Raw genomic sequence first — 115343 nt, forward strand, 5'->3', positions numbered from 1 at the left:
GTTGCCCCCTGTTTTTTCAAGTGTTAGCGTGAAACTCACGGCACGGAGCGGCCGCGGCGACGCAAATAGCCAGGTCTCGCGACAAGCCAGTCCCACACGGGGCAGGATACATTCGACCGGAAGACAGCATCATGGTCCACCGTATCTATGTCGACAGCACCGACGACTTCGTCATGTGGCACGCTGTGGACGCACTGGGTCCGATTGCACATCCGCGCGTCCTGGTGGTCGATGACTACCCCGCCTGCGCAGATGCGCTGCAGCTGTTACTGGAGCAAGACGGGTTCGAAGTCCGCAGCATCGGCGACGCGTGCGCGGCCTGTGCGGTCGCCGAACAGTGGCGGCCTTTCGCCGTTGTTGTCGACATTTCCATGCCCGGCATGACTGGCCTCGACCTCGCACGCCAACTTCGGGTTGGCGCGCTCACGCGCGATATGCTGCTCGTTGCCCTCACCGCGCGTGCCTCCCCCGAGGACATAGCCCGCGCGTTCAAGGCCGGTTTTGATGGGCATTGCGCGAAACCGCTCACGCCGGTTCAGTTACTCACCGTGCTCCGGTCCGTTACAGGCAGGTGAGGCTGTATGCGCGACCTGGTGAATTTCGACAACTGCGGTCGCCGCCGGCGGCCGACTCTGTGACCATCCCGCATTTGTTTGACGATATGGCACACGTCCGGCGCCTGTCATCATTCTCCGGCTCAACAGATGTTAGCAATAGTCTTCTAGGCGTAGGGTCGCCTGATTTATGATGAGACCGGTACCGACGCGACTCCTCTCGGCGACGGCCCGGCGGCTGGGTCAACAAAGAACCAACGCAACCATGGTCAGCACCCTCATAATCGAAGCCAGCGTCTCGCCAGACGGGAAACTGGTAGTTTTCATCGCATTTGCCCGTGAACGGGCGGTGCAATGTTCGATTACCCGCGAGGTACTCGAACAGTATTTCTGGGCGCCCATCGGCGCAAGCGATGCGCGTCTTCTAAAAGCTTATATGGACGGACAAAAGCGGATTGCAGCTGCTGTTGAGCGAAAGATGCTGAAAGCCCCGCACGAACCAGTAAGACTGGGCGCGGCAGACTTTTCCCGCTAGCGGACTCTCATGTTACTCCGGCCAACTTGTCATCCCAGCCGGGCGCGGGCGTTCAGGCACACCTCATCGAGTGCACGACCTTATCGGGTACCTGTAGAGCCCGACTCGAAAGCATGACTCGCTGCATAACATCAGCGCCTGCACCGTTGGTGCTCAACCACAAGGTTGTGGACTCCACGACGTGCTCGGGCGAAAGCCAGTCGCCGGTCAGGTGTTTTGCTAGCAGGTGCGACGAAACAAGATAGGCAAGTAGTTCGGACCGCGCCCGGAGGTCTAGGTTGAGTGGATTGTTCACGCTTTAACGCCAGCAGTGGTCGAGTTCTGGGCCAGCGGTCACGCAGCCAGCCGATGCTCGTAGAAAGGCCGGTCCCTGTCATCAAGTATCGCGTACATTGCCGCCAAGTCCGCCGCATCCGGACTCAGCCACGCATCGACGTTTTCCGGTTTGATTGGAATGATGCAGCGGTCATGGCCGGCAGCAGCAACCTCGGCTGGCGGCTCATCCGTTATCGCCGCAAATGACAGCAAGTCGGGTTCACCGGGTGCCGACCAGCATGACCACAAACAGGCGACCAGCATGTCATGGGCCGGATTCGGATTGAACTGGAGGACTACATTTTCGTCCTTTTCACCAGGAGCAAGCTCGCGGCCCTCCATCTTTGCGCGGCTGACGTTTTCGTAAAACGTACTGACCACAAGGATGCCATGCGAGTGGCCGAAGAGCGGCTTCCAGAAGGCTTCGAGGTTATCGCGACGGGCGTTGTATGTGCCCGGATATTTGATGTCGTAACTGTGGGGTTTGCCCGCAATGCGGCACTGATAGCGCATGGGTTTTATGACGCGTTGGCCGCCTTCCATCATCATGACGGGCGCGTAGTGGCCAGGGAATATGCGAGAGTCACGAGCCTTGGGCTCAGTCCGTTGGATGTCTTCGAGCTTGCCGAGCGTCCATGCGATTTTGTCGGTGGCGATTCGCTGGCTTTCGGCGGCCGCCTTCGTGACCTTCGTCTGAAGTGTGCGTTCGGCGTCCGCCAGTCGCTTGCGCTGCTTAAAAAGGTCTTGCGCGAGCTTCGACGTCTGTTCGGCGTTGAACTTTTCGATGAGAGCTTTGATTTCTCGCTCGGCTTCGGTCTGAGGCTGAGCAAACGCATCCGCCATTGCTTTCGGCACTTTTGCCTTGCTGGTGCCGTCTGCGCGCTCGAAGAACAGGCGTGCGAACTCGTGAATGTCCATCAGAGCGCCGAAAGTGCGCACAAACTTCCTGTAGTCAGCCAGAATTTGAGCCGAGTAGCACATAGGATTCTCCGGTTCGCGTCTCCATGATAGTAGACGTGTACGCTGTGGTGCCACTCGAGGCACTGTCCGGCCCCGACCTAAACCGAACTGGGCGACCCGCCGGAGCTAAAGAGACTTCTTCAAGCAGACGGCGGTCGCCGGACACAAATGGGCAAACTGCTTACTCGCTTGCAGTTCAGCAGGCGCACGGCCTCGATTTGTAACTACATAGCCGGCCCGCGCGAAAAAGTCCGCTGCCGTCGTCGTGAGCAGCCACAGCTCCGATATCTCATTCGCGCGCGCCAGGTCTTCAGCATGCGCACGCAGGCGACTTCCCAATCCCGCATTGCGGGCAGTCCCCCCGACCGTCAGCGACCTTAGTAGCGCGATAGCTCCAAATCGCTCAAGCCCGACGCAGCCGACCACTGAACCATCAACATCTTCTGCTACGGCAAAGTCACTCAACAAGTCCTCGGTGATGTCGGAGGCCGGCAAGTCATTCTCTGTGAGCATGGCTTTGACGGCTTCAAGGTCATCGCTTCGTGCGGTACGTATCTTCATGGCGGCTGTATAGGTGGTTGAGTTCAGTTGAATCGTCAGGCCGCAATAGGTGTCGTCCTGCGGCTGACCCGGACGGCCACGAAGAATGCGATTGCAGACAATATCGATACGAGAAACACCGTCCATTCAACAGCGACGTAGCCGTGCGTGAAGCTCCAGATGCTCGCGGCGGCAATCGGCGCTATCCCCTTGGCGACATTGGAAGGGAACGAAAGCATGCCACTTACCGCGCCGTATCCTTCGGTCCACATCAGGTCCTGGACGATGGTGCCGCGCAGGATTGTCATCATTCCGTTCGCGGCCCCGTAGCAGAGCGCAAACAGGCAAAGCAGTGCCGCGGAATGGCCAGCGCCAATCAGAATGACCGTCGACAGGGGAAAAAGCGTCACGACAATGATACCCACAGTGCTCACTTGAACCGTCCGGCCGAATGTGAACCACACCGCGCGCGCGGCCACCTGAGCGGGACCGATGAGGGCCATGGTTGTGACCAGCACCGCGTTCGACACGCTTCGCTCGACCATCAGCGGCACCAGATGGAATGTGAGCGCCGCGAATGTCGCGTAGTAGGCGGTGAAGCACACAGCGAGCGCCCAGAACGTTGGCGTGCGAAGCGCGCGGCGTGTGGCCGCGTCGTTCGCCAGCTTTACCTCACCGTTACCTGGTCTTGAATCCCGGTCCGAGCGCGACGAGCGGATGGCAACGACATGGATAGGCAGGCAGATAGCGAGGCTAGCGGCCGCGAGCACAGCAAGCGAAGCCCGCCACCCGACCGAGCCGACCAGCAACTGGGTCAGGGGGATGAAGACTGTGCTGGCGAACCCGGCGACCAAGGTAATGAGCGTAATTTTGGTCCGGAAGCTCCGTGGATACCGGTGCGTCACGACTGCGAAGACGGGGTCGTAGAACGTCGCTGCCATCGCAATCCCAAGACCAATCCACGCGACGAAAAGCGCGGTCAGCGACTGCGCGTCGGCCCAAAGCAACAGCATGGTCGCCGCGATGACCGAGCCGACGACCATCACCCGTCGCCCGAGTCCGTGGTCAATCCAGCGGCCGATGGGATAGGCCGCAAACCCGGACACCAAAAGCCCCACAGACAAAGCGGCGTTCGTCGCGGTCCTGCTCCAACCCATCGTATGTTCCATGGGCAGGACCAGCAGGGAGAACGAGTAGTAGACGGAGCCCCATGAAACGAGTTGCGCTAGTGCCAGAGCCCACGTCACAAGCCTGTCCTGACAATCGGCCGGTGCGCTGTTTCTACGGGCGTTCTCACTCCGGCTCGACATTGTGCTCAATTTGGTCAGCCCCTCATCTGGCTCAGGTTATGGACATTGCCGCTACCGATGCGAAAGGCGTCGCAGCAAAAGAATTTTGCTGACGCCAACCTGTGCGCGATGACGGCGGCGGCCCGCTCGTGAATCGGACTCACGCGGGGCATAGTGACCATCTCAGGCACTGACTCGACGGTACCGAGAAAGCCCATTCCCTGCTGGCTGCAGAATTTCTCAACGCGTTGCGCGACAAACAGCGCCCGCAGGCGTCCAAGGGGTGCGCTGACTCCTCTGCCCTTATCCAGTGTCGTCAACGCGACGAAGAACTTCGAGCCCTCGTCGGCGAGCCAATTGCGGACCTGAAGCAACGGCGTTTTCCAGTCGCACGGTGGCCAGATGCGGCTCAGCACGTCGGCATCCATCAGCAGGACAGCGGCGGACGAGCCGCCCGGGGCGAGAAAACGAGCGAGCGCGAGCTTCTCGTCAACGGCTGCATTCAAGGCAATCGCTGAGGTCGCGTACCCGGTCTCCAACTGAAACGTCCGCGACACGTCAACTGCCAGTGTCGCGCAGCCCGACTCCGGCACAGCGCGCTCGTCGGCAGATGCCTGCGGTGAGGCACTAGCCCGTTCGTGCACCATCAGCATTAGTAACCCCCGCATGAGGCGGCAACGCCACCCTCCCGATGCTGGAAGGAGCGATCCAGTGAAGACCCGGTCGTCGTAGTCCATGACAGCCTCCTAAGATTTCACATTTCCAGAATACCGGAAATATCGTATAATGCAAGCAACGAGTGACGGATTCGAGTCGCCGAAGGCCCAGCAAAGCGCGTCGAGTCGACCCGACGTCTCCGTGTATCTGGAAATGTCAAATAGCAGGATGACCCGATGACAGTTCATGCAATTAAGGGCGACCAAGGCTTCCCGGCCGCCAGGACAGATTTTTTCGACACCGATATTGCCGCGAGACTTGGGATGGAGGGGCAGCCACCGGTGCGGATTCTGTTGCTCTACGGCTCGCTGCGTGAGCGCTCGTATTCGCGGTTGCTTGTCGAGGAGGCAGCTCGACTGCTGCAGACGTTCGGCGCCGAAACCCGGATTTTTGACCCGCGCGGTCTGCCGCACGCAGACGACGTCGACGTGAAGAACCACCCGAAAGTGAAGGAGCTGCTCGAGCTGTCGCTGTGGTCCGAGGGACACGTGTGGTGCAGCCCGGAGCGCCACGGCACCATCACCGGCCTGATAAAGACGCAGATTGACCACCTGCCGCTCGTCAGCGGCGGTATCCGGCCGACGCAGGGTCGCACGCTGGCCGTCATGCAGGTCAGCGGTGGTTCGCAGTCGTTCAACTCGGTTAATCAGCTTCGTCAACTCGGCAGGTGGATGCGCATGTTCACCATCCCCAACCAGTCATCTGTCGCCAAGGCCTTTGAAGAGTTTCAAGAGGACGGCCGGATGAAGCCATCGTCCTACTACGACCGCTTGGTCGACGTGATGGAAGAACTAGTGAAGTTCACCCTGTTGCTTCGCGGCCGTGCCGACTATCTCGTCGACCGATACAGCGAACGCGTGAAAGAGGACCGTCCGCTCGACCCCGCGACCGACCTGGCTTCCCGGGCAATCGCCGACCATTCCCGCAAAGGAGCCTAGGCGAGTAACCAATAAAGGACTGTGATGGCAACCCTAGATTCGAAGCTTGCAGTCAAGGCGCTAGCGGCGCTTGCGCACGAGACTCGTCTCGCGGTCTTCCGCCTGCTGGTAACCGCAGGACGGTCGGGCATGAGTCCGGGCGCCATTGCAGAAACACTGGGACTTCCCGCGCCCACGCTGTCATTCCACCTGAAGGAACTCGCACACGCGGGCCTCATCGAGGGCAAGAGTCAGGGCCGGTTCATCATCTACTGCGCCAGCTATGACCACATGCAGACGCTCATGGATTTCCTGATGGAAAACTGCTGCGCAGAGGAGCAAGCAGAGCAATGCGGCTGCGCGACCAACGAAACGGAGGCGTAATTGAAGCGATTTCACGTGCACGTTGTTGTCCCGAAACTCGACGAGAGCGTGCGTTTCTACAGCAGCATGTTCGGCGCGGAGCCTTCTGTGCTCAAAGACGACTACGCGAAGTGGATGCTTGAAGACCCGCGCATGAACTTTGCCATCTCAGCGCGCGGCGGTGAAACTGGCGTCAATCACCTCGGCTTTCAGGTCGATAGCGACGACGAGTTGACCGCTCTTCGCGAGCAGGTCGTCGCCGGAAGCGTTGCGGTGCAGGACCAACCTGGCGCGCAGTGCTGCTACGCCAGCTCGAACAAATACTGGACGCAGGACCCGGCCGGTGTGCCTTGGGAGACGTACCACACGCTCGGTGGCATCCCGATGTTCGGCGCGGACAGCCGCCAGAAGGCCGGTGTCGACGAGGGTGGGGCCTGCTGTGCTCCGGCCATTTCAATTCCAGCCGTTATAGAGAAAAAGGTCGGGTGCTGTTGAATCTGCGGCATCAAAACAAACGGCCGTCCAAGGGCGGCCGTCGAAGGCGCAATCTCTTCCGGCTTCGCACGGAATTCACTCCAGGCGGGACTGGTTGCCCAGCGCCGTGGCGCTTTCACATCCGATAGCGCACCGTATCTGGGCAGCGTTATCGCTTTTGAGTCAGGTCACGCGGGAACCGGCTTGCACTTCACCTTTTTTCTGGGAGCGCAGGCCGCCGAATCCACTCCCTGGCAACAGTTTTCGGTGAGGAATCCGACGAGTTCGTTCATCTGCTCGATTTCCGGCGCGTAGTAAACGAAGCGCCCCTCCTGGCGTGACGTGACCAGACCGGCGTGCGTCAGCTCTTTCAGGTGAAAGGACAGCGTTGCGCCCGCAAGGTCAAGCTTCTCCTGGATAACCCCCACAGTCAGGCCTTCGGGCCCCGCGGTCACCAGCAGCCGGAAAATACCGAGGCGCGTCGGTTGCGCCAGTGCGGCCAAAGCCGTGATTGCGTCTTTTTCCTTCATGATGTGCCGTTCGTTGGGTCTGTACGATGATTCTAACGCCTCACGTAGCAGGCGCGTCGTCGACCGTAGGTTGCTTCAGGGTCAGCTCGCAGGTGCCGGGCTCAGTTCAGCATGTGATGTCATCGAACGAGGTTGCTGGCCTCTAACATTTCCATTATATTGGATATATAGATATATTATCCCGAGCCGCAACCCATTCCGGAGAAATTCGTGGTCGAATCCCGAACGTACAACGTGCTGTTCCTCTGCACGGGCAACTCCGCTCGCAGCGTGATGGCGGAAGCACTTCTCGCCACGTTGGGGCAGGGTCGCTTCCATACATTCAGCGCAGGAAGTCATCCGACCGGAAAGGTCAACCCTTTCGCAATCGAACAGGTCACGAAGACGGGCTACGACGTGTCCAATCTCCGTAGCAAGTCGTGGGATGAGTTCGCCGAACCGGGTGCGCCGCGTATGGACTTCATCATTACGGTGTGCAACCAGGCAGTTGGCGAAGTATGTCCGCTCTGGCCGGGGCATCCGTCGTCAGCGCACTGGGGCTTCTACGACCCCGCCGCTGCGGAAGGCCCGGATGAAGCGAAGCGCGCTGCATTCGAGCAGGTTTTTCAGCAGATAAAACACCGGGTCGAGGCGTTCCTCAAGGTGCCGCTTGAGACACTTGATGAAGCCGCCATTCGTGCCGAGTTGCAGAGGGTTGGCGACATCGACGTCACAGACATTGGCGCGACCTCGTAACGGGTACCGACGGGCTTCCAACTGCATATCCGCCTAGGGTTCCACATGAACGACAAAGTCTACAACGTGCTGTTTCTCTGCACCGGCAATTCGGCTCGCAGCGTGCTCGCAGAGGTCCAGTTGAATGTGCTGGGCGGTGGTCGCTTCATGGCCTACTCGGCTGGCAGTCATCCGAAGGGAGAAATCAACCCGTTGACGCTGCAGCTCCTGCAGCAAATGGGGCTCCCCACAGACGGCCTTCGAAGCAAGTCATGGGATGAATTTGCCGCCCCTGATGCGCCTGTGATGGATTTTGTCTTTACCGTGTGCGACCAGGCCGCCGGAGAGCATTGTCCAGTCTGGCCCGGGCAACCGGTCACTGCGCATTGGGGCGTTCCCGACCCGGCCGCAGTCGAGGGTTCCAACGACACAAAGAAGCGCGCCTTCAAGGATGCGGCAGCGACACTGCGCAAACGGCTCGAACTCTTCAAGAGCCTGCCGCTCGCCTCGCTTGACCGCCTCGCGCTGAAAAAGCAAGTCTCCGACATCGGGAAATCACCACTATGAGGTTGCGTCATGCCGTCGTCGCCGAGTTCTTTGGCTCGGCGCTGCTTCTCGCGACCGTCGTGGGCTCCGGCATCATGGGCGAACGACTTGCCGGCGGCAATGTGGCAATCGCACTCCTGGCCAATACCATCGCGACCGGCGCTGGTCTGGTCGCGCTCATTGCCACCTTCATCAGCATCTCGGGTGCACACTTCAACCCGTTGGTGACGCTCGCCGAGGTCTGGCTTGGCAAGCTGCGATGGAAACATGCTGCGGCCTATGTCGCGGCGCAAGCCGTCGGTGCGATTGCCGGAGTGATTGCCGCTCACGGGATGTTTGACCTGCCGCTGATAGAAGTATCGCGGCACGTGCGCACGGGCCCATCGCAATGGTGGAGCGAGGTGGTTGCCTCGTTTGGCCTGCTCACGGTCATACTGAACGTTGCAAAACGACGAATGGAGTTCGTCCCGGTGGCGGTCGGTGGCTATATCACGGCGGCCTACTGGTTCACGGCGTCGACCTCGTTCGCCAACCCGACGGTGACGATTGCGCGCTCGCTCACCGATACCTTCGCGGGTATCCGACCTGTCGACGCACCTGGTTTTATCGTCAGCGAACTGGTAGGTGGCGCCCTCGCAGTGCTCCTGTTCCGCTGGATGGAGCGTACACATGATTCATCGGGCAGTGTGCCTGAAGCGGTCAACAATGAAGGTGCCACCGATGACGCTGGGCGTCTGCGTGAGGAGACGGCTGAGCAGATTGACGTAGCCGGATTGGGTGGCGGGCAGAGACGCTAGTGGCGACGGGGGGGAAGCGCTCTTTCTTCCACCTTGGCGATTCGCCTGCTCTTACAGGGTGGGCAGGCGCTCGAAGATGTCAAAGCGAAGAAACGGGGGCGGCACCTCGGTTACTTCAAGCTCTTCAACTAGCGCAGCGGACATACCCTCGCTTAGCCAGGCGCACATGTTGGCGAGCTGCTCCGGCGAGCCCTGCAGTATCGCTTCGACTGAACCGTCCATCCGGTTACGGACCCAGCCAGTGACGCCGAGCGAATGGGCGCGGCGTACGCAGGCTTCCCGATAGCCGATTCCCTGCACGTCGCCACGTACCCGCACCAGCCGGGTTTCAAGCGGCTCGTCCTTATCGCCAGATTCCATGGGCGTACTCCGTTGCACGTTGATACCCTTGCGAGGGCGGTTCAGTGAAGGGGCTCGGCCGCAATCGCGTGCTTGCGCATCTTTTCCCACAGGCTCTTCCTGGAAATGCCAAGGGCATGCGCGGTTTCGGAAATGTGGCCCTGGTGCTGCAAGAGAGCAGCGCGAATGAAGGCGTTTTCGCATGCAGCCATGTAGCCGTCGAGCGGTGTGTCCACATCCAGAGCCGATGCTGCGTGAGACCCGTCTTCCTCGAAAATGTCGGACGAAAACAGGATATTGCGGGAGCACACGATGCATGCACGCTCAAGGCGATTTTGCAGTTCCCGTACGTTGCCGGGCCAGCCGTACGTCGCGAGCCGCGCCTCCGCCGACGGGTGAAACAGCTTCGTCGGTTCACCAAGCCTGCTCGCGATGTCGCGTACGAAGCGGTGTGCAAGCCATAGGACATCGTCGGGCCGGTCGCGAAGCGCCGGCACACGTAGCTGCAGGATGTTGATGCGGTAAAACAGGTCCTCCCGAAACCTCCCGACCCGGACCAGTTCCGCGAGGTCCCGATTCGTCGCGCAGACCAGGCGGAAGTTGGTTTCGAGCTCCCTTTCACCCCCAACTCTCGTGATACGCCGCTCCTGCAACGCGCGCAGCAGCTTCACCTGCATTGACAACGGCAAATCGCCTATCTCATCGAGAAAGAGCGTGCCACCCTCCGCCTGCTCGAAGTAGCCTTTCTTTTGCCGTTCCGCACCAGTGAACGCACCTCTTTCATGGCCAAAAAATTCGGATTCGAGGAGCGTCTCCGGAACGGCGCCGCAGTTGACTGCAATGAACGGAAACGCGTCGCCGGGCGCATGGCGATGAATGAAGCGTGCGAGCACCTCCTTGCCGACACCCGACTCGCCGGTGATTAGAATCGATTTGGCTCGGCCCGCGATTCGCGGCACCAGTTCCGCAAGGCGCCGCATCGCTTCGGATACACCTAGCTCGCTCTGCGCCGGCATGGCCTGGTCCGGTATACCCGTCCCTGTGAGGAGTCTGACCTTGTCGACCAGCGCGCCAATGTCGAACGGCTTGGTGATGTAGTCGGCAGCGCCGCTCTTCAGGAGAGACACCGCCGTGTCGACCGATGCGTAGGCCGTGATGAAGACAAATGGCGGAACAGGTGCGTGCGCGACCATCGAACGTGAAAACAGGTCTTCGCCCGAAATGTCGGGCAGCCGGATATCGCTGATGACGGCCTGATATGGCCTGCTCTGCAGGGCGTCCAGGGCGGACTCACCATCGGTATGCCAGTCAACGTCGAAACCTTCCAGACGGAAGCGGTCGGCCAACGACTCTCCCATGATAGGGTCGTCTTCGACGACACAGATAAGAGCGTTCGACATGATGTTCTCCTGCTTCACGACGGAGTAACTGGCAGCAACACCGCGAAGCATGTGTGCCCCGGCGCGCTATCAACTGAAATTGTGCCGCCGAGCTGCGTAGCGATTTGATAGCTAACCCACAGACCGAGGCTGTACGACCGCCGGCCCTCTGCCATAGCAACGGACCCGAATGGTTCAAACAGATGCTCCATCGCAACGCCTGATATGTGCTGGCCGGTATTCGATACCGCTATTTGTAGTCCAGCCCCGTCGACTGCAACGAGACAATCCACGCGTCCGCCAATTTCGACCGCCTTCACTGCGTTTAGCAGCAGGTTGAGGACGAGCTGGCGCACCAGGTGAGCGGGCAGTGCAACGGCCTCGTCCAGCTCGACTTCCCAGTGAAAGGCTGCCTGCTTCGCCTGTATCTGCGGTGCTATCAGCAGCTTCAAATCCTGCCAGTCCGACAGACTCATTGCCGGCGAGTCTAGCCGCGCCTCAAACAGCAGTGCGCCGACAGTCGCGCGGATTTGGGCGAGACCGCGTTCGAGCAAACCCAGGGTCTTCTTTGTTTGAGCGTCGGGTTCGCCATGCGTGTTGAGTGTATCGATGGCATTCAGCATGCCACCCAGCGGATTGTTGATTTCATGCGCGATGCCGGCTGCGACTTGCCCAACGGCCGCGAGTCTCTCGGACACGACGACTTCGCGTTCCAGCGCCTGTTTCTGCGCCAGTTCGGCGAGCATGGCCCGAAACTGCTGTTCTAGTTGGCCTATTTCGTCGTTCCCCTGCGCGGTGATGCCTGCACCAACCTTTTCAGGGTGCTCCTTTCCAATCCGAGCCATGGCGGCGGTGAGGCGCAGGAGCGGTTTCGCCATCCGGTCACCCCAGACCCAACCCAGCGGTATGAGCAGCAGCAAGGCTGGCACGGTGGCCACCGCGAGTTTGATGAGCGTTGACCGCACGCGGCCGTAAAAGGTATTGGCGTCATAGACCAGGACCACGTAGCCGAGGCGACTCCCATCGTCCGAATTCACCGGCATGCCGGCGGTGACGTCACGGCTTGCGAGTAATCCTGGGAAGTCGAAGAAGAACGGGTCGCCCGCACCGCCGAGGTGTGAAATGACCGCGCCAAACTGAGCCGGAAGCTTTCTCACTGGACTCTGGATAGGTTCTTTCCGGGGGGATGTCGACGCGTACACACGAGCCTTTGCGTCAAAGACAACTATTTCCTTCAGCGGATTTGTGGGCTCCCTGACCGCCACCGGCGTTCGAATCACTTCAAAAGCACGCCACAGGTCATCCTTCACCATCGGGTCGCGAACCGAGAGCGTAAGCACGCGGCAAAGATTCTCCGCACTGCTTTCCAGGTCATTTCTGGCATCGGAAACGGCGACGCTCACGAGCGCGACAGTTACGAGCAATTCCGTCAGCAGGATAACTGCACTCAGCGCGAGCGGAATCTTGTAGCGGTAACTGAGATGGGACAGCATAAGGGCGGTCTTACAGCGGCCCGGCATTCAAAATGGCGACCAGGCGCCGGATGCCGTCGAACACCCTGTCATCGTCAGGTACGAAACCATCAAGGTTTAATCGCTTAAGCATGTCTCGACCGTCAGGATGTTCTTTCATGCCGACCAATGCCCGCTGAAGGCGCAGAAACGACTCTTCGTCGAGAGAGCGGCGCGCCACAATCGGCGGAAAGCCATACTGGGGTGAACGCCACGCCACCCGCACGTCACGCGTGCGCTCCGGGTACTGCTTCTCAATGGTGTCGTAGACGTACCCGTCAATCTCGCCGGCATCGGCGAGTCCGGAGGTCACCGCGTCAACGACCTTCCGGTGTGCGTACGTGAAAAACGATTTCCTGAAAAAGCGCGTCGGGCGGATACCCGCACGTATCAGTTCCGTTGTGGGGACGAGGAACCCCGAATTGGACTCGGGGTCGCTGAAAGCGAATACGCGGTCGCGGAGCTGCGTGATGTGGGTCGTGTGCGTGTCGCTTCTCGGGACAATCAGGTACGAACGATAGAGCGGTTGCCCGCCGTAGTCTGGTATCGCCATCAAGCGCATTGTCTGAAGGTGCGTGACGTACGGGAAGCCACACACCCAGGCGACATCAAGTCGGCCTTCAGCGAGCAGGTCGTCAATCTCACGATAGCTATTGCGCTGCACAAACCGGACGTCCGCGCTGCACACATTCGCGAGTTCCTGACTCCAGCGATTGAGCAGGCTGATTTCGTTATCAAGAAACACAGCGGTAGTGCCAAACGCGACCGCTGAATTTTCGCGGGCGCATGCGAATCTGAAGGCCGATAGGAACGGCATGCTTACCGCGACAAGCAGAATCTGCCGCCGCCGGATGTTACGAATTGGTGACATAACGGCCCACTCCCCATCACGAACCGTTACCGGACGGTAATGGTGTCAATCAGGTCTGCTGAATGCAAACCTGCCGTGCGCAAGCCTCCCGGCGGACGTTGGACCGCATGGCATACGTCTTGCCGTTCAGTCGATGCTAGCGACTACACGAGCAAGATTCAAGCGAAGGAGGAGACCATGTCTGAACTAAAAATCGGCCGCCGGACTTTCCTGAAACTCGGGGGCGGCTCAATTGCCGCGACCGCTGCGTCCGCGTTTGCACCAAACGTAGCAACTGCTGCGAACCCGGTCGACACGAGCAAGACGAAACTCCCGTATCCAAGGAAGCCCGTAACACAGGTCGGACGAATGGCGCTGAACACGCCAGTCTCGTTCACCTATCCGGACGCCGCTTCTCCCTGCACCGCCCTCAAGCTGGGCAGCCGCGTTCCCGGCGGTGTCGGCCCGGATGGCGACATCGTTGCGTATAGCGCGATGTGCACGCACATGGGCTGTCCCGTCGCGTACGAGCCCACGACGAAGGTTTTCAAGTGCCCCTGTCACTTCAGTATGTTCGATGCGGAGAAGGCCGGACAGATGATTGTCGGGCAGGCGACCGAAAATCTGCCCCGGGTGAGGCTGCACTACGACGAAAAGACAGGCACCGTGTCAGCAGTCGGCATGGAAGGCTTGATATACGGCCGTCAGGCCAACGTTCTTTGAGTTCGAGGAGCTGAAAATGGCTACCGATAAGGACCGCATTGCGCTACCGCCGGTCACGGCCCAGCGAACCAATATGACCTGCCACTTCTGCATCGTTGGATGCGGGTATCACGTGTACAAGTGGCCGGAAGACCAGGAAGGCGGCCGCGCGCCAAGCCAGAATGCGCTCGGCGTTGATTTTCGCAAGCAGTTGCCGCCACTCACGCTTGTCATGACCCCCGCCATGGAGAACGTCGTCACCGACCGTGACGGTTCACGCCACACCATCATGATTGTTCCGGACAAGAGCTGCGTCGTGAATAGCGGCTTGAGTTCGACGCGCGGCGGCAAGATGGCGACGTACATGTATACGGCGGACGGCATAACGCAGGAACGCCTGAGACAACCGCGCATCTATCTGAGTGACCAGTGGGTCGATACGACCTGGGACCAGGCGATGGCGCTCTACGCCGGCCTGATGAAGAAGGTGCTCGACAAGGATGGTCCGAGCGGTATCGTCTTTTCTGCCTTCGACCATGGGGGTGCGGGTGGCGGATTTGAGAACACGTGGGGTTCCGGCAAGCTGATGTTTACCGCTCTGCAGACCCCAATGGTCCGCATCCACAACCGTCCTGCGTATAACTCGGAATGCCATGCCACCCGCGAGATGGGCGTTGGCGAACTGAATAATTCTTACGAGGACGCCGAACTGGCCGATGTCATCTGGTCTATCGGCGCGAACTCGTACGAAACACAGACGAACTATTTCCTGAATCACTGGGTGCCGAACTTGCAGGGTGGGACGCTCGACAAGAAAAAGAAGCGCTTCCCCAGCGAAACATTCCCGAAGACAAAGGTCGTCTTCGTGGACCCGCGACGTACGCCGACTGTTGCAGTCGCCGAGCAGGTGGCCGGAAAAGACAACGTGCTGCATCTGGACATCCAGCCCGGCACTGACATCGCACTGTTCAACGGGATTTTTACCTACGTGGTCCAGCAGGGATGGATTGACAAAGACTTCATTGCCGCCCATACGAATGGGTTTGACGCGGCTGTCCAGGCCAACAAGCTGTCGCTCGACGAGTGCAGCAAAATCACGGGCGTGTCCGTTGAGAAAATTCAGACGGCGGCAGAATGGTCGTACAAGCCGAAGGGACCGGGACAACTTCCGAGGACGATGCATACCTACGAGAAAGGCATCATCTGGGGCAACGACAACTATCTGATTCAGTCGTCGCTGCTGGACGTTGCGCTGGCCACGCACAATGTCGGACGGCGCGGTACGGGTTGCGTGCGGATGGGCGGACACCAGGAGGGATACACGAGACCGCCGTATCCCGGCAACACGAAGATATACATCGACCAGGAACTCATCCACGGCAAAGGACGGATGATGACGTGGTGGGCGTGCAACAACTTCCAGACGAGCAACAACGCGCAGCAACTGCGCGAGTTTGTCCTGCGCCGCTCGCAAATCGTCAAGGATGCGATGCAGGGTGCGCGTGGCGCGAGCATGGAACAGATGGTCGACGTGATTTATGACGCAACCGGCAAGGGTGGGCTGTTCGTCACGAACATCAACATCTATCCGACGAAACTGCAGGAAGCTGCGCATCTCATGCTGCCCGCAACGCACCCCGGCGAGATGAATCTGACGTCGATGAACGGCGAGCGTCGCATGCGCCTGTCCGAACGTTTCATGGACCCGCCAGGAACTGCGATTCCAGACTGTCTCATCGCTGCGCGCGTTGCCAACACGCTACGTGCCATGTATCAGAAAGATGGCAACGCGAAGATGGCCGCGCGGTTTGACGGTTTCGACTGGAAGACCGAAGAAGACGCTTTTAACGATGGATTCCGTCGTGCCGGGCAACCGGGAGTCGAAAAGATAGATAGCCAGGGCGGCAGTACCGGAAATCTGGTCACCTACGAACGGCTGAGAGTGATGGCCAACAACGGGGTGCAGTTGCCAGCGAAAGCGTGGGAAGGTGGGAAGCTCGTCGGTACAGAAATGATGTACATGGACGGCAAATTCGATACCCCAGACGGCAAGGCGCAGTTCAAGCCGTCTCCGTGGCCAGGGCTGCCAAAGCTGGTCGCCGACCAGAAGGGGAAATATCGCTTCTGGATTAACAACGGCCGTACGAACGAAGTGTGGCAAACGGTCTACCACGACCAGTACAACGAATTCGTGCGGAACCGTGACCCGATGGCATATATCGAAATCAACCCGGACGATGCACAGGGGCTCGGAATTGGCGCGGGCGATATCGTCGAGGTCTTCAACGACTTTGGGTCCACGTACGCCATGGCTTATCCGGCGGCCGAACTGAAGCATGACCAGACCTTCATGGTGTTCGGCCACATCAACGGCATTCAGGACAACGTCACGACGACATGGACCGACCGCAACATCATTCCCTACTACAAGGGCACGTGGGCGAACATCCGTCGCGTCGGGTCGATGGAGGACTACAAGCAAACGGTCACCTTTAAGAGTCGCCGTTATACATAGGTGACGACGGCCGGTGCATTGCCGGCCGTATTCTGTCTTTCTGAGCCGGCGGCTATCCGCACGTGGGAGTGGAGCTGCGATGAAGGAATTTACGTTGGGGCGAGTCATTCCGCTTGTCGAAGTCAGCGCCGCTGACTCGGCGGAGCGTGGTTTCCATGCACCAGACGTTATGACAGCAGAGCTACCGCTTCGGGACACGCATCGGCGTCCATTGCGAGACCTACGTATATCAGTTACGGACCGCTGCAATTTTCGTTGCGTCTACTGCATGCCGAAGGAGGTGTTTGGCAAAGACTACGTGTTCCTGCCCCGGCGTGAGTTGCTCAGCTTCGAGGAAATTGAACGCGTTGCACGCGTGTTCGTCGGCCTGGGTGTTCAGAAAATTCGACTTACGGGCGGAGAGCCGTTGTTGCGAAGAGACCTCGAGTACCTTGTCGAACTGTTGGCCACGTTGCGGACGCCTCGCGGTGAGGCTGTCGAACTGACGCTGACGACCAACGGTTCGCTGCTCAGCCGCAAGGCGCAGTCACTGCGGGACGCGGGATTGAAGCGCATCACCGTCAGTCTTGACTCGATAGACGAGGCTGTGTTTCAACGAATGAACGGCGTGGGCTTTCCTGCCGCGCTGGTGCTGGAGGGAATCGACGCCGCACTGCGTGTCGGCCTCGCTCCGGTCAAGGTCAACATGGTGGTCAAACGCGGTGTGAACGAAATGCAGATTCTGCCAATGGCACGCCATTTCCGGGGGACCGGCGTGGAAGTCCGTTTCATCGAATTCATGGACGTCGGTTCGAGCAACGGCTGGAACATGGAGTCGGTGTTGCCGTCATCCGAGGTGGTTCGTGCCATCGATTCGGAATTCCCCCTCGTACCATCTGGCCGCGAGAAGCCTTCGGACACGTCGATTCGATTTCACTATGCCGATGGTCAAGGAAAAATCGGTGTCATCTCGAGCGTCTCCCAGCCTTTCTGCGGCGGCTGCACGCGGCTACGGTTGTCTGCAGACGGTCAGCTCTTCACCTGTCTGTTCGCCTCTCGCGGCACGGACATACGTACGCCAATGCGAAACGGTCACACTGATGAAGCGTTGCGCCAACTGGTCGTGGACCTGTGGATGCGGAGGGCTGACCGCTATTCAGAGCAACGTGGTGAAAGCAGCGTCACGCATGACCAGTCCAAAGTCGAAATGTCGTTCATCGGCGGTTGATGCCAACTCTACGGTCGCTCTTCCGTCCATCGAGAATGACGGCATGGCGCGCCGTCCAGTCACCGCTTCAGGTTCTACTTCGCGCGACGCCCGAGTTCGTCGATAACAACCTCACCGTCTTCTTTAACGAACGGCACAGTCCTCGCTTCCGGCAGGATGTCGAGAACAACTTCAGATGGGCGGCACAGCCGCACACCGTGGTCGGTCTCCACAAGCGGTCGGTTGATGAGAATGGAGTGCTCCAGCATAGCGTCAATGAGCTGGTCGTCGCTGACCAATGGGTCATCCAGCCCCAGGTCCGCATACGGGGTGCCCTTCTGGCGCACTACATCGCGCACGCTAAGTCCCGACCGCTCGATAAGGTCTACAAGCGTTTCGCGGGACGGCGGCGTTTTCAGATACTCGATAACGGTCGGTTCGATGCCGGCGTTGCGAATCATCGCAAGGGTGTTGCGCGAGGTTCCGCAGTCTGGATTATGGTAAATCGTGACAGTCATGCCGTTTGCTCCGCGAGGGAAGAAAGATATTGGTTAATCTGCGCTGCAGTGAACCGTGCGCTACGCATCACGCCAATGAGCGTGGCTGACGCGAACCCGCACCATTCACCGTAGCCAACAAGCCACAATCTGGGCTCAACAACTGAGCGGCCTTCTACCGCGTCGACCCTGCCTGTGGCGTTGACAACGTTCAAGACCCGCAAATGCTCGAGTGCCGGCCGAAAACCCGTGCACCATATAACCGCGTCGACTGGCGAGCGGGTTCCGTCCGCCCAGACGACGCCGTCATTGACGAAACGGGCGAAAGGGCGAACCGACGTCAGGACGCCGCGTTCGCGTGCCTCGCGAACGGGCGGCACCATGACGACGTCGCCGAGACCTCCGGCAGGTGCGGGGTCCGGGCGGCCTTCCGAACGTGCCTTCCAACGCTCAGTTGCGCGCTCAAACAGCACACGACCGTCGACATCGTCCGGCAGAAATGTCGGCTCGTCCAACGTAACCCAGCTCACATGACAAACCTGCGACAGTTCCGCCAGTATCTGCGCGCCCGAATTGCCTCCGCCAACGACCAGGACATTCCTGTCCCGGAATGCTTCTGGACTCCGGTAGTGTGCTGAGTGCAGTTGCTCGCCGCGGTAGTCTGCCTGACCCGGATATTCCGGTACAAACGGATGGCTCCACGTTCCCGTTGCGCTCACCACTGCCTTCGCCAGCCAGTCCCCGCGGTCCGTCGTCACGAGCAATCCGTTTTCCTGAGGCGAAACTTCAGTGACATGGACAGGTCGCCGGACCGGCATGTTGTACCGCGTTTCGTACTCGGCGAGGTAGTTGACGACGTGGTCACGCGACGGATACTCCTCGCCAGCAGCCGGCATTAACCACCCGGGTAGCGAGCTCCACTGCGCAGGCGAGAAAAGATGCAGCGAATCCCAGTCATGCTGCCATGCGCCGCCCGAGGACTGCTGTTCATCCAGCACGACGTAATTCAGGCCAGCACGACGTAGAAAGTACGCTGTGGCGAGCGCTGACTGGCCACCGCCGACGACGGCGACGTCGATATCTTGCGGCGCGCGCCTGTACACGCTATAGGGGGTTTTGAGTGAATCCATATTTCGATGATACTAGAAACATGGTTATCTTGCGCGTATCGAGACGTGTCGAATGAAACGATGGCGCGCGTCGCAGCGGCAATCCGGTGCCGAAGCGACGCAGTCAGTGGAAATTTCGACTCATTGATGGCAGCTCGCTAAGCAGATGCGACATGTCGATGAGGCGTTGAGCCACGAGATGTCGTACCTCGCCTTCGCACTGCCACACTCCGAGCACGCCCAGCAGTGATGCGCCTAGCACTTCCTTGCGCTGCTTCTCAAGCACTTTGGGCCAGACGATGACGTTGACGTTGCCCGTCTCGTCTTCGATGGTGATAAAAATTACGCCCTTCGCAGTCTCAGGCCGTTGACGCACGGTGACGATGCCGCAGCCGCGAGCGAGCCGGCCGTTTCGATAGGTCTGCAACGTTGAGGCTGGCATCAGTTTGTTGGCGAGCAACTGGGGGCGCAGTAGCGCAAGAGGATGTCGTCCCAGTGTTAGCCCCGTCGACCTGTAGTCACCGACGATATCTTCCGCTTCGGAGGGCGCACCCAGCTCTGGTGTTTCGTCTTCAACCTTCGCAACCGAGAGCATGTCTTTGTCAGGTACCGAGGCAACCGACTGCCACAGCGCTTCGCGCCGATTGCCCGCAAGAGATGACAGTGCGTTCGCCGCGGCAAGCACCTGCAGGTCGTGACGGTCCAACTGAGCGCGCCGCGCGAGGTCGGGCACTGTCGCGAACTGCCGCACGGCTCGCGCATTCTCAATACGCTCTGCGGCGCCGTCGCGCATGCCCCGGAGCAACGACAATCCAAGCCTGACGGCGGGCTTCTCAGCGCCGTCCATGTGCTCAAGCGACGAGTCCCAGCCACTTATCGTGACGTCCGCCGGCAGTACCTGGACTCCATGGCGCTTCGCATCCTGCACAAGTTGCGACGGCGAGTAAAAGCCCATTGGTTGGGAGTTCAGCATCGCTGCGAGGAACGCTTCCGGCTCGTGACGCTTTAGCCAACTGCTTGCGTACACCAGCAGCGCGAAGCTGGCGGCATGGCTCTCCGGAAAACCGTACTCGCCGAAACCGAGAATCTGCTGAAAGATGCCATCCGCAAACGTCTTGTCGTACCCGCGCTCGAGCATGCCGTTGACGATACGGTCGTAGTATTTATCCAGGCCACCTTTGCGCTTCCAGGCTGCCATCGCCCTTCGTAACTGGTCCGCTTCCCCAGCGGTGAAGCCGGCTGCCAGGATGGCAACCTGCATCACCTGTTCCTGGAAAATCGGAACGCCAAGCGTGCGACCCAGAGCAGTCTTCAGCGCCTCGCTGGGATAAGTCACCGGCTCGAATCCCTGCCGGCGCTGTAGATACGGGTGAACGGCGCCACCCTGAATGGGTCCCGGGCGAACAATCGCAACCTCAATGACGAGGTCATAAAAAGTGCGAGGCTTGAGCCTTGGTAGCATGCTCATCTGCGCTCGCGACTCAATCTGGAACACGCCTACGGTGTCCGCGCGCGAAATCATGTCGTACGTTTCTGGGTCCTCGGCAGGTATGTCCTGCATCTCAACCCGCTCTCCGCGCTGCTCAGAGACAAGGTCGAGAGTGCGGCGGATAGCCGACAACATGCCGAGCGCCAACACATCAATCTTGAGCAGGCCCAGTGATTCGAGGTCGTCCTTGTCCCACTGGATAACACTGCGGTCGGCCATGGCAGCATTTTCAACGGGCACCAGGCGCGTGAGCTTTCCGCGACTGATAACAAAGCCGCCCGAGTGCTGCGACAGGTGCCGGGGAAAACCGTACAGTTGCGCGGCCAGTGATGCCCACGCCCGGATGATAGGCGTCTCCGGATTTAGTCCGAACTCTTCGAAGCGCTTGAGCAGGTCTGCACGGTTATCAAACCACTGATGCGACTTCGCCACCGCGTCCACTATCTGCATGTCGACACCGAGCGCCTTGCCTGTTTCCCGCAACACGCCGCGCGTACGGTATGTCGATACGGCTGCAGCAATCGCCGCACGGTTGCGACCGTACTTGCGATAGATGTACTGGATAACCTCCTCGCGTCTTTGGTGCTCAAAGTCCACATCGATGTCTGGCGGCTCGCCGCGCTCCTTCGAAATGAAACGTTCGAAAAGCATGTTGCCGCGCGCCGGGTCGACTTCCGTTACGCCGAGGCAATAACACACCGCCGAATTGGCGGCCGAGCCCCGACCCTGACACAGGATGTGCTGGCTGCGCGCAAACCGCACAATGTCATATACGGTAAGGAAGTACGGCTCATATTGCAGGTCCGCAATCAGCTCAAGTTCGTGTTCAATCTGCTCCTGAACGTTGTGCGGAATGCCTGAGGGGAAACGTCGCTGCGCGCCGATGTACGTCTCCTGCCGCAGATAGGCTGCGGGCGTAAATCCGGGTGGTACAAGTTCGTCGGGATACTCGTATCGAAGCTCGTCGAGCGAAAACGTGCAATGCGCGAGGATGTTCGTCGTCTCGCTGAGCGCGTACTCCGGATAGAGGTTTGCGAGTCGCAGTCGCGAGCGCAGATGCTGCTCTGCATTTGGCGCCAGGTCGTATCCGCATTCGTGCACCGGCCTGCCGACACGGATAGCCGTCAACGTATCCTGCAACGGCTTGCGCGAGCGCACGTGCATCACCACGTGGCCGAGCGCGACGACGGGTATGCCGTGCCTGTCGGCAACGTATTCAACGGCGCCACGGTGAATGTCATCCATTGCCCGCTGATGAAGCACCAACCCGCACCACGCGCGCCCCGGAAATGTCTGGTCGAGCCACTCAAGCTGCACATTCAGGACATCCTCTTTCGCAGGAAAGTCTGGCACCAGTATCGCGAGGCAGTCTGGCATGCCGCGCAGGTGACTGTCTTCCCGGTCCGGCCGCGACAGGTCCTGTGGCGTCAGCCGGTACTGGCCTTTGGGCGCACGAGTGCGGGCGAGCGTAATCAGCTCGGACAGATTCCCGTATCCCTCACGGTTCTGGGCGAGGAGGATGAGGCCGAACGCTGGTGAGCCGTCGGCATTGACCAACCGGAAGTACGAGCCGATGACGAGCGGAAGCTTCGCTTCCTTGGCCGCGACGTGCGCCCGCACGATACCCGCAAGCGAGCATTCGTCAGTTATCGCCAGACCCGAGTAGCCGAGTTGCGCCGCGCGCTCAGCCAGTTCCTCTGCATGCGAAGCGCCATGCAGGAATGAGAAATTCGAAAAGCAGAATAGCTCGGCGTACGCCGGCAGAACGTTGAAAGTAGTGTCCATGGCACATCATCCGAACAGTCCATGGAGGAACCAGCGCGGCTCTTCTTCTGCGTCGCGGCTGCTTACACGCTCACGGTATATCCAGAAACAGCTCTGGTCTTCGCCCTGAGCGACGAAATAATCACGCGTCATGAGTTCGCCATCGAACCATCCGGCTTCAATTCGTTCTCCCGGCGACACAAGGCGCAGCGGTGAGCCATAGAATGGCCGGTGCTTCCGCATCAGCAGGCGCACGGGCTTTTCCAGCAGCCAGGTCGGCCGTGGGAGCGCCTCTGGGGGCGTGGTGCTTTTCGACGCGCTGCCGACCGGCACCCATCGATTTGCAATTTCCGGTCGGTAGTCTGCGGTTGGCGCGGGCTTGAGCACATTGTCTTCGCCAAGCCTTGCGACCAGCAGTTCGACGAGACGGGCGTGGTCCTCTGCGGAGCCACCGGGCTCTGGAAACAAGGTTTCCGATGCAGGTACCGCCGGTTGCACGTTCGATACATCGAGTCGCAGTGCGATGACCGGCGCGGTCAGTTCTACGCGGGCAAGCCGCTCCTTGATGAGCCGGACAAGATGGTCCTCGCGCCATGTTGGCTCGCCCAGCGCAATCTCGATGAGTGTAGGGTCTATCGCCTGCCTGCCGCGCTCGTGTTCGAGCAGAAGCGTCGCGCCTGTGAGTGCCAGATGCTTTGCACAAAGCCAGCCACAAAGCTGCACAACAAGGCGATGCGCGCCGAAAAGCGCCGCTTCCGCATGCTCGATGCGGTCGGGCATTTCAATGCGGGCAGAAAACGTTGGAGGCAATTCCAGCCAGTCAAACAGCTCTGGCGCTGTGCCGAAAGCGCGGTCGAGTGAGTCAAGCAGGTGCTCGCCGCAACGGCGCTGCAGTCCGGCGCGCGGCAGTCGTCGCACGTCTGCAATCGTCTCGCAGCCCAGCCCGGCAAACCAGTCGGCGAACGGTCGCACTTCCGGTACTGATAGCAGTGGCAATGCAGACAGTTGCCGTTCGAGCGAGTCGACCTTGAGTACGCGCCGATTCCGGTGCTTTGCGAGCAGCCACGCGCCTTGCCCGGTGGGTGCGGCACTTATCCGCGCGGTCAGTCCAATGGCGTCGAGTATTGCTTTGGCCTGCCGACAGACAGCAAGCAGTCCACCAAAAAGCCGAAGGCTTGCGCCGATGTCGACCACGACAACAGCCTCTTCGAGCACAGCGACATCGGGCGAGAACTGCATAAGCGCCACCGCCACTTCACGTTGCGCGGCATGTTCCCGGCCGAGGTCACGCTCGTACATCTCTATCTCCGGCGCGAGCGTCAATACACCGCCGCGCTTCATGCCGACCCGCACGCCCGCACACCTGGCCACCCCGTCTGCGATGAGCACCTTGTCCCTGTCCAGGCCCACGCAGCCGTGTGCGGGCTCAGGCAGCCACTTTGGTCGGAAGACCTCGAGCTGCAACCGGGGCAGGTGAACGGCGAGAAATACGCGCATGGTGCGAAAACAGGACAGGGGTTGGTTGAAGTGGGATGGACAGAGGCTCTGCGCGTGCTGGACCTCGTCGCTTCGTAATGTCGACGGTCAGACCGTCTCGTTCTGGCCTGAGCGCCAGTCTTAAAACCGCTGGAGAAGCATCCTGTGCTGCCGCCAGCGGGCGGACCATAAAGAAAAGCGTCTCCGAGGCCTGCGCGGCCAGATGCAGCCGACGCAGCGAAGAGGTCTGGACGTATTGCGCCCAGAACAGCAGTGCACCGCAACTGCCGGCGCGCAGAATCTGCTCTGCTGCCCACAGTGCGTCCGCTGCCTTCAAGGCCCGAATCTGCATCAGTTGCTCTGGCGACAACCCGATATATTCGAGGCCAAGCCCGTTGGGTATGTGCGGCGGCTGCACCATCGCGACCGGCCGCTTGCCCAGTTCGCTCAGCGCCGGACGAAGCAGCCGCATTTCACCCACGCCGGCCTGCTGGACCAGTAAGTCGACAAGCGCGCCGACGGGCCAGCCACCGCCGGGCAGTTCTGCGGACAACGCCGGATACCCAGTCTCCACGACTCGTCCCCGTCCCCGCGCGAGTTGCGACGCCCGCCAGAGAGTTATTCCCCCCGCCTCCGAATACATACTTGAGTCGAGGGCAGCATCGATGGAGCGCGCCCGTTCATCGGGGGCACGTATCTGCTGAGCGGGCGCGTCAGTGCGATTCACGATCCAGCTCCAAAAGTACTGTATAAATATACAGTAATTCTAGCGCAATATCTCAAGATTGCGGGTGGACCCCCGAGATCCGGTCGGCATGCGGTGGGGGCAGCGGTCGGGCGCCAGTGCGTCAAGCGGGTGCCGGTTTCTTTGAATCACGGGCTGGTAATAGAAGCTGGGCAGGCAACGGTCGGCCGAGGGTGTGTCAAAACATAAAAGTTGAAGGTTTTGAGGGCTCACCTTACCCGTCCCGACGCGCCACCAAGCCGCTGTAGGCCCTTCTCGAAAGCCGACTTTTTGAACGAGAGGCACGAGCCTGAGTTTTGACACACCCTCGGCCACAAGCGGCCGCTCACGTTCGTGTAACGGTTGACCGTTGATTGGGGCAAACCGGCCATTCGAATTTTGCATCCTGATTCGAATGGCCGTCGGTACAGTCGGCGGTCGTCTCGTTGTTTCCACTGTCTAATGGTCGCGCGATGCTGACCTTCGTGCGGAATTTATCGGCCCGACGCAGACTCTCGGTCGCCGAAAAAATGTGCGAACTACTACACGTCTGTCGCGGGCACGGTTGCTGGCATTCCAATCGTCCCGGAGCTGGAATACGCCAGTACGTAATTCACCAGAGCCTTCAGCTTGGCAGGCTGCTGCCGCCTGCTCGGATAGTACAGGTAGAATCCGGGAAAAGTCGGTGAGAAGCTGCTCAAGACGCGTTTCAACTTCCGGGCCCGGATGTGAGGAAGCGCGAGCTGCTCGAACGTGTAGGCCAGTGCAATCCCATCCAGCGCAGCCTCAACCGAGAACAACGAGTCGCTGATCGTGAGATTGCCGCCTATCTCGTACTCGACGATACGGCCGTCGACCTCGAGCTCCCACTTGTGAATGGCCCCGCTGCCTGAAAACCTGAATCGCACGCAGTTGTGATGTATCAGATCGGAGGGGTGCCGTGGCACGGGATGCTGCTTGAAGTAGCCGGGTGATCCAACGATGGATACGGCAACCGGGCCACCGAGAGGCACAGCGATCATGTCCTTCTGGACACTCTCTCCCATTCGAATGCCGACGTCGAACCCTCTTTCGACGATGTCCACGTAGCCCTCGTCATTCGTCAGTTCCACGTGGACGTCCGGATAGGCCTTCAGGAACCCGGCCAGCAGCGGCTGGAGGACCATGGCGATCGAGATTCGCGCTGCGTTGATGCGCAGGACGCCCGATGGCCGGCCCTGAAGCTCATGAAGTTGCTCTCCGGCTTCCAGCACGTCGCTCAACGCCGGCCCAATCCGGGACAGGTATGCCTGCCCGGCTTCAGTGAGGCTGACGCTGCGCGTGTTCCGGTTGAGAAGCCTGACGCCGAGCCGGGCCTCCAGATGGCGGATCGCCTGGCTGAGCGCAGAAGGCGAGACCTCGAGCGCTGCCGCGGCGGCAGAGAACCCGCGGTGCTCTGCGACCTTCCAGAATGCGAGCAGTCCATCAAGCTGGTTGAGTCTCATACTTTGAAGAATATCTTCAAAGCGTGTTCAGCACCAGGGTGTTTTTCTTCTCAGTCAATCTGCCTAGAGTGAAGGGCATTGACCAGGACTGGGAGTTTGAGCATGAGCAAAGTGTGGTTTATCACGGGTGCTGGCAGCGGTATCGGCGCTGGTACAGCGAGGGCCGCATTGAAGGCGGGTGATCGGGTCGTTGCCACAGGCAGGAACCTGGACAAAGTGGGCAATGCCCTGCGCGACCTGGCCGGCGAGAACCTGGAGATTCTCCGGCTCGACGTCTCCGATGAGGCGCAGGCAACGACCGTGGTCGAAGAGGCGCAAAAGAAGTTCGGCCGTATCGATGTAGTGGTGAACAGTGCTGGATATAGCCTCTTAGGCAACTACGAGGAGCTGGGAACGCAAGACATTCAACACCTGTTCGCGACAAACTTCTGGGGCGTGAGCAACGTGATGCGGGCAGCGCTGCCGGTCATGCGCAAGCAGCGCTCCGGGAACATCATCAACGTCAGTTCCGTGGCAGGCGCTGTCGGCCTGATGCACTGCGGCGCCTACAGCGCGAGCAAGTTCGCCGTGGAGGGCCTTTCGCTTGCTGTGGCTGAGGAGGTCGGAAAGTTCGGCATCAAGATCACGGTGGTCGAGCCAGGATTCTTCCGCACGGATCTGCTCGACGCAGCTAACGCCAAATGGCCGGACAAGCGCATCGACGATTACGCAGCCGCCGAGGTGAGCGCCGAGGCGATGTGGTCTCCCTACGCCGGCAAGCAACCAGGCGATCCGGACAAGCTCGGGCAGGTCCTGGTAAAGCTTGTGGGCATGGATACTCCGCCCAGAGTGTTCGTGGCCGGAAGCGATGCACTTGCGGCGGTCGGGCCGGCTGTGGAGGCTCGATTGAAGGCAGTGCACGCCTTCGAGGCGCTTTCGAAGTCGACGGACGGCAGCTTCTGATTGCGAGGCGAGTTGCCCTTGCCACGACACATCTAACTGCGAAGGACTGACCCATCATGAGTACGCTCCACGTCAACGGGCGCGAGCACACGGTCGACGTCGCCCCGGACACTCCCATTCTCTGGGCCTTGCGCGACACGCTGGGCCTGACGGGCACGAAGTTCGGCTGCGGCGCCGCGCTGTGCGGCGCCTGCACCGTGCATCTGGACGGGCAGGCCATCCGCTCCTGCATTACGCCGATCTCGGTGGCCCAGGGCAAGCAGGTCACCACCATCGAAGCCACCACCGACGGCAGCGACAAAGTCGGCGCCATCGTGCACGCAGCCTGGGTCAAGCACGACGTCGCCCAGTGTGGCTACTGCCAAAGCGGCCAGATCATGAGCGCCGCGGCGTTCCTGCAATCGTTGCCCCGCGGCAAGCAGCCTACCGTCGTCGAGATCGACGCGGCCATGGCCGGCAACATCTGTCGCTGCGGCACCTATGCCCGCATCCGCGCCGCGGTGGCCGACGCCGCCAGGGCCCTAGCCTGAAGGAGCCACCATGTTGCCTGAATTCGACTACAGCGAAATGCCACGCGCCCTGCAGCACCTGCTGACCAGGGGCCGGGCCGGGGAAGCCGTCACGCTGCCGCGCCGCAGCTTCCTGAAGCTGGCGGGTGTCGGCGGACTGGCGCTTGGCGTGTTTCCCTACCTCGCCATCGGCCAGACCAATGGCAGCGGCGAGGCGGCCAGCGCCCTGAAGCCGACGCAACAGCCGTCGGCCTTCGTACAGATCTCCCCGAATGGCGAAGTCACGGTGACCATCAACCGGCTGGAGTTCGGGCAAGGCGTGCAGACTGCGTTGCCGATGATTCTTGCCGAAGAACTCGACGCGGACTGGAATCTGGTGCGCAGCCGGCAGGGCTCGAACGATGCTGCCTACGTCGACCCGCTTTTCGGGATTCACCTCACCGGCGGTTCCCAGTCGGTCAAGAACAGCTTCACCCAATACCGCGAGCTCGGCGCGCGCGTCCGGGCGATGTTGCTGTCCACGGCGGCAGCACGTTGGAAAGTGGACGTGGCCACGCTGCGCACGCGGGCCGGGACCGTGCTGGGCGCCGGTGGCCGTAAGCTGAGCTACGGCGAACTGGCAGAAGCCGCCATGGCGCTACCCGTGCCCGAGAAGGTCACGCTGAAGAACCCCAAGGACTTCCGCATCATTGGCCGCCCCACCACGCGCCTCGATGCGCAGGCCAAGAGCAGTGGACGTCAGGACTTCGGCATCGATACGCACCTGCCCGGTCAGCTCACCGCCGTGGTGGCACATCCACCGGTGTTCGGCGCGCGACTGACCACGGTGGACGACAGCGCCGCGCGTGCCATCAAGGGAGTAAAGGCCGTGCTGCGTGTGCCGCTGGACCGCGGTGGCGAAGGCGTGGCCGTGGTCGCCGACGGCTACTGGCCGGCCAGGCAGGGACGCGCCGCTCTGAAGCTGCAGTGGGACACGGCTTCCGTGGAGAAAGTGGACAGCGAACAGTTGCTGGCCCAGTACCGCGAGCTGGCCATTCGCCCTGGTCCGCGCCAGTTCGACGCCGATATGACGCCGCTGGCCGCTGCCCCTCATCAGTTGGAAACCGAGTTCGTGTTCCCGTACTTGGCCCATGCGCCGATGGAACCGCTGAACTGCACTGTCCAGCTCTTTGACGGGCGCGCCGAGCTATGGGTGGGCACCCAGTGCGCCGGTCTGGATGGTGTCGCGGCCGCGCGTGTGCTGGATCTCAAGCCCGAGCAGGTGAAGGTGCACGTGCAGATGGCGGGCGGTGGATTCGGCCGGCGCTTCGCGGGCACGAGCGATTATGTGGTCGAAGCCTGCGAGGTGGCCAAGGCCGTCCGTTCCGCCGGCCTGAACGCGCCGGTGCGCACGCTCTGGAGCCGCGAGGACGACATCAAGGGCGGCTACTACCGCCCCCTGCACCTGCACCGCGCACGCATCGGCTTCGACGCGCGCGGCAAGGTGCTAGCCTGGGACCACGTCATCGTCGGCCAGTCCATCACGTCGGGCACGGTATTCGAGCAATTCCAGGTGAAGAACGGCATCGACGCCACCGCCACGGAGGGCATGCGCGGTCCTTACCCGCTGCCGATGCGCCTGACCGTGCACCACCCCACGCCCAACGTGCCAGTGCTGTGGTGGCGCAGCGTGGGTTCCACCCACACTGCCTTCGTGATGGAGACATTGCTTGACGATATCGCACGCGCCACGAAGCAGGATCCGGTGACTTACCGCATGCGCCTGTTCGGCGACAAGCATCCGCGCCACCGCGCTGCGCTGCAACTGGCGGTGGACAGGAGCGGCTACGGCAGGAAGCAGTTGCCGACCGGCCGTGCTTGGGGCGTGGCTGTGCATGAGTCCTTCGACTCGGTGGTCGCCTACGTGGTGGTGGCCTCGATGCGGGAGTCGCGTCCCGTGCTGCATAGTGTCACCGCCGGGGTGCATTGCAACCTGGCCGTGAACCCCCGAAGTGTGGAAGCCCAGGTGCAGGGAGCAGCGGTCATGGGCTTGTCGATGTGCCTGCCAGGTTCGGCCATCACACTGAAGGACGGCGAGGTGGAGCAAAGCAACTTCGGCGACTTCACCGTGGCTCGCATCACCGACATACCGGCGTTCGATGTCCACATCGTGCCGAGCGCCGATGCACCCACCGGCATGGGCGAACCCGGCCTGCCGCCGCTGGCGCCCGCGTTTGCCAACGCCATTGCGAGCCTCACCGGCAAGCCGCAGCGCCAGTTGCCGTTCAACCTGGCCTGACCCGACACAGTCAGCGGCGGATATCCGCTCAGATGGAAGCATGATTCACGATATGTATCTGATGCGGGTTAAACGCCTGCCGAGCCACTATCCCTGGCGAACAGCCCTTTTTACGAACAATCGGCACCAGAGGTCGGGCGCCCGCGTCGCCAATTCGGAGAGACGATATGAAGGACCGCGTAAATGCATCAGCCAGTACCCGCTACCGCTCGGTGTTCCGGCCGGGCCTGTTTGATGGAAAAGCTGTGATGGTAACTGGTGCCGGAAGTGGTCTTGGTCGCTGCACGGCACATGAGCTTGCCTCGCTGGGCGCGACGCTGATCATGGTCGGACGGAATCCGGACAAACTGACTGCGGTTCGTGACGAGCTTAACGCGGACTATCCGGAAAGTGCGGACCGAATCGGCTTATATGCTTGCGATATTCGCGAAGAAGCCAGTGTGAAACAGACGGTTGCTGCGGCTCTCGCCGACTTCGGTCGCATCGATGGCCTGTTTAACTGCGCCGGCGGACAATTCCCGGCAAAACTGGAAAAAATCTCCCTGAATGGCTGGGACGCTGTAGTGCGCAACAACTTGCACGGGACATTCCTGATGTCGCGCGAGTGCTTTACCCAATGGATGGCAGGTCACGGTGGCGCGATCGTGAATATGCTCGCGGATATTTGGGGGGGCATGCCCGGGATGGGTCATTCGGGCGCCGCACGGGCGGGTGTTTGGAATTTGACCGAGACGGCAGCCTGTGAATGGGGGCATGCCGGCGTTCGGGTGAACGCGGTGGCGCCGGGGTGGATCGCCTCCGCAGGCATGGACAGCTATAACGAAGAATATCAGGCATTGCTTCGCCAACTGAAGCATAAAGTGCCGCTTCAACGTTTTGGTACCGAATCTGAGCTTGCGAGCGCTGCGGTTTTCCTGCTCTCGGAGGCCTCGGCCTTCATTAACGGTACAGTGATCCGCGTGGACGGCGGCGTTCCGAACGCCCGACATTCCTGGCCGCTCGCCAACGCTGAGCGAATCACCGAATATAACGGGTTCTCTCGCTACGACCCGCCTATAGGGCTCCAGGACTAAGCACAGAGGTACTTTGATAGTTGGGGGCGGAGATGAAGCTAGAAGGACAGACGTACGAGAGTATTACAGCGGACTTTGCGTGGAATATCCCTGCAAACTACAACATCGGTGTGGACGCCTGCGACAAGTGGGCCGACGGTAGCGGGCGCCTTGCCCTCATTTATGAGGACCATGATGGGAAGGCGACGAAGTATTCGTTCGATCAGTTGAAGTCGCTGTCGGACCGTTTTGCAAATTCGCTTCTGCGTCATGGTGCGCGCCGTGGTGACAGGGTCGCGATTTTCCTTCCTCAGTCTGCTGAAACGGCGATAGCGCATCTGGCTGTGTACAAAGCGGGCATGATTGCGGTTCCACTCTTTGCCTTGTTCGGCGTCGATGCTATTGAGCACCGCTTGGGCGACAGCGGCACCGTCGCACTAGTTACCGATCTTTCAGGCATCGAGAAATTACGGGAAATCCGACAGTCGCTGCCAGAACTGCAAAGCATTTACAACGTCGACGGTGGAGAGGCGGGAACTCAAGCGGGGAATTATTCGTTCTGGGGCGAGTTGGAAGCTTCGTCCGGTGATTTCACGCCCGCCCAAACGACGGCCGATGACCCCGCCGTCATTATTTATACGTCTGGAACTACCGGAAAATCTAAAGGGGCGCTTCATGCGCATCGGGTCCTGCTGGGACATCTTCCGGGCGTCGAGCTTTCACAGCAAGGATTTCCGACCGACGCAACCTTGATGTGGACCCCTGCTGATTGGGCCTGGATTGGGGGGCTCTTTGATGTCCTGCTGCCGGCGTGGCATCACGGCGTCCCGGTGCTCGCGAGGCGATTTGCGAAATTTGATGGGGAGGCGGCATTCGATCTGATGGAGCGTCACGGTGTATCGCATACATTTCTTCCGCCGACAGCTTTGAAGATGATGCGGGCTGTGGAGCGGCCGGAACGCTGGTCGTTGTCGCTTAAATCCGTTGCAAGTGGAGGTGAGACTTTAGGCGAGGAACTGATCGAGTGGGGCAGGAACACGCTGGGCGTGACAATCAACGAGTTCTACGGTCAGACCGAGTGCAACGTCGTTCTCTCATCTTGCGCTGCCCTCTACGAGCCACGCATTGGTGCAATCGGTCGGTGCGTGCCGGGGCATCGCGTTAAGATCGTTGATGATGCGGGACAGGAGCAGCCACCCGGGACGATCGGGAATATCGGCGTCGAGAGCCCTGACCCTGTCATGTTCTTGGGCTACTGGCGACTTGACGCGGCGACCCGCGAGAAGTATCGGGGCCGCTATCTCGTCACGGGAGATCTGGCGACCTGCGATCAGGATGGTTTCTTTCGTTTCGTCGGCCGTGACGATGACGTTATAACGAGCGCAGGATACCGCATCGGGCCCGGGGCAATTGAGGACTCTTTATTGCGCCACCCTGCTGTCTATATGGCTGCGGTTATAGGGGCGCCCGATAGTGCGCGCACGGAGATCGTGATGGCGTTTATCGTCCTCAACCCGGGGTTTGTCGGTGATGAAAATCTGGCGCGTGATATCCAGCAACATGTGAAAACCCGGCTTGCTGCTCACGAGTATCCTCGCGAAATTCGCTTCGTTGAAATCTTGCCAATGACCGCCACCGGTAAGGTAATGCGGAAGGAGTTGCGTCTGCAAGTTATCAGCGAAAATGGGACTTAGTCGTCCAGCGTACTCTCTGTTCCGAGCAGTCGAAACATCTAAGTACAGAGGAAATCATCGAGCTAAAAAGGCCGCCTACAAACGCTTTCCTCGCTCAGCGTTTTACTAGCGCTCAAAGATGTGATGGGAGACGTCATAGAGACTTGACCGCTCGCGCAGCTGTCACACGGTAGCTCGGGTGACGGTCCTCGGGCGCATCGCACACGTTGCAAACGCCTGTAGGCAAGGCTCCGGTCGAGCGGAAAAGCGCCTTGATTCCAGCGGCCGGAGTCCGACCATCACCAGCCATTCGACGCGAGTATAGCCACCGGCTGCAAAGGGTCGCGTGCTACCGATCACAGACTTACGCGGCTCACATTGCGTATGCCCTTTGCATGAGGCAGCACGTGGCCAGTTTCCGCGGCTCGTCACCATACACAGGATGTCATTCGAGCGGCCGCTTCGCACCCGAAGGCGGCCGATGTTGCGTTCAAGTAAGCGGATTAAGCGAACGGTTCATGGCGATGACATCGTCATGGCTCGGGTTGGGCCCGAGCCTGACGAACAGTTCAGGCATTTGATCGCGCTTTTTCGGCGCGTCACCCTTGACAGCTGCGGCGAGCCCCTTGCGCATCATCTCCGCGCCGTAGTCGCAACAATAGGCGGGTGTCGACGGCTGGTGCCGCCAGGATTGTTCAAGCGGACCGGCATCGACGGGATCAAATCCGGCCTCATTCACAAGTGTCGTAACGATCTGCTTCGACCTGGAGTTGTCACCCGCTACGGCCACGGCCAGGCGACCAGGCGTCCCCTCTGGAACACCAAGCTCTGCAAGCGAATACGCCAGGATATTGTTGAAGGCTTTGATCACAGGGCGGCCGAGTTGCTTCGACACCCACGCGCTTTCAGGCATTCCCTCATCGATCTCCGGGATCCGCTGGTCGCGCAAGCCGGGGTAGTAATTACTCGTATCGACGATCGGCACCTCCGGAGGAACCGCCTCAAACAGGCTTGTGGGAAGATGGGCCATGGCGGGAAGCGGGATCGCAAGGATGATCACCTCAGCGCCCCCGACCGCGCCATTTACATCAACGGCTGTTGCACCGATTCCATCAGCAAAGCCTCGAACGCCATCCGGTCCTTTTGAGTTCGCCACTCGGATGGTGTGCCCTGCGGCCTTCAGCTTGCGAGCGATCGTGGCGCCAATGTTGCCGATACCAATGATGCCAATTTCCATGTTCTACCTCTCGTGCGCAGGAGTAGGAGATTCCATCGGTCTGGACGCGGGAATTCATCGCTCGCCCAAGCCGACGTTTGCGGATTCAGCTATGGATACGTGCGCCGAATTTTTAAGAACAACGGCATATGCAGTTCCGCCCCTCGTGTGAAATCGGAGCGATGATTTCAGGCGAGTCCAAGTGCCTTTCTCAGGCTGGAATCGACGGGAGCGGCCGGCATGAAACGGCGCAATTTGCTCAGGAGAGTTGCCTGTCCGGCCGGAGTGCGACGCATGCGCCAGTTCCCGAGCGCCGCTGCGACAATCGTGTTTGCCACGCCATCGGGCTCAGGGGCGCCCTTGACACTGTTAGCGACAGAGCGCGATGCGATGTCGCGTTCGCGATCATAGTCGGCAATTGGTGAGCTTGCCTGAGGCGAATTGGCGTCCAGACTGGTCCGCGTATAGGACGGCTCGACGAGCGTGACGCGGATGCCGAACTGACGCACCTCGTGATCGAGCGTTTCAGACAGTCCTTCCACGGCATGCTTGGAAGCCGAATAAAGTCCCATGTACGGAGCCGGCAGAAAACCGAGCACGGAACTGACATTGACGATTCTTCCGTGACGTTGCGTTCGCATGTGCGGAAGGACTGCCTGTGTCGTGCGCAGTACACCGAATACGTTGGTATCGAACAGAGACGCCGCTTCTGTGATCGCGGTTTCCTCCACTGCGCCGATCATGTTCATGCCCGCGTTGTTCACCAGTACATCGATGCGGCCGGCCCGGTCGATGATGGATTGAATGCCGAGTTGAACAGAAGCGTCGTCGCGAATATCCATCTCGATAAGCTCGACTCCAGGTAGTGGGGTCGCTTTGGTTAAACGGCGCACGGTGCCGAATACCCGGCATCCCCGTTTCGCAAACTTTTCAGCGGCAGCGCGTCCGATACCCGATGAGACGCCAGTTACAACGACAACGGTGGAATTCGACATAGCAGTTCCCTTCGATACAGGTGATTTGGAACAGGAAGGCAGATCAGCAGCCGGATTGGTCTTGCGGTTAAGGTTCACTTGTGCCAGAGGTGAGAAGAGTCGGACGAATACGCTACCTTTTACGCCTGTGACCAGGGCAACGCAGTCTCCGATCGTCATCTCGTTTCCTCGCTGCGCGGCGTTGTTTACCTCTGACCGGCGGGCAAGTCCTCAAACATCTGTTCCACAGGCTGGGCCTGTTTGTGACGGTCTTTCCGACCGTCCGTATTGCCCGGCCTGATCTTGAACCAGATGGAATACATGGCCGGCAGGAACACCAGGGTCAGAATCGTCCCTGCAAAAGTGCCGCCGATCAGCGTGTAAGCGAGGGTTCCCCAGAACACCGAATGGGTTAGCGGAATGAAGGCCAGGATCGCCGCCAGCGCGGTCAGAATCACCGGTCGGGCACGCTGCACGGTTGCTTCGACAACTGCGTGGAACGGATCAAGGCCCGCCCGTTCGTTCTGGTGGATCTGCCCGATCAGAATCAGCGTGTTGCGCATCAGGATTCCCGACAGCGCAATCAGGCCGACCAGCGCATTGATGCCGAATGGCTGCCGGAAAAGAATCAGGGTTGGCACGACGCCGATCAGCCCCAACGGACTGGTCAGGAACACCATGACCATCGCGGAGATCGAGCGCACCTGGAAGATGATGATCAGCAGGGTGATCGCCAGCATGATCGGAAATAGCGGCAACATGGCTACCGTCGCTTTGCCTGATTCTTCGATGGAGCCGGCCTGCTCGATGCGGTAGCCGCCCGGCAGCCTGTCCATGACGGGCTGGAGCTGCCTGGTGATCGCCGCCGATACATCCGGCGGCTGCAGGTCATCGGCGATGTCGCCCCGCACGGTGATCGTCGGCATGCGATCGCGACGGCGCATGATCGGCTCCTCCATGCGCACGTCGACCTTGCCCACCTGTGAGAGCGGAATGCGCTGCCCGTTGGCGCCAGCCAGCGTGAAGTCGCCGATCCTGGCCGGATCGAGACGGACGTCGCCGGCCGAACGCGCAATGACCTGCACTGTTCGGATGTCCTCACGCACCGTAGTGACAGGGACACCGGTCAGCAGGAATTGCAGTTGTTGCGCCACCGCGCTGGAGGTCAGTCCCACCGCCTGCAACCGGTCCTGCTGCAAGGTGAAGTGCAGCGTGGGCGTGCGCGTGCCCCAGTCAGCGTTGACCGTGCGCATCATCGGACTGGCATCCATCACCTGCTGAACCTGAGCCGCAATACCGCGTAGCCTGTCCGGGTCCGGACCAGTGACCCGGTAGGCGACCGGGAACGGCGAATACGGGCCGAATACGAGTTGTGTGACGCGTACGCGCGCCTCGGACGCGAGACCGTTTGCGATCGCCTGGCGCAGTCGCTGCTTCAACGCGTCGCGCTCATCCTGGCTGTCTGTGCGCACCACGATCTTGGCAAACGACGGATCAGGCAGTTCCGGTCCCATCGCCAGATAGAAGCGCGGCGCGCCCTGGCCGACGTAGGCGGTGACGATCCGGGCTTCCTTCTGTCTGGCCAGCCAGGCTTCCACCTTTGCCGTGGCGGCGCTGGTCTGGGCGATCGACGTGCCATAGGGCATCTGCACTTCGACCAGCACTTCAGGGCGGTCGGAGATCGGGAAGAACTGTTTCTTGACCACCGACATACCGAGTATGGCCACGACAAAGAGGCCCACCACCGAGCCGGCGACCAGCCATTTGCGCCCGATGACGCGCCCCAGCAGTTGACGGAAACGGTTGTAGCGCGGCGTGTCGTAGATTGCGCCGTGGCCACCATCGACCTTCCTGAAGTCGGGTAGCAGCTTGACGCCCAGGTAGGGTGTGAAAACCACTGCGACTACCCAGGACACGATCAGTGCAATGCCAACGATCCAGAACATGTTGCTGGTGTACTCGCCCGCGGTGGATCGGGCGAAGCCATTGGGCATGAAGCCGACGGCCGTGACCAGCGTGCCCGACAGCATGGGCGCAGCGGTGTGGCTCCAGGCATAGGCGGAGGCAGCGACGCGGCTGTAACCCTCTTCCATCTTCACCACCATCATCTCGATGGCGATGATGGCGTCGTCCACCAGCAGGCCCAGCGCCAGGATCAGCGACCCCAGGGTGATACGGTCAAAGTTCTTGCCGGTCGCGGCCATCACCACGAAGACCGCCGCCAGTGTCAGCGGCACGGCCGCCGCGACCACAAGGCCCACGCGCCAGCCCATGCTCACGAAGCTGACCAGCATGACCACCAGCAGTGCGGCGAAGAACTTGACCATGAACTCATCGACCGCCGAGCTGATGTTGACCGCCTGGTCGGTGACCTTGGTCAGGCTCATGCCCAGCGGCAATCCGGCGTTGATCGAACCGACCTCGCCATCCAGCGCCTTGCCGAGATCAAGCCCATTCCAGCCGTCGCGCATGACAATGCCCAGCAGCAGCGCAGGTTCGCCGCCGTTGCGGATCATGAACGTCGCCGGATCTTCATAGCCACGCTTGACGGTGGCAAAGTCCGACAGCTTCAGCGTGCGCCCCTGCGCCACCACCGGCGTGTCGCGGATCTTCTGCATTTCATCGAAGGCACCGTCCACGCGAATCAGCACTTCAGGGCCCCTGGTCTCAACGGAGCCGGCCGGCGTCAGCACATTCTGGCTGTTGAGCGCGGCGAACACGTCCTGCGGGCTGACGCCCAGCGTTGCCAGACGGTCATGCGAGAACTCGACATAGATCCGCTCCGCCTGCTCGCCAATGATGTTCACCTTCTTCACGCCGGGCACATGCAGCAGCCGCTGGCGCAGCGTCTCCGCGTCGCGTACCAGCAGGCGCTGCGGTTCGCCTTTGGCCTTGAGCGCGAACAGCGCAAAAGTGACGTCGGCGTATTCGTCATTGACCATCGGCCCGATGACGCCGGGCGGAAGGTTGGCTGCCTCGTCGCCGACTTTCTTGCGGGCCTGGTAGAACTGCTCCTGCACTTCCGAAGGCGGTGTACTGTCGAGCAACGTCAAGGTCGTGAAGGCGAGGCCCGGCCTTGTGTAGGTCTCCGTACGGTCATACCAGCGCAGTTCCTGCATGCGCTTTTCGATCTTTTCGGCGACCTGATCCTGCATTTCCTGCGCGCTGGCCCCAGGCCAGGCGGTGATGATGGTCATCACCTTGACCGTGAATGCGGGATCCTCCGCCCGGCCCAGCTTGAAGAATGAAATGAGCCCGGCCAGCGAGATCAGGCAGATCAGGAACAGGGTGATGGAGCGCTCGCGTACGGCGAGCGCCGACAGGTTGAAACGACCTTCGCTCACGGACGGGCTCCCTCGGTCGTAGGGGCGGCGGCCTGGCCTGCCACCCGGACCTGCTCACCTTCGCGCAGCAGATGCGCGCCGAGCGCGACGACCCGGTCGCCCTGGCTGAGTTGACCGGCGATGCGTGCGCCATCGTCGTCCAGATGCTGGATCGCAACCGGGCGCCAGGCAACCTTTGCCGGCTCGCCGTTGATGACCCACACCCCGGGCCCCTTGCCCGCATCGAACAGGGAGCCGATCGGCACCTGCAAGCCGCCTTGCGCCGAGGAATGTCCATCTGGAATCCGGATCGTGACCGTGGCGCCCAACGGTGCGTTGGCGAACTCCCCGTCCAGCACATACCGCGCCTCAAAGGTTCGGGTCAGGCGATCCGCCGCATCCGAGAGCTGCCGGAGCGTGGCCGGAACGCTAATGCCTTCCTTGCCGAAGAGCGCGGCTTGCGCGACCGAACCGACCGCAGGGCGCAGGGTTTCCGGCAACTGGATAACGGCCTCGCGGCGCCCGGCGTGTGCGAGGCGCACCACGACCTGCCCCGCGTTGACGACCTGGCCAGGCTCGACCAGCGTTTCCATGACGACGCCATCGCCATCTGCCACGAGCTCTGCATAGCGGCTCGCATTCCGGGCTACGTCGGCCTGGGCCTCGGCTGCGCTGAGCTGGGCTTTGGCCGCGTCCGCCGCCGCCTTGATCTGGTCGTAGGCCGAAGCCGAGATCGCACCGGTGCCGCTCAGATCGCGGTAGCGGGCTTCATCCTCCGCCGTCTGCTGCGCCCGCGCTCGCGCGGCCGCAACTGCCTCCTGCTGCGCCTGCGCAGCGAGCTTCAGATCGACGGGGTCGATGCGCATGAGCGGTTGGCCGCGCTGGACGGTTTGCCCGGCATCCACAAGCCGCTCGAGCACCTTGCCAGAGACGCGAAACCCGAGGTCGCTCTGCACCCGGGCGGCTACGGTTCCCGTGAACGAACGCGCCGCTTGAGTCGCGCTCTGGACGATGGCGACACGCACCATGGGCGCCTCGGTGCGCGGATCGGATGGTGCTTTTGCGCCGCAAGCGACCAGCGCAAATGGCAAGGCACAGACGACGGTAGAGGTGGCGAAGCGACGCGAAAGCATGAAAGTCCCATCGACGAAGTGATGACGGCTTCCATTATGGTTCTAGTGACCAATATAGTCAACAGTCACAATCGCATCGCTTCAAGGGGACAGACTGCGGAGCACCAGACTGGACAGCTGCGCCGGCGCCTCCACGGTGTAGTCGAAGCTGTGCTGCAGGATCAACGGGTTGAGGTAGGGGCGCATGACCAGGTAGATCGCCATCGTGGTCTCGTCCAGCGGCGTCTTGCGCTCGAAGTCCCCGCTCTGCCGGCCCTCCTGCAGGATGTCCTGAAGCAGCTTCTGGATGCGCTCTTCATAGGCGATCGTCGCCTGCCAGTGCTCGGTGGCGGCCGACGCGGCAATCTCGTAAAGCTTGCGGTCCTGGGAGAACAGGCGAAGGGTGGCCTCGACGATCGCCTTGAGCATCCGCCGCAGCTTCTCTGGCGGCCGGTCGGCCTCTTCAACGGCCGCTTTGACCTCGCCTTCGATTTCGCGCAGGCAGTTCGCGCAGATCATCTCGCCAATAGCCTGCTTGGACTCGAAGAACTTGTAGATATACGCCTTGGAAAAGCCGATGGCCTTGGCAAGATCGGAAACGGTTGTCTTCTCGTAGCCATACCGGCTGAAGTGCTCGGTGGCCGCCGCAACGATCTGATCGCGCACGTCGTGGTCGGCCGGGCCGCGAGCCGAAATGGGATAGGGGGCTGCATTTTTCATGGTTCCTAGCTTACCGCCGCTCTCTGGAATCGACAACAAGTGACTAAAGTGTATTATAGTCACATCACCCGTTCTCTTCGCCGGAAGAAGCTCATGCTGCCAAAACGCACCCTTGCCCTACTCATCGTCGCCAGCCTCTCGGCAGGCTGCGCCGTCGGTCCTGATTACGTTCGGCCCGACGTACCGATGCCAGAGCGGTTCCAGGGCCAGGGCGCGGTTGATCAGCGGCATGCGACGGCCACTGCCGACCTCGTCACCTGGTGGACGGGTTTCGGCGATCCGCAACTGACACGATTCGTCGCGCTTGCGCTGGAGCAGAACCTTGACCTCGTGCAGGCATCCGCTCGCGTCGCCCAGGCGCGTGCAGGACTTGGGGCGGCGAATGCCGCATTGCTGCCTTCCGGCAATGTCAGCGGCCAGGCAGCCAGAGTCTATCAATCCGTTGAAACGCCCCTGGGGCGGGTCCTGAACTCGACGCCAGGTTTCGACCGCTACGGCAACGATTACGAAGCCAATCTCAGCGCGAGCTGGGAACTTGACGTGTTTGGAGGACTGCGTCGTGGAAAGGAAGCGGCGCTTGCCGAGTACCAGGCTTCGGAAGCGGGCGCAGCGGCCACGCGTCTGGCTGTGGCGGCACAGACCGCCGACACCTACATCAGTATCCGTGGCTTGCAAGCCCGTCTGATCGTTGCCCGGCGGCAGGTGCAGACGCAGCAGGATCTGCTCTCAACGATCAACCTTCTGTATGGCAAGGGGTTGGCGGCCGAACTTCAGGTGAGGCAGGCCGAGGGGGCGCTTGCCCAGGTCCGGGCATCCGTCCCGGTCCTCGAGACGGGCCTGGACGCGGCCATGAACGCACTGGATGTCATGCTGGGCGCGCAGCCCGGCACGCATCGGGCGGAACTGTTCGAAGCGGGCGACATTCCGGCCGCCCCGCAGATCGGAGCCACGGGATCGCCGGGCGAACTGCTCAGGCGCCGGCCTGACCTGATCGTGGCCGAGCGACGCCTCGCCGCATCGAATGCACGTATTGGTGTCGCCATCGCCGAGTACTACCCCAAGCTCTCCCTGAGTGGACTGATCGGCAGCGCGACATCAGTGGCCAGCGGCGATCTGTTCTCGAGCGGCGCCAGCCAGGCGGCCGGCGTGCTGGGTCTGCGCTGGCGTCTGTTCGACTTTGGTCGGATTAATGCGCAGATCAGCGAGGCCCGGGGCCGGGAGGCCGAGATGCTGGCTGCGTATCGGCTTGCTGCGCTACATGCAACTGAGGACGTAGAGAACGCTTTTTCGGCACTGGTCAAGCGCGAGGAACAGGCTGCTGTACTCGCCCAGGGCGTGGATTCGCTCGGCCGCGCGCGAGGGGCTTCGTTTGCGGCCTATCAAAAAGGCGTCGTCAGCCTGATCGAGGTCCTGCAGGCCGACGAAAACTTGCTCCGCGCCTCGGATGAGCGAGCGGAGGCGCAAACGGAATCAGCACGTGCAGCGGTCGCTGCCTTCAAGGCACTCGGGGGTGGTTGGCAACCCGGCGAATCCGAGGCGGCGGTAGCCATCAGGTAGCAAACTACGCGCGCCTATAGCGCTCAAGGAAGAGCATGGAATTTCGCCATCTTCGTCGCTCCATGGCCATTGCTGAGGACTCCATTTCACCCGGGCACCGGAACGACTGCCTGTCGAACCGTCCCCGCCGTCACTTGCCATCAAGGAATGGAAGCGGAGCGTTTCGCCTGCACGACGCGCAGCACCCGGCTGATTCATGTTTGGGTGCGCTGATGGGAGTATTCGGTCCGCAACCCGCACGTCAACCCGGGGGATGGGCAAACGGATTTCATTACAAGGCTGGACGTCCAAAATTCAATAACGCGAATTACATGTACCAGATGGCTGGGTACCTTGTCGTATGCCACGCAAACGATTGACACGGGAAGAAGCCCGCAAACAGACCCGCATGCGTCTGCTCGACGCAGCGGCCTTGAGCATCGCCAGGAAAGGGCTGGCCGCGACCAGCGTAGAGGAAATCGCCGCCCGGGCCGGCTATACCCGCGGCGCGTTCTACTCGAATTTCAACAGCAAGAGCGACCTGTTTGTCGAACTGCTCCGTCTCGATCATCAGAACATCCGGGAAAACTTGCGCAAGCTGCTAGACGCCGCCCCGTCCAGCGAAGAGCCGCAAAAGCAGCTTACCTTGTTGTATGCGCGGTGTTATCGCGACGACAACCACTACGTCATCTGGGCTGAGGCACGTCTGCACGCCATGCGCGACGAGAAATTCCGGCAACGCGTGAACGTTCTGTGGCTGGAAAAGCGCGATATGGTCGCGTCCATCATCGAGCAGTTCTGCAAGCGCGCTAACATGCAGTTGCGAGGCCCTTGCGCCGACCATGCGCTCGCCGCTATCGCACTGATGGATGGTGTCCTCTACTACAACATGACCATGCCCAACGAGCTGCCGAACGCTTCGGCCGAAGCGGTGTTGTGCAACATCTTCACGAGGGTGATCTTCAGGCCGTCGTGCTGAGTGAACCTTGGCTTGATCTTGCCCGCTCTTCCACAGACATCCCGTTAAGCGACTCAATCCGTTACCCGCCCGACGCGTAAGGCGTTCACGACGCCGTTTCGGTTGTTCATCACTTGCCGAAGCGAGTGCTCACGAGCTACCGATGGGGATGCGCATCAGCCTCCGAAATACGCATGCGCCGGCCCTGCGACAGTTACGCTGAAGAGGCTTTAGCCAGTCTGGCGCACGCCGGGCACGTTCCCGATAGTGGCCTTCAACGTGGTGACTCAATTTGTCCGCAGGATGATGACTTTTATGCCGTCGAGCCATGTTCGTCAGCGTCAAAGCAAGGGTCCTTACGGACGAAACCAGCGTCTACACCGAGATCCCCGCGCTTCTTACCGCGTCAGGGGTTCTCGAGCCGTTGATCGACTACTTCCTGCACCGGAACCATGATCGGAGTCTGGAATGGATGCGGAAAGTAACACGGTCAATTCGACTCTTCCTCGAATACCTCCAGGCCAATCCTACTGAACGCGATCCCCATTGTCTGTTTCAGAACTTTGCGCAACGCCTGTACACGGGCACCTGCAATCGCGAAACCGGAATTGACTCCACCGGGTTGTGCTGGTCGCCCCGATCGCCGCACGACGCGGCGCGCATCATTACCCATTTGACCGACTTCTTCGATTGGTTGGGGGAGGTGCGATCCGAAGAATCAAAAATCAATCCACGATATGCCGGCGGGGTTTTCGACCGACAAACCGACGAAGCTGCCTATCAGTACCGGCGAAACAAGGCGTTCCTCGGACACACATGGGCAGCAAACGCGACTATGCAGTCGATAGGGCATCGGGTCCGCTATCGAAACCTGCCCACGGTCGATCAAGGTGAGCCCCCAGTATTTCCCGAAGACCAGTTTGAAGACTTGCTATTCAAGGGCTTCTGTACCGGGGATCGGTACGACTATCGTGGCATTCTGATTACCCTGTTGCTGCACGGCGCGGGCTTTCGAGAGTCCGAGCCTTTCCACCTCTACGTCCAGGATGTATTCCCAGATCCCTCAAGTCCCCGACAAGCCAAAGTCCTCATCCACCATCCGCACTATGGAGCCGCACCATCCGACTGGCGTGACGACCGGAGACAACAAAAAAAATCCAATCGCGCTGAATATCTCGCCCACCACTTCGGCCTGGTGCCCCGCACCGACCTGATGGATCGCCGTCATGCGGGCTGGAAAGGCGGCATGCACGATGGCGCCTACTACAAACAGGCGTATTGGTTTGTACCCGAATACGGCGAATGGTTTCTCGAGTTATGGCATCGCTACCTCAAACAGGTCGCACGCTTCGATCGGGACCATCCGTTTGCCTTCGTCAATCTTAAGCGAGAACCATTCGGGGCGATGTATACGCTTACCCAATACAACAAGGCTCACGCTGCCGCGTGCAGGCGCATTGGTCTCAACGTCGGAAAGGCTCTCGGGACGACTCCGCATGGGCACCGCCACGCCTATGGGCAGCGCTTGAAGCGCGCTGGCATCGACAAGGCACTGATCCGCCGCTTCATGCATCACTCGTCCATTGAAAGCCAGGAAATCTACACGCGAGCAAGTGCCCGCGAAGCCCGGATTGCACTCGATGCAGCCGTGCGACGGTTGCAAGGAGATCCAGTCGTCTCCCATCCAGGTCCAGCATATCCATGCTGACCAGCCGCCCGTAACGATTGAACAATTCCCATGGTAAAAATTTCTGCAACCAAGCCCAAAGGACGCCGCAAGGCCGCAAGGACTGAGCGCAGTAAGAGTCGCGATGCAGATCCGACGCTTAGCTGGGTCGAGGAACAGTATCCTGAGCTGGACGCCTGGCGCGTTTTGGCGTTGGAGTGGATAAGAGGCGAAACGCATAACCTTGGCCACAAACTCAGCGCGCTATCGCTCTTCCTTGAGCGTTACCTTTTCATCCAGAGGTTGCCTCTTGATCCGACCGTATTCCTGGCACAAACTACACATGTCCCCGAGTTCCATCGGACAGCTTGTTCAAATTCTCAGTATGGCATCAGCGCAAACAACCACGTCCACGCTTTCCTGCAATTCGTACTGCTGAGACACTTCAGTCAAATCGACGAGGCTGGCAAACCTGTAGTGATGCCGGTGTTCCACAACCCCGTGCCTCGCATGTCGAAAAGCGGATTTCCGAAGCGCGACGAGAGCGTGCATTCACCGCTACCGTACGGCTACATCGACCAATTGCGTCAAATCCTGGCAGCAGGACCACATTTTCGCGACTGGCGGTGGGCGCAGAATGCGCTCGGAGCGAGGCTTGGCTGCTATGGTGCGAATGCCCCCGACTGGTTTGATGTAACCGAAGACCAGATTGATCATGACGACCCAGACTGCGTGTGGCGGATACGCAAGTTAAGCAGGAACTATCGCGGCGGGCAGGTTTTGCAGATGTGGAGTCCAGTACGATGGGTTGCCATGCTCGTGAAGCTCATCCTACCGCTGCGCACATCCCAAGTTCGTGTGCTCGACTCTGGGGAAGCGGATACTTGGCGGTATGCATGTGGTAGATGGCAGGTGAACTTAGGCGGCCTTGCTCGGGGCAGCGAGTCCAGGCCTCTACAACAGGGGGTGTTCCGTGCTCTCATCGACGGTGAAGCATCGTCTGTGGTCCTCTACATCAACACAAACAAGACCGCCGATATTGCGAGGTCTAGACCCGAGAATGGCTATGTGATGCCGTGGACTCTCGGCGGAGAGGTGCATCAGAATGTTTTTTACTGGCTGGAGAAGCTGCGCGACTGGCAGGAGAAATACAACCCCGTCGCACGCCTGACATCATGGATGGAATTAGATCGCCGTCATATCAACGCCAAGAGCGATGTGCAATTGGCGCGTTATCCTGACATGTGCTTTCTGTTCCGGATGCGCGAGTCCCCGGCTCATATGCGCCATCTTCCGCTCAATGATGCGGCGATGGATCTATGCTGGTTTCGCTTGTTGGGAGACCTTGAACTGCGCCTCGCTGACCGGGCCGAGACTCATCGCAATGGGGCGCCGATTCGACTCCTCCCATCCACAGAAGAACAAGGAGGGCGAAGGACCTTGTTTCCGCTGCACAGTCTGCGCGTCTCCTTGATTACGGCACTGGCACTCGAAGGTCAGGTGCCGTTTCCGGTATTGCAAAAGCTCGTCGGTCATAGCCGCCTCGTTATGACCTTGTACTACACCAAGCCCGGCGCGACCTATATTCACGACATGTTGCTCGATGCGAAAGAGCGTCTGGAAGCGAACAAAGAAGCGAGCATCCAGAATTTTTTGCTCGACACAAGTCACGACGAGCTTCTGCAGAAAGCGATATGCAACAGTTCGTCCAGCGTCGGAAACATTATCCCGGAGCATCCCGCAGCGCGTAATCCCGTCGGCTGGATGCCGATGCACCACGGCCTGTGCACCGTGGGCGGCAACACCCATGACACGACGGAGAACCGAGCCGTAGGCGGATGTCACAACGGAGGCGCGTTGATTCTTCCGGGTACTCCTTTCAGTAATCCAAAACATGCCCCGGTCCCCGGAGGCAGTCGCAACTGCATTCGTTGTCGCTGGTTTGTGACTGAGCCGCACTATCTGCCGGCGCTCGCGGCGCACTTCAACACGGTCGCCTACCATTTCGACGAGGCGCGCAACACTTGCCTCGCCAGTGATAAGGCTCTTCTTGATCTGAAGAAGCAGAAGGCTGATTCTGAGGAAGCCGGACATGTGTTTACCCATCTCGATACCTTCCGACAGGCGGAACGTGTGTGGGAAGGGACGATGAAGCGATTTAACGACCTGGCTGAGGATTTGGCGGCCTGCTGGCGCCTGATCGAACGCTGTAAGTCCGCGCTCGACGTGGCACGCGAAGGGGACACACAGTTGGTGGCCGTAGGCGCTGCCACCGACGTGCACCTCGCGTTCGAGGAGACGGAGTCGGAATTGCTGCAACTCGCTGGTGTTTGCGAAAACGTTGAACTCTATCCTGATCTTGATGCTGGCAAGGCTGTATTCCGTCGTAGCCAGCTGCTCGACGCCGTGCTTTATCGCGATGACGTGCCGCCCATGTTCATGATGCTGAGTGAAGACGAGCAACTCCGTGCGGGCAATGCCTTTATGCGTCGTCTCGCACAGCAGATGAATCCGGCGAATCCGGTGCTGGGGCAGCGGCAAGTGATCAATCTGATGGACGCCGGTGAAAGCTTGAGCGAGCGATTTGGTGTCGATCTCACCGCGCTGCTGCCAAAGGGCAACTCCATTCCGACGTTCGCCCGCAAATCACGAACGCTCGCGGATTCGGACGCGCGAACGACATGACGATCGACCACCCGGACGTCGTTCTCGACACGCTGCTTGCCAAAGGCGGACGCTCTCATCGGCGCGCCAAACTAACGGCGATGCACGAGATTTGTCGCAAGCACCACGAATCAGGATCCCGCGATTTTTCGCTCCCAACCATCGGGCGCCTGGCCGAAACCAAAGGAATCCTGAAAGGACGCGTCCTCTACAATGCTCAATCAGCCGACTATCGCGTGCTGGTAGGGGCTTGGGCGACCCTTGTTGGCCAGCCGCCGCCGCAGGCATCGAAGCCGCTGGCAAGCCACGAATACCTGATGCGTATCAATGACCCTGCCATTCGCTCCATCATGCAGTCCGTCATCGTCGAGCGTGACAAGCTCAAGGCGGAAGTCAATCTGCTGAAGGCGAACACTCAGGTAATTGTCGATCGACGCCCGGTTGGTGTCCGCGTCGCTGGCGCCCCCACATCGCCACCCGTCATGCTATTCGGCAACGCCGAGCAACTCACGCCTTCCGAGCGTGAAGCACTTCAGAAAGCGATTTCGGCCACGCATCTTGCGGAGCAAGGATTGCGAGAGGGCACGCATGGCGAGATCGTGAACGACCACGCCCAGCGCGGCCTTGATTTGCTGAAGCGCGCCGCGAACCTGCGCTGCCATGCCGTACGCACGCACGGTCGGCTCCATCCCCTTGCCCGTACGCACAAATAGGTCGTCGCCGAGTACCTGCCGCAGGCGCGTGAGCGCGTGGCTGATAGCCGACTGACTGAGATTCAGGCGTTTGCCCGCCAATGCGAGGTTGCGGTCTTCGAATACTGCGTCAAACACGCGCAGCAGGTTAAGGTCAATGCGTTCTGAGGACATGGTCCTAACCCTTATTGTGAACAACGGCCTGTTGCGCGGCGTAACGACGGCAACTGGCCCCGAATGCCTCAAAGAGCGAGCGCGACATCCCATCGCTTTCCACCGTCACTTCCGGGTGCCACTGCACACCCAGTGCAAAGTCGTTGCCGTCGAGTCGATAAGCTTCAATCAATCCGTCTGGCGCCCGCGCCTCAACAGCGAGTGACGGCGCCAGCTCGGCCACGCCCTGCCGGTGAAGCGAATTCACACGCACGCGCTGCTCGCCTGTGAGTGCGGAGAGCCTGCCGCCGGCGGTGAGGTCAATGTCGTGCTTGTACCGATAACGGGTGGGCAAATCCTCGTTGGGGTCTTCAAGGTGGTCAGCGGCGTGCCCCGCCGCATGAATGTCGGTATGGAGCGTGCCACCAAAAGCCACGTTCATTTCCTGAAAGCCGCGGCAGATGGCCAGAAACGGCATGCCGCGCACGGCAGCGCCCCGCATCAGTTCCAGCGCGACATGGTCGCGTTCGGGGTCGACCAGCATCCCGATTTCGGTCAGGCCGCCATACCGCCGCGCCTCGACATTCGAAGCGCCGCCAGGAAAGAGCAGACCGCTCACACCGTCGAGATAGCCTTCGGTGGTCTCGATTTCCTGCGTGGCTGGAATCAGAACGGGGCTCACGCGCGAGCAGGAGATCAATGCCCGAATGTAGCTGTGCTTTGCGCTGTGCAGGTCGTGTTCGCCCACAAAGAAGCGGTCACATACCAGCCCGACGAGTGGCCGGCAGATTTCACCCGCGCTCATCATGCGACTCCCTGTGCAACGGGGACCGGCTGGTTCGCGAGTGCTTTCAGGTCGAAGTCGGGGTCAGCGAGCTGCTGCGGTGTCGGCTGCGCGCCATTTGCGAGCAGCTTGCGCGCGAGCATGTGGTCCTGTGGCCTGTTGATGCTGTCGACCGCGATGAGCTTCACGCCACGAAAGTAAAAGAGCGAGAACTTACGGTCTTCGACCGCGCCGCGCAGCACGAACTCTGTGAACCCGGTGTTCACCCCTGCCATCTGCAGTTTCAGGTCGTATTGGTCCGACCAGAACCACGGCAGCGCGCGGTACGGCTCCGACCGTCCGACGATGGAAGCGGCAGCGATTTTTGCCATATCGTTGGCGTTTTGCACCGACTCGATACGGCAGGCAGGCATGCCGGCGGGCGCCCAGTACGGGACGAACGAAACGCAGTCACCCGCGGCAAAAATCGAGGGGTCGCTGGTGCGCGCGAAGGAGTCGACAGCAATACCCCCTGCCAACTTCAGCCCACTGTCTGCCGCCAGTTCCGTGTTGGGAACGACGCCGATACCGACGACGACGAGGTCGCACATCAGGCGCGTGCCATCCTCGAGTTCGACCGAGCAGACATCGACCGTGCTATGCAGGGCCACCACCTTGCGACCGAACTCGAACGCGACACCGCGGTCCGTATGAGCGCGCAGCATGAATTCAGATAGCCACGGTGAGGCGACCCGTGCCAGCAGACGTAACTCCGTCTCAACGACGGTCACTTCGAGCCCCTGCTGACGCAGCGAAGCTGCTGCTTCAAGGCCGATGTAGCCGCCACCGATTACGACGGCACGTCGTGCGGTACGTGCCGTTTCAGCCAGCCGTCTCGCGTCGCGCAGGTCGCGCAGGTAGTGCACCGCCTCGTGCGCCGCGCCCGGACAGTCGAGCTTGCGCACGCGCGCACCTGTTGTCAGTGCAAGATGGTCGTACGTGATTCGCGTGCCGTCATGCAGTTCAACCTCTTTCCGTTCGCGGTCGATGTAGATTGCGCGCGTGCATGGCATCCACTGAATCTTCTCCTCCTCGAGGAACGCCTGCGAACGCAGGGGCAGTCGGTCCTCCGCATAACTTCCCGTCAGAAAGCCTTTCGACAGCGGGGGACGGTGATACGGCGCATCGGGCTCATCGCCAAGCAGCACGATATGTCCGTCGAAACCGAATTCCCTCGCGGACGCGGCAAGCTGGATGCCCGCATAGGATGCCCCAACAATCACAAGCGTCTGTTTCATGATGTCACCCCTGCTTCTGGGGAATCTGCACGACCAGACCACTCATGGCGGGTGTCATGACGAGCTGGCAGCTCAGCCGGCTCTCGGGACGGCGCTCGGCGGCCACGCCATCGAGCAGTTCCAGTTCGGACTCATCGGGCGACGGCAGGTCCGCTGTCGACGACGCGTCGACATAGACATGGCACGTTGCGCACGACAGGCAACCACCGCACTCGGCATCGATACCGCGCACGTTGTTGTGAATGGCAGCTTCCATCACACTGGTGCCAGCAGGCACCTCGATTTCCCGGCGCTCATCGTCGCGCAGAATGTAAGTGACGATAGGCATAACATCTCTCCTTTACGATGGAACACCATCAGAACGTTTCGAAATACTCCCGGTGTTCCCACTCGGTGACTTCCAGGTTGAAGCGGTTGAGCTCTGCTTCCTTGAGCTTGCAGAAGTAGTCGACGAATGCACTGCCAAAACCTTCGCGCAGACATTCATCGGCTCGCAGCGCATCGATGGCATCGCCCAATGTGCGCGGTAAAAATTCGGCCTGCGTTTCGTAGGGCGTATCCGCGGACGGCGGCAGTTCCAGGTTGCGTCGCAGACCATCAAGGCCTGAGAGCACCTGTGAGCCAAAGTACAGATACGGGTTCGCCGTCGGCTCGCCGACGCGGTTTTCGACACGGCTTGCCGGGTCGCTCGGGCCGCCGAGCACGCGCAGCATCACGCCACGGTTGTCGCGTCCCCAGATGGCGCGGTCCGGTGCATTCGAATACGGGCGATAGCGCCGGTAACCGTTGATGGTCGGTGTCGACAAGGCCGTGGCACCCTGAGCATGCGCGAGAAGCCCCGCCAGATACTTCTGGCCGGTCGACGAAAGGGGTTCGTCAGCACTGGTCGGCATGAACGCGTTCTTGCCATCGGCGGCATGCACGAGCGACTGATGCAAATGCCATCCGCTCGACACCACATTCGGAATCCGCGGGCGGCACATGAAGGTGGCGTGATAGCCGTTGCGCTGGCAAATCTGCTTGACCGCGCTGCGAAACAGAATCATGTCGTCGGCGCTGCGAATGCCCTTAGTGGGCGCGAACGTGAACTCGAACTGGCTCGGGCCATATTCGACCTCGAGCGAGCGTACCGGCAGCTCAAGCCCATCGATATTGCGACGAAGCAGTTCCATCACGTCGTCGACGGCGTCGTAACGCACCTCCGTCAGATACTGGTAGCCGTGCGAGAGCAGTTCGACGTCGGGCGGCGTACCGGGCTGCCCTGAGTGCTCGGGCTTCATGTTCTGATTGGTGACCTTGAAGACATGAAACTCGACTTCAAGGCCCGACATGAATTCGAAGCCGTGATTTCCGAGCTGCTCGAGCGTGCGCCGGAACAGATGGCGCGTGTCAAAGGGCACCGGCCTGCCATTGGCAAAGTAGACGTCGCACAGCACCCAACCGGTGTGCGGCGCCCAGGGCAGGATGCGGAACGTTTCAGGGTCGGCGACCATCAGCGTGTCGCAAGCACCCTGCATTTCAGGCATGTCGAAGCCACCGCCGGCGGTGAACACCGGGAACACCGTGCGGTGCGACGTATCCTTGGCAAAGAGCGTGGTCGTGAGCGTCACGCCACTCCTGAACGCCTTGATGGCTTCATCGACGACGAGCGTCTTGCCGCGCAGCAGTCCATGCTGGTCGGAAAACGAAAAACGCACCACCCGGACATCACTCTTTTGCAGGCGCTCCAGCAACGCTTTGTACGCAGCGTGCTGGGCGTCAGTCCACAAGCCATGGGATTCTACGAAAGACATTTTTGATTCGCGCGGCAACAGGACGGCCGCGCGCTCCATTCAGGTTGCGGGGATGGTCCTCAAGCCTTCGGCACCGGCCACGGGGCGGCCGTGCGGCGATTGATGTCCGACTCCTTCCAGTACTCATCCCAGCGGTCCGCCGGGCCAATGCCGTCGATTGACGCGGGGCCGGTCAGGTGGGCCGCCTGCTGCTCGTCAATCATCATCAGCGTCTTTTCGCCCGCTTGCGTCTTCTCAATTGCATCGACCAGCAGACGGCGGTAGGCGATGATGCCCTGGTCGGTGGTGCCGAGGTGCTCGCGCGTGCGGTCCTGGATGACACCCTGCGATTCGACGGCCCACTGGTCGTGGACGTTGATGTCGAAGCCCATGCCCGTGTACGTCTCGGTCAGCTGCTCCTGCAGGTTGAAGCCGTAGTTGTTGCGCTTGTTCTTGCGCGACGTGTAGTCGGGCAGTTCGTACAGTTCGAGACGTTGCTCGCGCATCTGCTGCTTGTTGGTCGGCGCGCTAAAGCTCGTGAAGATGGCGTACCAGTAGCAGTTCTCGTCGTCGACGGGCACGTGCCATTGCGAGATGGTCATTTCCGAGCTCATCGGAATCACGAATGCCTGCGGGAACACAACGTTGGTCACGCGAACATGCGTCTGCTCGTCATTCAGCGGCCGTTTGGCAATCAGGCGCAGGCCATAATCGGCGGGGCTCACGAGAATTTCGGGCGATTCGTATTCGCGCAACACCTTCGTAATCGGCATGTCGGAGTCCGCCGACGCGCCACGGAACTGCTTGCCGTAGCTCTCGCTCACGTCTTCGTCTTCGAAGAAGCGGTGCAGGAACGATGCATGAGCCGGGTCGATGCCGACTTCGAGCGCCTGCAGCCAGTTGCACTCGAAAACACCCTTAAAGGCGAACGTGTATTCGCCCGGCGCGGCGAAGCAGTCGAAATTCGGGAATGCCGGCGGCTCGCCCTTGCCGATGTAGGCGAAGAGGATGCCGCTGCGCTCGACGATGGAATAGGCGCTCTGGCGGATGCGGTTGCACAGGGTGCTGCCAACGGGTTCTCCCGGCGTCGACAGGCATTTGCCCTTGTGGTCGAAAAGCCAGCCGTGGAACGCGCAGCGGATGCCGCCGGCTTCGAGGCGGCCCGCCGCCAGGTCGGCGCCGCGGTGCGGACAGTCACGGTCGAGCATTCCGTAGTTCCCCTGCTCGTCCTTGAAGACGACGAAATCCTGCCCCATCAGACGCACGGCGCAAACCGGCCGCTCGGCAGGCAATTCATCGACCAGCGCCACTGGCTGCCAGTAGTTGCGCAACAGTTCGCCGGCGGGCGTGCCCTTGCCTACGCGCGTTATCAGGTCGTTTTGCTGGGAACTCATCATGGCTTTTCTCCGGTGGGGAAGGAATGCAGCACGCTTGACAATGTATGCATCTCGTCACTGCTTGAGACTGCAGCATATGTAGAAGAATTCCAATATTCAATTGCTGCATACATTGCAGCGGGAATACCGCGCCTTCCCGGGGAAGAACTGACACCTCACTACAAACATATATGTTTGATTTCATGACTATTTTATTCAATTACCAGGATTTTCCCTGGGAACAGCAAATCGTTCACATGAGAACATATTGCATACATCAAAAAACTTATGTTTAACATAAACAAACATATGGCGACACCTGTTGTCCCCTTGGTCTACAATGCATGCAATGAAAACTGTCTGGATGTGGTCCGCCAGACTGGCCGCAGGAGATGAGCATGGAATCCCAGCAAGAGCGCGTACTGGTCTATTTGCGCGACCTGATTCTCAAGGGCGAATTTTCGCCAGGCGAGCGAATGGCCGAAGTGGCGCTTGCCGAGCGCCTGCAGGCCTCGCGCACACCCGTGCGCCTGGCGCTTACCACGCTTGAGCAGGAGGGGCTCGTCGAACCCTCGCCGGCGGGCGGCTATGTGATGCGCCGCATCACGGCTACCGAGATTGCCGACGCCATCGCGGTCCGCGGACACCTGGAAGGCATGGCCGCTCGCCTGGTCGCCGAGCACGGGGTACCGCGCCAGCTCTCGAACGCGCTCAATGAGTGCCTGCGCACAGGCGACCGGCTTCTTGCCAAGCAGGAGCTGACGCTCGACGACTATGCGGTGTACACCGACATGAACAACCGCTTTCACCAGTTGGTTGTCGAGGCGTCCGGCAATGCCGCGCTCATCCGCGCCATCGAGATGAACAATCGGCTGCCCTTCGCCGCCGCGAGCGCGATGCTGCCCATGCAGTCGGCGCTGCAGGAAGGCCGCAACTGGCTTTTCATGGCGCACCAGCAGCACCACAGCCTCGTGCAGGCGATGGAAAAAGGCGAAGGCGCGCGGGCGCAGGCGCTGGCCTCGGAGCACGTGCAGATTGCCCAGATGAACCTCACCTACGCCTTAGAGAGCCCGGAGCTTTGCAAGAAGCTTGCTCCCGCCCTGCAGCTGGTCGCGGACGCGGTCCTGTAGGTTCACATCCAAGCTCGCACGCTCGCCCGGCCCTCGCGCAGGCGAGCATCAGCGGCGGGCCAGAAACGCCTGAAGCCACTCCGGAGCATCCGTGTGCACGGGCGTCGGAAGCTCAGCCAGCGTCACGCGCATGAAGTGCAGATAGCCGGACATGCGCTCGAATTTCGTGTGCGCCTCGCGCGGCGCGCGCTTGCTGCGTGCGGCTTCCCGCACCACACTCACCGCCTGGTCGACCGCTCCCCGCGCCGCAGCGAGGTGAGCCGCCGTCGGCGAATCAAACAGCAAGGCAATCCCGTCGACCACGGACTGGCACGCGTCCTCCGCGTCATTCCACACCTTCGGAATGGTTGCAAGTTGCTCGCGCAGCTCGAGCACGGCGTGGCCGACGTCGAGCACCGTGAACATCCAGCTGGTCGCCGTCGCCTGGAACTCCGGGTCATCGGTTGAAAGCGCGGCGAGCTGGGCCGATGTCGCGCGTATGGCTCTCGAGGATGAGCCGCGCTCGCGTCATGCGCCGGGTGCAGGCCCCCACCACCTGGTCCAGCAAGTCCCGCAGGAGCCGCTTGCGCAGCCACGGCCGCGCGGGCGACAGCCACGCTGCTGAGCGCCTCGAGCGCGACCACGTCGGCGGCAAAGCGCGCGTGAAAGTCCTTCGCGCTTTCGGGCGTGCTTGCGCCCGAGAAGGTTTCCGTCACGAGCTGCGTGAAACGCGAATACCGTGCGCGCACGACGTCTCGCAGCGTGTCGGCCACACGCTGCGGAAATACGATGGAACTGACAATCGCCGAACAGAAAATGCCCATCGACAGTTCGGAAACACGTGTGGTGGCAGCCAGGAACACGCCGTCCGGATGTGCTAGCGCAGGAATGCCGATGAGCGCCGTCGTGTACCCCGAGAGCACAAATCCGTATGCGCGAAAGTTACGGTTCAGCGCGGCGCCGAAGGTACAGACACCAATCCAGATTGCAATGGAAAGCAGGAAAAGTTCGGGAACCTGACCGAATACAGCCGTGATGGTGATGGTCACGACAGCGCCAATAATGGTGCCGGCGAAACGGTAGAAGCTCTTGGCGAGCACCATGCCTGTCTGGGGCTGCATCACGATGAAGACAGTCACCATCGCCGTGCGCGGCGACGGCAGGTCAATCCGCATGGACAGGCCCATGACGAGCAGCGCGGCGAGCACGGTTTTGAAGATGTGAAGCCACGCAAGGCCATCACCGCGAGCCCATCCGAGCAATGCGGTACGCGTGGCCGTGAAGAAGCTTTCAGAAGATGTGGGAAGGCGGCGCGCATTCATCGGCCCCCCCCACTGCTACCCTCGAAAGACCGCAGGCAAGACGCTTCATTTCGCCTGTCTCCAATTCGCTCGATGCGCTCCGGAAGTCGATGCGCGCTCGATGTTGCTGCGAATTCCAGGGTCGAAAAAGCGCCGGATTTTGACACCCGGATGGAACAGTCAGTTGCCCGTGAGGATGCCCGTTGAACACAACACTGGTCGTTATCCGGCCGCCGCCTCCACTTGTAACTGCGAACGGTGGCGTCTGGACTTGCTCCGCGCCCTGCTCAGCGATTCGCTGTCGGACATTGGCGTTGCTTCCAATGACCTCGGGATTGCAGACCAGAGTTACACGCGCTTGCGCCGCGCACGGGACCGGCTGACGGTAGTTAGAAGCCTGCTCGTTGGACAGCAGGTAGCAGCCTCTTGCCCCGAAATCGGCGAATTGATGTACGAGTCGGTGGAATTGTTGGCAAGGAAGTGGCCGCGGGAGTACCCGGCCGGGGGCTTGGAATGGATGCTGGTCGAAGGATGTATGGCACCAAGTCCGGCGCCCAGCGCTTCGAAGGGCCAAACTAAAGACAGCATCTGAGCGCCGGCTAGAAAATCTTACAAACTGTCTTCAAACCAATCATGAACTGCTTTGGACCGTCGCCGCGACGGTTGGCACCACGTGACCCAGCGCTCTCGGGTCACCGTTGCCGACATTCGCATATCGCTGCGTCGCACAATGAACTACCGCTGTTGGCACCAACTTTACCGCTACTCTAGCGTCGGAAACGGTTTGGCTCCAACTTTGTTGTGTCCCATTAGTACGAAAAAAAAGGCGTCACGTTCCCGTGACGCCTTAAAAGTTCTAGCCATTCCGAGGGCCGTGCTAGAACCTGAGAGACGGTATTTCGAAAGTTTTGCCCGGCGACGCGGACGTGAACAGCGCGGACAACTGGCAAATTCCATGCGGACAGTGGCGCGGACCAAGTTTGGTTCAAAAACTTTAAACTTTCAAACACCAAACCGTCTTTCGAAATGAGGTTCCATTTTTTATGGTTATGCTGACTAAGTCAAGAAAAATCTGGCGAGCCTTCATTCGTCTCGGCAAAATATTCCGATACAATGAATCTTCAGAACAAAAATGGACTACATGCCCCACCAGGGGTCCGTCGGAAGAACATTGCCGGACGGTCACCATCAGCATGTGAACGGTTAAATTGAAATATAGTTCCAAAAAACCGCAATGACCCAACCCACGCCTTCCCGGACTGCTGCCGACCTCGCCAGAGAGAAAGAGGGCTCGGGGGACGAGGTTACCGCACTGGCACGCGGCTTGACCGTGCTGCGCTCGATCGCCTCGGCCGACGCACCGCTCAGCAACCGCGAACTGACCGAACTCACCGGCATTCCGAAGCCAACCGTCTCGCGGATCACGGCCACGCTGGTCAGCGCGGGGTTCCTGTTCCGCCTGCCGGACAGCGAACGTTTCGTGCTGACCTCGTCCGTTCTGGAACTGAGCAACGGTTTTCTGCGCAATTTCGACATCCGGGCCCGCGCGCGGCCGTTCCTGATCGAACTCGCGGAGCGCACCGCCCTGTCCGTGCATCTGGCCGTGCGCGACCGCCTCGACATGGTGGTGATCGACGCAATCCGGCCGCGTTCGGCGGCGCTGGTGTCGCGCCTCGAAATCGGCTCGCGGATGGATCTGAGCCGCACCGCCATCGGCCGCGCCTATCTCGCGGTGCTCGGCGAACCGGAACGGGAAAAGCTGCTGATCGGCTTGCAGGCCGCCGAAGGCGACGACTGGGGGCATATCGGCAACCGGCTCGCCAGCACGCTGCAAGAAACCGCCGAACAAGGCTTCGCGATCGCGACGGGCGAATGGTACAACGGTCTGAATGCGATCGCGGCAGGTTTCATCGGACCCTCGGGCGAACGCTATGCGGTCAACTGCGGCGGCTCGGCGGACCAGTGTCCGCGCGACTGGCTGGTATCGCACGCGGCGCCGGCGCTGCTCGAATGCATCTCGAAAATCACGCTCGAAATCGGCGGCACGCCCGGGCGCCGTCTCGATAACTAAACCGCGCCGAAGCGCCCCCAGTCGACGCCCAATGCATCCTGTAACTTTCGTAATCAAAAGAAAAATACCCGGGTGGACTGTTACAGAGCGTGCGACGTAGGATCATGCTTTCCCGTTGCGGGGCGCTGCCGGGATTGCCGCTATGAGATGGGCGCGCGGCTCGCTTGCAACTGCATCCGGCGCGGCGCCTTGCCGGCATCGTCGCTGCGCTGTGAATCGTCGCAGTGCGTCGCCGCTGCGCAAAGCGCTAGGCACCGCGCTGTGCACCGCGCTGTGGACCGAATTCGCTGCGGCAATCCGGCTCACAGCACAGGTCCATAACGGCCCAGCCGACCTGTCGTGATGGCGCACTGTATTAACACCTTTGTCCCGCGCCTCGGGTAGCATCGCGCTGAACAAGCGCGGCGCCCCGCTGCCGAAACCGCCTGTTACGCCGAGTGCGTGCCGAGCCGCCGAACTGTCGAGGCGGCCACCCGCGCAGCGGCTCACATCCAAGCCAGCCACCTGACGAACTGATGGACGAACAACAAAAGCATTCGGAAACCTCACGCCCTGCCGCTCCGGCTTCAAAGCCAGTTGCACAACCGGGCCTGCAACCGGGCTCGCAACCGGCCACCACCGGCACGCAGGCAGGCGGTCCCGCGAACGCGCCAGGCGAGGTGCGGCGGCATCGCGGCCGCAACATCGCATTGATCGTCGCGGCGCTGGTGATCCTCGGGTTCGTGCTGTGGCGCTGGCATCCTTGGGGCGGACCGGCCGGCGGTGCCAACGCGGCTGCCGGCGCGAGCGGCCCAGGCGGCGGCCGCCCCGGCCGCGGCGGTCCCGGCGGCATGGCCAACCTGCCGCAACCGGTCCATGTCGCAACCGCCACGCAAGGCGAAATGCCGGTCGTGCTGAGCGCGCTCGGCACGGTCACGCCGCTCGCCAACGTGACGGTGCTGCCGCAGTTGAGCGGCGTGCTGCAGGACGTGTATTTCAAGGAAGGTCAAATGGTCCAGAAAGGCGATGTGCTCGCGCAGATCGACCCGCGTCCGTATCAGATCTCGCTCGACAACGCGCAAGGCACGCTGGCGCGCGACGAGGCGCTGCTGCAAACCGCCCGCCTCGACCTGAAGCGCTATCAGACGCTGCTCGCGCAAGACTCGATCGCGAGCCAGCAGGTCGATACGCAGGCCTCGCTCGTCAGACAGTACGAAGGCACGGTGAAATCCGACCGGGCCAACATCGACACCTTCAAGCTCGACCTCGTCTATGCGCGCATCACCGCGCCGGTGTCGGGCCGCGTCGGTCTGCGCCAGGTCGATCCGGGCAACTACGTGACGCCGAGCCTGACCAACGGCATCGTCGTGATCACGCAGTTGCAGCCGATCAGCGTGATCTTCACGACCTCCGAAGACAACCTCCAGCAGATCCTCCAGCAAACCCAAACCGGCGCGAAGCTTTCGGTCACCGCGTATGACCGCAGCAATACCACGTCGCTCGAAGGCGGCACGCTCGAAACGCTCGACAACCAGATCGACACCACCACCGGCACGGTCAAACTGCGCGCGATCTTCCAGAACACGAAGAACCTGCTGTTCCCGAATCAGTTCGTCAACACGCGCCTGCTGGTGAATACGATCAAAGACGCGGTGATCGTGCCGACCACGGCCGTGCTGAACGGCTCGATGGGCCAGTTCGTGTACATCGTGAAGCCGGACAACACCGTCACGGTGCGGCCGGTCAAGATCGGTCCGGTCGACGGCGAACACACCAGCATCAAATCCGGCCTGCAAGTCGGCGAGCGTGTGGTGATCGACGGTTCGGACCGGCTGCGCGAAGGCGCGAAGATCACGATTCCGGCCGACAGGCCGCGCGCCGCCTCGGGTGCCCGTGGCGCGAGCGGCGCGGCGGCGGCGTCGGGCGCCTCCGGCGCACGCGCGCAGCACCGCCCACACCCGGCGCAAGCCTCGCAATAAAGGCATGGCAGTTACCGCATGAATCCCTCCCGCGCCTTTATTCTGCGTCCCGTCGGCACCGCCCTGCTGATGGCGGCGATCATGCTGGTCGGTCTCGTCGCGTTGCGCTTCCTGCCGCTGTCCGCGCTGCCCGAGGTCGACTACCCGACGATCCAGGTGCAGACCTTCTATCCGGGCGCGAGCCCGGACGTGATGACGTCCTCCGTCACCGCGCCGCTCGAACGGCAGTTCGGGCAGATGCCGTCGTTGAATCAGATGTCGTCGCAAAGCTCGGCCGGCTCCTCGATCATCACGCTGCAGTTCAGCCTCGATCTGCCGCTCGACATCGCCGAGCAGGAAGTGCAGGCGGCGATCAACGCAGCGGGCAACCTGCTGCCGTCCGACCTGCCCGCGCCGCCGATCTACGCCAAGGTCAATCCGGCCGATGCGCCGATCATCACGCTCGCGATCACGTCGAAAACGCTGCCGCTCACGCAAGTGCAGGATCTCGCCGACACGCGCCTCGCGCAGAAGATTTCGCAGGTGGCGGGCGTGGGTCTGGTGAGCCTGTCGGGCGGTCAACGCCCGGCCGTGCGGATTCAGGCGAACCCGCGCGCGCTCGCCGCCTATGGGCTGAATCTCGACGACCTGCGCACCACGATTTCGAACCTGAACGTCAATACGCCGAAGGGCAATTTCGACGGCCCCACGCGTAACTACACGATCAACGCGAACGACCAGTTGACCGACGCCGAGGCTTACAAGAGCGCGGTGGTCGCCTACAAGAGCGGCCGCCCGGTGATGCTGACGGACGTCGCCACCATCGTGCAAGGCGCGGAGAACACCAAGCTCGGCGCGTGGGCCAACAACACGCCGGCGATCATCCTGAACGTGCAGCGCCAGCCGGGCGCGAACGTGATCCAGGTGGTGGACAGCATCAAGGCGCTCCTGCCGCGGCTGCAGCAGTCGCTGCCCGCCGCGCTCGACGTCCAGATCGTCACCGACCGCACCACCACGATCCGCGCATCGGTGCGCGACGTGCAGTTCGAATTGCTGATGTCGGTGGTGCTGGTGGTGCTGGTGATGTACCTGTTCCTCGCCAACGTCTACGCCACGATCATCCCGAGCCTGTCGGTGCCGCTGTCGCTGATCGGCACGCTCGCCGTGATGTACCTGTGCGGCTTCTCGCTCGACAATCTGTCGCTGATGGCGTTGACCATCGCGACCGGTTTCGTGGTCGACGACGCGATCGTGATGATCGAGAACATCGCGCGTTATGTCGAAGAAGGCGACTCGGCCCTGGAGGCCGCGCTGAAAGGCTCGAAACAGATCGGCTTCACGATCATTTCGCTGACGGTTTCGCTGATCGCCGTGCTGATTCCGCTGCTGTTCATGGGCGACGTGGTCGGGCGCCTGTTCCACGAATTCGCGATCACGCTGGCGGTGACGATCGTGATCTCGGCGATCGTTTCGCTGACGCTCGTGCCGATGATGTGCGCGAAACTCCTGCGCCACACGCCGCCGCCCGAAAGCCACCGCTTCGAAGCGAAGGCGCACGCGTTCATCGACCACGTGATCGCCCGTTATGCCGTCGCGCTCACGTGGGTGCTGAACCGGCAACGCTCGACGCTGTTCGTCGCGGTGCTGACGCTGGTGCTGACCGGTGTGCTGTATGTCTTCATTCCGAAGGGCTTTTTCCCGGTGCAGGATACCGGCGTGATCCAGGCGATCACGCAGGCGCCGCAGTCGGTGTCGTATGCGTCGATGGCCGAGCGGCAGCAGGAACTCGCCGCGCAGATCCTGAATAACCCGGACGTGGACAGCCTGACCTCGTTCATCGGCGTGGACGGCAGCAATATCACGCTGAACAGCGGCCGCATGCTGATCAACCTGAAGCCGCGCGACGACCGCAAGAACACCGCGAGCGAAGTGATCCGCCAGCTGCAGCAGGACGTCGCGCATATTCCCGGCGCGTCGCTGTATATGCAGCCGGTGCAGGATCTGACGATCGACTCGACAGTCAGCCCGACGCAGTACCAGTTCATGCTGACCGATCCGAACATCGGCGAATTCACCACGTGGGTGCCGAAGCTGGTCGACCGGCTGAAGCAGGCGCCGGAACTGGCGGACGTGGCCACCGACTTGCAGGACAACGGCCAGTCGGTCTACATCGAGATCGACCGCGCCACCGCGTCGCGTTACGGCATCACGCCCGCCACCGTCGACAACGCGCTGTACGACGCGTTCGGCCAGCGCATCGTCTCGACCATCTTCACGCAATCGAACCAGTACCGCGTGATTCTGGAAGCGCAGCCGCAGATCCAGCACTACACCGATTCGCTGAATGCGATCTACCTGCCCTCTTCCACGGCGTCGGGCGGCCAGGTGCCGCTGTCGGCCATCGCGCGCTTCGTCGAGAAACCCGCGCCGCTGCTGGTCACGCACCTGAGCCAGTTCCCGGCCACCACCGTCTCGTTCAACCTCGCGCCCGGTTCGTCGCTCGGTGCGGCGGTGAAAGCGATCGCTCAGGCGCAGAAGGATATCGGCTTGCCGGCTTCGTTCCAGACGCGCTTCCAGGGCGCGGCGCTGGCGTTCCAGGCGTCGCTGTCGAACGAACTGTTTCTGATTCTGGCGGCCATCGTCACGATGTATATCGTGCTCGGCGTGCTGTACGAGAGCTTCATCCACCCGATCACGATTCTGTCGACGCTGCCGTCGGCCGGGGTCGGCGCTCTGCTCGCGCTGCTGATGACCGGGCACGATCTCGACATCATCGGCATCATCGGCATCGTGCTGCTGATCGGTATCGTGAAGAAGAACGCGATCATGATGATCGACTTCGCGCTCTATGCCGAGCGCGAAGAAGGCAAGGCGCCGCGCGAGGCGATCTATCAGGCGTGTCTGCTGCGCTTCCGGCCGATTCTGATGACCACGCTCGCCGCGCTGCTCGGCGCGCTGCCGCTGATGCTCGGCACCGGCGCCGGCTCCGAATTGCGCCGGCCGCTCGGTATCGCGATTGCCGGGGGCCTGGTCGTCAGCCAGTTGCTCACGCTGTTCACCACGCCGGTGATCTATCTCGCGTTCGACTCGCTCGGCCGCCGCGCGCGTGAGCGCTTCAATCGCGGCAGGCCTACGCCGCCCGCCACCGATGCAGGGAACTGACCGATGAGCCTGTCGCGTCCGTTTATCTCCCGCCCGGTCGCCACCACCTTGCTGGCGATCGGCATCGCGCTGTCCGGCATTTTCGCGTTCACGAGGCTGCCGGTCGCACCGCTGCCGCAGGTCGATTTCCCGACCATTTCGGTGCAGGCGACACTGCCGGGCGCGAGCCCGCAGACGGTCGCCACGAGTGTCGCCAGTCCGCTCGAACGGCATCTCGGCTCGATTGCCGACGTGACCGAAATGACCTCGCAGAGCTCGGTCGGCTCGACGCGCATCACGATGCAGTTCGGCCTGAACCGCGACATCGACGGCGCCGCGCGCGACGTGCAGGCGGCCATCAATGCCGCACGCGCCGATCTGCCGGCGAGCTTGCGCAGCAACCCGACGTACCACAAGTTCAATCCGGCCGACGCGCCGATCCTGGTTCTCGCGCTGACGTCGAAAACGATGACCGCCGGCCAGTTGTACGACTCCGCGGCCACCGTGTTGCAGCAGTCGCTGTCGCAGGTGGAGGGGGTCGGCGAAGTGGATGTGAGCGGCTCGGCCAATCCGGCGGTGCGCGTCGAACTGGAACCGCAGGCGCTGTTCCACTACGGCATCGGTCTCGAGGACGTGCGCGCGGCGCTCGCCGCGGCCAACGCGAACAGTCCGAAAGGTTCGATCGAGTTCGGCCCGAACCGCGTGCAGATCTATACCAACGACCAGGCGAGCAAGGCGGCGCAGTATCGCGACCTCGTGATCGCGTATCGTAAAGGCGCGGCGGTGAAACTTTCCGATGTCGCCGAAGTGGTCGATTCGGTCGAGGATCTGCGCAACCTCGGCCTCTTCAACGGCAAGCGTTCGGTGCTGGTGATCCTGTATCGCCAGCCGGGCGCGAACATCATCGACACGATCGACCGCGTGACCGCGATGCTGCCGCAGTTGCATGCGTCGCTGCCCGCCGACGTCGACATCGCGCCGGCCGCCGACCGCTCCACGACGATCCGCTCTTCGCTGAAAGACACCGAGCGCACGCTGATGATCGCGGTGGCGCTGGTGGTGATGGTGGTGTTCCTGTTCCTGCGCAACTGGCGCGCCACGCTGATTCCGAGCGTCGCCGTGCCGATCTCGATCATCGGCACGTTCGCCGCGATGTACCTGCTCGGCTTTTCGATCGACAACCTCTCATTGATGGCGTTGACGATCGCAACCGGCTTCGTGGTCGACGACGCGATCGTGGTGCTGGAGAACATTTCACGGCACATCGAGAACGGCGTGCCGCGCATGCAGGCCGCGTTTCTCGGCGCACGCGAAGTCGGCTTCACGGTGCTGTCGATCAGCATCTCGCTGATCGCCGTGTTCCTGCCGATTCTGCTGATGGGCGGCATCGTCGGGCGGCTGTTCCGCGAGTTCGCGCTGACACTCTCGCTGGCGATCGCCGTGTCGCTGCTCGTCTCCCTCACCCTCACACCGATGATGTGTTCGCGCCTCCTGCGCGAGCCGCACGAGCAGGAGGAAGAAGGACGTTTCGGACGCTGGCTCGAAAGCGGCTTCGCGACGATGCATCGCGGCTATGAACGCACGCTCGGCTGGGCGCTGCTGCATCCGCGTCTGATCGTGACGATTCTGCTCGCGACCATCGGATTGAACATCTGGCTGTACATCATCGTGCCGAAGGGTTTCTTCCCGCAGCAGGACACGGGCCGGCTGATCGGCGGCATCCAGGCCGACCAGAGCACGTCGTTCCAGGCGATGAAGGGCAAGTTCGCGGAAATGATGGAGATAGTCGGCAAGAATCCGGCGGTGGACAGCGTGGCCGGTTTCACCGGCGGCCGGCAGACCAACGCCGGCTTCATGTTCGTTTCGCTGAAACCGAAGAGCGAGCGCAAGCTATCCGCCGACGAGGTGATCCAGCAACTTCGCGCGCCGCTGCGCGACGTGGCCGGCGCGCAGACTTTCCTGCAGGCGGTGCAGGACATTCGCGTCGGCGGGCGGCAATCGAGCGCGCAGTATCAGTTCACGCTGCTGGCCGACTCGACTTCCGATCTGTACCTGTGGGGACCTAAGCTCACCGAAGCGCTGCAGGCGCGCCCCGAACTCGCCGATGTGAATTCCGACCAGCAGCAAGGCGGCCTCGAAGCGATGGTGACGATCGACCGCGCGAGCGCCGCGCGCCTCGGCATCAAGCCGGCTCAGATCGACAACACGCTGTACGACGCGTTCGGCCAACGCCAGGTGTCGACGATTTACAACCCGATGAACCAGTATCACGTCGTGATGGAAGTCGCGCCGAAGTACTGGCAGAGCCCGGATATGCTGAAGCAGATTTACGTCAGCACCTCGGGCGGCAGTGCGAGCGGTGCGCAGACCACCAACGCGCCGGCCGGGACCGTGACCGCGAAGGCAACGACATCGTCGAGCACGAGTGCGTCGACGGGCGGCACGGCGGGTACGACGGCATCGAGTGCGGCGACCATTGCAGCCGATTCCGCACGCAACCAGGCGATCAATTCGATTGCGGCGAGCGGGAAGTCGAGTGCTTCGTCGGGTGCGGCGGTTTCGACTTCAAAGGAAACGATGGTGCCGCTCTCGGCGATAGCGAAATTCGGACCGGGGAATACGCCGTTGTCGGTGAATCACCAAGGCCAGTTCGTGGCGTCGACGATTTCGTTCAATCTGCCGCCGGGCGTGTCCTTATCGACGGCGACGCAGGTGATCTACGAAACGATGGCGCAGATCGGCATGCCGGGGACGATCCGCGGCAGTTTCCAGGGGACGGCCCAGGCGTTCCAACAGTCGATGTCCGACCAGCCGCTTCTGATTCTGGCCGCTCTCGCGGCGGTGTATATCGTGCTGGGGATGCTGTATGAGAGCTATATCCATCCGCTGACGATCTTGTCCACTTTGCCTTCGGCCGGGGTTGGGGCGTTGCTGGCTTTGTTGTTGTTCAACACCGAGTTCAGCATCATCGCTTTGATCGGCGTGATCCTGCTCATCGGGATCGTGAAGAAGAACGCGATCATGATGGTGGACTTTGCGATTGAAGCTTCCCGGCGGGGGTTGTCGTCGCGTGATGCGATTTATCAGGCGTGCATGTTGCGGTTCCGGCCGATCATGATGACGACTTTTGCCGCCCTGCTGGGGGCCTTGCCGTTGGCCTTTGGCCGGGGGGAAGGGGCTGAGCTTCGAGCTCCGCTGGGGATCGCTATTGTGGGTGGACTGATTGTCAGTCAGATGCTGACCCTGTATACCACACCGGTGGTGTATCTCTATATGGACCGGATTCGGGTTCGGTGGGAGACGAGGAAGGCTCGGCGAACCGGAGTGGCGCCTTCCTGATGTTTTGCCTGCGCGGCGCGGCAAGAACCTATGGCTGCTTGTGCGCCGCCGCCCAATCCTTCACCGCCTTGAGCGTGTTCTCGACATGCTTCTCCGGCGACAGACTCGTGTACTCATAGATGATCTTGCCGTCCGGCGCGATCACGTACGACACGCGATTAGCCATCGAACTATGCATCGGCAAGCCGGCGTCGTATTCGCCGATCACCTTCGAGTCGGCATCGGCGGCCACCGGAAATTTGTTGCGGCATTCGCTGACCGAAAACTTCGTCAACGTGTCGATGTTGTCGTGCGACACGCCGATCACCGTCGCGCCATATTTCTTGTACTCGTCGACCGCCTCGGCAAACTCGTGCGCCTCGATCGTGCAGCCCTTCGTGAAAGCCGCCGGATAGAAATACACCACCACCGGCCCTTTCTTCAATTGGCTGGCGAGCGAATAGGTGTAGGTCTTGCCACCCAGCGATGCCTGCGCGGTAAATTGCGGCGCTGCGTCGCCCGGCTTGAGCGTTGCCGACGCAGTCAGCGAATGCATGGCGAACCCCACCGACATGACAGCAGCAAGCGCTGCCGGTATGAATTTTCTCTTCATCTGCAGTCCCTCGAAGCGTTAAGAGCGTGAATACACGCGGTGCACGCCGTTCGTGCAATGAGCGAGAGGCGCAGCGTTCATCCGAACGCCGCGCAGCCCTCGTTCGCTATTGGACCACGTTCGGAGCAAGTGCGTGGGAAGCGACCCAGGGGGCGGCCAAAGAGCGGCACGCGCGCGGCATGCGCATCGTGCACGCTTCAGGCAGCCGCCTCTTCGATATGCGCGCCGAACCATGCAGCAGCCGACAGGTTCAGTTCGGCCAGCACCTCCGGCGTCAGCGCGGCGAAGCCGGCCGGCACATCGGGACCGGCTGCGATAGACGCGGCATCGGCGCCCTCGCCCGCCGCTTCGGCAATGCGCAACAAGGTGCCGAGCGGACCGCTGCGCGAGACGATCGCTTCGCGGATCTGCGGCGCGAGGCCGAGCTTGTCGAGCACAGCCGCGGGCGTGCTGCCGAGCACCACGTGGACCAGAGAGAAAATACCGGTCATGAAAGCGGCATCGGCAAAATCGTCGTCGGCCGGGCGCAGCCAGCTTGCGGCCAGCTCCATGAAGCGCGAACGCGTGCCCGCCAGTTGCACCAGCGGATCGGCGCGCCACGGCAGATCGCCGTCGGCATAGAGCAGCAGTTGTGCCCAGCGCGTAATCTGCCGCGTGCCCGTGGCGATGATGGCCTCGCGCAACGACGCAATGTTGCGCCCCAAGCCGAATGCACTCGAATTGACCAGGCGCAGCAACTGCACCACCATGCTCGGATTGAGCTTCAGTTCCGCTTCGAGCTCGACGATGCCGGCATCGCGCGAGAGCAACGCGAGCAGGCGCAGCAAGGCCGGCCGCGGCGAGCGGTTGCGCGGCGCGGCCAGCACCTGCGGCCGCGCGAAGAAGTACCCCTGGAACAGATCGAAGCCGAGCTCGCGCGCCAACATGAAATCGTCGCGGGTCTCGACCTTCTCGGCGATCAATGTCTTGCCGTGGCCGCGCACGATCGAGGCCAGCCTGGGCAGTGCCGCGCGCCCGGTCTGCAGGAAATCGATCTTGACGATGTCGGCGTACGGCAGCACGGCGATCAGCTCCTTCGACAGTTCGCTGACATCGTCGAGCGCCACCTGGAAGCCGGCGCGGCGCAACTCGGTCAGCCGGCGCACCAGTTGCGCGTCGAAGGTCACGGTCTCGAGGATCTCGAGCACGAACCGCTCGGGCGGCATCAGATGGACGATGTCGTTGAACAGCAGCGCGCGGTCGATATTGACGAAGCCGCGGTGCGGGCCCAGCACCGCCGGCACACCGATTCCGCCGATCGTGCGCGCCACCACCTGCGCCGTCGCCTGGGCGTCGTCGCTGACTTCGGCGTAGTTATGCGCGCCGGATCGAAACAATAATTCGTAAGCATTGAGCGCGCCGTCGCGATCGAGAATCGGCTGGCGGCCCAGATAGACGAACTGCGAGACAGACTGCGCCTGAGCGGCCGGATCGACGCTGTCGGCGCCGTAAGCAAGCACCTCGACGTGCCCGGGCTCTGACCTGAGAGGGTGACGTTCAGACATGGATCATCGGTGCGTGGATTCGGAAACGCTATGCAGTGGCGTGACGCGCCGACGCAGCATAGCGGCTTGCCGCAGGGGTTTGCCGTCGTCGGGTTGGTCCTCGGAACGACCCTCGGGTTGGCCCTTGCGTTGGCCCTCGTGTTGGTGCTTGGGTCTGTCGTGTTAACGGATACAACGAGCCCGCACTTTAACCGAATCAATCCCGCCGCGGCGGCGGCTCGCGGAGCCATTCCTTACCAATTGTTTTTTGCAGCCGGCGCGCTAAAGATTTCCCATCGCGGGTCGTTATCTTGTTCTGATGAGGCGGCCTGATACCTCCCGGCCGCCCGGGCACGGCGGCCAGCGAGCCGCCCCGCCTGCAGACGAACACGGGTTCCCAGCGACAAACATGGAAGCGAACAGGATCACCGCGCCCCGCCGGGGCCCCTTGCGCACGGTCATCGACCGGTTTCGTGCGTTCGGCCGGCGCGCGGAGCGCAAGCCGCAGTTGGGCGCGAGCCGCACTGCGCAACTGGAACAGGTAGTCGGCGCCGTCGACCTGCTGGCGCACGTCGATCACGAACTGCGCTTTCTCTATGTTTCCGACGCCAGCCTGCGCTTCATCGGTTATCACCGCGAGTATCTCGAGACCATCACGCTGCACGATCTGGTGGCGCCCGCCGACGTCCAGCGCCTCGACGCGCTGCTCGCCCGCGCCGCGGCGACGGGCAACGTCGAGAAAGCCACGCTCAGCCTCATCAAGTCGCTGACCTACCCGATCACGGTCGAACTGCGCGTGGTGCGCAATAGCCATGACGGCATCGACGGCTATGCGATCGCCGGCTTCGACGTGTCGGCCTGGCGCGCCACCGAGGAACGCCTGACCCAGGCGCTGCATCACGACCGTCTGACCAACCTCGCCAATCAGTCGGCGCTGATCCCCACGCTGCTCGAAGCCCAGCAGCAAGCCGATGTGCACGGCACGCCGGCCGCGCTGCTGCTGCTCGACATCGACGACTATCAACGCGTGAACCGCGCGCTCGGCTACGATGCCGGCGACGAGATGCTGCGCGACACCGCGCGGCGTCTATTGAACATGACGAGCCCGGGCGAGACGGTCGCGCGCGTGGCCAGCGACGAATTCGCGATCCTCGTCAAGGCGGCCGCGAACCGCACCCATGCGGCAGCCGCCGCCGAAGCACTGGCCCGGCGCCTGTTGACCGCGATCCAGCAGCCGTATGTCTTCAGCGGCCAGCAGGTGCATCTGTCGGCGAGCATCGGTATTGCGCTCTATCCCGACGTGCGCCACGCCAACGACACGGCCGTGCACGACGCCCATCTGCTGCGCTGGGCCGACCACGCGCTGCAGCAGGCCAAGGCGGCCGGCGGCAACACGCTCGCCTTTTACGTGCCGGACGACAATCCCGCCGACGCCGAACGTCTGAAGCTCGAGGCCGATCTGTACGACGGCGTGCGCAACGGCGAATTCTCGCTGCACTTCCAGCCGATCACCAGCAGCCGCACGCATGGCGTGGTCGGCGTCGAGGCGCTGATCCGCTGGCTGCATCCGATGCATGGCCTCGTGCCTCCTTCGACGTTCATTCCGCTCGCGGAGTCGGTCGGCCTGATCAACTTCCTCGGCAACTGGGTGCTGAAGGTGGCCTGCATGCAGCTGATCCAGTGGGACGCCCAGGGCATCTCGTTGCAGTACGTGGCCGTCAACGTGTCGCCGCAGCAGTTCCGCGATCCGCGTTTCAAGGACGCCGTGCGCGAAGCCATCGAGCTGACCGGCATCGACCCGCGCCGCCTCGTGTTCGAGATCACCGAAAGCCTGCTGATGCACGACCCGGCGCACGCCAAGGGCCTGCTCGAGGATTTCACCGCGATGGGCATCAGCTTCGCCGTCGACGACTTCGGCACCGGCTATTCGAGTCTCGCCTACCTGCAACGATTTCCCCTGGCGAAGCTCAAGATCGACAGGAGCTTTGTCGAGAATCTGCTAACCTCGCGAAACGATCAGGCAATCGTTAGCGCGGTCGTGGGTCTTGCGCAAACGCTCGATCTCGAACTGGTCGCCGAGGGCGTCGAAACGGAAGCACAACGCGCCCTTCTGACCGAAATGGGATGTGACCATATTCAGGGTTGGCTCGTCTGCAAGGCGTTGCCTTCCGACGAACTCGCGCGGCGTTTCGAAACGCGCTCGCTTCACTTGCACGCTGCGTAGCGATGCAGGCCAGAAGCTTGCGCAGCAGAAGCCGGCTCAACGCCGGCGTGGCACTCATTGGAACATGTATGGTTTTTGCGGGAATCACATGCTAAAGGCGACGGTGCTCGACAGGCTCTGGACGCGGATGAGCGAGCGCGGCGATTTCCCCATGCTGTCGCAGTCGCTGCGCACCACCATGGCGGCAATGAACAATGACGACCTCGACTTCACCGGCCTCGTGCAAGTCGTGTTGTCGGATTTCGCGTTGACGCAAAAAGTGCTGCGCCTTGCCAACTCGGCCATGTACATGGCGTTCGGCGGCAATATCACGACCGTGTCGCGCGCGCTGATGGTGCTCGGCATGGATGCGGTCGGCCACCTCGTCGTCGGGCTGAAGATCGTCGATCACTTTCATCACAGCGCGCCGCGCCGCATCGACGCGAAACTCGAACTCAACCGTACGCTGCTGTCGGGCTGCGTCGCGCGCAAGCTGACTGAGCGCGGCGATCTGCGCGCCGGCGAAGAGGCCGTGGTCTGCACGCTGATGCGCCAGATCGGCAAGCTGCTGGTGGTGTTCTATCTCGACGCCGAATGGGATCAGATCCGCCGCCACATCGATGCCGGCGCGCTCGAAGCTGACGCCTGCGTGCTGGTGCTCGGCGTGACGTTCGACGAAATCGGCATGGAAGCGGCCACGCGCTGGCGTTTGCCGGACATGATCCGCTCGGGCATGGGCGAGTTCGATCCGCAGGATATCGAGCAGCCGCGCCAGGTGCAGTGGCTGCGCGCCATTACCAACTATTCGACGGCCGTGGCGGACGTGCTGACCCAGCAGAACATGCCGGACTGGGAGCGCGAGGAACGCATCGCCGAACTGGCGCAACAATACAGCCACGCGCTGAATACGGATCCGGAAGTGCTGCATCAGATGAGCGTCGCGCTCGCCCGCGAAGAAGGCGGCGACGGCGTCATGCGCGAGATCGTCGAGTTGCGCGCCAATGCGGACGCGATTGCGCGCGAGGCGCTCGATCCGCAAGCGCGCATCGTGGCGGGCGTGGGCGATCTGCGCGGCCTGCCCGACGGCAGCGCGCTCGCGCCGGCGCTGGCGCTGGCCGCGGAAACCGTGTTGGCGGCGCTCGGCTTTGCGCGCACGGTCGTGTTCGTCAAGCACAGCGGCGGTACGTTCAAGGCGCGCCTCGGGCTCGGTCCGAAGATCGATGCGGCGCTGCCGAAGCTGTCGTTCAACACCGCGTTCGAGCCCGACGTGTTTCATCTCGCGATCGCGAACTCGGTCGGCATCTTCATCGAGAACGCACGCGACCCGAAGATGGTCGCGCGATTACCGGAATGGTTCCGACGTTCGTTCGACGATGCCCGCGCCTTCGTGCTGTTGCCGGTAGTCGACGAAACCGATCAGACGGTGGCGCTGCTATATGGTGACTGGTCGCATACTCAGGAGCCGCGGCGAATATCCCAGAAGGAAATGAGCGCGTTGAACGAGTTGGCAAGGGAGTTAGGACGTTTTTTCGGCCTGGGGCAGATGCAGGAAATGGAGAAGATGTGAAGACGTGGCGTGACCGTTGATCACGCTGCGTCACTCCTCCGGCATTTGCCCTGATTCAAGCGGCAACGAAAAGCAGAACGAGGTGCCGCGCTCCGGATTGGCTTCGGCCCAGACGTCGCCGCCGTGCCGGGAAACGATGTTCTTGCAGAGCGACAGCCCGATGCCGTTGCCGCCGAGCTTCGACGTGAAGAAGCCATCGAACACTTTCTCGTGCCGGCCGAGATCGATGCCGACGCCGGTATCCGACACGCGCAGGACCGCCCGGCCGCGCTCGGCACACGTTCCGATAGTCATGGAGCGCGAACGCTCGGGCACCTCGAGCATGGCCTCGACCGCATTGAATGCGAAATTGAGGATCACCTGTCCGATCAGGATTTTTTCGCAGCGCACCCACAACGGGCGATCGCCCAACGCGAATTTGCATGACACGCCGGCCTCGCGTGCCTTCAGCGCGATGAAATACTCGACGTCGTGCACGATCGCATTCAGGTCGATCGCTTCCTCGACCTGCTCGAGTTTCACCACGTAGTCGCGCACGCTCTTGACGATGACCGACGCGCGCTCGACCTGCTTGAGTACGCTCTCCAGCCCCCACATCACATCGTCCGGCGTACCGGGCGACGCGTTGAGGCGCATCATCCCGCCTTCGAGAAAATTACGCGCCGACGCGAGCGGCTGGCTCAGTTCGTGCGCGAGCGTCATGGCCATTTCGCCCATCGCGTTGTAGCGCGCCAGGTATTCAAGCTTGCGCTCGCTCGCGCGGCGCATTTCCTCGGCCTCGACTTGAGGCGTCACGTCGCGAAAATGCAGCAGGATGCCGCTCAGATCGTCTTCGAGTTCGACATGGCGGCAGAACGCGTCATGCCAGCGCAGCGATCCGTCGCCATTGCGGATCCGGTAGCGAAACGCAACCGGCTCCGAACCCGGCTCGTGCTGCAGCCCTGCCTCGGCGAGTTGCGCGAGCACGACCTGGCGCGACGCGCCGTCGCATAACGCGGTGAAATTCATCGGCGTCGAAGCGTCGGCCGGCAGACCCAGCAGCCGGCACGACGACTCGCTCAGATATTTGATCTCGCCGCTTTCGGACAGCACCGCGATGCCTTCGCTCAGGTCATGCATGAATTCCTTGAGGCGGGTCTCGAAGCGCTTCAGGTCCTTCTTGATGCGCTCCTCGGCGGCAATATCCCGGAACTGGACCATCAGCACGTCGCGATCGTGCAGCTTGACGCGTGTCGCCACGGCTTCGGACAGAATCTCCGTGCCGTCTTTCGCGCGATAGCACCATTCGATGATGCTCTCGCCGTTCGCCACCGCGTCTTCCAGCCACTGCAAACCGATCTCGTGGCGGTACTTCCACGCGTTGCGGGTCATGTCGGGGGCTTTCAGCGGCAGCAGTTCCTCGACGGTGAAGCCCAGTGCGTGGCAAGCGGCGGCGTTAGCCCACAGGATGGCCTTGGTCTGCGCATCGTGCAGGATCATGCACGTCTTCAGCGATTGCAGAAGCGCAAGGCGATCGGCGTCCAACAGTTCGAATGCGGCGGAAGTTTCCATGCGTTCAGGCCCGGCTGCTAAGTGTGACTGCAATGCGGTGACGGCCATGCGGTGACGGCCATGCAAAGGTCTGAACGCAGCTTAACGCATCGTCGATAGGGGTTTCTAGCGGCGCAATGGAGACTCGGGCTAAAGGTTTCTTTAGCCCGCCGAGGGTCATTACCTGGTTCGCTGCGTCGGCCGATACGCCGGACTCAGTCCTCGATCCGCTCCAACCCCTCCGCGCTCCGGTCCGCGACTCCGGCCCACGCCCCTGCCGCGAGGCCAAGCTGCGCGAGCTCTTCCACCGTCAACGGCTGCAAGCGCGCGCAAACGGCGCCGAGCTCATCCCAGGCGCCCCGCTCCAGCGCGTCGACCGCGCTCAGCAACGCCCCCAGCACGCCCTCGCGATGCAGGATCGCCGCCTGGATCGGCCGCGACAGCGTCAGCACATTCAAGGTGCTCTCGAGCGAGCCGCCGAACACCGCGTCGACAAACGAAAACACGCCGGTCAGAAAGGCCGCGTCGGCTTCATTGCGCCCGGCTTCGGGCAAGCGCGCAATCGCCAGTTCCATGAAGCGCGCGCGGGTCGCCGCCAGTTGCAACAGCGGATCGTCTTCCAGGGCGACCTTGCGGCCGTCCGCGTACAGCAGCAACTGTGTCCAGCGCGCGATCCGGTCGGTGCCGGTCGCATTGATCGCTTCGCGCAGCGTCGTCACCTTGTGCCCGACCGCCAGCCCGCTCGAATTCGCGAGCTTCATCAGATGCATCACCAGCACCGGATTCAGCTTGAGTTCCGCTTCGAGTTGCGCGACGGTCGGGTCTCCCGCCAGCAGTTGCAGCAGATTCAGCAAGGCGTGCCGCGGCGCGCTGACACGCCGCGTCGACGAGGACTGGGCACGCGCGAAGAAGTAGCCCTGGAAACGGTCGAAGCCGAGACCATGCGCCGTTTCGAAATCGGCCTGTGCATCGACGCCCGATGCGATCAGCAGCTTGCCCGCGGACTTGAGTACGCTGCTCAGCTTGGGCAACAGCGCGCCCGCGGCGCGTGTGAAATCGATCTTGACGACGTCCGCGTAAGGCAGGAGCCGCGCGAACGTGTCGTTGGGCTGGGCCACTTCGTCGAGCACGAAGCGATAGCGCCGCCCATGCAGCTGAACGATCCGGGCGATCAACGCCTCGTCGACCTCGATCGAAGTCGACAGTTCGAACATGAAACGCTCGGCGGGCAAGTGCAGGATCGCGTCGTCGAACAGCATCTCGCGGCTCACGTCGACGTAGGCGGGATGCCCGGTGAGCGCGCCGCGCACATTGCCTTGCATCAGGCCGCGAAGCACGGCTCGTGCCGCTTGTTGCGCTTGTTGCGCTTGTTGCGCTTGTTGCGCTTGTTGCGCTTGTTGCGTCGGCTCGCGCGGCCGGCCCGGCAACGCGCCAACGTTTGCGTTCGCGCCCCCATCAGCGGCCTGGGTTGCCGCGGCCGCACCCGGGTCCGCGGCCGTGTCCGCGGCCGCCAGCGCCGGCGCGCGCACCTTGAGTTCATAGCCGCAGAGCATGCCGTCCCGAGTCAGGATCGGCTGACGGGCAAAACTGGCGTTCAATTGCGCGTCGTCTGCGCCGTCCGGCGCAGCGCCGGTCCGGCTCGGATTCTCGAATGCGATGGTGGTCATTCCGGTCCCCCGCTAAGCGCCGCCCTGGCGCTTCCTGCTGTATTTTGGTTTGCGCTGACGGCGCGTCCAAACCCCCGTGGCTCGCGACACCGTGCGGCGCCGGCTATGGGCGCCCGGCGATTTTAGCGCAGGCCGCCGCGCTCGGGCGCGGCCATGCCGCAATATCTTGAAATAATTGGATGCCGTCGTCGCTGAACCCCGGGAAGGAATCGACGATACTGTTGTGCAGCGCAAAAGCGCTCTCCCGCGCTCCACCCTTCGCTCACCACCGAAAGGAAAACCATGGACGTCAAAAGCGTGCTGTCAAATGCCTTCGCGATGCCGATCACCAGCCCGGCGTTTCCAATGGGCCCGTATCGGTTCACCGATCGGGAATTTCTGATCATCACCTACCGCACCGATCCGGACAAACTGCGGGCCGTCGTTCCCGAGCCGTTGCAGATCGGCGAGCCGCTCGTCCATTACGAATTTATTCGCATGCCGGATTCGACCGGCTTCGGCGACTACACGGAAAGCGGCCAGGTGATTCCGGTGTCGTACAACGGCGTGGCGGGCGGCTACACGCTGGCGATGTATCTGGACGATCACCCGCCGATTGCCGGCGGCCGCGAATTGTGGGGGTTTCCGAAAAAGCTCGCCAAGCCGGTGCTCGAAGTTCACACCGACACCCTGGTCGGCACGCTCGACTACGGCCCGGTGCGCATCGCCACCGGCACGATGGGCTACAAGCATCGGCAGCTCGATCTCGCGCAGCAGAAAAAACGCCTGGAAGCGCCGAACTTCCTGTTGAAGGTGATTCCGCACGTGGACGGCACGCCGCGCATTTGCGAACTGGTGCGCTACTACCTGCAGGACATCGACCTGAAAGGCGCATGGACCGGCCCGGCCGCGCTCGAACTGGCGCCGCACGCGCTGGCGCCAGTCGCCGAATTGCCGGTGCTCGAAGTCGTCGAGGCGCGGCATCTGATGGCCGACCTCACGCTCGGTCTCGGCGAGGTCGTGTTCGACTATCTCAGGTAGTTTTAACCGGCGACGCATTCGGCACGGCAGCGTGCCGAGCCATCCGGACAACGGCAGCTTGCGGTCGCTGCCTGTTGACTTAGTTAGCCATACAGATCAGATGACAGCCGAAATGCAAACCGGCCGCACACAAGGCGGCCGGTTTGCATACAGCGGATAACGCAACCCACGCTTTACTTCAACACGACCTTCACGTCGAAGTACTTTGCGGCGAAGCGGTCGATCGTGCCGTCCGCCTTCAGTTCCTTGAGCGCCTGGTTCAGCGCATCCTTCAGCGCCTTGTCGCCCTTGCGGATGCCGTAGCCCACGCCTGCGCCGAGCAGTTTCTCGTCGGCGACCGCCGGACCGGCGAATTCAAAACCGGCGCCTTGCGGCTTTTTCAGAAAACCCTTCGACGCGGCTTCCGCGTCCTGGAACGCGGCGTCGAGACGCCCCGAGGCAAGGTCGGCGTAGATCTGATCCTGCGTCTGATACGGCACGACGTCGACGCCGGCCGGCGCCCAGCGCGCCTTCGCGTACGCTTCCTGAATCGTGCCTTGCAGCACGCCGACGTGCTTGCCCTTCAGCGATGCCGGCGTCGGCAGCAGCCCGCTGCCCTTCTTCGCGATCATCTGATTCGGGATGGTGTAGATCGGATCGGTGAAGTCGACCGCCTGACGGCGTTGGTCGGTGATCGTCATGTCCGAGTTGATCGCGTTGAACTTGCGCGCCTGCAGCGCCGGAATCAGGCCGTCGAACGCATTCTCGACCCACACGCATTTCGCCTTCAGCTTCGCACACACAGCGTTGCCGACATCGATATCGAAACCTTGCAGCTCGCCCGACGCCGACTTCGATTCGAACGGCGCATACGACGCCTCGACGCCGAAGCGCACTTCCTTGATATCCGCAGCCGACGCGGCGGCCGCCTGTGCGGTGCCTGCCGTTACCGTTGCCGCCGCGAACAGCGCGAGCGCAACCGTGTTTCGCCAATTCATCTTCATTACGGGTGTTCCTCTACGGTATCGAATAAGACGGAGCTGAATCTGGCAGGCATGATTGCCGCGCCAAAATTGCGATTCAAACTCGTGCGGCCGGTGTGGTGCAGCGCAACAGCCGCGAGGGCGCGATTGTACAGGCTTCGCAATGCATGCCTGGCTGGCGCGCGCGCCTGTGCCTCGCTCGTGCCTCGTTTGGCGAAGCCGGCACGACGCAGGTAAAGGTGCAATTTCGTGTCGCGTTCAGACAAACAAACGCGCGTCCCGATGCGCGTCAGAGCGCGCCGTCACCGGCCGCGAAAGCGCCGCTGAGCTGCTGCGACAGATGCGTATAGACCGCCGCGACATGCGGCAAATGACGCGATTCCGGATGCGCGAGCACCCAGACCTGCGATTCGGCTTCATCGAGCGGTGGGGTCAATTGCACGAGATCGTCGCGGCCTCGCGCGAGGAAGGTCGGAAAGATACCGACGCCGAAGCCGCGCGCCACGAGTTCGAACACCGCCATCACGCTATTGGTCCTGTAGCGCGGCTCGACGGTCGGGCAATGGCGCTTGCGCCACAGCACCGAAGGATGATCGCCGAGCGAGCTATCCGGCGCCGCCCAGTCGCAGCGTGACAGCGCGTCGGCGTCGCTCGCGTGGATGCCGCTCCCCTTCGCGGCAAACACCGCGATACGCAATGGGCCCACATGTTTGCCGACCAGATGATCCGGCGCACGGCGCGTGGCGCGCACGGCGATATCGGCGTCGCGTTTGGTCAGGCTCGCCAGGCTGTTGGCGGCGGTCAGCTCGAACGACAACGCCGGGTGCAATGCCGCGAAATCGCGCAGAGCGGGCAGCACGAGGCCGTACAGCACGGTATCGGTGGTCGTGACGTGAACGCTGCCGGACACGCGGTCGCTGCTCGCCTGCACCGTCGAGCGCGCCGCCGCCAGTTCGCTTTCGATGCGCTCGGCGTGGCGCGCCAGTTGCGCGCCGAGCGGCGTTGCGCGATAACCGCTGCGCGAGCGTTCGAACAGACGTTGTCCGAGCCCGCGCTCGATCCGCTGCACGGAGCGGAAAATCGTCGACGCGTCGATGCTCAGACGCTGCGCCGCTTCCGCCAGCGTGCCGGCGCGCACCAGCGCGAGGATGGTCTGGGTATCCGCCGAAGTCAGTTCGTATTGCGTTTTTGCACGCATGGTTTGGCAAGCCGCCTGTTTATTCCGAATGCGATCCGGGCTACTTTTACCACATCGACTTGTCGGCCGACGAGCCTTGCCACCGGCGCATGCCGGGAATTCACACTCGTTTATAGCGGTGACACCATGAAACTCTATTACTCGCCGAGCGCCTGCTCACTGGCCGTTCACATTGCCTTGCGCGAAGCGGAGCTCGACTTCGAAACCATCAACGTCAACCTGCAAACGCACAAGCTCGCCAACGGCGACGACTACTACGCGATCTCGCCGCGCGGCTATGTGCCTCTCGTCGAATTCGCCGACGGCTCACGCCACACCGAAGGCGCCGCGCTGCTGCAATACATCGCCGATCTCGCGCCGGAGCACGCCTTGTTGCCGCCCGCCGGCTCGCCGCAACGGCTCGCAGCGCTCGAATGGCTCACCTACATCAGCTCGGAACTGCACAAGACGTTCAGCCCGTGGCTTTGGCATCAGGAGACAGCCGAATCGACGAAAGCCGAATGCCGCGCGAAACTCGCCACGCGGTTCGGCGAACTCGACCGGGTGCTCTCTGAACGCAATTATCTGACCGGACAGTACTCGGTCGCCGATGCGTATGCGTTCACGGTGTTGAGCTGGGCGCGGATGTTGTCGGTGGATTTGAGCGCGTATCCGCATCTGAGCGCGTATCTGGAGCGCGTCGCGGCGCGGCCGAAGGTGCGTGAAGCGATGATGGCGGAGGGATTAGTGAAGGCGAACGCCGCTTAAAGCTGCGCGAAGCGTGCATGGTGTGAGACGTCGCGAGTCAAGCGCGCAATGTCTCACACCATGCAACGTGACTACACCAGTCTGGACAGCGTGTCCTCGGTCGTCTCTACCACCATCAAACCGGCTCGCAAGCCCGGCTTGACCGTCGCGTTCGGAAACACAATGCGTTCCTCGTCGCGACGCACGACATACCGATAGTCGCCGTCACAGGCGAGCACCGTATCCTTCACGAACGGCGTGAAGTTCGGCACGTCCGCTGCAACCCGCAGTTCGAATGCGTCGCTTTGCTTGGTGATCTGGTCGATCACAGTGAATGCACGCGGCAGCGCTGCGCTTGCAACACCCTTCCCACCACGCTTTGCACCACCCTTCGCACCGCTGGTACCGTCCAGCAGATGACGCAACGCTTCGTCCGCGCCGGCGAAGCGCGTCAGATCGTTCTGGCCAAATGGACCTACCTTGCCGAGTTCCAGCGTACACGCCTCGGCGCGGCATGCATGCGCGGTGAAGTGCGAAAACGTATTGCCCTTGGTCGTGTGGAGCAGTACCGCGCTGATGCGCGCCTCGCCGAGCCACTCGAACATCGCGCGCGAAAACGGCTCGCCCGTATGCGGCAGCAGCGCAAACCGCTCGAACGCGGAGGCGCGGATCGCCGTGTGCATGTCGATATGCCAGCGCGCGCCGCGTTCAGCCGATGCCGTCGCGAAGAACTGCGCCGCCGCGCGTTCCAACGCTGCGGCGCGCGGTGCTTCGTGGCTGTGCGGCACTTGCGCATGACGGCCGCTGAAGAGGCGGTTCAGATCGTCGTCGCGATAACGGCACGCATCGCGCATCGCATCGACGTTGCCGAGAATCACCAGCAAGCGGCACTTCAGCGCGGCGTCGCCTCGAGCGATATCGCGCACGAGATACGACAGCAGCTCGATCGGCGCGGTCTCGTCGCCGTGTACGCCGGCCGATGCGAGAACGCTGCGTGTGCCCTCTTCCTGCAACGCGGGGTCCATTTGCAGAACCCCGTCATCGAGCCAGCGCCAGCGCACACCGTTCGCGCACATTCCTCGTGCGTCGTGCGCGGCGGGCCGCTTGCCCGCCAAGGTGTACGCAAGGAAATCGTCGAGCATCGAAGCCGCCATGCCCTGCTCAGCGCTGGAAGTCATACAGCGAACCCAGACCGAGAATCTGCGTCAGCTCGTCGAGCGCGGTGCGCGACTCGGCGAGCAACTGCGGATCGGTCAGATCGGCCGGCGCGAGACGGTCGCGGTAGTGCTTTTCGATCCACGTATCGAGGCGGCCGAACAGGTTGTCGTCGATCCACACACCGGGCGTCACCGCTGCGCGCTCCGCATCGCTCAGCACCACACGCAAGCGCAAACAGGCCGGGCCGCCGCCGTTTTTCATGCTTTCGCGCAAATCGAACACGAGCACGTCGTCGATCGGGCCGGTATGCGAAGTCAGGTCGTCCAGATATGCAGCGACACGTGCGTTCTCGCGGCATTCCTGTGGCACCACCAGCACCTGCTTGCCGTCCGGGCGCGTCAGCAACTGGCTGTTGAACAGATACGACGTGACGGCATCGGACACGCTCACCTGGGCGTCCGGTACCTCGATCACACGGAACTCGGTTTTCAGCGCCGACAGCTTCGAGCGCAGTTCGTCGTACACCGCGTTCTGATCGACAAACGCGAGTTGATGGCAGAACAGCGTGTTGCGATTGCCGACCGCGATCACGTCGTTATGGAACACGCCCGCGTCGATCACATCGGGGTTTTGCAGCGCGTACACCGTGGCCGCTTCTTCGAGACCATGACGGTGTGCGACCGCGCGGCTCGCCTCGAAGGTTTGCCGTGCCGGGAAGCGCTTCGGCTCCGGTCCGCGGCGATACTCGCTGCGGCCGTACACGAAGAATTCGACGCCGCGTGTGCCGTATTCCGCGCAAAAACGCGTGTGGTTCGCCGCGCCTTCGTCGCCGAGCGCGGGGGTGCCGGGCAAGGCTTCGTGCACCGCGAAACGGTCGGCATCGCTGAAGATCGCGCGCAAGGTGCGGCGCGTCGATTCGTGTTCGATCGCGCGATGCAGCTTGCTGCACAGATTGGCCGGCGTGAAATGCACGCGGCCGTCGTGCGTATCGGCCGAGGGGCTGACGGTCGCCGCATTCGCGGTCCACATCGCCGAAGCCGAACTCGCGGCGGCCAGCAACTCGGGCGCGTCTTTGGCAACGCGAGCGATCACCGTTGCGTCGTCGCCGGAAAAGCCGAGTTCGCGCAACAGGCGCATCGACGGACGTTCCTGCGGCGGCAGCACGCCTTGATGAAAACCGAGGTCGGCCAGCTGCTTCATCTTGCGCAGACCCTGTTTGGCCGCCGCTTTCGGATTCGCAATCGACTTCTCGTTGTTCTGCGACGCGACGTTGCCGAACGAGAGTCCTGCGTAGTTGTGGGTCGGGCCGACCAGGCCGTCGAAATTGGCTTCAGTGGCTTGCATCGTCGATCCTCAGAATTGAAGGCCCGGCGAAACGCTCGCGGGCATTTGCAGTTGCGCGCTTTCGACGGAAGCCATCGGATACGCGCAGTAGTCGGCGGCGTAGTACGCGCTCGGCCGGTGATTGCCGGAACGGCCCGGACCGCCGAACGGCGCGCCCGACGACGCACCGTTGGTCGGCCGGTTCCAGTTGACGATGCCGGCGCGGATGGTGCGCTGGAAATGTGTCCACAGTGCTTCGTCGTCGGCCAGCAGGCCCGCGGACAGGCCGAATTCGGTGTCGTTGGCCTGTTCCAGCGCTTCGTCGAAGCTGCCGTAGCGAATGATCTGCGCCAACGGCCCGAAATGCTCTTCGTCCGGCAAGTCCTGCACGCCGGTCACGTCGAGAATCGCCGGGCTCACGAAACCGAGTTGCGGATCGCGCTGCTCCATCGTCAGCAACGACTTCGCGCCGTCGGCCAGCAGGCGTTCCTGGGCCGCGACCAGACGCGACGCCGCCCGCGCGGAAATCACCGCGCCCATGAACGGCTGCGGATCGGCGTTGTATTCGCCGACGCTGATGCGCGACGTGACCTCGGTGAGGCGTTCGATAAAGCGGTCGCCGAACGCATCGTTCGGCACGAAAATGCGCCGCGCGCAGGTGCAACGCTGCCCCGCCGACAGAAACGCCGACTGGATCGTGTGATGCACGGCGGCGTCGAGATCGGCCACCGGCCCGATCACGAGCGGATTGTTGCCGCCCATTTCCAGCGCCAGCACGATTTCCGGACGGCCGCCGAACTGCTTGTGCAGCAACGTTCCGGTATCCGAACTACCGGTGAAGAACAGGCCGTCGATCTGCCGATGGTTCGCGAGCGCAATGCCGGTTTCTTTCTCGCCTTGCACGAGGTTCAGCACGCCCGCGGGCAGGCCGGCATCGCGCCAGATCTGCACGGTGACCGCGGCCACGCCCGGTGCGAGTTCGGACGGCTTGAACACCACCGCGTTACCGGCGATCAGCGCCGGCACGATATGCCCGTTCGGCAAGTGTCCAGGGAAGTTATACGGCCCGAACACCGCGACCACGCCATGCGGACGATGCCGCAACACGGCCGTGCCGTCCGCCATCGCCGAGCGCTTTTCGCCGGTGCGCTCGTTGTAAGCCTGAATCGAGATCTCGACCTTCGCCGCCATCGAAGCCGCTTCCGTGCGTGCTTCCCACAGCGGCTTGCCGGTCTCGCGGCCGATCGCTTCGGCCAGCGCTTCCTTGCGCTCGGTCACGAGCGCAGCAAAGCGGCGCACCACGCCGCAACGCTCGTCGAGGCTGAACGCCGACCACGCCGCGAACGCACGGCGGGCGCTGCGCACCGCGCGGTCGACGTCATCCGCCGACGCGCTATTGCCTTCCCAAACCGTCGCGCCCGTACCGGGGTTGCGCGACGCGAATGCGGGTCCTGTGCCGGCGGCCCATTCGCCGTCGATGAAAAGCTCGCTCATGATCATCCTTGTTTGTGTTTCAACGGCAGCACCCGCACCGGGGCGCCTGCCTTGACGTCGAGTGCGGCAGCTTCCGCGGCGCTCAACCGGAACACGCCGTTTTCCGGCACACCCGCGGCCACGCCCACGCGAAAATCGCCCAGCGACGTATTCGACACCATCGATTTCGGCCCATCCGCCGGCGCATTCGACGCGCCGATCTCGACCGGCACCACCACGCTTTCGCGCACGGTGCGCAAGTCGGCAATATGGCATTCGAGCACCGGACCCGCGTCGAAGATATCGACGTGATTCTCGTAGCGCAGCCCTTCCGCCTCGAGCATGCGGCGCGCCGGAATCGTATCGCTATGCGTGAGGCCCACGCATTGCTGCGCCTCTTCCGGCAACAGCTCCACATACACCGGATAGCGCGGCATCAGTTCGGCGAGAAACGCCTTGCGGCCGTGCGAGCTCAGATAGTCCGCCGCGTTGAAATCGATCTGGTAGAAATGCGAGCCGACCGCGCGCCAGAACGGCGAGGTGCCGTCCGCGTCGAAATGGCCGCGCAGTTCCGCGCACAGACGTTCCGGAAAGCGCTCACGAAATTGCGCGAGAAACATGAAGCGCGAACGCGACAGCAAACCGCCGACACCGCTCGAGCGGTGACGCGGGCTCAGGAACAGCGAGCACACTTCGGCATAACCCGTCAGATCATGCGAGATGTTCAGCGCGCGCATGCGCGTCCAGATGCCGAGGTCCTGGCTCGCGTGCACCACGGTGCTCACGCGATAGTTGTAAAACGGCTGCTCGAGGCCCACCGCGGTTTCGATGCCGCAGACGCCCGCCACGTCGCCGGTCTCGGTGTCTTCCATCACGAAGAAGTAACCCGCTTCGTGCGGCGCGGCCTTGTCTTCCATCGTGCGGCGCGCGCGTTCGACGCGTGCCGCGAGCGCCTCGCGATCCGGCTTGAAGGTGGTGAGACCGGGGCCGGTCTCCTGGGCGAGCGCCATCAGCGCGTCCACATCGCCCCGTTGCACAACGCGAACGACGATCATTGTGCGTCTCCCGAAGATTCTTCCTGATACGGCTGGTGCAGCGGCACGCAGCGCACCGCGTCGCCCTCCTGCACGCCGAGCGCGGCGCGCGCCGCGTGCGGCAACGGTGCGCCGGCTTCCTTGCCGGCCGCCAGTTCGCCCAGCACGCAGCGGAATTCGCCGCCGGCGGCGTTATGCGCGATCAGATACGTCGAACCGTCCGCTGCCGCGCCGGCTTCATGCACCGCACGCGTTTCGTTACGGGTCACGCAGGCGCTGCGATCCACCTGGGCGGTCAGCACCGGACCGGCGTCGAAGATATCGACGTATCGGTCGGTCTCGAAGCCTTCTTCAAGATGAATTTCATACGCGAGCAGCGCCTTCGAATCCGGCTCGCCGAGCACGCGCTGCGCCGCTTCCGGCAGCAACGGCACGTACACCGGATAGGTCGGCATGACTTCCGCGATAAAGGTACGGCTGCGGCCGCCCGATTCGATTTCGATGTCGGCGAAGTTGCGGCCGAAGAACTTGCGCCCCACCGCTTCCCAGAACGGCGACACGCCCGCGTCGTCGGTGACGCCGAGCAGCAGCGAGAACACCTCGGACGTGAAGCGCTTGCGATTGGCGGCGATGTACATCATCCGCGCCCGCGACATCAGATGCGCGGCCGCATCGCCACGCAGCGAAGGATCGATGTAGTAGCCCGCAAGGCGGCTCTTGCCGGTCAATTCATGCGACATGGTCAGCGCGTGAATCTTGCGGTTCACGTGCAGCTCGCGCGACGCATGAATCAGTGCGTCGTTGCGAAACGCGTAGAACGGGTCCGAATAGCCGGCCGCCGCGACGATGCTCGCCGTACCCATCAACTTGCCGCTTTCCGCGTCCTCGAGCACGAACAGATAGAACTCCTCGCCCGGAAAATCGACGTCCGCGCGAAACGAGTCCTCCGACAACGCGACGCGCGCTTCGAGCGCACGGCGGTCGTGCGGCAGCGAATGCAGCACCGGTTGCGCGGTGCGCGCCATGTGTTCGAGCGCATCGAGATCGGCGAGGCGGCCGGGGCGTACGAAGAGCATCATCGTTCCTGTTGAATGGGGCGCATGAATCGGGGTGGCAACTCGATGCGGCAACTCACTTCGACGGCGCTTCGGCCTGCGCGCCGACGATCTCTTCGATCGCCTTCGCCAGACGCTCGAAGCCTTCGTTCATATCTTCGAGCGGCATGATCAGCGACGGCACGAACCGCAGCACGTCCGGACCCGCCATCAGCATGATCACGCCGTGGGTGCCCGCGGCGGTGACGAAATCTTTCGCGCGGCCCTTGTACGCGTCGGTCAATTCGGCACCGATCAGCAGACCCTTGCCGCGCACTTCCCTGAACAGACCAAAGCGTTCGTTGAGCTTCGCGAGGTGGCCCTTCAGCGCAACGCTCCGTGCGTGGACGCCTTCGAGCAGCTTCGGATCGCTGATCAACTCGACCACCTTCTCGGCGATCGCCGAGGCGAGCGGATTGCCGCCGTAGGTCGTGCCATGCACGCCGACCTTGAAATGCGCGGCCAGTTCGTTGGTGGTCAGCATCGCGCCGATCGGGAAACCGTTGCCGAGCGCCTTCGCGGTGGTCAGGATGTCCGGCGTCACGCCGGTTTCCTGGTACGCGTAGAAATAGCCGCTGCGGCCCACCCCCGTTTGTACCTCGTCAAAAATCAGCAGTGCGCCGTGCTGATCGCAGGCTTCACGCAGCGCCTTCAGGAACGCCGGATCGGCCGGAATCACGCCGCCCTCGCCCTGGATCGGCTCGACGATCACCGCGCAGGTCTTCGCGCCGATGGTCTTCCTTGCCGCTTCGATATCGTTGTACGGCAGGTGGATGATGCCGGCCGGCACCGGGCCGAAGCCTTCCGAATACTTCGGCTGGCCGCCCACGCTCACGGTGAAGAAGGTGCGGCCATGAAACGACTGCGTGAACGAGACGATTTCGAATTTGTCCGCGCCATGGCGCTCGAACGCGACGCGGCGCGCCAGCTTCAGCGCGGCTTCGTTGGCTTCCGCGCCCGAATTGGCGAAGAACGCGCGGTCGGCGAAGGTCAGGTCTTCGAGGCGTTTCGCTAGACGCAGCACCGGCTCGTTGGTGTAGCCGTTACCGATGTGCCACAGTTTGCTGCCCTGCTCGTGCAGCACTTTCAGCAGTTCAGGATGCGCATGACCGAGCGCGGTGACGGCGATACCGCCGGCGAAGTCGATATAGTCGCGGCCTTGCGTATCCCAGACGCGCGAGCCGAGACCGCGATCCGGTACGAAGGCGGCGGGCGAAAACACCGGCACCATGACTTCGTCGAAGGTCTGGCGTGTCACAGTCAGGTCGTTCATGGCAAATCCTCGTTACAGGTGAGAGGTAATACACGTAGTGTAGGAAACCGCACGCGCTGCGTCTTGCGCATACGCGACGCTTTCTATGAGCTTCCGCGCGGGCATGCGCGGTGCGGCGCTCGTTCGGCCGCTCGTTTGGCCGCTCATTCGGCCAACCCGGGCAGCCCGCTTATTCAGTCCGGTCAGGCCGTTCGATCAACGCACCGGGGCGCGGCTCGCTCGCCGCGGCGCCCGTCGCGCCGGTCTGCTTGTCGATCCAGTTACGACGATCCTCTCGCGGTGTGACACCAAAGCGTTCGCGATACGCATTCGAAAAGTGCGCCGCCGATGAAAATCCGCATGCGAGACTGATCTGCACCACCGACTTGCTGGTCCGCTGCAATTGCGTGCGCGCTTTCGAAAGCCGCAGCCCCAGGTAGTATTTGGACGGCATCGAGCCGAGATACTGGCGAAACAGGCGCTCCAGCTGCCGCCGCGACACGCCCACCAGGCCGGCGATTTCATCGGTGGTGAGCGGGTCCTCGATATTCGCTTCCATCAGCAGGAGCGCGTCGTTCAGGCGCGGATGGCGCTCGCCCGGCGCGGTCACGAACGGAATGCGCTGCCGCTCCTCGCCCGCGCGCAATACGCCGACACCCAGCGTATCGGCGATCCGGTCGGCGAGTTCCGGGCCGTGGTCGCGGCCGATCATCGCCAGCATGAAGTCGACGGTGGCCTGACCGCCCGCGCAAGTGGCGCGATCGCGGTCGATTTCGAAGATCTGTTGGGTGACGATCGAGCGCTCGAACTGCTCGGAGAACTGCTGATAGGTTTCCCAGTTGACGCTCACGCGATAGCCGGACAATTGTCCCGCCATCGCGAGCCACCAGACGCCGTGATGAATGCCCGTGACGAGCGGCGTGCGCTGTCCGACGCGCGACAGGCTCGCGAGAAAGAGCCGGTAATCGGCGAATTGCTGAAACCGTTCGCTGACGATAATCAGCCAGTCGCACGAGAGCGCATCGCCGAAGGCGGCATCGGCCGGCCAGTGCGCGCCGCCCGCGAGCGGCACCGGACGGCCGTCCCACGAGCAGACCTGCACGCGGTACAGCGCGCGGCCGTCGATTTCGTTGGCGAGATTGAGCGCGTCGACAATCGGCCCGACGCCCGACATCGACACAGGCGGCAATGCGACGATTGCAACCTGCGTGGTGCGTGCCGGGCCGGACGTGCGAGCCATCGCTGACGAGTGCAACACGAAAAAGCGCGGGGCGCGCGTTACTTCAGGCTGCCGGACAGGAACTGCTTGAGGCGTTCGCTGCGCGGTGCGCTCAACACCTCGGCAGGCAAGCCCTCTTCTTCGGTGCGGCCCTGATGCAGGAACATCACATGGTTCGACACGTTGCGCGCGAAACCCATTTCGTGCGTGACGACGATCATCGTGCGGCCCTCTTCGGCGAGCTTCTGCATCACCTTCAGCACTTCGCCGACCAGTTCGGGGTCGAGCGCGGAAGTCGGTTCGTCGAACAGCATCACGTCCGGGTTCATCGCCAGCGCGCGGGCAATCGCGACGCGTTGCTGCTGACCGCCCGACAGATGCGACGGATACTGTTTTTCCAGACGCGGCGCAAGACCGACCTTCTCGAGATATTCACGCGCACGCTCTTCCGCTTCGCGACGCGGCAAACCGAGCACATGAATCGGCGCCTCGACGATGTTCTCGATCACATTCATGTGCGCCCACAAATTGAAGTGCTGGAACACCATGGCGAGCTTGGTGCGGATGCGTTGCAGCTGCTTGTGATCGGCGACTTCGAGGTTGCCGTGGCGGTCGGCCTTCGTCTTCACCGTTTCGCCGTCGACGACGATCTGACCGGCGTTCGGCCGCTCCAGAAAATTGATGCAGCGCAGGAAGGTGCTCTTGCCCGATCCGCTCGCGCCGATGATGCTGATCACGTCGCCCTTGTTCGCGTTGAGCGACACGCCCTTGAGCACTTCGTTGTCGCCGTAGCGCTTGTGGATGTCCTGCACGGCGAGCTTGCAAGCTTCGGTTTGAGTCGTGTGGAGCAAGATGCTCTCCCAATGAAAATACAGATCGATCTTCGTGACGGCGCGCACCGGTCACACCGGCTGCGCCGCTCGATGCCAACGCGCGCACTCAGTACGTGTTAGCGCGTACGTACCGCCAGGTAACCCAGCCAGTGACGCTCGGCGCGCCGGAACAGCGCCACCAGCGCGAACGACACCACCAGGTAAATCAGCGCCGCGAGTCCGAACGCATCGAACGACTGGTACGTGGCCGAATTCGCGTCGCGCGCCACCTTCAGGACGTCCGGCACCGTGGCCGTGAACGCGACCGTGGTGGCGTGCAGCATCAGGATCACCTCGTTACTGTACAACGGCAGCGCACGGCGCAGCGCGGACGGTATCACAATGCGCCGGTACATCGTGAACCAGCTCATGCCGTAGGCGCGCGCCGCTTCCACTTCGCCGTGCGAGGTCGAACGGATCGCGCCGGCGAAAATCTCGGTGGTGTACGCGCAGGTGTTCAGCGCGAAGGCGAGAATCGCGCAGTGAAAACCGCTGCGGAAAAACGCGTCCAGCAGTTGATGCGAGCGCACGAATTCAAGGCTGTACATGCCGGTGTAGATCAGCAGCAGCTGCACGTACAGCGGCGTGCCGCGAAACACGTACGTGTAGAGACGCACCGGCGTCGACAGCCAGCGCTTCTTCGAAACGCGCGCCACCGCCAGCGGAATCGACGCCACGAAGCCGATTCCGATCGAGCTCACCAGCAGCCACAGCGTGACCGCGAGACCGGAAATCCGCTGACCGTCCCAGTACAGGAACGCGCGCCAGAACTGGTTGAGAATGTCGATCATGGTCTTAGAGCTCCGCGTGCCGCACGCCAATCGAATAGCGCCGTTCCAGCCAGATCAGCACGAGATTCGAAGCGGTGGTGATCGCCAGGTAGATCAGCGCGGCGACCAGAATGAAGAAGAACATGTTGAAAGTGCTTTTGCCGGCGTCCTGCGCGGCCTTGACGACATCGGCGAGACCGATGATCGACACCAGCGCGGTCGCCTTCACCAGCACCTGCCAGTTATTGCCGATGCCCGGCAGCGCGAAGCGCATCATCTGCGGAAACAGGATGCGCGTGAACACGCGCACGCCGCTCATGCCGTACGCCGCGCCCGCTTCGAGCTGACCGCGCGGCACCGCGAGAAACGCGCCACGGAAGGTCTCGGTGAAATACGCGCCGTAGATGAAGCCGAGTGTCAGCACGCCGGCCACGAACGGATCGATGTCGAACTGCGGCAGACTGAGCGCATCGGTCAGATTGTTGACCGCGATCTGGATGCTGTAGAACAGCAGCAGCATCAGCACCAGATCGGGCACCGAGCGAATCAGCGTCGTATAGCCGGTCGCGATCGCCCGCAGCGGGCGGTTCAACGAGAGTTTCGCCGCCGCGCCCGCGAGGCCGAGCAGCACCGAGGCCGCCAGCGAGAGGACGGACAGCTCGATCGTCTGGATCGTACCGGCCAGCAGCACCGGACCAAAGCCGTAAAGGAACACGCGCGTCTCCATCCAGGTTCATTGAGGATGTCACGGACGGGCGGTGCAGTTCTCCTAGCCTCGCTCGTCCGACATGGCGCGGAGTCTCGCAAGCGAAAATTAATTGCTCAAATGGAGGGCGAGCGCTTTGCTGCGTCGCAACATGAGGCGGTTTTCCGCCGCTGAAGGCTCGTGGGGCTTGGTTGTGCGGGTGATATCGGTTTGTAAGCCAGCTCGCGTGCGGCTTGGGCCGCCGCGATTTAGCATGTTTCGGGTCGCTTTTTCGATAGACGGCGCGGCTGCGCCAACGCTTTGGCCTAGTCGTCGATACCGAGGCGGGCGCGAATCGCCGGCAACATATACTCAACCGCCGCGCGCCCTTCTTCAATCGCCGGCCCCGCGCGATGAAAATCGAAAATTCCCATGCCGCCGAGGCGCGGCTGAATCAGGATATCCGCCGGTTCGCCTGCAAGGCGGCTGCGCGAAATCCGCACTTGCATGATGTCGATGCTCTGCGCAATCGAGCTCAGCATGGAAGGCACCCGCGCACTCGGTGCAGGGGGCACCCGCACGTCGTCGCTGGCGCGCACCTCGGCAGGCGCAAGCCAGCGCGGCCAAGGTTTGCCGTTGCGGCGCAACGCGACCGGCGGCGGCGCCGTCGGATCGATCGCGGGCGTATCGACCACCGCCCCGCCGAAATCGCGGCCGTTCAGAATATCGTTGTTCAGATCGACCGCGATCACGCAGTCCGCCCGCATGCCGCGCGCCACCGAAACCGGCACCGGATTGCTCAGGCCGCCATCCACCAGCCACACGCCGTTATGCCAGACCGGCGTGAAAATCCCCGGAATCGCAATCGACGCGCGCACGGCATCGACCACGCTGCCGTCCTGCAACCAGGTTTCGCGCCCGGTGTCGAGTTCGGTCGCGACTGCGGCGAACGGCATGTTCAACTGCGCAATCGAGCGTCCGTCGAATTTGTCGGCGAATAACTGGATCACCTTACGCCCGCCCAGCAATCCGCCCGACAGACGCAGATCGAGCAGACGCACCACTGTCTGCCAGGTGAGCTGCGAGACCCATTCTTCAAGCCAGTCGAGGTCGCCGTTCACATAGACCGCACCAACCAGCGCCCCGATCGATGTGCCGCACACCACATCCGGCTTGATGCCCGCATCGAGCAACGCGCGAATCGCGCCGATATGCGCCCAGCCGCGCGCGGCACCCCCGCCCAACACCAGCCCGATACGGCTATATCGACGTCGACGCATCATTTTTTCCCGCCTGTTCTCTGTTCTCGACTTTTCTCGTCTTTTCTCATCTATCGCCCGCGCACCACGTCCGAGCGCGATGTCGTGTACACCTTCTGAAACTGGTCGAAATGCACGTTGAATATGCCCTCTTCCGTCACGCCGCCCTCGCGCCACTTCCAGCTCCACACGGTTTCCGGCTTCAACGGAAACACGGCGACTTCGCCAGGCTTGCCGAGCAGGCGGCGCACTTCGTCCTCGGTCATGCCGATGCGAATCTTCGCGAAGTTGGCGGCAGTGAGCACCTGCGTGATGGCCTGCAGTTTGCCGTCGCGGTCGATGTCGACCATGTAGGTGTTCAGCCCTTGCGGGCCGCGCGGATATTCGAAGCGCTTCGAGCCGTCGGTAAATGTCCGTTCGGTTTCCGGCTTGCCCATCTGGTCGCGGACCTGCGCTTCGCTCGTCACGCCGGGCGTCATATTCTTGAGCAGTAACGCGTCCGGTTTGACGGCGTTGAAAAATTCCTTGAGTTTTTGCACGGCGCGGTCGCTCTGTTGTTCGTCGCAACCGGCCAGCGCTACGCACGTGCTCAGCATGGCGACGGTTAGCAGTTTGAGGCTCACAGCAAGTTTCCTGTAGGGATGCGGGCGCGTCATGCGTACGCATCCCGTTGTGTAGGGGGTCCCCCAAGGGGACTTCCTTCGGGGTGTCTTACAGGATAACCGCGTGGGGAAAAAACCGCGAGCGCCGCCTGCAGGAAGGCTGTCGGCCCTCTTGCGGCGCGCGCGGCGGCGGCGTGATGGGCCGCTGGTCGACGCAGATGGACAAGGTGGGGAAAATGCGGCGCACAAGCAAAAAGGCGACGCTGTGCAACGCGTCGCCAGGCCGGTCGGTACGGTCACCGAGCGGTAGAGGCGGCAGAACAGCCGCCCGAAACGAAGCACCGTGGACGACGCGCAGCGGCCCGATTCGGGGCGAGGCGGCAAGAGACCGTGGCCTCCGGCCTGACACCATCGCCGCAATAGCGGACCGCTGCTTGTTTGGCCGCCCTGGTCCCTCGATAAGCCTTCCAAGTGAAACTAATCTAAACGCATTGGATGTATTAGACGAGAGCGCGTTTACACCGAATCGGCAGATGATTTCCAGCTGAACGGCAAGAGGCGCGACGCCGGTCCGCAGCGCTTTCTCATACGGGCATCAACGAAGCGAAACCCGCCCGCCCCGCGGCCAGCAGCACTGAATCGTTTTGCGGCGTATGGATCCGCGCGCACAGCACATCGCGATAGTGGCGCTCGAGCGGATTGTCACGGCTCAAGCCGGGATTGCCGCTCGCCTCGACGGCGAGTTGCACCGCCTCGATCGAATGATTCGTCACCGTGTATTTGACGAGCGGCGCTTCGTCGAGTGTCACGTGTTCGCCGCGCGCACTCGCGTCGAGCAACACCCGATTGTCGAACAACAGCGCATCGATGCGGCCGAGCGTCTGCGCAAACGCCGGCAGGCTCGCGAGCGGCGCACCGAGATTGCCGGGTGTGCGAAGCGCGGCCCACTGCGCGAACCAGTCGCGCGCGGCCCGCGCCACGCCGTCGTAGACCGCCGACAGCAGCACGCTCATCCACGCGAATCCGAGCGGATCGAGCCCGGCGCCGGGCTCCCCCGGCGGATGCACATCGACCGCATGCGCAACCGGCACGAACACGTCGTCGAACACTAGTTCGTGACTGCCGGTCGCGCGCATGCCAAGGTGATTCCATTCACTGCCGACCCGCACGCCCGGCGCATCGCGATGCACCAGCCACACGCCGACGCGCGGCGGCGTCTCGTCGCTGCGCGCCCATACCGCGAGCCACGTGAGACCGGGGCTGCCGGTCGAATACAGTTTGCTGCCGTCGATGCGCCAGCCGTCGCCGCTGCGCTTCGCGACGGTCGACGGCAAGCCGCCGCGCGCCGGCGTACCGAGCCCGGGTTCGACGCGCAGCGAGTTGATCAGCGCGCCGTCGCGCACCGCTTCGCGCGCGACGCGTTCGCGCAGCGCCACAGGCCAATGCGGATTGCCCTGCAAGCGATGGTGAAACAGATACTGCATGACCAGCACCAGCGCCGTCGACGGCTCGCCGCGCGCCACCGCGCGGATCACTTTCAACGCCTGCAGCAAGCTCGCGCCCGCACCGCCGAGCGATGCAGGCACCGTCAGCGAGAGCAGATCGAGCGCGTGCAGGCGCGCCAGATTGGCGTGCGGAAATTCGGCAGTGCGGTCATAGTGCGCGGCGCTCGCGGCGAACTCGGCAGTGAGCTGCGCGAGCAGCGCGTCGAACGCATCGCTATCGAGCGGCGGATGACGGCGTGTCACCGCGCTGTCGGCAATCGGGGCATTCATGCGGGAACTCCGGCACGCCGTGTCACGGCAGAGGGAAACTGCGATCGAAGCTCGTGCGCACATCGAGATGCGCGCGGATCACGTTGGCGGCTTCGTAGGTATCGGCGGTGCGCTGCTGCGCGGCGACGACGCTGTCGTCGATCGCGACCGGATGCACCTGGCCGCGCCGATAGACGGTTTTCAGCACGTCGGTCGGCAGGCCGGTCACGCGCGATTGCATCGCCGCGACTTCGTCCGGATGCGAGAGCGCCCAACGTTGCCCGACCGCGACGCGCCGCAGGAAGTCGGCGAGCTGCGCGCGCTTGTCCGCGATCGCACGTTCGGTGGCGACCTGGTAACTGAGTCCTTCCGACAAGCCCACGCCGTTGGCGATGATGCGGTCGTGATCGCGCGCTTCGCCCAGCGCCGTATACGGGTCCCACACCGACCACGCGTCGACGCTGCCCGAAGCCAGGGCCGCCTTCGCATCAGCGGGTGCGAGAAACACGAACGTGACGTCGGCTAGCGGCACGTTGGCCTTCTTCAACGCGGCGAGCGCGAGATAGTGGCCGATCGAACCGCGAGTCGTCGCGATGCGCTTGCCCTTCAGACTCGCCGCATCGTTCAGCGGCGAATCAGCACCGACGACGATCGCCAGATCGAGCGGCGTCGAACGCGTTGCCGCGACCGCTCGCACGCGCGCGCCGGCAGCGAGCGCGAACACCAGCGGCGCATCGCCGAGTCCGCCGACATCCACCGCGCCCGCATTCAACGCTTCGCCGAGCGGTTGCGCGGCGGGAAAGTTGAACCATTCGATCTGGTACGGCAGGTCTTTCAATTGACCGGATGCTTCGAGAATGCCGCGCGTTTGCAAGGACTGGTCGCCGACTTTCAGCACCGGCAAATCGGCGGCATACGCGCACACCGGAGAGGACGTGGCGCACACGGCCAGCAGTGAAGCAACGACTGGTCTGAACCACGACGCGCGGCGCACCGCGGATGAGACTGCAAAAGAAAAGCGGGTGATCGTCATATCGGCACTTACGCGATGCATGCGATGAAAGTTTGCAGCGACGATAAGGCACGCTTCGGTATAAGGCAAACGCATTGTTCTTCTAAGCAAATATGCGAATTCTGCGGGCGGCCAAACCGTCACGCGGACGCACTCGATCCTCTGCTCCGGTCTGCCCGCGAATGCCACCCGCTAATGCCGCCCGCCCGTCAGATCACATGAAAACCATGCGTGCCGTCGCGCCTGAGTTGCGCGACGAGGCCGTATTCCCACTCCAGATACGCGTTCATCGCTTCACGCCCGTTATCGGTGCCTTCATAGGGACGCCGGTAACGGTCGATGCGCGGCGAAGCGAGCCTCGTCTCGCCGCTTTCGACCGGCAAGCCCGCTTCGATCCATGCGTTCGTGCCGCCGCTCAGCACCTGCACCGGCTTGCCCGTCAAGGCGGCCACCTCGGGCGCGGCGAAGCGCGCCAGCAAACTGCTGCCGCACGTCACCACATAGCGCTGCGCGGTGGGCAGCTTGCGCACGGCGGCGTCGAGCAACGCGCGAATCGCATACCACGCACCCGGAATATGGCGCTTCACATAGTTCGCGCTCGTCGTGAAATCGAGCACGGCGGTGCCGGGCGCTTGCAGCAGCGCCGCCAGTTCGGCGGGCGAGATCTCATCGGCATCCGGCGGCGTGGGCGCGTTCCGCGCGGCGGGCGCCGCGCCGCGTTCGCTGAAGTCGGCGGCGCTCAGGCCATCCACCACGTATACCTCGACGTTCATCTGCGCGAGCCACGATGCGCTCATGTTCGCGCGCACGCCATCGTTGTCCGCGAGGATCACGCGCGCGCCGCGCACCGGTGCGAACATGTCGGTCTCCTGCACGAGCTGGCCGCCCGGCGCGCTGCGAAAACCGGGCACGTGGCCCGCTTCATATTCTTCCGGCGTGCGCACGTCGAAGCGATAGACGGTGCGCACCGCTTCGTCGGCCCAACGGCGCGCTTCGTCACGCGAGGTGCGGCCCACCTGCGCGCGATCCGCCACCTTGCGTGCGGCGTCGGCGGCGGCCAGACGGACTTCGTCGCCGAGAATCGGCTCGAAGCGGCGCGAGCTGCCATGCGCGAGCGGCTGGCCGGCGAGCGTCCAGCCGATCGTGCCGTTGCGCAGCGCCGCAACCGGATTGGGTACGCCCGCATTGATCAGCGACTGCGCGCCGATGATGCTGCGGGTGCGGCCCGCGCAATTGACGATGATGCGTGTGGCCGGATCGGGTGCAAGCTGCCGTGCGCGCAGCACCAGTTCGGCGCCCGGCACGCTGATGCTGCCGGGAATGTTCATGGTCTGGTATTCGTCGAAGCGGCGCGCGTCGAGCACCACCACGCCGGCCTCACGATCGAGCAGCGCCTGCACGTGCGGCGCGTCGAGCGACGGCGTATGCCGCTCGCTTTCGACCAGTTCGCCGAATGCCTTGCTCGGCACGTTGACATCCTGGAACAGCTCGCCGCCGGCCTGACGCCAGCCTTGCAGGCCGCCTTCGAGCAAGGCGACCTGGGTATAGCCCAACTCGCTCAAACGGCGCGCGGCGCGTTCGGCGAGTCCTTCGCCGTCGTCGAATACGACGATCGGCACAGTGAGACACGGCAAGCGCAGCGGCGCCTCCAGTTCGAGCCGCGACAGCGGCAGGTTGGCGGCAAAGAGCGGATGACTGCGTGCGTGCGGATCCTCCTCGCGTACGTCGACGAGCGCGACTTCCTGGCGCTCCAGCAGCGCGCGGCGCACGTCCTTGAATGAAAGGGTACGGAACTCTGTAGCGAAACTCATGGGATCGGGAACTCCTTCGAAACATTCCAGATATTCGGCAACACGTCGTTCGAGTAGCCGGAGATGAAATTTTTACGGCCACCGCCGGCCGGGTATACCGAGCGCGTCACCGCACCGATATTTGCACCGTATACGTGAATGCTGATCGATGTACGGTCATCGTATGCATTGCTCACGCGATGAATGTCGCCGATGCGCGGCGACACGGCCTCCACTGCGCCAACGGCGAGACGCCGCGGCGCGCCCTCTTCCGCCAGCGAGCCGGTCGGCGTGGCGCGATAATTCTGAGCAATTTCCGCGCCACGCAGCACGCCGATCAAACCCCATACGGTGTGATCGTGCACCGGCGTCGCTTGCCCCGGTCCCCAGACAAAACTGACCACGGAGAAGCGCTGCCGCGCATCCGCGTGCAGCAGGAACTGCTGATAGCGCTCGGGATCGGGCCGCGCGAAAGCGTCGGGCAACCAGTCGTCGTGGGCGACCAGTTCGCGCAGATGCGCGCCGCCGGCTTCGAGGAGTTGCGCTTCGGGCACGGCGTCGTCGACCAGCGACGCGATCCGGCCGACGAACGTGCGCAGCCGGTCCGCTCTTAAGGCGGTGCTTAAGGTTTGAGTCATCGAAGGTTCAGGAAAGGGTGACGGGAATCCGGAATCGGCTCAGGCGCCGCGGGCGAGCGCCGCGTTGAAGGTGTCGGTCCACAACGGCGCAACGTCGACGCGCCGATCGATCACGGCCGCACGGGCAAAGGTATCGGCAACCTGCTGCTCGCTCGCGATGTCCGCCGCCGTGACGCCGGTGATGCGGCGCGCCTGACTCTGGTTGCGGTACAACGACAGAATCGCTTCTTCCGGCACGCGCAGTTCGGCGGACAACACCTTCGCGTAGGCATCCTGATGCCGGCTGAACCACGTGCATGCGCGTTGCAGCCGCACCAGCAGATCCGCGGCGGCGGCGCGCCGCAGCGGGTCGGCCAGAGCCGCCGGATGACCGTAGTACAGATAGTTGCCGGACAGGTAGCCGTTGGCGTTTTTCAGCACGCGCGCGCCCGCCTGCGAGATCGCGAGCGGCACGTTGTAGCCGTAGATCGCCCATGCGTCGAGCGAGCCGGCGTTGAAGGCCGCGAAGCCGTCGCGCGGTGCGAGCGACGTTGCCTGGATATCGCTGAACGACAGCCCCGCTTCTTCGAGCATGCGCAGCAGGTAGTAATGCGTGGTGGTCGCGCGCAGATAGCCGACGCGCCTGCCTTTCAGATCGGCGATCGAGCGGATCGACGAGCCCTTCGGCACCAGCACGACCTGGTTGTTGACGTCGTCCTTGTAGACGGCGATCACGCGCACCTGGGCGTTTTGCAAGCGCGCAAAGATCGGCGGAATCTCGCTGCCCGAGGCGATATCGAGCGAGCCGCCGTTCATCGCCTCGATCATCGCATTGCCGGACTGGAACTCGGACCAATCGATCGCGTAGGGCGTGTCCGCGAGGCCGGCGGTTTTCAGCAGCGTGGCGTCGCCGCCCTTGTAGGTCGCGACACGCAGACGGGCTTTGCCGAGGTCGAGGTGCGGGCCGTTCTGGCCGGTTGCTGCCGACGCTGTCGACGCAACTTGCGCCGCTGCCGCAACAAGGCTCGTGCGTGCGCCGACGAGTGTCACGGCGGCCGCGGCCGTCGCGGCCGGCAAGGCGGACATGAGCCGGCGGCGCCGGAGCGAAACCGGCGGATCGAAACGTTGGGTCATATCGGGAGCTGCTCAGGTCAGTACGTCGGGCTCGGCTTCGACGAGCCCTTCCAGCAGGCTCTCGAACGCAAACAGCGCGCCGCCGGGACGGCCCACCTGCTCATGCGTGAGCGTGGCGACATCGTGCGGGATGGCTTGTGGCGTGCCGGCGGCTTCGGCGAGCAATTGCGCGTGGCAGGCATTGTCGAGCGCGATGTACCACCATGCGGCGGCCTCGATGCTCGGGCCGGCCGTGAGGATGCCGTGATTCTTCAGGATCACTGCGCGTCGCTCGCCGAGCGCCGCCGCGATGCGCGCGCCTTCGCCGGTGTCGAGCACGACGCCGCGAAAATCGTCGAACAGCGCGTGGTCCTGATAGAACGCGCACGAGTCCTGCGTCAGCGGATCGAGCGTGCGGCCGAGCGTCGACCACGCTTTGCCATAGAGCGAATGCGTGTGCGCCGCCGCGATCACATCGGGGCGCGCCTCGTGAATCGCAGCATGAATCGCGAAGGCCGCCTGATTCACCGGCCCCTCGCCGACGACGATCTCGCCCTGCGCATTCACCAGCAGCAGATCGGACACGCGAATCCGGCTGAAGTGCTTGCCGAACGGATTGACCCAGAAGTGATCGGGCCACTCGGGATCGCGCGCGGTGATGTGTCCGGCGAGCCCCTGGTCGAAGCCATAGCGCGCGAACAGACGAAACGCCACGGCGAGTCGTTCTTGCCGATGGCGGCGTTCATCCGCGATGCTTTCACGCGGCGGCACGTCGTCGAACCAGAACTTGCGCAGGGGTTCGCGGCGGCGGAGCGCCGTTGCATTGCCCACAGGCGTGTTCGTGAAGGCGGCGGCAGACAGATCGGTCATTGGCGCTCCGTTCAGGCGGCGACGCGCTCGACGCGCGCGATCCGTTCGCGGGTGGCCGGAATCAGTTCACGGCCGTAGTCGATCGCGTCTTCGAGCGGATCGAAGCCGCGCACGAGGAAGGTCGAGACGCCGAGTGCGTAATAGTCGGCGAGCGTATCGGCAACCTGTTCCGCCGTGCCGACGAGAGCGGTCGAATTCGAGCGCCCGCCGATTTCCCTGGCGATGCCGGTCCACAGGCGTTCGTCGACGCGATCCGACTCACCGGAGGCCGCCAGCAGACGCCGCGCGCCTTCGCTTTGCGCCGGGCCGCCGACGCCGAGCCCTTGAGCCGCGCGCAGCCGGCGCGTTTCTTCGAGGATGCGATCCGCGCGTTCCCAGGCGGCTGCTTCGGTGGCGGCGAGGATGGGCCGGAACGACACCGAGAAGCGCACCGTACGGCCATGTTTGGCGGCTTCGGCGCGCACGCGGGCGATCTGCTCGCGCACTTGCGCCTTCGATTCGCCCCACAGCGCGTAGACATCCGCGTGACGGCCGGCGATTTCGAGCGCGGGCGCCGACGCGCCGCCGAAGTACACCGGGATATGCGGTTGCTGGACCGGCTTGACTTCGGAGAAACCTTGTTCGAAGCGGTAGTAGCGGCCCGCGTGATCGAAGGGTGTGTCTTCGGTCCAGATGCGGCGCAGCACGTGCAGATATTCGTCGGTGCGGGCGTAGCGTTCGTCGTGCGAGAGGTAGTCGCCGTCGCGGCGCTGTTCGGCATCGTCGCCGCCGGAGATGATGTGGACTGCCAGGCGGCCACGCGAATAGTGATCGAGCGTTGCCAGCTGACGCGCGGCGAGCGTGGGTGCGACGAAGCCCGGGCGGTGGGCCAGCATGAAGTGCACGTTTTCTGTGACGCTGGCCGCGTGGGCCACGGTCAGGAGCGCGTCGGGGCTCGTCGAATGATGCGGCACGAGGATGCGGTCGAAGCCCACGGCTTCGTGAGCGCGGGCAAATTGTCCGACGTAGTCGAGGTCGATGCTCGGGCCTTGCGGCGCGTGGGTTTCAGACACCTTGCGGGTCTGAATCATGCCGATGAATTCGATTGACACCGTTGTGTCTCCCAATCACGTTGGTTGGCCCGGCGGGCGGTGGCTTTGCTTTTGTCGCGACGGCGGTTGCTGTCGCGTTCGAGGGGTTTAAGGTAGCAGCGCCCCATGCGCTTGTTAAATATCGATCGGCCATATCGATATCGGTTTTGCAGGTATCGGGTTTGGGGATTTCGCCTTTGGCAGCCCCCGTTGCCGCAAACCCCCTTCGGTGAACGTGGACATCCCCGTGCCATCAGCAAGCAAACAAAACCTTTGCCACAATGCCCCATCGCGCGAAAGCGCAAAAAACAGCAATTGAACAGACAATGATCCCCTTCTCGGTCCTCGACCTGTCGCCCGTCACCGCGGGCGCCACCCCGGCACAAGCCTTCCGGAACACGCTAGACCTCGCGCAGCATGCGGAAGCCTGGAACTATCGCCGCTACTGGCTGGCGGAACACCACAACATGACCGGCATCGCCAGCGCCGCCACCTCGGTGGTGATCGGCCACGTCGCCGGCGGCACCACGAAAATTCGCGTCGGCTCGGGCGGCATCATGCTGCCCAACCATGCTCCGCTAGTCATCGCGGAACAATTCGGCACGCTCGCCTCGCTCTATCCCGATCGCATCGACCTGGGCCTCGGCCGCGCACCCGGCACCGATCAAACCACCGCCCGCGCGTTGCGCCGCGATCTGCAAAACAGCGCTGAGTCGTTCCCCGACGACGTCGTCGAACTGCAACGCTATTTCGCCGATCCCGTGCCGGGTCAGCGCATTCGCGCCGTACCCGGCGCAGGTCTCCATGTGCCGCTGTGGCTGCTCGGCTCGTCGCTCTACAGCGCGCAACTCGCCGCGGCGCTCGGCCTGCCGTTCGCATTCGCGTCACACTTCGCGCCCGATCACATGCTCACCGCGCTGCGGCTCTATCGCGCGCAATTCCGGCCCTCGGCGACGCTCGACAAACCCTACGCGATGGTCGGCGTCAATCTGTTCGCCGCCGATACGACCGCCGAAGCGCAGCGTCTGTTCACCTCGTTGCAGCAACAGTTCATCAACCTGCGCCGCGGTACGCCCGGTCAGTTGCAGCCGCCGGTCGAGCGTCTCGAAGCGGCGGAAATGGAGTTGAACAGCGTCGCGCATTCGCTCGCCTGCACCGTGCTCGGCGATCGCGATGCGGTCCGCGAAGGTCTGCTGTCAGTGATCGAACAAACCGGCGCGGACGAGCTGATGCTGACCGCGCAAATCTACGATCACGCCGCCCGCTTGCGGTCGTTCGAAATCGCCGCGCAAGTGCGCGAGGAATTGGCCACTGCCGCCAGGCCGTCGAGCCGCACCAGTTGAAACGCCTGGGGATCCTGCCTCTGCGGCGCGCGCCCCAACGCCGCGAATTCGACGAGCGTCGCATGCGCAATCGGCTTGGCCTCGCCCAGTTCCGGGTAACGGCCGATCTTCGCCATGGTCTCGGCAGTCGACATGGCACGCATATTGCGGAGCGTCACCACGCGCTCTATGTGTCGTGGCGCACGGATGCATCGTGTGCAAGGGTTGATCGTGCGCAAAGAGCCAGCGCAAGCGGCATCCGCACAATTCAGACTACGCGCCCGCGGTAAATCGGTGCTAGAACTAGCAGACGGAGCCGAAAAACACGGCACCGCCCGACATCACGATCCAGAAGCGGACAGGAAAGCGAACGAAAGCCATCCGGGGCAAACGCTCGAAAAACAGTCATAAGCAAGCGCTTGAACCCATGGCGAGAACAAATCCAGCACGGCCATCCGGGGTATACCAACCAAGGAGACAGACATGGAAAGTCCGGCACGCCTGAACGATCTGCAACGCACCACCCTCGCCATCGTCCTTGCGGGCGGACGTGGCACGCGGCTCGGGCCGCTCACCAACAAGCGCGTGAAACCGGCAGTGCACTTCGGCGGCAAATACCGGATCATCGACTTCGCGCTGTCCAATTGTCTGAACTCCGGCATCCGCCGCATCGCGGTCGTCACGCAGTACAAGGCGCATTCGCTGCTGCGCCATTTGCAGCGCGGCTGGGGCTTCCTGCGCGGCGAATTCAGCGAATTCATCGACCTATGGCCCGCGCAGCAACGCGTGGAAGGAGCGCACTGGTACCGCGGCACCGCGGACGCGGTGTTCCAGAACCTCGACATCATCCGCTCGATCAGGCCGAAATACGTCGTGGTGCTGGCGGGCGATCACATCTACAAAATGGATTACACGCGGATGATCGCCGATCATGAGCAAAGCGGCGCGGATTGCACGGTCGGCTGTATCGAGGTGCCGCGCATGGACGCGGTGGCCTTCGGCGTGATGGCGGTGGATGAACACCGCCGCATCACCGGCTTCGTCGAAAAACCGGCCGATCCGCCCGCGATGCCCGGTCAGCCGGATAAAGCGCTCGCCAGCATGGGCATCTACGTGTTCAACGCCGACTATCTGTACACGCTGCTCGAAGAAAACATCTCCACCGTCGACACCGATCACGACTTCGGCAAGGACATCTTGCCGCGCGTGGTCACGCAAGGGGTGGCGATCGCGCATCCATTCAGCATGTCGTGCGTGTCGTCGGATCCGAGCGTGGAGCCGTACTGGCGCGACGTCGGCACGATCGACGCCTACTGGGCCGCCAACCTCGACCTGGCCTCGACGATCCCGACACTCGACCTGTACGATCGCAACTGGCCGATCTGGACGTATCAGGAACAGTTGCCGCCGGCCAAGTTCGTACGCGACCTGAAAGGCCTGCAAGGGACCGGCAACAATCTGATCGTGTGCGGCGGCTGCGTGATCTCCGGTTCGCAGATTTCGCGCTCGGTGTTGTCGTCGAATGTGAAGGTGAATTCGTTCTGTAACATCAATGAGGCAGTCTTGTTGCCGCAAGTCACCGTCGGCGCGAGCTGCCGGCTGCAGAAAGTCGTGATCGACCGCGGCTGCTCGATTCCGGACGGCACGGTGATCGGCGAGGATCCGGTGAGCGACGCCGAACGTTTCTACCGTACCGACGACGGCGTCGTGCTGGTCACGCCCGAGGCGCTCAGGCAGAAGGCCGGCTGATCCGCGGGTCATTGGCGACTGCGTCGGCGAAGCAAGCGCCGCATGAATGCGCCGCCCGCGCCGCGGCTGAACGACGTCCCGCACTAACAGGAATGAGACAGAGCCTATGACGATTCGCGTCCTGCACGTCGCAAGCGAGCTGTATCCCCTTCTGAAAACGGGCGGTCTCGCCGACGTCGCGGGCGCATTGCCGCCCGCGCTGATCGAGCGCGGCGCCGACGCGCGGGTGCTGCTGCCCGGCTTTCCCGCGGTCGTCGCCGGCTTGACCGACGTGCGCACGGTGGCGCAACTGGGCCGCCGTTTCGACGCGCCCGCGGTCACGCTCGAACAGGGCACCCTGCCCTCGAACGGCCTCACGGTCTACATGATCCGCGCCGCCACGCTGTACGACCGGCCCGGCAATCCTTATCTGAACGACGAACATGTGCCCTACGGCGACAACGCGCAGCGCTTCGCCCTGCTCGGCTGGGTCGCCGCGCAACTGGCGCAGCAACTCGATCCGGCGTGGTCTGCGCAGATCGTCCACGCGCACGACTGGCATGCGGGGCTCGCGCCCGCCTATCTGAAGGCGGCCGAACGCCAGCATGGCCGCCCGTTCGCGCGCAGCATCTTTACGGTGCACAACCTCGCGTATCAGGGCGTTTTTCCCGCTAATCAGTTCGGCCTGCTCGGTCTGCCGGACGACTTCTTCAGCATGCACGGCGTCGAGTTCTACGGGCAGCTGTCGTTCCTGAAGGCGGGCCTCTACTACAGCGACCGCATCACTACCGTCAGTCCGACTTACGCACGCGAAATCCAGACGCTCGCCCAGGGCGGCGGCCTCGACGCGCTGCTGCGCCATCGCTCGCACGACCTGAGCGGGATCCTGAACGGTGTCGACTATACGGTGTGGAACCCCGCCACCGATCCGCTGCTCGAGGATCACTACACCGCTACGCATCTGGCCGACAAACAGGCGTGCAAAGACGCCTTGCAGAAGCGTTTCGGCCTTGCGCAGAAAAGCGATGCGCTGCTGTTCGGCGTGGTGAGCCGGCTAACCGAGCAGAAAGGCCTCGATCTGCTGCTCGCCGCGCTGCCCGAAATCGTCAGGCGAGGCGGCCAGCTGGTGGTGTTCGGCACCGGCGACCCGGCACTCGAAAACGGCTTGAAACGCGCCGCGCACGCGCATCCGGAATCGGTCGCGGTCGAACTGGGCTTCGACGAAACGCTGGCTCATGCGATCGTCGCGGGCAGCGATGTGATCGCGGTGCCGTCGCGCTTCGAGCCGTGCGGGCTCACGCAGATGTATGCGCTGGCGTATGGCTCGCTGCCGCTCGTGCACTGCGTCGGCGGTCTGGCGGATACGGTGGTCGACGCGTCGCTCGAAAATCTCGCCGACGATCTCGCCACCGGCTTCGTGTTCGAACGCTTCGAACCGCAGGGCCTTGCCGCCGCGATCCGTCGCGCGTTTGCGCTCTATGAGCGGCGCACCGAATGGAAAGCGACGCAGCGGCGCGCGATGCGCCAGGATTTCGGTTGGGGCGCATCGGCCGAGCGTTATCTCGCGCTGTATCGCGAACTCGCGTAAGCCGCTTAGGCCGGCCAGAGCCGCCTGAACCGCGCTTTTGCGCGTGAGCCGGAGCTCCGGCCTTTGCCTGTTCGCCTGTTCGCCTGTTCGCCTGTTCGCCTGTCCGCCTGTTCGCCTGTTCGCCTGTTCGCCTGTTCGCCTGTTCGCCCAGCTGCCTCGCTGCCGATGCGTTTGATGGTTCGGCGCAACAACACGGGGACGGACCAACTGGGGCGCGGCAAACTCATGTATTGTTTCCTGACTATGCAGACGGTACATTTTGCTTGCATAGTCTGAAACAGCCATGCCGCAACAGCCGCCCGGCCAAGGCCGGTGCACCGCCGTGGCGCATCCTCCGCCTTCTCACTTTTCGCGCATCAGGGCTTGCGCGAGCCAACACCATGACGAAAAACGTTCTGAGCATCCAGTCACATGTCGTGTTTGGGCACGCCGGCAACAGCGCGGCCGTGTTCCCGATGCGCCGGCTCGGCGTCAACGTCTGGCCGCTCAATACCGTGCAGTTCTCGAATCACACGCAATACGGCCATTGGAGCGGCAGCGCGATCGACGCATCGCAGATGGAAGAGCTCGTCGAAGGGATCGGCGCGATCGGCATGCTGCCGCGCTGCGACGCCGTGCTGTCCGGCTATCTGGGCACGCCCGAGCAAGCGCAAGCCGTACTGGAAATCGTCAAGGCCGTGAAGGCCGCCAATCCACGGGCATGGTATTTCTGCGATCCGGTGATGGGCGCGGCGAGCGGCTACAAGGTCGAGCCGGGCATTCAGGAATTCCTCGTGCGCACGATGCCGGAAATGGCCGACGCAATGGCGCCGAACCATACCGAGTTGCAACGTCTGGTGGGCCGCGAGATCGAGACGCTCGAAGAAGCCGTGACGGCCTGCCGCGAGCTTATCGCCCGTGGGCCGAAGCTCGTGCTGGTCAAGCACCTGCTCGACCGCGACAGTCCCGCCGACCGTTTCAACATGCTGGTCGTCACCGAGCGCGAGGCATGGATGGGTCAGCGCCCGCTCTATCCGTTCGCGCGGCAGCCGGTGGGTGTCGGCGACCTGACGAGCGCGGTATTCGTCGCACGTACGCTGCTCGGCGACTCGATTCGCGCGGCTTTCGAGCACACGGTGGCCGCCGTGAATGCGGTGGTCAAGGCGACCTGGCAGGCAGGGCGCTACGAGCTGGAACTGGTTGCCGCGCAGAACGAAATCGCGCAGCCGCGCGAATGGTTCGACGCGTGGGTGGCCGAGACGGCGTAGATCATCGAGATTGCGGTTACGTCAGTTGCTGGCCGAACCCGCGCCAGGCTGATTGGCCACGTTGGCGGTGCGGGCCGCGGCGGCCGCCGCGCGTTGCGCACGCAGTGCGACGACCTTACGCGATGCGTCAATGGCCTCCTGCGGGTAGCCCGCGTCGCTGAACTCATAGCCGACCGTCTTGTAGTCGGCCAGTTCGGCGAGTACTTCCGCTCGCGTCAATCCCGCAGCCCGCGCTGGCGATGCGCCAACAGCAGTGGCGCCCAGCAAACCGACACATAGCGACACCCAAACAACCTTCATCATGATTCTCCGATTGACTCGACCCGAACGGTCAAACGAAGTCTAGCGACAGCCGCCTGTAAGAAAATCCCCCGCTCGCGAAAGGCACTGTTGCGCGCTGCGTGGGCAATCCGCGGCGAGTGTCGTGGGGTTTTGCCGTGGGGTTGCCGTGGGGTTGCCGTGGGTTTTGCCGTGGGTTTTGCCGTGGGTTTTGCCGTGGGTTTTGCCGTGGGTTTTGCCGTGGGTTTTGCCGTGGGTTTTGCCGTGGGTTTTGCCGTGGGTTTTGCCGTGGGTTTTGCCGTGGGTTTTGCCGTGGGTTTTGCCGTGGGTTTTGCCGTGGGTTTTGCCGTGGGTTTTGCCGTGGGTTTTGCCGTGGGTTTTGCCGTGGGTTTTGCCGTGGGTTTTGCCGTGGGTTTTGCCGTGGGTTTTGCCGTGGGTTTTGCCGTGGGTTTTGCCGTGGGTTTTGCCGTGGGTTTTGCCGTGGGTTTTGCCGTGGGTTTTGCCGTGGGTTTTGCCGTGGGTTTTGCCGTGGGTTTTGCCGTGGGTTTTGCCGTGGGTTTTGCCGTGGGTTTTGCCGTGGGTTTTGCCGTGGGTTTTGCCGTGGGTTTTGCCGTGGGTTTTGCCGTGGGTTTTGCCGTGGGTTTTGCCGTGGGTTTTGCCGTGGGTTTTGCCGTGGGTTTTGCCGTGGGTTTTGCCGTGGGTTTTGCCGTGGGGTTTGCCGTGGGGTTGTCGTGGGGACCGCTGTCGGCTTTCCGTGGGACCGCCGTGGGCTTTCCGTGGGACCGCCGTGGGACCGCGATGGAGTGGCCGTGGGACATACGGTCCGCGATTGTCATTCGGGCGTCCTATAATGCCTGCCGCGTGGACGAAGCAGCCGCCCGTCCACAGCGCATGTTCAGCATCCGGCATTCAGCATTCAGCAGACGAGGCATCGATGGACGGTTATATCCGCAGCGAGCGGGAAGAATATTTTGAGCAGTTGTGCATCAGCGTCGATGCTGACGAAGTTCACGAGCAGGAAGCGATCGAGTACTTCGAGAGCCAGTTCGACGAAGCCGACTTCGATCCGGCGCAGTGGCTCGACATCGCGCTCTACTACTCGCCGGCGGTGGCGCGCGGCATCATCGACATGGTGACGCCCGACGACAAGGCGCGCAGCAACATCTCCGAAGTGATCGCCGACAACCTCGACATCTCCTACGGCGAGGACGAATGCCAGCAATTCGCCGAGACCATCGAGTTCGCCCTCAACAACGGCGTGCCGGTCGATCTCGACCTGGTGCTCGACGGCTGCCAGCGCGCGATCGACGACCTCGACACGTGGGCCGACGAAGACACCAAGGCGCCGCTCCTGCGTCTGCGTGAAGAGTTGCTGCGTCAGCAAGGCGAGCACTGAAAGCGTGGCTTTGGCCCGCTGATTTCTCGTCGCAATCGCAGCTTTGCGTCGGCGGACGCGCTGTTGCGACGCCGTTGCGATAAAGCCGACGCGCTCGCGTCGGTTTCTCCCGCTTTCTCCCGCCATCTCCTCTCACCGCTTCGTCCGCACCGCGCTCCTCCGCCCTTGCTCGCCCAGCGTTGCGCCGCGGTCTTTCTTAAGCATGTGCCGCAATCCGCATCCGCGGCTGCGGCCTGACAGGCCGCCCGCCAAGGCGCTCTGCGATCTATGCCGAAATGCTCATTCAAAGCGCCACGAACTGCCAAGACGGATGCAAATTGGCTTTTTATATTCGCGCCAGATTGACCGACGCGCGCTGGCTACTCCGCGTATCCCAGCATTGTTTACAGCGACGGAACATCCGCAGCCTGACGATACGCGTGAGGCGGACAGCGTCCGGTTCGCGCGCATCGATCCAGCGTTACTGTCTTGCTGCTTTCACACCTGAAACTGTCGATGGAAGGAGAGACCATGAGTCTTCACAACACGCTGAAACCGCTTGCACTGTTGGTTGGCGCCGTCTTCGCGACGGGGCCGCTGGCCAGTTTCGCCGATGACCTGCCGGTCAAGATCGGCTTCGCTGCGCCGATGACGGGGGCCAACGCCGGCTACGGCAAGGATCTGGAAAACGGCGTACGGCTCGCAATCGAGGAAGCCAACGCACAGAAGGTCAAGATCGGCGACAAGGTCGCGCAATTCCAGCTGGTCTCCGAGGACGACCAGGCCGACCCGCGCATCGGCGTGCAGGCCGCACAGAAACTGGTTGACCAGAGCGTGGCGGCGATCGTGGGCCACTTCAATTCGGGCACGACGATTCCGGCCTCGCAGATCTACGAGCAGGCCGGTATTCCAGTGATCGACCCGGCCGCGACCAACCCGATCATTACCGGGCGAGGATTTGCGAACACCTTCATGGTGATTTCGACCGATGCGCAAAACGCCGGCAATGCGGGGGTGTATGCCGTCGAGGTGACGAAGGCCAAACGGATTGCGATCATCGACGACCGCACCGCGTTCGGCCAGGGCGAGGCCGACGAGTTCGAGAAAGCGGTGAAGGCGCACGGCGGCAACATCGTGACGCGCGAGTACACCGACAATCACGCGGTGGATTTCAGCACGCAGCTCACCAGAATCAAGTCGATGAATGCGGATCTGATTTTCTTCGGCGGGCTCGATACGCAGGCTGCCGGGTTCGCGAAGAAGATGAAGCAATTGGGGATGAACGCGCAGTTGGTGGGCGGCGGCGGCGTGGTGGATCCCGAGTTCATCAAACTGGCCGGCGACGCAGCTGAAGGCGTGATGGCATGGGAATATGGCAGGCCGTTGGCCCAGTTGCCCGGCGGGAAGGATTTTTCTGCCAGGTTCAAGAAGCGCTTTGGGGTGGATATCCTGTCGTACGCGCCGTTTGGGTATGACGGAGCCTGGGCGGCGATTCACGCGATGCAGCAGGCTAAATCCAGCTCGCCGACGGTTTATCGTCCTGTGCTGAAGGCGATCGATTTTGAAGGCGTCACCGGGAAGATTTCGTTTGACAATACCGGCGCGTTGAAGAGCGGTGCTTCCACGCTGTATCAGGTTAAAAGTGGGGGTTGGGTGCCGGTTGTGACCAAGACCGGGAGTTAAGGTCTTTTTGCCTGCGCGGCGCCAGCTCGGCGCCGCTTTGCGTAGCTACTTCAAAGCCTTGACGACCACCACGGAATCCAGATCCCTCTGAATCCGAACCAGATCGGGCTTCAAATCGGCAAACTCATCAGGAGAACACATCTGATGCCCAAATCCGGCCCGCAGGTGCCGCCTGATCTGCAATACCCGCGCCGCGGCATCCAGCACATAGTGCGAAGAAAAATCCAGAAACCGATCCTTCACCACCGCATCGGGCGGCACATCCGTCACCTGGCCAAACCCCGGCAGCGTCATCTGCAGAATCTCATCGAACTCCCCGCCGATACACGCCCAAGGCTGGGTCCGCGAAGGCTCCGCAAGCCACGCCTGCACCTGACTCTCCATGCCGCCGGACAGGCTGGTCAAAGCCGGCACGGCCGTCGTCCCGTCCTTCCAGACGAAATGCTCCACCCGTCCCTGCATCGAAGTGGAAAACGGCCCCTCCGTCGCGGCCACATCGCCCGTGCGCAATTGCGCAGTGCCATGCAATCCCGTCTGCAATAGCCGGCTCGCGGCAATCTGCTGGGTCCGCTGCCGCGTCGCCCGGCGAAATATATTGCGCTCCAGTTCAGCCGTCGAACCGGCATCCTCCACGCGATAAGCGTAATCAGCCGCACCGCGCTCATCGATATCGATCTGCAAGCGCGCAGTCCGTTCGCGCATCTGCGTGGCCGGCGTGCGCGACAGCACGCCCTCGTCGACCAGCAACACGGGCCGGTCCATCGCGCTCGCCGGCAAATAGCCAAAACCGACGCCACCCGCGGTCGTGTCGGCATACAAGGACAACTCAGGAATCCAGACGATCGCGTGATTGATCGCGCTCGCGCCATACCCCGGCACATCCGGCAAACTATAGTACGGGCCGAGATTGAGCAGCACGGCTTCACTGCCGATACCGACCGCGGCCAGCAACGCGCTGTACAAGGCGACGTGATCCTTGCAGTCGCCGTAGCGGTTGCGCAGGATGTCGACCGCCTTATGCGGGATCGCCGCCGTCTCGCCGAGAAACAACGCGACGTAGCGAATATTCAAGCGCATCCAGTCGTACAGCACCTGCGCTTTCGCGCGCGGATCGGCGACCTGCGCAGTCAGACCCTGCGCAAGCCGCACGATCGCCGGGTCGCTCTTCGTCGGGTCGATGGCCGGGCCGCGATAGCGCGCCGCGAAACTCGCGAAGTCGGGCACCGTCGATACCATCAGCCGGTCACCCCAGTTCGCATAGCCGACCGCGCCCGCTTCGAGCGGTGCATACGTGCCGTGCCGGTAATCGAACTCATAGCGGGTGCGGCCGTTCTCCGTGACCGGCGGCAGCGCGACATAGCCACGCGCGTCGGCATAAAGCGGCACGTCGGCGGGCAAATCGAAAATCAGGCGCTGCATCTCGACCGGCTCGCGCGTCGGTTCGACGAGGTACGCAAAAGTGCCGGCTTGCAAGGGTCGCGTGCGTGTCTTGCGAAACGACAGATGCACGCGTGAGCCGGGTTCGACGCCCGGAAAGATCACCGTGCGCAATACGCCGTCTTCGAAACTCGGCGCACCCGCCGAGCGCGGCTCCTGCACGTCGCGAATCGCTTCCGGGCCGACCGCGTGCGCCACGCCGTTCGGGTCGAGCGTTTCCGCGCCCAGCAATTGCACCTGCTCGATGTCCTTGTTGAACCACACGTAGCGCTGCGCGATATCGTCGACGCCGCTCGTCGTGTTGGCGCGCAAGATCGTATCGTCGTGTTCTTCGACGGAGCCGTCTTTCTGGATCACGAAGAGGTGGACGTCGCGCTCCATCGTCGACGGCGCGAGGTCGTCGCCGGCAGGGCCGTCGCCGGCATGCGCGGCGGCGACCGCACCGAGCGCTAACGCGGCAGCCAGCCGCATGAACGCGAAACACCGCGTCATGCGCGGCGCGCCCTGCCCCGCGCGCGCCATGTCCGCGGACTCGAAGCAAACTCCGCGCGAAACGCGTGATTGAAATTCGACAGATCGTTGAAGCCGCAATCCAGCGCGACATCGACGATCTTCGCGCTGCCGTCGTGAAGACGCAGCGCCGCCGCTCGCAAACGCGCCCGTAGAAGATATTGATGGGGCGTCACGCCGGTCACCCGCTGGAAGGTCCGCAGGAAGTAGAACTCGCTCAAGCCTGCCGCGGCGGCGAGGCTCGCGAGCGTATGCGGCGCGCCAGGCGCGTCGTCGATCAGGCGCACGGTCTGAGCAACGCGCGACCATGCCGCGGCGCTGGCCGGCTGCGCGGCACGCGTCAATGCACCGGTGGCATCCAGGGTCGCGACGGCCAGTTCGACGGCGAGTTCATCCCACACCGGTTCGCCCACCTCCGACGCCCCGGCACAAGCTCGCGCGATCAACGGCGACAGCGACCGCAGCGACGGCACCCGCGCGCCCCTGAAGTTCAGATTGCCGTTCGACATGCCTGCATCGGCGGCAAGCCGCTCGAAGTAAGCCGGTGCATAACGGAACGCGATGCAACGATCGCCCGCTCCATGCCGATGCCCGCATTCGAAGCAGTCGCCGTTGTTGCCGAGCAGCAGCGCACCCGGTGTCAACAGCTCGCGCCCCGCCGCTACCCGGTAGCCGAACGAGCCGGCGACCACCATCGCGATGCACACGCCGCCGTGCCGTTCCTCGAACGGCTGGTCGCGTGGTCCGAAGGTGCAGAGCATGTCGGCGACGTCCCAGCCCGCGCCCTGCGCCAACGGGCGCGCAGCCGTGCTGCCGCGCGTGCCTTCGCGTGCGCGTTGCGCGAGCGCCTGCTGCAGAGTGACGGCAATTTTCCCCAAGATGCACCTCGGCCGAGTCCTTATTCTGTTTTTAGCACATCGGCGGGGCCCGCGGTTTTCCCGCTTTCGACGCCGCCGACCCGCTCAACACCCGAAGGAGGACGCACGATGAACATGCTGGACAACGAGACGGCGCGCGGTTTCCATGATGCGCTGGGCGCGCCCGCACGCGCCGCCGACATCGACGCCGCCGACGACGTCTATGGCTGGCTGATCGGCAGTTGGGACATGGACGTGGTGCACTATCGCGTCGACCTCGGCGGCGCACGCCGGCGCGGCGAGATTCATTTCGGCTGGGTACTGGAAGGCCGCGCCGTGCAGGACGTGTGGATCATGCCGCCGCGCGGCGAACGCCACACGGGGCTCGCCGCCGCCGACAGCATGTACGGCACCACGTTGCGCCTGTGGGACCCGGCGCTGCGCGCGTGGCGAGTCACCTATGTCAATCCGCTGACCGGCCAGCGGGATGAACTGGTCGGCAGGCGTGTCGGCGACGATCTCGTGCAGATCGGCACGCATGCCGACGGCACGCCGATTCGATGGAGCTTTACGGATATCACGCGGGATACGTTTCGGTGGAGCGGCATGGCGCTCGCGCAAGACGGCGTGAGCTGGCGGCTGGAGGCCGAATTCCATGCCCGGCGCCGACGCGCCTGAATCCCTGGGGTATTGAACCGGGTTGTCGGCCGGTTTCAATCCCCAATTTGCCCCAGCAGGGCCTGCAACTTCTCCACATGCCGCAGCAACAAATGCCGATGCTTCTCGATCTGCTCGAGCCGCCCGGCAAGATCGGCCTGAATCGGGTCATCCAGATCGGCAGCGGCCATCACCTCTTCCACTTTCGCGCGCACCGCCGCCAACTCCACCGGCGCATGGCTCAAATGCCGCTCAAAGCGCCGCACGTCCTGCATCGCCAGGTCGCGGACCTTGCGGAAATGCGCCTGGCGCCGATGCGCTTCGGCGTCGAGCGTCTCCTCTTCCACGCGCCTTGCCGGCCCCGTCTGGCCGAAAATCGGTTCGGGGGGACGCAACACCGTTTTCTTGCGCACCGGATGCGCGGTGCCGCGAAACCGCGCGAGCGGCATTTCGTTGTCGATCGCCTCGCGCGCATTGGCCGGTATCTCGTGCTCCGCGTGCGGCGCGTTCATCCAGCCGTGCGGCAGTCCAGTGACCGCCTCGATGCCGCGCACGAATTCATCGCTGAATTCACGCTGGCCGGACAATATCAATTTCAGGTAGGTCGCGGAGAAGGTCATCATGCGCGCGAGACGGGTCGCCGCGCCAACCTCGCGGGTCAGCAGCACCAGGTTCGCTCGCCAGACCGGGAGCAACAATTCGTCGGAATCTTCCATCGCTGGGTCTTCCATCTCTTTTGCCCGAGGTACGGATGATGCGCTCGCGCGCACCATCGCCCTGAAAGGGTAGCCGCTTCACCGCATCGCGCGCAATGACGTCGCACACGGTTGGCGGTCACCGGCAAATGTTGCGGCGCGGCGCGCTATCCGGCCCTATACGTTCCGCGCGAAACCGGCGGCATGCAATCACGGACACACGCTGTTACACGTTTGCCGCGAAACTTGTCGCGAAACTTGCCGCGAAACTTGCCGCGTAACGGCGCTCAGGTGATCAAGGCTGAGCCTCGCAACACGCGGATCAACGTAATCAAGGCGGTGGGGGGAGATGATACGAACGCTGTCGCGGCGCCGGGGGGGTGGCGCCGCTGGAGGGAAACCGGTGTGCAGAGCGATGTGTCGTGCGGCGTGTTGTGCGGCGTCTTGCGCGTCGCGGCGCGAATCTTCAGGCCGAGCCGACCCGCTCCAACGCCGTCGTCAGCAATTTTTCCAGCAAAGGTTCGACTTTCGCGGCTAGCGTCTCGTCATATGCATACGGCATCTGCTCTTCCATATACGTAATCTGCGACAACTCGAGCTGCACCGCGTGCACGCCCTGCGCCGGCTGCCCGTACTGGCGCGTGATATAGCCGCCCTTGAAGCGCCCGTTCGCGACTGCCGAATAACCGCCATGCCGCTCGACCACAGCGGCCAATTCCTCGCCCAGTCCCGCCGCCGCACTCGCCCCGTTGGACGTGCCAAAGTTGAAATCCGGCAGACGTCCCTCGAAAAAGCGCGGCACATGCGAGCGGATCGAATGCGCTTCCCACAGCAGCACCTTGCCGTGATTGGCTTTCAACGCGGCGAGTTCGCCTTGCAGCGCCTCGTGATAGGGCTTCCAGTAGGCCTCGCGCCGCCGTGCGACTTCGGCGTCGGTCGGCAGATGGCCTTCGCGGTACAGCGGTTCCTTGTCGAAGGTATCGACCGGCAGCAAACCGGTGGTGTCCTGGCCCGGATAGAGGTTCGCGCCATCGGGCGGACGGTTCAGGTCGATCACATAACGCGCGTACGACGGCCACAGAATCGACGCGCCCATGCGCCTCGCGAACGCATACAGACGGTCGAGATGCCAGTCGCAGTCGTCGGTGCGCTGCGCGACGGGCGTCATCGTTGCGGCGATGTCGGCGGGAATCCGCGTGCCCAGATGCGGGATCGAAATCAGCAGCGGCAGGCTTCCTCGATGCAGCGTGACAACCGGCGCACTAGCCGGCGTAGTTTGAGTAGACGAAGCAGTCATGTCAGTCCTGAATCAATGGGATCGAAGGCGCAATCACTTCTATAACCCGCTTCAGCAATTCGTCTCGGGAATTCACTTCAGCAAGCCGGCAAGCGCCACGCGATAGCGCGCGTAGGCGCCCTCTTCGTCGCGATGCCGGCGGTTATCGACGACCTTGTCGCCGCCCGCGTAGACGTCGCGAATCGGCGTCTCGCCGTGCTCGCAGAATACAACGCCAGAAAGCCAGGCGTGCGGGGCGTGCTCGGCGATGCTCGAATGATCCGCATCGAGCACCAGCCAGTCGGCGCGCCGGCCGGCCTGCAAGGCGCCGACCGCGCGGCCCGTCGCGTGCGCGCCGCCTTCGAGCGCGGCGTCGAACAGGCGGTCGGCCACATGCGAGGCTTGCGCCGATGCCAGCACATTGCGTTCACGGCGCGTGAGGCGCTGGCCGTATTCGAGCAAACGCAACTCGGCGCGCCAATCGACGCCGATATGGCTGTCCGAGCCGACACCGATACGTCCCCGCGCTTCGAGATATTCCTGCGCCGGGAAGATGCCGTCGCCGAGATTGGCTTCGGTAGTCAAACACAATCCGGCGACCGCGCCGCTTTGGGCGAGCGCCAGCGTTTCGTTCGCATCGACGTGCGTGGCATGCACGAGACACCATCGGCTATCGACATCGAAACGATCGAGCAGCCATTGCACCGGCCGCGCGCCTTCGGTTTCCAGACAGGCGTCGACTTCAGCGGTTTGCTCGGCGATATGAATATGAACCGGCGCGCTCGCATCGATGCCGCCCAGCAGCGCGCGCAACGAATCCTCGGATACCGCGCGCAGCGAATGCGGCGCCACGCCGTAACGCAACGCCGCGCTTTCAGGGCGC

General features: G+C 62.6%; 96 protein-coding genes and 2 pseudogenes (1 of these 98 running past the window's edge). 39 read left to right on the plus strand and 59 right to left on the minus strand.

Features of this window, described 5'->3' with window-relative positions; translation table 11 throughout:
- Positions 1-131 precede the first annotated feature (131 nt).
- The gene (locus tag DLM46_RS16780) at positions 132-575 is read left to right on the plus strand and encodes a response regulator (protein ID WP_115101872.1); all 444 of its coding nucleotides are present in this window, start codon (positions 132-134) and stop codon (positions 573-575) included.
- Between the two features lie 244 nt (positions 576-819).
- Positions 820-1089, plus strand: coding sequence for a DUF1488 family protein (locus tag DLM46_RS16785; protein WP_115102047.1), 270 nt, complete (start codon positions 820-822; stop codon positions 1087-1089).
- Between the two features lie 333 nt (positions 1090-1422).
- Here DLM46_RS16785 and DLM46_RS16790 read toward each other — a convergent pair whose 3' ends face one another.
- The 4 genes from DLM46_RS16790 to DLM46_RS16805 all read right to left on the minus strand — a co-directional run bounded on the left by DLM46_RS16790 (position 1423) and on the right by DLM46_RS16805 (position 4930).
- Positions 1423-2385, minus strand: coding sequence for an SOS response-associated peptidase family protein (locus tag DLM46_RS16790; RefSeq protein WP_115101873.1), 963 nt, complete (start codon positions 2383-2385; stop codon positions 1423-1425).
- Between the two features lie 105 nt (positions 2386-2490).
- Entirely contained in the window at positions 2491-3051 is a 561-nt protein-coding gene (gene arsN2, locus DLM46_RS16795; protein ID WP_244306257.1) for an arsenic resistance N-acetyltransferase ArsN2, read from the minus strand.
- On the minus strand, positions 2961-4214 hold the full coding sequence (locus DLM46_RS16800; RefSeq protein ID WP_115101875.1) for an MFS transporter: 1254 nt from the start codon (positions 4212-4214) through the stop codon (positions 2961-2963). The genes arsN2 and DLM46_RS16800 overlap by 91 nt, the downstream gene beginning before the upstream one ends.
- 14 nt (positions 4215-4228) lie before the next feature.
- Positions 4229-4930: a hypothetical protein gene (locus DLM46_RS16805; RefSeq protein ID WP_133300352.1), complete on the minus strand. Its 702-nt coding sequence runs from the start codon at positions 4928-4930 to the stop codon at positions 4229-4231.
- A 243-nt stretch (positions 4931-5173) separates the two neighbouring features.
- Here DLM46_RS16805 and arsH point away from each other — a divergent pair, with 243 nt between their 5' ends.
- Genes arsH through DLM46_RS16820 form a run of 3 tightly spaced genes read left to right on the plus strand, consistent with a single transcriptional unit; the run spans position 5174 to position 6685 of the window.
- Complete coding sequence (arsH, locus tag DLM46_RS16810; RefSeq protein ID WP_279635202.1) at positions 5174-5848, plus strand: arsenical resistance protein ArsH; 675 nt, start codon at positions 5174-5176, stop codon at positions 5846-5848.
- A gap of 24 nt (positions 5849-5872) precedes the next feature.
- Complete coding sequence (locus DLM46_RS16815) at positions 5873-6211, plus strand: ArsR/SmtB family transcription factor (RefSeq protein WP_115101878.1); 339 nt, start codon at positions 5873-5875, stop codon at positions 6209-6211.
- Entirely contained in the window at positions 6212-6685 is a 474-nt protein-coding gene (locus DLM46_RS16820) for an ArsI/CadI family heavy metal resistance metalloenzyme (protein ID WP_115101879.1), read from the plus strand.
- A 167-nt stretch (positions 6686-6852) separates the two neighbouring features.
- On the opposite strand, the gene DLM46_RS16825 is transcribed toward DLM46_RS16820, so the two are convergent.
- A complete protein-coding gene (locus DLM46_RS16825) occupies positions 6853-7194 on the minus strand; it encodes an ArsR/SmtB family transcription factor (RefSeq protein WP_115101880.1) in 342 nt (113 codons plus the stop codon).
- Between the two features lie 210 nt (positions 7195-7404).
- Between DLM46_RS16825 and DLM46_RS16830 the strand changes: the two genes are divergently transcribed.
- The 3 genes from DLM46_RS16830 to DLM46_RS16840 are packed head-to-tail and all read left to right on the plus strand — an operon-like array spanning position 7405 to position 9251.
- On the plus strand, positions 7405-7929 hold the full coding sequence (locus tag DLM46_RS16830; protein ID WP_279635200.1) for an arsenate reductase ArsC: 525 nt from the start codon (positions 7405-7407) through the stop codon (positions 7927-7929).
- A gap of 45 nt (positions 7930-7974) precedes the next feature.
- Entirely contained in the window at positions 7975-8475 is a 501-nt protein-coding gene (locus DLM46_RS16835; protein ID WP_115101881.1) for an arsenate reductase ArsC, read from the plus strand.
- Entirely contained in the window at positions 8472-9251 is a 780-nt protein-coding gene (locus DLM46_RS16840) for an aquaporin (RefSeq protein ID WP_244306259.1), read from the plus strand. Before DLM46_RS16835 ends, DLM46_RS16840 begins: the two co-directional genes overlap by 4 nt.
- 51 nt (positions 9252-9302) lie before the next feature.
- Here the strand turns inward: DLM46_RS16840 and DLM46_RS16845 are convergent, their stop codons facing one another.
- Genes DLM46_RS16845 through DLM46_RS16860 form a run of 4 tightly spaced genes read right to left on the minus strand, consistent with a single transcriptional unit; the run spans position 9303 to position 13351 of the window.
- Complete coding sequence (locus DLM46_RS16845; RefSeq protein ID WP_115101882.1) at positions 9303-9611, minus strand: acylphosphatase; 309 nt, start codon at positions 9609-9611, stop codon at positions 9303-9305.
- A 41-nt stretch (positions 9612-9652) separates the two neighbouring features.
- Positions 9653-11041 carry a sigma-54-dependent transcriptional regulator gene (locus DLM46_RS16850; RefSeq protein WP_244306260.1) on the minus strand — a complete coding sequence of 463 codons (1389 nt, stop codon included), beginning with the start codon at positions 11039-11041 and terminating at the stop codon, positions 9653-9655.
- Positions 11005-12462 carry a sensor histidine kinase gene (locus tag DLM46_RS16855; protein WP_165847996.1) on the minus strand — a complete coding sequence of 486 codons (1458 nt, stop codon included), beginning with the start codon at positions 12460-12462 and terminating at the stop codon, positions 11005-11007. The genes DLM46_RS16850 and DLM46_RS16855 overlap by 37 nt, the downstream gene beginning before the upstream one ends.
- 10 nt (positions 12463-12472) lie before the next feature.
- The gene (locus DLM46_RS16860) at positions 12473-13351 is read right to left on the minus strand and encodes a substrate-binding domain-containing protein (protein ID WP_115101884.1); all 879 of its coding nucleotides are present in this window, start codon (positions 13349-13351) and stop codon (positions 12473-12475) included.
- 177 nt (positions 13352-13528) lie between these two features.
- Here DLM46_RS16860 and DLM46_RS16865 point away from each other — a divergent pair, with 177 nt between their 5' ends.
- The 3 genes from DLM46_RS16865 (at position 13529) to moaA (ending at position 17754) form a co-directional block, all read left to right on the plus strand.
- Positions 13529-14053 (plus strand): arsenate reductase (azurin) small subunit, encoded by a 525-nt coding sequence (locus tag DLM46_RS16865; protein ID WP_115101885.1) that lies wholly within the window; start codon positions 13529-13531, stop codon positions 14051-14053.
- A gap of 16 nt (positions 14054-14069) precedes the next feature.
- Positions 14070-16547 (plus strand): arsenate reductase (azurin) large subunit, encoded by a 2478-nt coding sequence (locus DLM46_RS16870; protein WP_115101886.1) that lies wholly within the window; start codon positions 14070-14072, stop codon positions 16545-16547.
- A 79-nt stretch (positions 16548-16626) separates the two neighbouring features.
- Positions 16627-17754: a GTP 3',8-cyclase MoaA gene (moaA, locus tag DLM46_RS16875; protein WP_115101887.1), complete on the plus strand. Its 1128-nt coding sequence runs from the start codon at positions 16627-16629 to the stop codon at positions 17752-17754.
- Between the two features lie 74 nt (positions 17755-17828).
- Here moaA and arsC read toward each other — a convergent pair whose 3' ends face one another.
- The 6 genes from arsC to DLM46_RS16905 all read right to left on the minus strand — a co-directional run bounded on the left by arsC (position 17829) and on the right by DLM46_RS16905 (position 26276).
- Positions 17829-18251, minus strand: coding sequence for an arsenate reductase (glutaredoxin) (arsC, locus tag DLM46_RS16880; protein ID WP_115101888.1), 423 nt, complete (start codon positions 18249-18251; stop codon positions 17829-17831).
- A complete protein-coding gene (locus DLM46_RS16885; RefSeq protein ID WP_115101889.1) occupies positions 18248-19360 on the minus strand; it encodes an ArsO family NAD(P)H-dependent flavin-containing monooxygenase in 1113 nt (370 codons plus the stop codon). The genes arsC and DLM46_RS16885 overlap by 4 nt, the downstream gene beginning before the upstream one ends.
- A gap of 103 nt (positions 19361-19463) precedes the next feature.
- A complete protein-coding gene (locus DLM46_RS16890; RefSeq protein WP_115101890.1) occupies positions 19464-22613 on the minus strand; it encodes an error-prone DNA polymerase in 3150 nt (1049 codons plus the stop codon).
- A 6-nt stretch (positions 22614-22619) separates the two neighbouring features.
- Entirely contained in the window at positions 22620-24089 is a 1470-nt protein-coding gene (locus tag DLM46_RS16895) for a Y-family DNA polymerase (protein ID WP_208866289.1), read from the minus strand.
- Entirely contained in the window at positions 24019-24711 is a 693-nt protein-coding gene (gene imuA, locus DLM46_RS16900; RefSeq protein WP_115102050.1) for a translesion DNA synthesis-associated protein ImuA, read from the minus strand. The genes DLM46_RS16895 and imuA overlap by 71 nt, the downstream gene beginning before the upstream one ends.
- A 623-nt stretch (positions 24712-25334) precedes the next feature.
- Entirely contained in the window at positions 25335-26276 is a 942-nt protein-coding gene (locus tag DLM46_RS16905; RefSeq protein WP_115101892.1) for a LysR family transcriptional regulator, read from the minus strand.
- Between the two features lie 102 nt (positions 26277-26378).
- Here DLM46_RS16905 and DLM46_RS16910 point away from each other — a divergent pair, with 102 nt between their 5' ends.
- The 5 genes from DLM46_RS16910 (at position 26379) to DLM46_RS16930 (ending at position 32751) form a co-directional block, all read left to right on the plus strand.
- Positions 26379-27218 (plus strand): SDR family oxidoreductase, encoded by an 840-nt coding sequence (locus DLM46_RS16910; protein ID WP_115101893.1) that lies wholly within the window; start codon positions 26379-26381, stop codon positions 27216-27218.
- A 56-nt stretch (positions 27219-27274) separates the two neighbouring features.
- Positions 27275-27748 carry a (2Fe-2S)-binding protein gene (locus DLM46_RS16915; protein ID WP_115101894.1) on the plus strand — a complete coding sequence of 158 codons (474 nt, stop codon included), beginning with the start codon at positions 27275-27277 and terminating at the stop codon, positions 27746-27748.
- 10 nt (positions 27749-27758) lie between these two features.
- Positions 27759-30005, plus strand: a complete 2247-nt coding sequence (locus DLM46_RS16920) for a xanthine dehydrogenase family protein molybdopterin-binding subunit (RefSeq protein WP_115101895.1) — start codon at positions 27759-27761, stop codon at positions 30003-30005.
- 167 nt (positions 30006-30172) lie between these two features.
- Entirely contained in the window at positions 30173-31078 is a 906-nt protein-coding gene (locus tag DLM46_RS16925; RefSeq protein WP_115101896.1) for an SDR family oxidoreductase, read from the plus strand.
- A 32-nt stretch (positions 31079-31110) separates the two neighbouring features.
- Positions 31111-32751 (plus strand): acyl-CoA synthetase, encoded by a 1641-nt coding sequence (locus DLM46_RS16930; protein ID WP_115101897.1) that lies wholly within the window; start codon positions 31111-31113, stop codon positions 32749-32751.
- Between the two features lie 469 nt (positions 32752-33220).
- On the opposite strand, the gene DLM46_RS16935 is transcribed toward DLM46_RS16930, so the two are convergent.
- The 5 genes from DLM46_RS16935 to DLM46_RS16955 form a co-directional block, all read right to left on the minus strand.
- Complete coding sequence (locus DLM46_RS16935) at positions 33221-33967, minus strand: NADPH-dependent F420 reductase (protein WP_115101898.1); 747 nt, start codon at positions 33965-33967, stop codon at positions 33221-33223.
- Between the two features lie 167 nt (positions 33968-34134).
- Positions 34135-34941: an oxidoreductase gene (locus tag DLM46_RS16940; protein ID WP_115101899.1), complete on the minus strand. Its 807-nt coding sequence runs from the start codon at positions 34939-34941 to the stop codon at positions 34135-34137.
- Between the two features lie 185 nt (positions 34942-35126).
- Positions 35127-38264 carry an efflux RND transporter permease subunit gene (locus tag DLM46_RS16945; RefSeq protein WP_115101900.1) on the minus strand — a complete coding sequence of 1046 codons (3138 nt, stop codon included), beginning with the start codon at positions 38262-38264 and terminating at the stop codon, positions 35127-35129.
- Complete coding sequence (locus DLM46_RS16950; protein WP_115101901.1) at positions 38261-39376, minus strand: efflux RND transporter periplasmic adaptor subunit; 1116 nt, start codon at positions 39374-39376, stop codon at positions 38261-38263. The genes DLM46_RS16945 and DLM46_RS16950 overlap by 4 nt, the downstream gene beginning before the upstream one ends.
- 81 nt (positions 39377-39457) lie before the next feature.
- Complete coding sequence (locus DLM46_RS16955; RefSeq protein ID WP_115101902.1) at positions 39458-40075, minus strand: TetR/AcrR family transcriptional regulator; 618 nt, start codon at positions 40073-40075, stop codon at positions 39458-39460.
- A 93-nt stretch (positions 40076-40168) separates the two neighbouring features.
- Between DLM46_RS16955 and DLM46_RS16960 the strand changes: the two genes are divergently transcribed.
- From DLM46_RS16960 to gmtX, 5 genes are all read left to right on the plus strand, one after another.
- Positions 40169-41632, plus strand: a complete 1464-nt coding sequence (locus DLM46_RS16960; RefSeq protein WP_115101903.1) for an efflux transporter outer membrane subunit — start codon at positions 40169-40171, stop codon at positions 41630-41632.
- Between the two features lie 388 nt (positions 41633-42020).
- Positions 42021-42590 (plus strand): TetR/AcrR family transcriptional regulator, encoded by a 570-nt coding sequence (locus tag DLM46_RS16965; RefSeq protein WP_244306261.1) that lies wholly within the window; start codon positions 42021-42023, stop codon positions 42588-42590.
- 307 nt (positions 42591-42897) lie between these two features.
- Positions 42898-44277 (plus strand): gamma-mobile-trio recombinase GmtY, encoded by a 1380-nt coding sequence (gene gmtY / locus DLM46_RS16970; RefSeq protein WP_115101905.1) that lies wholly within the window; start codon positions 42898-42900, stop codon positions 44275-44277.
- A gap of 30 nt (positions 44278-44307) precedes the next feature.
- Positions 44308-46920, plus strand: coding sequence for a gamma-mobile-trio integrase GmtZ (gmtZ, locus tag DLM46_RS16975; protein WP_115101906.1), 2613 nt, complete (start codon positions 44308-44310; stop codon positions 46918-46920).
- Entirely contained in the window at positions 46917-47612 is a 696-nt protein-coding gene (gmtX, locus tag DLM46_RS16980; protein WP_244306262.1) for a gamma-mobile-trio protein GmtX, read from the plus strand. The genes gmtZ and gmtX overlap by 4 nt, the downstream gene beginning before the upstream one ends.
- On the opposite strand, the pseudogene DLM46_RS16985 reads toward gmtX, so the two are convergent.
- From DLM46_RS16985 to DLM46_RS17010, 6 genes and pseudogenes are all read right to left on the minus strand, one after another.
- A pseudogene (locus tag DLM46_RS16985) lies at positions 47508-47765 on the minus strand (LysR family transcriptional regulator); the annotation flags it as partial. The gene gmtX and the pseudogene DLM46_RS16985 sit on opposite strands and share 105 nt — an antisense overlap.
- A gap of 4 nt (positions 47766-47769) precedes the next feature.
- The gene (locus DLM46_RS16990; protein ID WP_244306263.1) at positions 47770-48552 is read right to left on the minus strand and encodes a gamma-glutamyl-gamma-aminobutyrate hydrolase family protein; all 783 of its coding nucleotides are present in this window, start codon (positions 48550-48552) and stop codon (positions 47770-47772) included.
- A complete protein-coding gene (locus DLM46_RS16995) occupies positions 48549-49805 on the minus strand; it encodes an NAD(P)/FAD-dependent oxidoreductase (protein ID WP_208866290.1) in 1257 nt (418 codons plus the stop codon). Before DLM46_RS16995 ends, DLM46_RS16990 begins: the two co-directional genes overlap by 4 nt.
- Positions 49806-49809: 4 nt before the next feature.
- Positions 49810-50133 (minus strand): 2Fe-2S iron-sulfur cluster-binding protein, encoded by a 324-nt coding sequence (locus DLM46_RS17000; protein ID WP_115101907.1) that lies wholly within the window; start codon positions 50131-50133, stop codon positions 49810-49812.
- Between the two features lie 28 nt (positions 50134-50161).
- On the minus strand, positions 50162-51598 hold the full coding sequence (locus DLM46_RS17005; protein ID WP_115102056.1) for a glutamine synthetase family protein: 1437 nt from the start codon (positions 51596-51598) through the stop codon (positions 50162-50164).
- Positions 51599-51657: 59 nt separating this feature from the next.
- Positions 51658-52974 (minus strand): aromatic ring-hydroxylating dioxygenase subunit alpha, encoded by a 1317-nt coding sequence (locus DLM46_RS17010; protein ID WP_115101908.1) that lies wholly within the window; start codon positions 52972-52974, stop codon positions 51658-51660.
- Between the two features lie 377 nt (positions 52975-53351).
- Here DLM46_RS17010 and DLM46_RS17015 point away from each other — a divergent pair, with 377 nt between their 5' ends.
- Positions 53352-54083, plus strand: coding sequence for a GntR family transcriptional regulator (locus tag DLM46_RS17015; protein ID WP_115102059.1), 732 nt, complete (start codon positions 53352-53354; stop codon positions 54081-54083).
- Positions 54084-54131: 48 nt separating this feature from the next.
- On the opposite strand, the gene DLM46_RS40340 is transcribed toward DLM46_RS17015, so the two are convergent.
- Both DLM46_RS40340 and DLM46_RS41270 read right to left on the minus strand, forming a co-directional pair.
- Entirely contained in the window at positions 54132-54563 is a 432-nt protein-coding gene (locus DLM46_RS40340) for an FUSC family protein (protein ID WP_115101909.1), read from the minus strand.
- Between the two features lie 164 nt (positions 54564-54727).
- Positions 54728-55384: pseudogene (locus tag DLM46_RS41270) on the minus strand (FUSC family protein); the annotation flags it as partial.
- On the opposite strand from DLM46_RS41270, the gene DLM46_RS39450 reads away from it, so the two are divergent.
- The 5 genes from DLM46_RS39450 (at position 55341) to DLM46_RS17055 (ending at position 65851) form a co-directional block, all read left to right on the plus strand.
- Positions 55341-55955, plus strand: a complete 615-nt coding sequence (locus tag DLM46_RS39450) for a hypothetical protein (protein ID WP_165847999.1) — start codon at positions 55341-55343, stop codon at positions 55953-55955. The pseudogene DLM46_RS41270 and the gene DLM46_RS39450 sit on opposite strands and share 44 nt — an antisense overlap.
- A gap of 642 nt (positions 55956-56597) precedes the next feature.
- Positions 56598-57434, plus strand: a complete 837-nt coding sequence (locus tag DLM46_RS17035; protein WP_115101912.1) for an IclR family transcriptional regulator — start codon at positions 56598-56600, stop codon at positions 57432-57434.
- 515 nt (positions 57435-57949) lie between these two features.
- Positions 57950-59392, plus strand: coding sequence for an MdtA/MuxA family multidrug efflux RND transporter periplasmic adaptor subunit (locus DLM46_RS17045; protein ID WP_115101914.1), 1443 nt, complete (start codon positions 57950-57952; stop codon positions 59390-59392).
- Between the two features lie 18 nt (positions 59393-59410).
- Entirely contained in the window at positions 59411-62533 is a 3123-nt protein-coding gene (locus DLM46_RS17050; RefSeq protein WP_115101915.1) for an MdtB/MuxB family multidrug efflux RND transporter permease subunit, read from the plus strand.
- 3 nt (positions 62534-62536) lie between these two features.
- The gene (locus DLM46_RS17055) at positions 62537-65851 is read left to right on the plus strand and encodes an efflux RND transporter permease subunit (RefSeq protein WP_115101916.1); all 3315 of its coding nucleotides are present in this window, start codon (positions 62537-62539) and stop codon (positions 65849-65851) included.
- Between the two features lie 28 nt (positions 65852-65879).
- On the opposite strand, the gene DLM46_RS17060 is transcribed toward DLM46_RS17055, so the two are convergent.
- Both DLM46_RS17060 and DLM46_RS17065 read right to left on the minus strand, forming a co-directional pair.
- Complete coding sequence (locus DLM46_RS17060; protein ID WP_115101917.1) at positions 65880-66443, minus strand: peroxiredoxin; 564 nt, start codon at positions 66441-66443, stop codon at positions 65880-65882.
- Positions 66444-66640: 197 nt separating this feature from the next.
- Positions 66641-67987 (minus strand): EAL and HDOD domain-containing protein, encoded by a 1347-nt coding sequence (locus DLM46_RS17065; RefSeq protein ID WP_115101918.1) that lies wholly within the window; start codon positions 67985-67987, stop codon positions 66641-66643.
- 388 nt (positions 67988-68375) lie between these two features.
- Between DLM46_RS17065 and DLM46_RS17075 the strand changes: the two genes are divergently transcribed.
- Both DLM46_RS17075 and DLM46_RS17080 read left to right on the plus strand, forming a co-directional pair.
- A complete protein-coding gene (locus DLM46_RS17075) occupies positions 68376-70190 on the plus strand; it encodes a putative bifunctional diguanylate cyclase/phosphodiesterase (RefSeq protein WP_115101920.1) in 1815 nt (604 codons plus the stop codon).
- Positions 70191-70278: 88 nt separating this feature from the next.
- Positions 70279-71736, plus strand: coding sequence for an HDOD domain-containing protein (locus DLM46_RS17080; RefSeq protein ID WP_115101921.1), 1458 nt, complete (start codon positions 70279-70281; stop codon positions 71734-71736).
- A gap of 30 nt (positions 71737-71766) precedes the next feature.
- Here the strand turns inward: DLM46_RS17080 and DLM46_RS17085 are convergent, their stop codons facing one another.
- The gene (locus DLM46_RS17085; protein ID WP_115101922.1) at positions 71767-73287 is read right to left on the minus strand and encodes a PAS domain-containing sensor histidine kinase; all 1521 of its coding nucleotides are present in this window, start codon (positions 73285-73287) and stop codon (positions 71767-71769) included.
- Positions 73288-73481: 194 nt separating this feature from the next.
- Positions 73482-74933, minus strand: coding sequence for an EAL and HDOD domain-containing protein (locus tag DLM46_RS17090; protein ID WP_115101923.1), 1452 nt, complete (start codon positions 74931-74933; stop codon positions 73482-73484).
- Between the two features lie 282 nt (positions 74934-75215).
- Here DLM46_RS17090 and DLM46_RS17095 point away from each other — a divergent pair, with 282 nt between their 5' ends.
- Complete coding sequence (locus DLM46_RS17095; protein WP_115101924.1) at positions 75216-75953, plus strand: acetoacetate decarboxylase; 738 nt, start codon at positions 75216-75218, stop codon at positions 75951-75953.
- 173 nt (positions 75954-76126) lie between these two features.
- On the opposite strand, the gene DLM46_RS17100 is transcribed toward DLM46_RS17095, so the two are convergent.
- Both DLM46_RS17100 and DLM46_RS17110 read right to left on the minus strand, forming a co-directional pair.
- Positions 76127-76936, minus strand: a complete 810-nt coding sequence (locus DLM46_RS17100; protein WP_115101925.1) for an ABC transporter substrate-binding protein — start codon at positions 76934-76936, stop codon at positions 76127-76129.
- Positions 76937-77204: 268 nt separating this feature from the next.
- The gene (locus DLM46_RS17110; protein ID WP_115101927.1) at positions 77205-78113 is read right to left on the minus strand and encodes a LysR family transcriptional regulator; all 909 of its coding nucleotides are present in this window, start codon (positions 78111-78113) and stop codon (positions 77205-77207) included.
- Positions 78114-78239: 126 nt separating this feature from the next.
- Here DLM46_RS17110 and gstA point away from each other — a divergent pair, with 126 nt between their 5' ends.
- A complete protein-coding gene (gstA, locus tag DLM46_RS17115; protein WP_115101928.1) occupies positions 78240-78860 on the plus strand; it encodes a glutathione transferase GstA in 621 nt (206 codons plus the stop codon).
- A 71-nt stretch (positions 78861-78931) separates the two neighbouring features.
- Here gstA and astE read toward each other — a convergent pair whose 3' ends face one another.
- From astE to DLM46_RS17210, 19 genes are all read right to left on the minus strand, one after another.
- On the minus strand, positions 78932-80017 hold the full coding sequence (astE, locus tag DLM46_RS17120; RefSeq protein ID WP_244306266.1) for a succinylglutamate desuccinylase: 1086 nt from the start codon (positions 80015-80017) through the stop codon (positions 78932-78934).
- Positions 80001-81341: an N-succinylarginine dihydrolase gene (astB, locus tag DLM46_RS17125; protein ID WP_115101929.1), complete on the minus strand. Its 1341-nt coding sequence runs from the start codon at positions 81339-81341 to the stop codon at positions 80001-80003. The genes astE and astB overlap by 17 nt, the downstream gene beginning before the upstream one ends.
- A gap of 9 nt (positions 81342-81350) precedes the next feature.
- Positions 81351-82814 carry a succinylglutamate-semialdehyde dehydrogenase gene (gene astD, locus DLM46_RS17130; protein WP_115102064.1) on the minus strand — a complete coding sequence of 488 codons (1464 nt, stop codon included), beginning with the start codon at positions 82812-82814 and terminating at the stop codon, positions 81351-81353.
- A gap of 2 nt (positions 82815-82816) precedes the next feature.
- Positions 82817-83848, minus strand: a complete 1032-nt coding sequence (astA, locus tag DLM46_RS17135; RefSeq protein ID WP_115101930.1) for an arginine N-succinyltransferase — start codon at positions 83846-83848, stop codon at positions 82817-82819.
- On the minus strand, positions 83845-84903 hold the full coding sequence (gene aruF / locus DLM46_RS17140; protein WP_115102066.1) for an arginine/ornithine succinyltransferase subunit alpha: 1059 nt from the start codon (positions 84901-84903) through the stop codon (positions 83845-83847). The genes astA and aruF overlap by 4 nt, the downstream gene beginning before the upstream one ends.
- A gap of 55 nt (positions 84904-84958) precedes the next feature.
- Positions 84959-86194: an aspartate aminotransferase family protein gene (locus DLM46_RS17145; RefSeq protein WP_115101931.1), complete on the minus strand. Its 1236-nt coding sequence runs from the start codon at positions 86192-86194 to the stop codon at positions 84959-84961.
- A 169-nt stretch (positions 86195-86363) separates the two neighbouring features.
- Positions 86364-87413 (minus strand): GlxA family transcriptional regulator, encoded by a 1050-nt coding sequence (locus tag DLM46_RS17150; RefSeq protein ID WP_115101932.1) that lies wholly within the window; start codon positions 87411-87413, stop codon positions 86364-86366.
- A gap of 38 nt (positions 87414-87451) precedes the next feature.
- Positions 87452-88243 (minus strand): ABC transporter ATP-binding protein, encoded by a 792-nt coding sequence (locus DLM46_RS17155; RefSeq protein WP_115102069.1) that lies wholly within the window; start codon positions 88241-88243, stop codon positions 87452-87454.
- A 98-nt stretch (positions 88244-88341) separates the two neighbouring features.
- Positions 88342-89055 (minus strand): ABC transporter permease, encoded by a 714-nt coding sequence (locus tag DLM46_RS17160; protein ID WP_115101933.1) that lies wholly within the window; start codon positions 89053-89055, stop codon positions 88342-88344.
- A 4-nt stretch (positions 89056-89059) separates the two neighbouring features.
- Positions 89060-89749, minus strand: a complete 690-nt coding sequence (locus tag DLM46_RS17165) for an ABC transporter permease (protein WP_115102071.1) — start codon at positions 89747-89749, stop codon at positions 89060-89062.
- A 296-nt stretch (positions 89750-90045) separates the two neighbouring features.
- Positions 90046-91002 carry a patatin-like phospholipase family protein gene (locus DLM46_RS17170; protein ID WP_115101934.1) on the minus strand — a complete coding sequence of 319 codons (957 nt, stop codon included), beginning with the start codon at positions 91000-91002 and terminating at the stop codon, positions 90046-90048.
- A 47-nt stretch (positions 91003-91049) separates the two neighbouring features.
- On the minus strand, positions 91050-91601 hold the full coding sequence (gene bamE, locus DLM46_RS17175) for an outer membrane protein assembly factor BamE domain-containing protein (RefSeq protein ID WP_115101935.1): 552 nt from the start codon (positions 91599-91601) through the stop codon (positions 91050-91052).
- Between the two features lie 563 nt (positions 91602-92164).
- Positions 92165-93355: an acyl-CoA dehydrogenase family protein gene (locus DLM46_RS17180; protein WP_115101936.1), complete on the minus strand. Its 1191-nt coding sequence runs from the start codon at positions 93353-93355 to the stop codon at positions 92165-92167.
- A gap of 22 nt (positions 93356-93377) precedes the next feature.
- Positions 93378-94388: an ABC transporter substrate-binding protein gene (locus DLM46_RS17185; RefSeq protein ID WP_244306267.1), complete on the minus strand. Its 1011-nt coding sequence runs from the start codon at positions 94386-94388 to the stop codon at positions 93378-93380.
- 167 nt (positions 94389-94555) lie between these two features.
- Positions 94556-96157 (minus strand): rhodanese-related sulfurtransferase, encoded by a 1602-nt coding sequence (locus DLM46_RS17190; RefSeq protein ID WP_115101937.1) that lies wholly within the window; start codon positions 96155-96157, stop codon positions 94556-94558.
- Positions 96154-96774 carry a cysteine dioxygenase family protein gene (locus DLM46_RS17195; RefSeq protein WP_115101938.1) on the minus strand — a complete coding sequence of 207 codons (621 nt, stop codon included), beginning with the start codon at positions 96772-96774 and terminating at the stop codon, positions 96154-96156. The genes DLM46_RS17190 and DLM46_RS17195 overlap by 4 nt, the downstream gene beginning before the upstream one ends.
- Before the next feature lie 39 nt (positions 96775-96813).
- The gene (locus tag DLM46_RS17200; RefSeq protein WP_208866291.1) at positions 96814-97887 is read right to left on the minus strand and encodes an ABC transporter substrate-binding protein; all 1074 of its coding nucleotides are present in this window, start codon (positions 97885-97887) and stop codon (positions 96814-96816) included.
- 12 nt (positions 97888-97899) lie between these two features.
- On the minus strand, positions 97900-98736 hold the full coding sequence (locus tag DLM46_RS17205) for a class II aldolase/adducin family protein (protein ID WP_115101939.1): 837 nt from the start codon (positions 98734-98736) through the stop codon (positions 97900-97902).
- Positions 98737-98747: 11 nt separating this feature from the next.
- Positions 98748-99827 carry an LLM class flavin-dependent oxidoreductase gene (locus DLM46_RS17210; protein WP_115101940.1) on the minus strand — a complete coding sequence of 360 codons (1080 nt, stop codon included), beginning with the start codon at positions 99825-99827 and terminating at the stop codon, positions 98748-98750.
- Positions 99828-100132: 305 nt separating this feature from the next.
- Between DLM46_RS17210 and DLM46_RS17215 the strand changes: the two genes are divergently transcribed.
- The 4 genes from DLM46_RS17215 (at position 100133) to pdxY (ending at position 105691) form a co-directional block, all read left to right on the plus strand.
- Positions 100133-101149 carry an LLM class flavin-dependent oxidoreductase gene (locus DLM46_RS17215; RefSeq protein ID WP_115101941.1) on the plus strand — a complete coding sequence of 339 codons (1017 nt, stop codon included), beginning with the start codon at positions 100133-100135 and terminating at the stop codon, positions 101147-101149.
- A gap of 462 nt (positions 101150-101611) precedes the next feature.
- Entirely contained in the window at positions 101612-102877 is a 1266-nt protein-coding gene (gene glgC / locus DLM46_RS17225) for a glucose-1-phosphate adenylyltransferase (RefSeq protein WP_115101942.1), read from the plus strand.
- A 106-nt stretch (positions 102878-102983) separates the two neighbouring features.
- On the plus strand, positions 102984-104444 hold the full coding sequence (gene glgA / locus DLM46_RS17230; RefSeq protein WP_115101943.1) for a glycogen synthase GlgA: 1461 nt from the start codon (positions 102984-102986) through the stop codon (positions 104442-104444).
- 380 nt (positions 104445-104824) lie between these two features.
- Positions 104825-105691, plus strand: a complete 867-nt coding sequence (gene pdxY, locus DLM46_RS17235; protein ID WP_115101944.1) for a pyridoxal kinase PdxY — start codon at positions 104825-104827, stop codon at positions 105689-105691.
- 21 nt (positions 105692-105712) lie between these two features.
- Here pdxY and DLM46_RS17240 read toward each other — a convergent pair whose 3' ends face one another.
- Positions 105713-105994: a DUF4148 domain-containing protein gene (locus DLM46_RS17240; RefSeq protein WP_115101945.1), complete on the minus strand. Its 282-nt coding sequence runs from the start codon at positions 105992-105994 to the stop codon at positions 105713-105715.
- A gap of 156 nt (positions 105995-106150) precedes the next feature.
- On the opposite strand from DLM46_RS17240, the gene DLM46_RS39850 reads away from it, so the two are divergent.
- The 3 genes from DLM46_RS39850 to DLM46_RS17255 all read left to right on the plus strand — a co-directional run bounded on the left by DLM46_RS39850 (position 106151) and on the right by DLM46_RS17255 (position 109028).
- Entirely contained in the window at positions 106151-106945 is a 795-nt protein-coding gene (locus DLM46_RS39850) for an FUSC family protein (protein ID WP_208866292.1), read from the plus strand.
- Positions 106905-107366, plus strand: a complete 462-nt coding sequence (locus DLM46_RS17250) for a hypothetical protein (RefSeq protein ID WP_115101946.1) — start codon at positions 106905-106907, stop codon at positions 107364-107366. Before DLM46_RS39850 ends, DLM46_RS17250 begins: the two co-directional genes overlap by 41 nt.
- Before the next feature lie 510 nt (positions 107367-107876).
- Positions 107877-109028 (plus strand): branched-chain amino acid ABC transporter substrate-binding protein, encoded by a 1152-nt coding sequence (locus tag DLM46_RS17255; protein ID WP_115101947.1) that lies wholly within the window; start codon positions 107877-107879, stop codon positions 109026-109028.
- A 45-nt stretch (positions 109029-109073) separates the two neighbouring features.
- Here the strand turns inward: DLM46_RS17255 and DLM46_RS17260 are convergent, their stop codons facing one another.
- Both DLM46_RS17260 and DLM46_RS17265 read right to left on the minus strand, forming a co-directional pair.
- On the minus strand, positions 109074-110957 hold the full coding sequence (locus tag DLM46_RS17260) for a DUF3857 domain-containing transglutaminase family protein (RefSeq protein WP_115102078.1): 1884 nt from the start codon (positions 110955-110957) through the stop codon (positions 109074-109076).
- A complete protein-coding gene (locus DLM46_RS17265; protein ID WP_115101948.1) occupies positions 110954-111853 on the minus strand; it encodes a helix-turn-helix domain-containing protein in 900 nt (299 codons plus the stop codon). The genes DLM46_RS17260 and DLM46_RS17265 overlap by 4 nt, the downstream gene beginning before the upstream one ends.
- A gap of 108 nt (positions 111854-111961) precedes the next feature.
- On the opposite strand from DLM46_RS17265, the gene DLM46_RS17270 reads away from it, so the two are divergent.
- Positions 111962-112510, plus strand: a complete 549-nt coding sequence (locus DLM46_RS17270; protein ID WP_115101949.1) for a hypothetical protein — start codon at positions 111962-111964, stop codon at positions 112508-112510.
- A 35-nt stretch (positions 112511-112545) separates the two neighbouring features.
- On the opposite strand, the gene DLM46_RS17275 is transcribed toward DLM46_RS17270, so the two are convergent.
- The 3 genes from DLM46_RS17275 to DLM46_RS17285 form a co-directional block, all read right to left on the minus strand.
- Complete coding sequence (locus tag DLM46_RS17275; RefSeq protein ID WP_115101950.1) at positions 112546-113205, minus strand: hypothetical protein; 660 nt, start codon at positions 113203-113205, stop codon at positions 112546-112548.
- A 445-nt stretch (positions 113206-113650) separates the two neighbouring features.
- Entirely contained in the window at positions 113651-114481 is an 831-nt protein-coding gene (gene hutG / locus DLM46_RS17280) for an N-formylglutamate deformylase (protein ID WP_115101951.1), read from the minus strand.
- A gap of 72 nt (positions 114482-114553) precedes the next feature.
- Positions 114554-115343 carry the 3' portion of a formimidoylglutamate deiminase gene (locus tag DLM46_RS17285; RefSeq protein ID WP_115101952.1) on the minus strand. 608 nt of this gene lie beyond the right edge of the window, so 790 of the gene's 1398 nt are visible here — the last part of the coding sequence; the start codon falls outside the window, past its right edge; its stop codon occupies positions 114554-114556.

Origin of the sequence: Paraburkholderia lacunae (assembly GCF_003353175.1) — a bacterium.
Lineage (GTDB): Bacteria > Pseudomonadota > Gammaproteobacteria > Burkholderiales > Burkholderiaceae > Paraburkholderia > Paraburkholderia lacunae.

Coding starts and splice junctions, on each gene's coding strand:
- DLM46_RS16780 (WP_115101872.1), top strand. CDS start 132: ATGGTCCACCGTATCTATGTCGACAGCACCGACGACTTCGTCATGTGG.
- DLM46_RS16785 (WP_115102047.1), top strand. CDS start 820: ATGGTCAGCACCCTCATAATCGAAGCCAGCGTCTCGCCAGACGGGAAA.
- DLM46_RS16790 (WP_115101873.1), bottom strand. CDS start 2,385: ATGTGCTACTCGGCTCAAATTCTGGCTGACTACAGGAAGTTTGTGCGC.
- arsN2 (WP_244306257.1), bottom strand. CDS start 3,051: ATGGACGGTGTTTCTCGTATCGATATTGTCTGCAATCGCATTCTTCGT.
- DLM46_RS16800 (WP_115101875.1), bottom strand. CDS start 4,214: ATGTCGAGCCGGAGTGAGAACGCCCGTAGAAACAGCGCACCGGCCGAT.
- DLM46_RS16805 (WP_133300352.1), bottom strand. CDS start 4,930: ATGGACTACGACGACCGGGTCTTCACTGGATCGCTCCTTCCAGCATCG.
- arsH (WP_279635202.1), top strand. CDS start 5,174: ATGGAGGGGCAGCCACCGGTGCGGATTCTGTTGCTCTACGGCTCGCTG.
- DLM46_RS16815 (WP_115101878.1), top strand. CDS start 5,873: ATGGCAACCCTAGATTCGAAGCTTGCAGTCAAGGCGCTAGCGGCGCTT.
- DLM46_RS16825 (WP_115101880.1), bottom strand. CDS start 7,194: ATGAAGGAAAAAGACGCAATCACGGCTTTGGCCGCACTGGCGCAACCG.
- DLM46_RS16835 (WP_115101881.1), top strand. CDS start 7,975: ATGAACGACAAAGTCTACAACGTGCTGTTTCTCTGCACCGGCAATTCG.
- DLM46_RS16840 (WP_244306259.1), top strand. CDS start 8,472: ATGAGGTTGCGTCATGCCGTCGTCGCCGAGTTCTTTGGCTCGGCGCTG.
- DLM46_RS16845 (WP_115101882.1), bottom strand. CDS start 9,611: ATGGAATCTGGCGATAAGGACGAGCCGCTTGAAACCCGGCTGGTGCGG.
- DLM46_RS16850 (WP_244306260.1), bottom strand. CDS start 11,041: ATGCTTCGCGGTGTTGCTGCCAGTTACTCCGTCGTGAAGCAGGAGAAC.
- DLM46_RS16855 (WP_165847996.1), bottom strand. CDS start 12,462: ATGCTGTCCCATCTCAGTTACCGCTACAAGATTCCGCTCGCGCTGAGT.
- DLM46_RS16860 (WP_115101884.1), bottom strand. CDS start 13,351: ATGTCACCAATTCGTAACATCCGGCGGCGGCAGATTCTGCTTGTCGCG.
- DLM46_RS16865 (WP_115101885.1), top strand. CDS start 13,529: ATGTCTGAACTAAAAATCGGCCGCCGGACTTTCCTGAAACTCGGGGGC.
- DLM46_RS16870 (WP_115101886.1), top strand. CDS start 14,070: ATGGCTACCGATAAGGACCGCATTGCGCTACCGCCGGTCACGGCCCAG.
- moaA (WP_115101887.1), top strand. CDS start 16,627: ATGAAGGAATTTACGTTGGGGCGAGTCATTCCGCTTGTCGAAGTCAGC.
- arsC (WP_115101888.1), bottom strand. CDS start 18,251: ATGACTGTCACGATTTACCATAATCCAGACTGCGGAACCTCGCGCAAC.
- DLM46_RS16885 (WP_115101889.1), bottom strand. CDS start 19,360: ATGGATTCACTCAAAACCCCCTATAGCGTGTACAGGCGCGCGCCGCAA.
- DLM46_RS16890 (WP_115101890.1), bottom strand. CDS start 22,613: ATGGACACTACTTTCAACGTTCTGCCGGCGTACGCCGAGCTATTCTGC.
- DLM46_RS16895 (WP_208866289.1), bottom strand. CDS start 24,089: ATGCGCGTATTTCTCGCCGTTCACCTGCCCCGGTTGCAGCTCGAGGTC.
- imuA (WP_115102050.1), bottom strand. CDS start 24,711: ATGTATTCGGAGGCGGGGGGAATAACTCTCTGGCGGGCGTCGCAACTC.
- DLM46_RS16905 (WP_115101892.1), bottom strand. CDS start 26,276: ATGAGACTCAACCAGCTTGATGGACTGCTCGCATTCTGGAAGGTCGCA.
- DLM46_RS16910 (WP_115101893.1), top strand. CDS start 26,379: ATGAGCAAAGTGTGGTTTATCACGGGTGCTGGCAGCGGTATCGGCGCT.
- DLM46_RS16915 (WP_115101894.1), top strand. CDS start 27,275: ATGAGTACGCTCCACGTCAACGGGCGCGAGCACACGGTCGACGTCGCC.
- DLM46_RS16920 (WP_115101895.1), top strand. CDS start 27,759: ATGTTGCCTGAATTCGACTACAGCGAAATGCCACGCGCCCTGCAGCAC.
- DLM46_RS16925 (WP_115101896.1), top strand. CDS start 30,173: ATGAAGGACCGCGTAAATGCATCAGCCAGTACCCGCTACCGCTCGGTG.
- DLM46_RS16930 (WP_115101897.1), top strand. CDS start 31,111: ATGAAGCTAGAAGGACAGACGTACGAGAGTATTACAGCGGACTTTGCG.
- DLM46_RS16935 (WP_115101898.1), bottom strand. CDS start 33,967: ATGGAAATTGGCATCATTGGTATCGGCAACATTGGCGCCACGATCGCT.
- DLM46_RS16940 (WP_115101899.1), bottom strand. CDS start 34,941: ATGTCGAATTCCACCGTTGTCGTTGTAACTGGCGTCTCATCGGGTATC.
- DLM46_RS16950 (WP_115101901.1), bottom strand. CDS start 39,376: ATGCTTTCGCGTCGCTTCGCCACCTCTACCGTCGTCTGTGCCTTGCCA.
- DLM46_RS16955 (WP_115101902.1), bottom strand. CDS start 40,075: ATGAAAAATGCAGCCCCCTATCCCATTTCGGCTCGCGGCCCGGCCGAC.
- DLM46_RS16960 (WP_115101903.1), top strand. CDS start 40,169: ATGCTGCCAAAACGCACCCTTGCCCTACTCATCGTCGCCAGCCTCTCG.
- DLM46_RS16965 (WP_244306261.1), top strand. CDS start 42,021: ATGCGTCTGCTCGACGCAGCGGCCTTGAGCATCGCCAGGAAAGGGCTG.
- gmtY (WP_115101905.1), top strand. CDS start 42,898: ATGTTCGTCAGCGTCAAAGCAAGGGTCCTTACGGACGAAACCAGCGTC.
- gmtZ (WP_115101906.1), top strand. CDS start 44,308: ATGGTAAAAATTTCTGCAACCAAGCCCAAAGGACGCCGCAAGGCCGCA.
- gmtX (WP_244306262.1), top strand. CDS start 46,917: ATGACGATCGACCACCCGGACGTCGTTCTCGACACGCTGCTTGCCAAA.
- DLM46_RS16990 (WP_244306263.1), bottom strand. CDS start 48,552: ATGATGAGCGCGGGTGAAATCTGCCGGCCACTCGTCGGGCTGGTATGT.
- DLM46_RS16995 (WP_208866290.1), bottom strand. CDS start 49,805: ATGAAACAGACGCTTGTGATTGTTGGGGCATCCTATGCGGGCATCCAG.
- DLM46_RS17000 (WP_115101907.1), bottom strand. CDS start 50,133: ATGCCTATCGTCACTTACATTCTGCGCGACGATGAGCGCCGGGAAATC.
- DLM46_RS17005 (WP_115102056.1), bottom strand. CDS start 51,598: ATGTCTTTCGTAGAATCCCATGGCTTGTGGACTGACGCCCAGCACGCT.
- DLM46_RS17010 (WP_115101908.1), bottom strand. CDS start 52,974: ATGATGAGTTCCCAGCAAAACGACCTGATAACGCGCGTAGGCAAGGGC.
- DLM46_RS17015 (WP_115102059.1), top strand. CDS start 53,352: ATGGAATCCCAGCAAGAGCGCGTACTGGTCTATTTGCGCGACCTGATT.
- DLM46_RS17035 (WP_115101912.1), top strand. CDS start 56,598: ATGACCCAACCCACGCCTTCCCGGACTGCTGCCGACCTCGCCAGAGAG.
- DLM46_RS17045 (WP_115101914.1), top strand. CDS start 57,950: ATGGACGAACAACAAAAGCATTCGGAAACCTCACGCCCTGCCGCTCCG.
- DLM46_RS17050 (WP_115101915.1), top strand. CDS start 59,411: ATGAATCCCTCCCGCGCCTTTATTCTGCGTCCCGTCGGCACCGCCCTG.
- DLM46_RS17055 (WP_115101916.1), top strand. CDS start 62,537: ATGAGCCTGTCGCGTCCGTTTATCTCCCGCCCGGTCGCCACCACCTTG.
- DLM46_RS17060 (WP_115101917.1), bottom strand. CDS start 66,443: ATGAAGAGAAAATTCATACCGGCAGCGCTTGCTGCTGTCATGTCGGTG.
- DLM46_RS17065 (WP_115101918.1), bottom strand. CDS start 67,987: ATGTCTGAACGTCACCCTCTCAGGTCAGAGCCCGGGCACGTCGAGGTG.
- DLM46_RS17075 (WP_115101920.1), top strand. CDS start 68,376: ATGGAAGCGAACAGGATCACCGCGCCCCGCCGGGGCCCCTTGCGCACG.
- DLM46_RS17080 (WP_115101921.1), top strand. CDS start 70,279: ATGCTAAAGGCGACGGTGCTCGACAGGCTCTGGACGCGGATGAGCGAG.
- DLM46_RS17085 (WP_115101922.1), bottom strand. CDS start 73,287: ATGGAAACTTCCGCCGCATTCGAACTGTTGGACGCCGATCGCCTTGCG.
- DLM46_RS17090 (WP_115101923.1), bottom strand. CDS start 74,933: ATGACCACCATCGCATTCGAGAATCCGAGCCGGACCGGCGCTGCGCCG.
- DLM46_RS17095 (WP_115101924.1), top strand. CDS start 75,216: ATGGACGTCAAAAGCGTGCTGTCAAATGCCTTCGCGATGCCGATCACC.
- DLM46_RS17100 (WP_115101925.1), bottom strand. CDS start 76,936: ATGAAGATGAATTGGCGAAACACGGTTGCGCTCGCGCTGTTCGCGGCG.
- DLM46_RS17110 (WP_115101927.1), bottom strand. CDS start 78,113: ATGCGTGCAAAAACGCAATACGAACTGACTTCGGCGGATACCCAGACC.
- gstA (WP_115101928.1), top strand. CDS start 78,240: ATGAAACTCTATTACTCGCCGAGCGCCTGCTCACTGGCCGTTCACATT.
- astE (WP_244306266.1), bottom strand. CDS start 80,017: ATGACTTCCAGCGCTGAGCAGGGCATGGCGGCTTCGATGCTCGACGAT.
- astB (WP_115101929.1), bottom strand. CDS start 81,341: ATGCAAGCCACTGAAGCCAATTTCGACGGCCTGGTCGGCCCGACCCAC.
- astD (WP_115102064.1), bottom strand. CDS start 82,814: ATGAGCGAGCTTTTCATCGACGGCGAATGGGCCGCCGGCACAGGACCC.
- astA (WP_115101930.1), bottom strand. CDS start 83,848: ATGATCGTCGTTCGCGTTGTGCAACGGGGCGATGTGGACGCGCTGATG.
- aruF (WP_115102066.1), bottom strand. CDS start 84,903: ATGCTCTTCGTACGCCCCGGCCGCCTCGCCGATCTCGATGCGCTCGAA.
- DLM46_RS17145 (WP_115101931.1), bottom strand. CDS start 86,194: ATGAACGACCTGACTGTGACACGCCAGACCTTCGACGAAGTCATGGTG.
- DLM46_RS17150 (WP_115101932.1), bottom strand. CDS start 87,413: ATGGCTCGCACGTCCGGCCCGGCACGCACCACGCAGGTTGCAATCGTC.
- DLM46_RS17160 (WP_115101933.1), bottom strand. CDS start 89,055: ATGATCGACATTCTCAACCAGTTCTGGCGCGCGTTCCTGTACTGGGAC.
- DLM46_RS17170 (WP_115101934.1), bottom strand. CDS start 91,002: ATGATGCGTCGACGTCGATATAGCCGTATCGGGCTGGTGTTGGGCGGG.
- DLM46_RS17180 (WP_115101936.1), bottom strand. CDS start 93,355: ATGAATGCCCCGATTGCCGACAGCGCGGTGACACGCCGTCATCCGCCG.
- DLM46_RS17185 (WP_244306267.1), bottom strand. CDS start 94,388: ATGCATCGCGTAAGTGCCGATATGACGATCACCCGCTTTTCTTTTGCA.
- DLM46_RS17190 (WP_115101937.1), bottom strand. CDS start 96,157: ATGAGTTTCGCTACAGAGTTCCGTACCCTTTCATTCAAGGACGTGCGC.
- DLM46_RS17195 (WP_115101938.1), bottom strand. CDS start 96,774: ATGACTCAAACCTTAAGCACCGCCTTAAGAGCGGACCGGCTGCGCACG.
- DLM46_RS17200 (WP_208866291.1), bottom strand. CDS start 97,887: ATGACCCAACGTTTCGATCCGCCGGTTTCGCTCCGGCGCCGCCGGCTC.
- DLM46_RS17205 (WP_115101939.1), bottom strand. CDS start 98,736: ATGACCGATCTGTCTGCCGCCGCCTTCACGAACACGCCTGTGGGCAAT.
- DLM46_RS17215 (WP_115101941.1), top strand. CDS start 100,133: ATGATCCCCTTCTCGGTCCTCGACCTGTCGCCCGTCACCGCGGGCGCC.
- glgC (WP_115101942.1), top strand. CDS start 101,612: ATGGAAAGTCCGGCACGCCTGAACGATCTGCAACGCACCACCCTCGCC.
- glgA (WP_115101943.1), top strand. CDS start 102,984: ATGACGATTCGCGTCCTGCACGTCGCAAGCGAGCTGTATCCCCTTCTG.
- pdxY (WP_115101944.1), top strand. CDS start 104,825: ATGACGAAAAACGTTCTGAGCATCCAGTCACATGTCGTGTTTGGGCAC.
- DLM46_RS17240 (WP_115101945.1), bottom strand. CDS start 105,994: ATGATGAAGGTTGTTTGGGTGTCGCTATGTGTCGGTTTGCTGGGCGCC.
- DLM46_RS17250 (WP_115101946.1), top strand. CDS start 106,905: ATGGACGGTTATATCCGCAGCGAGCGGGAAGAATATTTTGAGCAGTTG.
- DLM46_RS17255 (WP_115101947.1), top strand. CDS start 107,877: ATGAGTCTTCACAACACGCTGAAACCGCTTGCACTGTTGGTTGGCGCC.
- DLM46_RS17260 (WP_115102078.1), bottom strand. CDS start 110,957: ATGACGCGGTGTTTCGCGTTCATGCGGCTGGCTGCCGCGTTAGCGCTC.
- DLM46_RS17270 (WP_115101949.1), top strand. CDS start 111,962: ATGAACATGCTGGACAACGAGACGGCGCGCGGTTTCCATGATGCGCTG.
- DLM46_RS17275 (WP_115101950.1), bottom strand. CDS start 113,205: ATGGAAGATTCCGACGAATTGTTGCTCCCGGTCTGGCGAGCGAACCTG.
- hutG (WP_115101951.1), bottom strand. CDS start 114,481: ATGACTGCTTCGTCTACTCAAACTACGCCGGCTAGTGCGCCGGTTGTC.